The 82,127-nt window shown below is 58.0% G+C and carries 73 protein-coding genes and 2 pseudogenes; 31 read left to right on the forward strand and 44 right to left on the reverse strand.

Going from position 1 to position 82,127, the window contains the following annotated elements; all coding sequences use genetic code 11:
* The first annotated feature begins 362 nt into the window (after positions 1-362).
* Positions 363-1,109, forward strand: a complete 747-nt coding sequence (locus PSES9_RS0118345; RefSeq protein WP_010489424.1) for a class I SAM-dependent methyltransferase — start codon at positions 363-365, stop codon at positions 1,107-1,109.
* A gap of 10 nt (positions 1,110-1,119) precedes the next feature.
* Here PSES9_RS0118345 and PSES9_RS0118350 read toward each other — a convergent pair whose 3' ends face one another.
* Positions 1,120-1,818 carry a hypothetical protein gene (locus PSES9_RS0118350; protein WP_010489427.1) on the reverse strand — a complete coding sequence of 233 codons (699 nt, stop codon included), beginning with the start codon at positions 1,816-1,818 and terminating at the stop codon, positions 1,120-1,122.
* Positions 1,819-2,058: 240 nt separating this feature from the next.
* A complete protein-coding gene (locus tag PSES9_RS0118355; RefSeq protein WP_010489429.1) occupies positions 2,059-3,423 on the reverse strand; it encodes a CYTH domain-containing protein in 1,365 nt (454 codons plus the stop codon).
* A 109-nt stretch (positions 3,424-3,532) separates the two neighbouring features.
* On the opposite strand from PSES9_RS0118355, the gene PSES9_RS0118360 reads away from it, so the two are divergent.
* From PSES9_RS0118360 to argA, 4 genes are all read left to right on the forward strand, one after another.
* Positions 3,533-4,210, forward strand: coding sequence for a TIGR00153 family protein (locus PSES9_RS0118360; RefSeq protein ID WP_010489430.1), 678 nt, complete (start codon positions 3,533-3,535; stop codon positions 4,208-4,210).
* A 38-nt stretch (positions 4,211-4,248) separates the two neighbouring features.
* Complete coding sequence (locus PSES9_RS0118365) at positions 4,249-5,520, forward strand: inorganic phosphate transporter (protein WP_010489432.1); 1,272 nt, start codon at positions 4,249-4,251, stop codon at positions 5,518-5,520.
* Positions 5,521-5,780: 260 nt separating this feature from the next.
* Positions 5,781-6,947: an acetylornithine deacetylase gene (gene argE, locus PSES9_RS0118370; RefSeq protein ID WP_010489434.1), complete on the forward strand. Its 1,167-nt coding sequence runs from the start codon at positions 5,781-5,783 to the stop codon at positions 6,945-6,947.
* Positions 6,948-7,126: 179 nt separating this feature from the next.
* On the forward strand, positions 7,127-8,425 hold the full coding sequence (argA, locus tag PSES9_RS0118375; protein ID WP_010489436.1) for an amino-acid N-acetyltransferase: 1,299 nt from the start codon (positions 7,127-7,129) through the stop codon (positions 8,423-8,425).
* Positions 8,426-8,529: 104 nt separating this feature from the next.
* Here argA and PSES9_RS0118380 read toward each other — a convergent pair whose 3' ends face one another.
* The 7 genes from PSES9_RS0118380 to PSES9_RS0118410 all read right to left on the reverse strand — a co-directional run bounded on the left by PSES9_RS0118380 (position 8,530) and on the right by PSES9_RS0118410 (position 18,316).
* Entirely contained in the window at positions 8,530-9,954 is a 1,425-nt protein-coding gene (locus PSES9_RS0118380; protein ID WP_010489438.1) for a nucleobase:cation symporter-2 family protein, read from the reverse strand.
* 140 nt (positions 9,955-10,094) lie between these two features.
* The gene (gene ilvD / locus PSES9_RS0118385; RefSeq protein ID WP_010489441.1) at positions 10,095-11,942 is read right to left on the reverse strand and encodes a dihydroxy-acid dehydratase; all 1,848 of its coding nucleotides are present in this window, start codon (positions 11,940-11,942) and stop codon (positions 10,095-10,097) included.
* A 303-nt stretch (positions 11,943-12,245) separates the two neighbouring features.
* Positions 12,246-13,097, reverse strand: coding sequence for an ABC transporter permease (locus PSES9_RS0118390; RefSeq protein WP_010489443.1), 852 nt, complete (start codon positions 13,095-13,097; stop codon positions 12,246-12,248).
* Positions 13,098-13,100: 3 nt separating this feature from the next.
* Positions 13,101-14,333, reverse strand: coding sequence for an ABC transporter permease (locus tag PSES9_RS0118395; RefSeq protein WP_010489445.1), 1,233 nt, complete (start codon positions 14,331-14,333; stop codon positions 13,101-13,103).
* Positions 14,334-14,412: 79 nt separating this feature from the next.
* On the reverse strand, positions 14,413-15,486 hold the full coding sequence (locus PSES9_RS0118400) for an ABC transporter substrate-binding protein (protein WP_029529644.1): 1,074 nt from the start codon (positions 15,484-15,486) through the stop codon (positions 14,413-14,415).
* A gap of 127 nt (positions 15,487-15,613) precedes the next feature.
* Positions 15,614-16,732, reverse strand: coding sequence for an ABC transporter ATP-binding protein (locus PSES9_RS0118405; protein WP_010489450.1), 1,119 nt, complete (start codon positions 16,730-16,732; stop codon positions 15,614-15,616).
* 387 nt (positions 16,733-17,119) lie between these two features.
* The gene (locus PSES9_RS0118410) at positions 17,120-18,316 is read right to left on the reverse strand and encodes a class I SAM-dependent rRNA methyltransferase (protein ID WP_010489452.1); all 1,197 of its coding nucleotides are present in this window, start codon (positions 18,314-18,316) and stop codon (positions 17,120-17,122) included.
* Between the two features lie 126 nt (positions 18,317-18,442).
* Between PSES9_RS0118410 and mutM the strand changes: the two genes are divergently transcribed.
* Both mutM and PSES9_RS0118420 read left to right on the forward strand, forming a co-directional pair.
* Positions 18,443-19,255, forward strand: coding sequence for a bifunctional DNA-formamidopyrimidine glycosylase/DNA-(apurinic or apyrimidinic site) lyase (mutM, locus tag PSES9_RS0118415; protein ID WP_010489454.1), 813 nt, complete (start codon positions 18,443-18,445; stop codon positions 19,253-19,255).
* A 193-nt stretch (positions 19,256-19,448) separates the two neighbouring features.
* Entirely contained in the window at positions 19,449-19,796 is a 348-nt protein-coding gene (locus PSES9_RS0118420; RefSeq protein ID WP_010489456.1) for a hypothetical protein, read from the forward strand.
* Positions 19,797-19,955: 159 nt separating this feature from the next.
* Here PSES9_RS0118420 and PSES9_RS0118425 read toward each other — a convergent pair whose 3' ends face one another.
* From PSES9_RS0118425 to doeA, 10 genes are all read right to left on the reverse strand, one after another.
* Complete coding sequence (locus PSES9_RS0118425) at positions 19,956-20,576, reverse strand: LysE family translocator (RefSeq protein WP_010489457.1); 621 nt, start codon at positions 20,574-20,576, stop codon at positions 19,956-19,958.
* Positions 20,577-20,787: 211 nt separating this feature from the next.
* Positions 20,788-21,558 (reverse strand): maleate cis-trans isomerase family protein, encoded by a 771-nt coding sequence (locus PSES9_RS0118430; protein WP_010489458.1) that lies wholly within the window; start codon positions 21,556-21,558, stop codon positions 20,788-20,790.
* A 1-nt stretch (position 21,559) separates the two neighbouring features.
* Positions 21,560-22,504 (reverse strand): cyclodeaminase, encoded by a 945-nt coding sequence (locus PSES9_RS0118435; protein WP_010489459.1) that lies wholly within the window; start codon positions 22,502-22,504, stop codon positions 21,560-21,562.
* On the reverse strand, positions 22,491-23,486 hold the full coding sequence (gene eutB, locus PSES9_RS0118440) for a hydroxyectoine utilization dehydratase EutB (protein ID WP_010489460.1): 996 nt from the start codon (positions 23,484-23,486) through the stop codon (positions 22,491-22,493). The genes PSES9_RS0118435 and eutB overlap by 14 nt, the downstream gene beginning before the upstream one ends.
* A gap of 67 nt (positions 23,487-23,553) precedes the next feature.
* A complete protein-coding gene (locus tag PSES9_RS0118445; protein WP_010489461.1) occupies positions 23,554-24,960 on the reverse strand; it encodes an aspartate aminotransferase family protein in 1,407 nt (468 codons plus the stop codon).
* A 47-nt stretch (positions 24,961-25,007) separates the two neighbouring features.
* On the reverse strand, positions 25,008-26,480 hold the full coding sequence (locus tag PSES9_RS0118450) for an NAD-dependent succinate-semialdehyde dehydrogenase (protein WP_138943158.1): 1,473 nt from the start codon (positions 26,478-26,480) through the stop codon (positions 25,008-25,010).
* 184 nt (positions 26,481-26,664) lie between these two features.
* Positions 26,665-27,141, reverse strand: coding sequence for an Lrp/AsnC family transcriptional regulator (locus tag PSES9_RS0118455; protein WP_010489463.1), 477 nt, complete (start codon positions 27,139-27,141; stop codon positions 26,665-26,667).
* Between the two features lie 127 nt (positions 27,142-27,268).
* Positions 27,269-28,303 carry a TRAP transporter substrate-binding protein gene (locus tag PSES9_RS0118460; protein WP_010489465.1) on the reverse strand — a complete coding sequence of 345 codons (1,035 nt, stop codon included), beginning with the start codon at positions 28,301-28,303 and terminating at the stop codon, positions 27,269-27,271.
* 39 nt (positions 28,304-28,342) lie between these two features.
* On the reverse strand, positions 28,343-29,401 hold the full coding sequence (gene doeB / locus PSES9_RS0118465; protein WP_010489467.1) for a N(2)-acetyl-L-2,4-diaminobutanoate deacetylase DoeB: 1,059 nt from the start codon (positions 29,399-29,401) through the stop codon (positions 28,343-28,345).
* Positions 29,402-29,417: 16 nt separating this feature from the next.
* Positions 29,418-30,605 carry an ectoine hydrolase DoeA gene (doeA, locus tag PSES9_RS0118470; protein WP_010489469.1) on the reverse strand — a complete coding sequence of 396 codons (1,188 nt, stop codon included), beginning with the start codon at positions 30,603-30,605 and terminating at the stop codon, positions 29,418-29,420.
* A 268-nt stretch (positions 30,606-30,873) separates the two neighbouring features.
* Between doeA and ehuR the strand changes: the two genes are divergently transcribed.
* The 3 genes from ehuR (at position 30,874) to PSES9_RS0118485 (ending at position 34,251) form a co-directional block, all read left to right on the forward strand.
* Positions 30,874-32,274 (forward strand): MocR-like ectoine utilization transcription factor EhuR, encoded by a 1,401-nt coding sequence (gene ehuR, locus PSES9_RS0118475; protein ID WP_010489471.1) that lies wholly within the window; start codon positions 30,874-30,876, stop codon positions 32,272-32,274.
* 146 nt (positions 32,275-32,420) lie between these two features.
* The gene (locus PSES9_RS0118480) at positions 32,421-32,957 is read left to right on the forward strand and encodes a TRAP transporter small permease (RefSeq protein WP_010489475.1); all 537 of its coding nucleotides are present in this window, start codon (positions 32,421-32,423) and stop codon (positions 32,955-32,957) included.
* Between the two features lie 16 nt (positions 32,958-32,973).
* Positions 32,974-34,251, forward strand: a complete 1,278-nt coding sequence (locus PSES9_RS0118485) for a TRAP transporter large permease (protein ID WP_010489477.1) — start codon at positions 32,974-32,976, stop codon at positions 34,249-34,251.
* A gap of 137 nt (positions 34,252-34,388) precedes the next feature.
* Here PSES9_RS0118485 and ggt read toward each other — a convergent pair whose 3' ends face one another.
* From ggt to PSES9_RS0118515, 6 genes are all read right to left on the reverse strand, one after another.
* A complete protein-coding gene (gene ggt / locus PSES9_RS0118490) occupies positions 34,389-36,083 on the reverse strand; it encodes a gamma-glutamyltransferase (protein ID WP_036988343.1) in 1,695 nt (564 codons plus the stop codon).
* A gap of 103 nt (positions 36,084-36,186) precedes the next feature.
* On the reverse strand, positions 36,187-36,438 hold the full coding sequence (locus PSES9_RS0118495) for a YfhL family 4Fe-4S dicluster ferredoxin (protein WP_010489479.1): 252 nt from the start codon (positions 36,436-36,438) through the stop codon (positions 36,187-36,189).
* 164 nt (positions 36,439-36,602) lie between these two features.
* Positions 36,603-37,082 carry a pantetheine-phosphate adenylyltransferase gene (coaD, locus tag PSES9_RS0118500; RefSeq protein WP_010489480.1) on the reverse strand — a complete coding sequence of 160 codons (480 nt, stop codon included), beginning with the start codon at positions 37,080-37,082 and terminating at the stop codon, positions 36,603-36,605.
* 153 nt (positions 37,083-37,235) lie between these two features.
* The gene (locus PSES9_RS0118505) at positions 37,236-38,831 is read right to left on the reverse strand and encodes a GMC family oxidoreductase (RefSeq protein WP_010489481.1); all 1,596 of its coding nucleotides are present in this window, start codon (positions 38,829-38,831) and stop codon (positions 37,236-37,238) included.
* Positions 38,832-38,882: 51 nt separating this feature from the next.
* Positions 38,883-39,428 (reverse strand): hypothetical protein, encoded by a 546-nt coding sequence (locus tag PSES9_RS0118510; protein WP_029529646.1) that lies wholly within the window; start codon positions 39,426-39,428, stop codon positions 38,883-38,885.
* Between the two features lie 209 nt (positions 39,429-39,637).
* Positions 39,638-41,068, reverse strand: coding sequence for a coniferyl aldehyde dehydrogenase (locus PSES9_RS0118515; RefSeq protein WP_010489483.1), 1,431 nt, complete (start codon positions 41,066-41,068; stop codon positions 39,638-39,640).
* Between the two features lie 314 nt (positions 41,069-41,382).
* On the opposite strand from PSES9_RS0118515, the gene PSES9_RS0118520 reads away from it, so the two are divergent.
* On the forward strand, positions 41,383-42,042 hold the full coding sequence (locus PSES9_RS0118520; protein WP_010489484.1) for a TetR/AcrR family transcriptional regulator: 660 nt from the start codon (positions 41,383-41,385) through the stop codon (positions 42,040-42,042).
* 3 nt (positions 42,043-42,045) lie between these two features.
* Here the strand turns inward: PSES9_RS0118520 and PSES9_RS0118525 are convergent, their stop codons facing one another.
* The 4 genes from PSES9_RS0118525 to PSES9_RS0118540 form a co-directional block, all read right to left on the reverse strand.
* Positions 42,046-43,038 (reverse strand): hydrolase, encoded by a 993-nt coding sequence (locus tag PSES9_RS0118525; RefSeq protein WP_029529647.1) that lies wholly within the window; start codon positions 43,036-43,038, stop codon positions 42,046-42,048.
* A 65-nt stretch (positions 43,039-43,103) separates the two neighbouring features.
* Entirely contained in the window at positions 43,104-43,697 is a 594-nt protein-coding gene (rsmD, locus tag PSES9_RS0118530; RefSeq protein ID WP_010489486.1) for a 16S rRNA (guanine(966)-N(2))-methyltransferase RsmD, read from the reverse strand.
* A complete protein-coding gene (locus PSES9_RS0118535) occupies positions 43,697-45,160 on the reverse strand; it encodes a M16 family metallopeptidase (RefSeq protein ID WP_010489487.1) in 1,464 nt (487 codons plus the stop codon). Before PSES9_RS0118535 ends, rsmD begins: the two co-directional genes overlap by 1 nt.
* Entirely contained in the window at positions 45,153-46,508 is a 1,356-nt protein-coding gene (locus PSES9_RS0118540; RefSeq protein WP_010489488.1) for a M16 family metallopeptidase, read from the reverse strand. Before PSES9_RS0118540 ends, PSES9_RS0118535 begins: the two co-directional genes overlap by 8 nt.
* A gap of 371 nt (positions 46,509-46,879) precedes the next feature.
* On the opposite strand from PSES9_RS0118540, the gene ftsY reads away from it, so the two are divergent.
* The 5 genes and pseudogenes from ftsY to PSES9_RS0118565 all read left to right on the forward strand — a co-directional run bounded on the left by ftsY (position 46,880) and on the right by PSES9_RS0118565 (position 51,724).
* On the forward strand, positions 46,880-48,139 hold the full coding sequence (gene ftsY, locus PSES9_RS0118545; RefSeq protein WP_010489489.1) for a signal recognition particle-docking protein FtsY: 1,260 nt from the start codon (positions 46,880-46,882) through the stop codon (positions 48,137-48,139).
* 79 nt (positions 48,140-48,218) lie between these two features.
* Entirely contained in the window at positions 48,219-48,887 is a 669-nt protein-coding gene (gene ftsE / locus PSES9_RS0118550; RefSeq protein ID WP_010489490.1) for a cell division ATP-binding protein FtsE, read from the forward strand.
* A pseudogene (ftsX, locus tag PSES9_RS23900) lies at positions 48,887-49,903 on the forward strand (permease-like cell division protein FtsX). Before ftsE ends, ftsX begins: the two are co-directional and overlap by 1 nt.
* A gap of 112 nt (positions 49,904-50,015) precedes the next feature.
* Positions 50,016-50,870 (forward strand): RNA polymerase sigma factor RpoH, encoded by an 855-nt coding sequence (rpoH, locus tag PSES9_RS0118560; protein WP_010489491.1) that lies wholly within the window; start codon positions 50,016-50,018, stop codon positions 50,868-50,870.
* A gap of 236 nt (positions 50,871-51,106) precedes the next feature.
* Positions 51,107-51,724 (forward strand): hypothetical protein, encoded by a 618-nt coding sequence (locus tag PSES9_RS0118565; protein WP_010489492.1) that lies wholly within the window; start codon positions 51,107-51,109, stop codon positions 51,722-51,724.
* An 11-nt stretch (positions 51,725-51,735) separates the two neighbouring features.
* On the opposite strand, the gene mtgA is transcribed toward PSES9_RS0118565, so the two are convergent.
* Entirely contained in the window at positions 51,736-52,470 is a 735-nt protein-coding gene (mtgA, locus tag PSES9_RS0118570) for a monofunctional biosynthetic peptidoglycan transglycosylase (RefSeq protein ID WP_010489493.1), read from the reverse strand.
* Between the two features lie 67 nt (positions 52,471-52,537).
* On the opposite strand from mtgA, the gene PSES9_RS0118575 reads away from it, so the two are divergent.
* The 6 genes from PSES9_RS0118575 (at position 52,538) to PSES9_RS0118600 (ending at position 59,436) form a co-directional block, all read left to right on the forward strand.
* Complete coding sequence (locus PSES9_RS0118575; RefSeq protein ID WP_010489494.1) at positions 52,538-52,915, forward strand: DUF423 domain-containing protein; 378 nt, start codon at positions 52,538-52,540, stop codon at positions 52,913-52,915.
* 126 nt (positions 52,916-53,041) lie between these two features.
* Positions 53,042-53,242, forward strand: coding sequence for a sulfur carrier protein ThiS (gene thiS, locus PSES9_RS0118580; RefSeq protein WP_010489495.1), 201 nt, complete (start codon positions 53,042-53,044; stop codon positions 53,240-53,242).
* A gap of 101 nt (positions 53,243-53,343) precedes the next feature.
* Positions 53,344-54,138 (forward strand): thiazole synthase, encoded by a 795-nt coding sequence (locus tag PSES9_RS0118585; RefSeq protein ID WP_010489496.1) that lies wholly within the window; start codon positions 53,344-53,346, stop codon positions 54,136-54,138.
* Positions 54,139-54,301: 163 nt separating this feature from the next.
* Positions 54,302-54,973 carry a tRNA (guanosine(46)-N7)-methyltransferase TrmB gene (trmB, locus tag PSES9_RS0118590; protein WP_238530404.1) on the forward strand — a complete coding sequence of 224 codons (672 nt, stop codon included), beginning with the start codon at positions 54,302-54,304 and terminating at the stop codon, positions 54,971-54,973.
* A 447-nt stretch (positions 54,974-55,420) separates the two neighbouring features.
* Positions 55,421-56,764, forward strand: a complete 1,344-nt coding sequence (locus PSES9_RS0118595) for a DUF1329 domain-containing protein (RefSeq protein WP_010489498.1) — start codon at positions 55,421-55,423, stop codon at positions 56,762-56,764.
* Positions 56,765-57,504: 740 nt separating this feature from the next.
* Complete coding sequence (locus tag PSES9_RS0118600; RefSeq protein ID WP_010489499.1) at positions 57,505-59,436, forward strand: RecQ family ATP-dependent DNA helicase; 1,932 nt, start codon at positions 57,505-57,507, stop codon at positions 59,434-59,436.
* 4 nt (positions 59,437-59,440) lie between these two features.
* On the opposite strand, the gene PSES9_RS0118605 is transcribed toward PSES9_RS0118600, so the two are convergent.
* Genes PSES9_RS0118605 through PSES9_RS0118620 form a run of 4 tightly spaced genes read right to left on the reverse strand, consistent with a single transcriptional unit; the run spans position 59,441 to position 62,896 of the window.
* Positions 59,441-60,055 carry an ABC-type transport auxiliary lipoprotein family protein gene (locus tag PSES9_RS0118605; RefSeq protein WP_010489500.1) on the reverse strand — a complete coding sequence of 205 codons (615 nt, stop codon included), beginning with the start codon at positions 60,053-60,055 and terminating at the stop codon, positions 59,441-59,443.
* Positions 60,052-60,966, reverse strand: a complete 915-nt coding sequence (locus tag PSES9_RS0118610) for an MlaD family protein (RefSeq protein WP_010489501.1) — start codon at positions 60,964-60,966, stop codon at positions 60,052-60,054. Before PSES9_RS0118610 ends, PSES9_RS0118605 begins: the two co-directional genes overlap by 4 nt.
* Entirely contained in the window at positions 60,966-61,757 is a 792-nt protein-coding gene (locus PSES9_RS0118615) for an ABC transporter ATP-binding protein (protein WP_176443190.1), read from the reverse strand. The genes PSES9_RS0118610 and PSES9_RS0118615 overlap by 1 nt, the downstream gene beginning before the upstream one ends.
* Entirely contained in the window at positions 61,751-62,896 is a 1,146-nt protein-coding gene (locus PSES9_RS0118620) for an MlaE family ABC transporter permease (protein WP_010489503.1), read from the reverse strand. The genes PSES9_RS0118615 and PSES9_RS0118620 overlap by 7 nt, the downstream gene beginning before the upstream one ends.
* Positions 62,897-63,057: 161 nt before the next feature.
* Between PSES9_RS0118620 and PSES9_RS0118625 the strand changes: the two genes are divergently transcribed.
* Positions 63,058-63,492: a DUF3465 domain-containing protein gene (locus PSES9_RS0118625; protein WP_010489504.1), complete on the forward strand. Its 435-nt coding sequence runs from the start codon at positions 63,058-63,060 to the stop codon at positions 63,490-63,492.
* Positions 63,493-63,497: 5 nt separating this feature from the next.
* Here the strand turns inward: PSES9_RS0118625 and PSES9_RS0118630 are convergent, their stop codons facing one another.
* Together PSES9_RS0118630 and PSES9_RS0118635 are read right to left on the reverse strand one after the other, a co-directional pair.
* Entirely contained in the window at positions 63,498-63,752 is a 255-nt protein-coding gene (locus PSES9_RS0118630) for a hypothetical protein (protein ID WP_010489505.1), read from the reverse strand.
* A gap of 112 nt (positions 63,753-63,864) precedes the next feature.
* Entirely contained in the window at positions 63,865-64,770 is a 906-nt protein-coding gene (locus PSES9_RS0118635; RefSeq protein ID WP_010489506.1) for a LysR family transcriptional regulator, read from the reverse strand.
* A gap of 102 nt (positions 64,771-64,872) precedes the next feature.
* Here PSES9_RS0118635 and PSES9_RS0118640 point away from each other — a divergent pair, with 102 nt between their 5' ends.
* The 4 genes from PSES9_RS0118640 to PSES9_RS0118655 all read left to right on the forward strand — a co-directional run bounded on the left by PSES9_RS0118640 (position 64,873) and on the right by PSES9_RS0118655 (position 69,596).
* The gene (locus PSES9_RS0118640) at positions 64,873-66,111 is read left to right on the forward strand and encodes a 3-hydroxyacyl-CoA dehydrogenase (RefSeq protein WP_010489507.1); all 1,239 of its coding nucleotides are present in this window, start codon (positions 64,873-64,875) and stop codon (positions 66,109-66,111) included.
* Positions 66,108-67,898, forward strand: coding sequence for an acyl-CoA dehydrogenase C-terminal domain-containing protein (locus PSES9_RS0118645; RefSeq protein ID WP_010489508.1), 1,791 nt, complete (start codon positions 66,108-66,110; stop codon positions 67,896-67,898). Before PSES9_RS0118640 ends, PSES9_RS0118645 begins: the two co-directional genes overlap by 4 nt.
* A gap of 65 nt (positions 67,899-67,963) precedes the next feature.
* Complete coding sequence (locus PSES9_RS0118650; protein ID WP_010489509.1) at positions 67,964-69,127, forward strand: iron-containing alcohol dehydrogenase; 1,164 nt, start codon at positions 67,964-67,966, stop codon at positions 69,125-69,127.
* A 31-nt stretch (positions 69,128-69,158) separates the two neighbouring features.
* Complete coding sequence (locus PSES9_RS0118655) at positions 69,159-69,596, forward strand: acyl-CoA thioesterase (protein WP_010489510.1); 438 nt, start codon at positions 69,159-69,161, stop codon at positions 69,594-69,596.
* Between the two features lie 89 nt (positions 69,597-69,685).
* Here PSES9_RS0118655 and PSES9_RS0118660 read toward each other — a convergent pair whose 3' ends face one another.
* The 6 genes from PSES9_RS0118660 to PSES9_RS0118680 all read right to left on the reverse strand — a co-directional run bounded on the left by PSES9_RS0118660 (position 69,686) and on the right by PSES9_RS0118680 (position 75,225).
* A complete protein-coding gene (locus PSES9_RS0118660; protein ID WP_036988346.1) occupies positions 69,686-70,063 on the reverse strand; it encodes a glycine zipper domain-containing protein in 378 nt (125 codons plus the stop codon).
* Entirely contained in the window at positions 69,990-70,190 is a 201-nt protein-coding gene (locus PSES9_RS25415) for a hypothetical protein (RefSeq protein WP_010489513.1), read from the reverse strand. The genes PSES9_RS0118660 and PSES9_RS25415 overlap by 74 nt, the downstream gene beginning before the upstream one ends.
* Before the next feature lie 137 nt (positions 70,191-70,327).
* Entirely contained in the window at positions 70,328-70,807 is a 480-nt protein-coding gene (locus tag PSES9_RS0118665; RefSeq protein ID WP_010489514.1) for a glycine zipper domain-containing protein, read from the reverse strand.
* 258 nt (positions 70,808-71,065) lie between these two features.
* Positions 71,066-73,402 carry an FdhF/YdeP family oxidoreductase gene (locus PSES9_RS0118670; RefSeq protein ID WP_010489516.1) on the reverse strand — a complete coding sequence of 779 codons (2,337 nt, stop codon included), beginning with the start codon at positions 73,400-73,402 and terminating at the stop codon, positions 71,066-71,068.
* A complete protein-coding gene (gene fdhD, locus PSES9_RS0118675; protein WP_010489518.1) occupies positions 73,399-74,220 on the reverse strand; it encodes a formate dehydrogenase accessory sulfurtransferase FdhD in 822 nt (273 codons plus the stop codon). Before fdhD ends, PSES9_RS0118670 begins: the two co-directional genes overlap by 4 nt.
* Before the next feature lie 117 nt (positions 74,221-74,337).
* Positions 74,338-75,225, reverse strand: a complete 888-nt coding sequence (locus tag PSES9_RS0118680) for a LysR family transcriptional regulator (RefSeq protein WP_010489520.1) — start codon at positions 75,223-75,225, stop codon at positions 74,338-74,340.
* Positions 75,226-75,419: 194 nt separating this feature from the next.
* On the opposite strand from PSES9_RS0118680, the pseudogene lysM reads away from it, so the two are divergent.
* Positions 75,420-75,860, forward strand: a pseudogene (lysM, locus tag PSES9_RS23905) (peptidoglycan-binding protein LysM).
* 89 nt (positions 75,861-75,949) lie between these two features.
* On the opposite strand, the gene yrfG reads toward lysM, so the two are convergent.
* Positions 75,950-76,612, reverse strand: coding sequence for a GMP/IMP nucleotidase (yrfG, locus tag PSES9_RS0118690; protein ID WP_010489524.1), 663 nt, complete (start codon positions 76,610-76,612; stop codon positions 75,950-75,952).
* Positions 76,613-76,735: 123 nt separating this feature from the next.
* Here yrfG and nudE point away from each other — a divergent pair, with 123 nt between their 5' ends.
* Entirely contained in the window at positions 76,736-77,302 is a 567-nt protein-coding gene (gene nudE, locus PSES9_RS0118695) for an ADP compounds hydrolase NudE (RefSeq protein ID WP_010489526.1), read from the forward strand.
* The gene (gene cysQ, locus PSES9_RS0118700; protein ID WP_010489528.1) at positions 77,299-78,120 is read left to right on the forward strand and encodes a 3'(2'),5'-bisphosphate nucleotidase CysQ; all 822 of its coding nucleotides are present in this window, start codon (positions 77,299-77,301) and stop codon (positions 78,118-78,120) included. The genes nudE and cysQ overlap by 4 nt, the downstream gene beginning before the upstream one ends.
* A 16-nt stretch (positions 78,121-78,136) precedes the next feature.
* On the opposite strand, the gene PSES9_RS0118705 is transcribed toward cysQ, so the two are convergent.
* Positions 78,137-80,044 (reverse strand): beta-ketoacyl synthase, encoded by a 1,908-nt coding sequence (locus PSES9_RS0118705; protein ID WP_010489530.1) that lies wholly within the window; start codon positions 80,042-80,044, stop codon positions 78,137-78,139.
* 371 nt (positions 80,045-80,415) lie between these two features.
* Between PSES9_RS0118705 and PSES9_RS0118710 the strand changes: the two genes are divergently transcribed.
* Entirely contained in the window at positions 80,416-82,050 is a 1,635-nt protein-coding gene (locus tag PSES9_RS0118710; protein WP_010489532.1) for an acyl-CoA synthetase, read from the forward strand.
* The last annotated feature ends 77 nt before the right edge of the window (positions 82,051-82,127 follow it).

The following is an 82,127-nucleotide window of genomic DNA, read 5'->3' on the forward strand; positions in this document are numbered from 1 at the left end:
GCGGTGATCGATTGCTTTCGCTTGAACAAGGCTTTGAGCGCTAGCACCTACTTGAACAGTCTTATTGTTGTCCGGAGATCCATGTGCAAGGTTCGCATGCACTTACTCCCAGGCACAGCCAGTCTCCCAGACCGAACAGCTCCGCGCTACCGGCAATGAAGATGAGATAGTCCGTGGTTGTGAAGCCCTTGATCGTTCGCTCTAACCCGAGTGATCAGTCTCCAGTGTTGGCTGCCCAGGTTCGTGCGGGCTGTTTTGAAGATCGACATAACATTCCTTTTGGGAATGCATCTTATAAAATTAATGAATTTTTATTATTTCAGGATGTGGCGTAGCTTGAGTCAAGGACATGGAGAACTGCCTTGAAATCATCGCCGCTGAACTCAGCTGAAAAATTCGATAGCTCACGCGCCAACGAATATGCCCGCCAGAGCCGCATTGCGCTCGCGGGTTACGACGCCTGCCAGGACTTGGCGGCTTGCATGCTGGCGGCAAGCCTGGGTAACGCCCAGCCCGCGAACATATTGGTCGTGGGAGCTGGCGGCACGGCGCAGGAGATTATTGCGATGGCGTCGCTGGAGCCGGATTGGCGTTTCACCGCTGTTGATCCGTCCGCGCCTATGCTGGAGGCCGCAGCGCAACAGTTGAAGACCAATAATCTGCTTGAACGAACGAGCCTGCATCTTGGGTATGTTGACGATCTGGGCGCAGACCAGGCGTATGACGCTGCAACCTTGATCGGCGTGCTTCATCATCTTGAGGGTGACAATGCGAAGCGCCAGATCCTGCAGTCAATCCGGGCTCACCTGAAACCGGGCGCGCCGCTGATAGTCGCGGGCAATCACTATGCCTATGCCAGCCAACCCCTACTGCTTGCCGCCTGGGGGCAACGCTGGCGACAGCATGGTGCCAGCGCCGATGAAGTGAAGGCCAAGCTCGGGAAAATCCTGCAAGGCGCTGACCCTCCGCACTCCGAAGCGGCCGTGCAACAGCTCCTGCATGATGCCGGGTTTGGCGATGCGACCCGCTTTTTCAGTAGCCTGTTCTGGGGCGCCTGGTTGACTTGCAAGGGTGCATTGAGCCGGCCATCTACTCCAAGCGAGCATTGAGCTTAAGTAATTACTCCATTAAGTCTTCGACCAGGTATCGGTCGACAATTTGCGCAATCCCTGTCAATGCGGTACGAATTAATTCCGGTTCTGTGCGGTAGCGTAACGGCGTGTATCCATAAGTGTTGGCGCCGTTGAACGCCGTGATCGGCTCACTGCGTTGCCAGATCAGTTCATTCCCGCGTGTCATTACACCGGTTACGATGATCGTGGGATAGACCACGCTGCTGAACCCTTGGGTCAGGGAAAATCCCCAGCTTGTAACAGTCAGCTGAATCTCTGCATCAGCCTGCACAGTGTCATCGACGACCTTGAAATGATTCTTTGCGGCTAGTTGTTCCTCGAAGCTGTTTTTTACCAGCTCCCCTAAGTCGATATCAGACGACTCCATGTTGTAAAGGATTGCGTCGACGGTCGACATCGATGCAAGTTTGCCAGCCTGCATACCTGCTGCAAAGCCTGCTCCGCTTAGAGCGGATGTGGCCAGGTTCGATGCCCCAGATGCCATACCTATACCTGCACCGACGCCTGCACCCAATGCTGCGCCCAAGGCTTGCTCGCGCCCTAGATAGCTTATCTCGGTGGGTTTCCACAAGACGGGAAGCACCTTGACCGTATTGATCTGGGAGCGGTACTCCTGTTTGAACTTCTGGTTGGTACACCCTGTAAAGAGCAGAACAGCCAATAACAGAACGATGACTCTTTTCATTAGCGACCCAGGATTTAAGGATTATGACCTTGTTATCGTCAGCGCCAGTGGTTTCTGAAGATTTTTGCTGTTCACTCAGCAAGCGCAAAACGCTGCGCCCTAAGCTATAAACCCTATGCGCCAGCGGCTTTGGGCGCCAATGATTTTCATTTTGCGCCAGCGGTGATTTTCGCGGCGCTAGTTGATTCGCCACCGCGCCCGTTGCAGGCGCGGCTTGTCAGTGTTTGCAGCGGGCGCCGCTTATTTAACCAGTTGGCGCCAGGATTTTAGGCTGGCAACGGATATGGCTTGGGCTTTACGGGCATTGAGGCATTCTTCGTCGATGTCCCGCTGGGCCAATTCGCTGAGCTTGCTCAGTTCGCCGTACAGACGGTCAACTTCGGCAACGTCCAAGGTGCTGCGCGCCATCCGCAGCCATGCCAGCAGGCGTTCGGTGCGCGGCAGTTGTTCCGCCAGGTCTTCTGGTTGCTGTTGATAGCGCTTGAGTTGCAGGCTGGCGCCTTCCTCGGCGATCAGGGTTGGCAGCCAGTTGGCCAGTGGCGCGGCGCCTTGGCGATTACCACGGTTGTTGCGTTCAACCGTCCAGCTACGGGCCAACAGCCAGCGCGACAGGTTCAGCGATAACTGGCCCCAACGCTGGTTGTTGAGCTCTTCGGCAAACTGGGCTGGTGCGCTTGCGCGGGCTGCTTCATCCCACTGACCGGCGTGCAGGCGTGGGCGCCAGTCGTTCAGCAAGCTGTCGAGTATCTGGCGCAGGTCGCTGCTGCTGGCGCGTGGCGCAGCTTGGCCCAGGCTGCCGAGCAGGGCGCGCAGGTCGACCAGTTGTTCAAGCCAGTCGTTGAGCAGGCGCCAATGACCATTGAAGCGGTATTGCTCGGCCAGGCGCTGGCTGCTGGCGAGCAGGTGCCAGGCAATCGCACTAAAGGCATCATCAAGGCTCATTTCGCCCTTGAGTTCAGGGGCGGGCAAGCTCAGCGAGTAGCTGGCGGCATCGAATAAACGATAGCCGCGCTCGGCCTTGCTGATGTCGCAGGGCATCAAGGGCAGGTCTGCTGCAAGTTCCGCTGCCAGTTCGAGCAGTGCCTCTGGCTCGCCTTGGCGCAGTTCGAGTTCCAGCTCGCAGATTTCTTCTTCTTTACCGTCGGCAATGACTTTACCGAGGTCCAGGGCGGCCTCGATGACCACTTTGCTTTTGCCACGGCCCCAGGCGATATCGGCCTTCTGGCGAGTAAAGTCAGTGGTGAAAATGGGTTTTAGCTGTTTTTTGTCGAGTTCGGCCAGCGCGGACGGCCAGCAGTTGTCATCCAGCTTTTTCAGATCAAGCTTGGCTTTGGTCAGGTGCCAGTCCCATTCATTGCGTTCCGACAGACCGGCTACACTTTGGCCACGGGTCTTGAGGGTTTGAATGATGGCTTCACCGTCTCGGCGCAAGCGTAAAGCGACCTTTGCTTGAGCCAGGTCACGAGCCGGGGTATCAAAATATTGATTTAATAGCTCATGTTGCTCCCAGCCAGCTTTATTGCGCTTTTTCAGCAAGGGGTGAGCCCGCAGGGCTTCAAGGGTTTCGCGGCTGACACGTAACTTAATTTCTGTTTCTTTGAGCATGATGGTGCGTTTTACGCCTAGTATAATTTGTGACAGTCCGATGACCGTGCTGGCGAGCATAAGGTGCGATCCGTATACTTGCCGCCTTCTTTAATCAGGGGTCCACCCTATGCCAATCAATCCGTTTGTAAGCCTGTTCGGTCGTTCACCCATCGGCCCTATGCAGCAACATATCGCCAAAGCCCACGAATGCGCGGCGAACCTTGTACCTTTTTTCGAAGCCGTTATGGCTGAAGACTGGGACAAGGTAGAACAGGTACAACAGGAAATGGCGCGGCTTGAAAACGAAGCCGACAAGCTCAAAAAGAGCGTGCGCTTGCACTTGCCGAAAAACTTATTCCTGCCTGTGCCCCGTTCGGATCTGCTTGAACTGCTCAGTGTACAGGACAAAATCGCTAACCGGGCCAAGGACATTGCAGGCTTGATGCTTGGCCGGCGCATGACCATTGCCGCATCGCTGCAGCCCGAGATGCGCACTTATGTGCAGCGCTGTGTAGATGCCAGTGCCCAGGCGCTCAAGGCGATGAAAGAACTCGACTCGTTGCTCGAGGCCGGTTTCGGTGGCCGCGAGGCGACCCTGGTTGAGTCAATGGTCATGGAGCTTGAAGAAATTGAGCGCGAGACAGACGTGATGCAAGTGTCTGTTCGTCGTGCGCTGTTCAAACTGGAAAAGGATCTTCCTGCGGTCGATGTCATGTTCCTCTACAAAGTTATCGAGTGGCTCGGGGATGTAGCCGACCGCGCTGAACGTGTAGGTAACCGACTGGAACAACTGCTGGCGCGCTAAGCGTTAGTACTCTTTCTAGGAATGACGGAAATTTATTTATGTCTTTGATTGCGGACTACGGCTTCGTGCTACTTGTCCTTGCCTGCCTTTTCGGTTTTTTCATGGCCTGGGGCGTCGGCGCGAACGATGTTGCCAATGCCATGGGGACCTCGGTCGGTTCACGTGCCCTGACCATTAAACAAGCGATTTTCGTCGCCATGATCTTCGAGTTCGCCGGTGCCTACCTGGCAGGCGGGCAGGTAACCGAAACCATCAAGAGCGGGATTGTCGATGCATCGATGATCAGCCCCGGGTTGATGGTGCTTGGAATGATGTCCGCCTTGCTGGCGGCGGGCACCTGGCTGCTGGTGGCTTCGACCAAGGGCTGGCCGGTTTCGACGACTCATTCGATTGTCGGCGCGGTTATTGGCTTTGCCGCTGTTGGTGTGTCCTTTGATGCCGTGCATTGGTCTGGCGTGATGCCGATCGTGGCCAGCTGGGTCGTGTCGCCGGTGTTGTCAGGCGTGGTCGCATTCGGTGTGTTCATGAGCGTGCAGAAACTGATCATCGACACGGATGAGCCCTTTGCCAACGCCAAGCGCTTTGTCCCGCTGTATATGTTCGCCACCGGCTTTATGGTCTCGATCATGACCATGAACAAGGGCCTCAAGCACATCGGCCTGAACCTCCCCGCGGGTGAAGGCTTTATGCTTTCGGTCGCTGTCGGCGCGGGGGGAATGATTTTGGGCATCATCTTGCTCAGTCGGATCAAGATTGACGTTGAAGCCGATAAAGACTTCCACTTTGCCAGTGTTGAGAAAGTGTTCGCGGTGTTGATGATCTTTACCGCTTGCTCCATGGCATTCGCCCACGGCTCCAACGATGTGGCCAAAGCCGTTGGCCCCCTGGCCGCTATTGTCGGGGTGATTAACTCCGGCGGAGAAATGGTTGGTGCCAAGGCTGCGCTGCCAAGCTGGGTGTTGCTGCTTGGGGCGGCGGGCATCGTTATCGGCCTGGCGACCTACGGCTACAAGGTTATCGCCACCATCGGCAAAGAAATCACCGAACTGACGCCAAGCCGTGGCTTTGCTGCTGAACTGGCCACTGCAACCACAGTGGTGGGCGCTTCGGCCATAGGCCTGCCAGTATCGACCACTCATACCTTGGTCGGTGCGGTTCTGGGCGTTGGTATCGCCCGGGGTATCGGCGCATTGAACCTGGGCGTGATAGGCAAGATCTTCATGTCCTGGCTGATCACCTTGCCGGTTGGTGCCGCGCTGTCGATTTTCTTCTTCTTTATCCTGCGGGCGATTTTTGGCGGCGCTTTATAAGGCCTGGCCATCAACCCGCTAACCTGGGTTGATGGCTAAAAAAACCGCATGGCCCCTCGGGTGCGACAACGCGAAGCTTGTCCACCTTTGCAAGTTCTATGGCCGATACTGGCTCAGCCACGCCGTGGCGGTTTCTGAGAACAGCAGTACGGCACTCCCTGGGGCTGCGTAAGCTTTGCCTTGCACCCTGAAATCAATTCGGTGGTTTAATCTTGGCAGGCGTTGCTTCTATGATGGGGGCTCGCAAGCGGAGGCTGGCCATGAATCTACCGAGCTTTAAAGAGCAATTTGCCGCACTGATTGCCGCGCCGTCGGTGAGCTGCACCCAGGCCCATTGGGATCAGACCAACCGCGCGGTGATCGAGCTGTTGTCGAGTTGGCTGGAAAGCCTTGGCTTTGCCTGCGAGACGCAGGAAGTCACCCCAGGCAAATTTAATCTGCTCGCCAGTTATGGTTCCGGCCCAGGCGGCTTGGTGCTGGCCGGGCACAGCGACACCGTGCCTTTTGATGCCGCCCTGTGGCAGACCGATCCGCTGAAGCTGACCGAGGTCGATGGCCGCTGGCTGGGCCTTGGCTCGTGCGACATGAAAGGTTTCTTTGCGCTGATTATCGAGGCCGTCCGGCCATTGCTCAACCAGCCGTTCAAGCAGCCCTTGCTGATTTTGGCCACCTGCGATGAAGAAAGCTCGATGTCCGGCGCCCGTGCCTTGGCTGATGCCGGGCGACCACTGGGACGAGCGGCGGTGATTGGCGAGCCGACAGGCCTGAAGCCGATCCGCATGCACAAGGGCATCATGATGGAGCGTATCGATATCCTTGGCCAGAGCGGGCACTCCTCTGATCCCAGCCTGGGCCACAGCGCGCTGGAAGCCATGCAGGCGGTCATGGGCGAGCTGCAACAACTGCGTAGACAGTGGCAGGCCGAGTACCACAACCCGCAATTCACCGTGCCCCAGCCCACACTCAACCTGGGCTGCATCCATGGCGGAGACAACCCCAATCGCATATGCGGGCAATGCTCGCTGGAGTTCGACCTGCGCCCGCTGCCCGGCATGCAGCCGGAGGTGTTGCGTGGGGCAATCCAGCAACGCCTGAAACCACTGGCCGAGCAGCATCAGGTCAAGATTGATTACGCACCCTTATTTCCCAGCGTGCCCCCATTCGAGCAAGCGGCCGATGCCGAGCTGGTGCGCCTGGCGGAACGCTTGACCGGCCATCAGGCTGCCGCAGTGGCGTTTGGCACCGAAGCACCTTATCTTCAGCAACTCGGATGCGAGACGCTGGTACTGGGCCCCGGAGATATCGATTGTGCCCACCAACCGGGCGAATTCCTGGAAATGTCACGTCTTGAGCCGACAGTACGTCTGTTACGTGAGCTGATTAAAAGCTATTGTTTGAACCCATCCAGCGAGCAGCCAAAACCTTGAAGATCCTCTAAAAGGGCAACAAGCTGCTGCAACCAACCTGTATCAGGAGGAGCGTACGCGTGACGAAGTCTCAACTGCGACGATAAAACGGCAAGGCTTTGCTTTTTCATCTGTCTGGCGCCGCAAACGTCTAGCGCGCCGTGTTCTGCGTCATGTACTCGACTCACAGGTTTTAGGGAATGCACGATTACGTCAACTGGTTGCGTCACGCCTCACCTTATATCAACGCCCACCGGGACTGCACATTCGTTGTGATGCTGCCCGGCGACGGCGTTGCCCATGCAAATTTCGGCAATATCGTTCACGACTTGGTGCTGTTGCACAGCCTGGGCGTGCGCCTGGTGCTGGTCCACGGTTCGCGCCCGCAAATTGAGGCGCGGCTCAACGCACGCGGGCTGACACCGCACTTTCATCGCGACCTGCGCATCACCGACAGCCCGACGCTGGAATGCGTGATAGATGCTGTTGGCCAACTGCGTATCGCCATTGAGGCACGCCTGTCGATGGACATGGCTGCCTCGCCGATGCAGGGCGCTCGCTTGCGCATTGCCAGCGGCAACTTCGTCACGGCGCGGCCGATTGGCGTGGTCGATGGCGTGGACTATCACCATACCGGCGAGGTGCGGCGTATCGACCGCAAGGGTATTGGTCGCTTGCTGGATGAGCGCAGCATTGTCCTGCTCTCGTCGCTGGGCTATTCACCGACCGGGGAGATTTTCAACCTGGCCTGTGAAGATGTCGCCACGCGCGCCGCGATTGACCTGTCTGCCGACAAGCTGATCCTTTACAGCCCGGAACAAGGTTTGCTCGATGAAGACGGCAAGCTGGTGCGTGAACTCTTGCCGCAACAGGTGCCAGCCTATGTGCAGCGCCTTGGCAGTAATTATCAGGCTGAGCTGCTTGATGCGGCCGCCCAGGCCTGCCGTGATGGTGTGAGGCGCACCCATATTGTCAGCTATATCGAAGACGGCGCGCTGCTCAACGAGTTGTTCACCCGCACGGGCAACGGCACCCTGGTTGCGCAAGAGCAGTTTGAGTCGATCCGCGAGGCGACCATTGAAGATGTCGGTGGCTTGATCGAGCTGATCAGTCCGCTGGAGGATCAGGGCATTCTGGTGCGGCGTTCGCGTGAGGTGCTTGAGCGTGAAATCGAGCAGTTCAGTATCGTTGAGCGCGAAGGGCTGATCATCGCCTGCGCCGCGCTCTACCCAATTGCGGATTCCGATTACGGCGAGCTGGCATGCCTGGCGGTTAATCCAGCCTATCGCCACGGTGGTCGCGGCGATGAGCTGCTTGAGCGTATTGAAGAGCGGGCGCGGGCCCTGGGCCTGAAAAACCTGATGGTGCTCACCACGCGAACTGCTCATTGGTTCCGCGAGCGCGGCTTCAGCCCTAGCGGTGTCGAGCGCCTGCCAGCGGCAAGGGCCTCGCTGTATAACTTCCAGCGCAACTCCAAGGTTTTTGAAAAGCCGCTGTGAGGCTGTGTTGGTTAGCCGTTGCAGTGGTAGCGTCATCCACCCTACAGGGGTAATGCCTGTAGGGTGGACAACGCACCGATGTCCAGGCCACCACTGGCGTCGGGCTACTTCTGTGATGGCTGTTCTGGTAAAAACCAGTTGAGCAGCAGCGCGCTGATACCGCCGGTGGCCACGCCGGATTCCAGCACATTGCGCAGCGCCGCAGGCATGTGCGCAAGAAATTCCGGCACCTGCGACACGCCCAATCCCAGCGCCAGTGACACTGAAATAATCAGCAGGGCGCGGCGATCAAGCTGGATACTGGCAAGAATATTGATCCCCGAAGCCGCCACTGCGCCAAACATCACCAAAAGAATATTGACCCCCGAAGCCGCCACTGCGCCAAACATCACCAAGGCGGCGCCGCGCAATACTGGTTCCGGCACGGCTTGAATCACCCCTGCAACGCTTGGAAACAAGCCAAGCAGGATCAACATCGCGGCAATCCAAAGACCGACATGCCGGCTGGCCACACCGGTAAGCTGGATCACGCCGTTGTTCTGCGCAAACACCGAGCTGGGGAAAGTATTGAACACACCTGCCAGCAACGAGTTGGCGCCATTGACCAGCACGCCGCCCTTGATGCGCTGCATCCATTGCGGGCCGTCCACCGGCTTGCCGGAAATCTTGCTGGTGGCGGTGATATCGCCAATGGCTTCCAGCGAGGTCACCAGGTAAATCACCAGCATTGGGATAAACAACGCCCAGGAAAAGCCAAGCCCGAAATGCAGCGGGACGGGCAGTTGAAAAGCAGCTGCCTGGTGCATGCCGCTAAAGTCCAGGCGCCCCATATAGGCTGCCATTGCGTAACCGGCGGCCAGGGCGATCACAATGGCGACGCTGCGCATCCATACCACCGGGATGCGGTTGAGTATGACGATGATCGCCAGCACTGTGCCCGACAGCATCAGGTTCTCGGCATTGGCGAAGGTGCCATTGCCCATCGCGCTATAGCCGCCACCCATGCTGATCAAGCCAACCTTGATCAGCGTCAGGCCAATCATCAGCACCACGATGCCGGTCACCAGCGGCGTAATCAGGCGTTTAACAAAGGGCAGGATGCGTGATACGCCCATTTCAACGAATGAGCCGGCGATGACCACGCCGAAAATGGCCGCCATCACTGCTTCCACCGGGGTGCCTTGCTTGACCATCAATGCGCCGCCTGCAATCAGCGGCCCGACGAAGTTGAAGCTGGTGCCTTGCACAATCAGCAAGCCAGCGCCAAAGGGGCCGAAGCGTTTGCATTGGACAAAGGTGGCAATCCCGGAGATCACCAGCGACATCGACACGATCAGGTTGGTGTCGCGGGCCGACACGCCCAGCGCCTGACAAATCAACAAGCCGGGGGTGACGATGGGAACGATGATCGCCAGCAAGTGCTGGAGTGCCGCGACCAGGGCAATCAAAGGCTTGGGCCGGGCATCGGGGCCGTACACCAGTTCGCTTTGAGTCGGCTCAGGTAGGGGAGAATCTGCCAGGGAAGTCATACAGCCGTCCGCCAAAAAGCCGCGATTCTACAGAATTGTGCTTGGGTGGACGATGTTTGGCTGACCTGAGGTCCGCCGTGGGTTGTTCAACGCTGTGGGTAAAATGACGGAAGCCGCTATAAAGCGGCTTCCGGTATGGCTCAAGGCACCAGTTTGTCGAGCAATGCCTTTTCGCGCACCGCGCCTTTGTCGGCGCTGGTGGCAAGCAGGGCGTAGGCCCTGAGCGCCGTGGTCACCTTGCGGGTGCGTGGCGCTGCTGGTTTCCAGCCTTTTTTGTCTTGCTCGGCACGGCGTGCGGCCAGTTCTTCATCGCTGATCAACAGGTTGATGCTGCGCTGATGGATGTCGATAAGGATCTTATCGCCTTCCTGAACCAGGCCAATTGCGCCACCGGCAGCGGCTTCTGGCGAAGCGTGGCCGATGGACAAGCCGGAGGTGCCGCCGGAGAAACGACCGTCAGTGAGCAAGGCGCAGGCTTTGCCCAGGCCCTTGGATTTCAGGTAGCTGGTTGGATAGAGCATTTCCTGCATGCCCGGGCCGCCCTTGGGGCCTTCGTAGCGGATAATGACGATATCGCCTTCCTTGACCTCGTCATTGAGGATGCCCTTGACCGCGCTGTCCTGGCTTTCGAAGATTTTGGCGCTGCCTTCAAACACATGGATCGACTCATCGACGCCGGCGGTCTTAACCACCCAGCCATCGAGCGCGATGTTGCCGTAGAGCACGGCCAGGCCGCCTTCCTGGGAGTAGGCGTTGGCCACGCTGCGGATGCAGCCATTGGCGGGGTCGTCATCCACGGTATCCCAGCGGGTCGACTGGCTGAACGCGGTTTGTGTTGGAATGCCAGCCGGGCCGGCACGGAAGAAGGTATGCACCGCTTCATCCTGGGTCTGGGTGATGTCCCATTGGGCGATCGCTTCAGCCATGCTCGGGCTGTGGATGGTCGCTACATCGGTGTGTAGCAGGCCGCCACGCGCCAGTTCGCCGGGGATCGAGAAGATCCCGCCGGCACGGTGCACGTCTTCCATGTGGTATTTCTGGATGTTCGGCGCCACTTTGCACAGCTGCGGGATCTTGCGTGACAGGCGGTCGATGTCGCGCAGGTCAAAGGCAATCTCGCCTTCTTGCGCGGCGGCCAGCAAGTGCAGGATGGTGTTGGTCGAGCCGCCCATGGCGATGTCCAGGCTCATGGCGTTTTCGAATGCCTTGAAGTTGGCCACGTTGCGCGGCAGCACCGAGTCGTCGTTTTCGCCGTAGTAGCGTTGGCACAGTTCGACCGCCAGGCGACCGGCGCGCAGGAACAGTTGTTCACGGTCCGCGTGAGTGGCCAGGGTCGAGCCATTGCCCGGCAAGGCCAGGCCCAGCGCTTCCATCAGGCAGTTCATCGAGTTGGCGGTGAACATCCCTGAGCAACTGCCGCAGGTTGGGCAGGCGCTGCGTTCGTATTCGGCAACTTTCTCATCCGATGCGTTTTCGTCAGCGGCAATCACCATGGCGTCAACCAGGTCCAGGCCATGATTGGCGAGCTTGGTTTTGCCCGCTTCCATCGGCCCGCCGGAGACGAATACCACCGGGATGTTCAGGCGCAAGGCAGCCATCAGCATGCCGGGGGTGATTTTGTCGCAGTTGGAGATGCAGACAATGGCGTCGGCGCAGTGGGCGTTGACCATGTATTCAACCGAGTCGGCGATGATTTCGCGACTTGGCAGCGAATAGAGAATGCCGCCGTGACCCATGGCGATGCCGTCATCGACCGCGATGGTATTGAATTCCTTCGCCACGCCGCCGGCTTTTTCGATCTCGCGGGCGACCAGTTGGCCCATGTCCTTGAGGTGGACGTGGCCAGGTACGAACTGGGTGAAGGAGTTGGCGATGGCAATAATCGGCTTCTTGAAATCCTCATCCTTCATGCCAGTGGCACGCCATAGGGCACGGGCGCCAGCCATGTTGCGGCCGTGGGTGGGGGGTTTCGAGCGATAATCAGGCATGACGGGTTCCTGCAGCTAATAACGGTTGGCGGGCGCCTGTGAAAACAACTGCGGCGGGTAACTCAGTGGTTTTTACAGGCGCCCTTATATACGTAGGGTGAGCCGGGTTCAGGCACAACGCAAACGGAAATGTCCGGGTGTTGGTCTGAGGTCGCTTGTGGCGCAGGGTTAGCGCTGCAGCGACCAGCTCCGCCGAGGTGTGGCAGGGGACTTCTGATTCTAATCCCTGCAAGCGGTTTGGCGAAAGGGTTGCTGCAACTTACGGACGAGTCGTTCGCCGGTGCCGACGGGGCAACTGGCTGGTCAGGCCTCGACGCCACGCAAGCGTGCTGAGCGGCGGCGCAGCAGTTCGATGGTCACCAGCATGATGATCGAGAGGATGATCAGCAGCGTGGCAATCGCCAGAATGCTTGGGTTGATCTGCTCGCGCAGCCCCGAGAACATCTGCCGGGGAATGGTGCGCTGCTGCGGCCCGGCCATGAACAGGATCACCACCACTTCGTCGAACGAGGTGATAAAGGCGAACAGCGCGCCGGAAATAACTCCGGGGCGAATCAGCGGCATGATGATGTCCCAGAACACGCGGACAGGTCGTGCGCCCAGGTTCAGGCCCGCTCGCACCAATGAATAGTCGAAGCCCGCCAGAGTTGCAGTCACCGTAATGATGACAAAGGGTGTGCCGAGCGCGGCGTGGGCCAGGATCACCCCAAGATAATTGCCTGCCAGGCCAAGGTCCGAGTAGAAGAAGAACATACCGGCGGCGGTGATGATCAGCGGCACAATCATTGGCGAAAGCAGTAGCGCGGTGATCAAGCGTCGCGCAGGCATGTCGTCGCGCGCCAGCCCAACTGCGGCACAGGTGCCCAGGGCCGTGGCGATGATCGTTGCGCAGATGCCGATAAAGAAACTGTTCTGGATGGCCAGAATCCATTTCGGATCACTGAAGATCGCGCTATACCAGCGCAATGAATACGCCTCGGGCTGGAACGTCAGCATGCCCTTGGTAAAGCTAAAGAAAGGTTCGGTGTTAAACGACAGCGGGATGATCGCCAGAATCGGCATGATCAGGAAAAACAGCACCAGCCATGAGGTGCTTTTCAGCAGCCATGAGCCGAGTCGATACCAGAAACCGAAATATGCAGGAGCCTTGGTCATGATCTAACCCAACTTGATATTGCTGGCGCCGACAAAACGGTCGTACAGCCAGTAAAGCAACAGAATCAGCGCGAGCAATAGCGAGCCCAGCGCGGCAGCCAGTTCCCAGTTGTTCGAGCGTTGCATGTGGAAGGCGATGATATTGCTGATCATCTGGCCGTCGGTGCCGCCGACCAGTGCCGGGGTAATGTAGTAGCCGACCGAGATGATAAAGACCAGCAAGGCTCCAGCGCTCAGGCCGGGCAGGGTCATTGGCAGGTAGATCTTGGCGAAGGCCGGGATGGGTTTATCCCCCAGCGACAAGGCGGCGCGCATATAGCTTGGGTCAATGCCGCGCATCACGCTGTACAGCGGCAAGATCATGAATGGCAACAGAATGTGGGTCATGGCGACCACGGTGGCGAACGAGGTATAGAGCATCTCGAACGGCTCATTGGTCAAGCCGACGCCCATCAGGAACGAGTTGATTACCCCGTTGGTCTGCAACAGTGCAATCCACGCCGTGGTACGCACCAGTAGCGATGTCCAGAACGGCAGCAATACCAACACCAGCAGCAAGTTCGCGCGATTTTCCGAAAGGCCGGCCAAATAGTAGGAAAGCGGGTAGCCCAGTGCGGCGCACAGCAGGGTGATGACCAGTGCCATGGTCAGGGTCTTGCTGTAAAGCTGCAGGTAGATTTGGGTCTCTTCGCGTACCTGGATGCCTGTGTCGGGCTTCAACTCAAGGTCGAGTGCAGTCAGGTAATAGTCGTAGGTGTATTTTTCGCCTGCGCGCTGGATGGCATACCAAAGATCGGTGCGTTGCCACTTGGGGTTGGCGTCGAGCAGGGTTTGGGCGCCTTTGTCCCTGAGATCGTCTCCCTTGAGCTTGGCGACTTTACGGGCGGTGGATTTAACCACGCTGGACATGCCGGTGTAGGCTCGGTTGAACTCCTCTGCGAGCTTGCCGGACAGGCGTTCTTTGGCCAGCCCATTAAGTTCGACAGCAAAAATCTGCAATGTGTGCTGATCGGGTACGGCTTTACCGTCCCAGTCTTTCAGGGCTTCGAGGGTGTGCGGAATCAGCTCGGCCACAGTCGGGTGATGCACGCTGCGCCAGAGCATGCTGGCGATGGGCGCAACGAAGGTCAGTAAAATAAACACCAGCAGTGGCACCACGAACATAAACGCAGTGATGCGTTTCTTGCGTTGTGCGCTGGCTGCTTGTCTGGCTTCGGTGGTGGTTAACGATGACAAGCCTGAACTCCGTCGTCCTGGATAAATGGTCAAGCCCGCTGAGCCATGGTGGCTCTGGCCCAGCGGGTGGCGGATTTACTTACTTGAGCAACCACTCGTTGAATTTTTCACCGAGCGACTCGCCGTAGTCGGCCCAGAACTCAGAACCAGCACGGATGCCTTTGTCCAGGTGCGCTGTTGGCAGGTGCGGTGCGGCGGCAGGGTCCATCATAGGCGTCGAAGATTTGCGGGTTGGGCCATAAGCCACATCGCTCATGCCTGCCAGGGGTTTGGATTGGGTGGCGTAGGCGATGAATTTGAACGCCAGGTCTTTTTTCGGCGAACCTTTCAGCACTGCCCAGGCGTCGAGGTCATAGACGTGGCCGTCCCAGACGATAACGAAAGGCTTGCCTTCCTTGCGGATCGAGTCATAGAAGCGACCGTTGGCCGATTGCACCAGCACCGCGCCGCCGTCGTTAAGCAGTTGTGGTGCCTGCGACCAGGAGTCGAACCAGACGATGTCTTTCTTGATGGTGTCGAGCTTCTTGAAGGCGCGTTCCTGGCCTTCAGGTGTTGCCAGCACTTCATAGACATCCTTAGGCGCAACGCCGTCAGCCATCAATGCCCATTCCATGTTGACCTGAGGACGCTTGCGCATGGCGCGCTTGCCTGGGATCTTGGCCGTGTCGAAGAAGTCGGCGATGCTGGTTGCCTTGGTATTGCCGATGGTTTTTTCGTTGTAGGCATAGACTACCGACCAGACAATATTGCCGATGGCGCATTCGTTGGACAGGGCGTCGGGGATGAAGTCTTTTTCGGCCGGTGTACCGTCTGCGCCAGCTGGCAGGATGTCATGCGGAATGGTTTCCAGCAGCCCTTCGGAGCAGGCGCGCTCGAGGTCGATAACTTCAACGTCGACCACGTCCCACTGGATATTGCCCGACTCGACTTGAGCCTTCATCTCGGCAACGCCGCCCGAGTAATCCTCGAACAGAACCTTGACCCCAGTGTCTTTCTGGAAGGGATCGATCATGTGGTTCTTTTGCGCAGCGCCATATGAGCCGCCCCATGAAACCACGGTCAAGCTTTCCTCTGCGTGTGCCCCCAGCGACGCCAAACCCATGGCGGCCGCTAGGGCGAAAGCGGAAATTCCATTCCTCAGTGATCTAGCCATATCAGTGCTCCATTACCTGTTTTTATGTGGTGGAAAACTACTGCTCTAGAGGTTGTTGCGACAGTCCATTGCGTTGTTGATCGGTCATGACCTCGCTCGCTTTTGGCGTGGCTATGCTCGGCCGTTCCTAGGTAGCTGCTTGAGCCTGTGGCCGGTCCAGCGCCTGGCTGTCTATTGCCAGCCAGGCCAGTGCGACCTCTTCTTGGGCGCTGAACTGCGGTGCAGAACTGTCGTTGAGGTTCTTGACCACCAACTCGGTCTTGTCTGCAGTTTCGAACTGGTAGCGAATGTACTCACCGACATAGTGGCGGGCGACGAAGCGTGCCTTGATCTGGTTGCCGGTGGTGCCAAGCCGATCGGTAAAGGTGAGTTTCTCGGGGCGGATCGAAATGGTGGTCGGCGCGCCGATTTCAGTGCAGTTGGCCTTTAGGCAACTGACCTGTGCGCCGTCTTCGAGACGCACTGTTACTGTGTCGGTCTCGACCGAGGCAATGGTGCCCCTGAGGGTGTTGCTCTCGCCAATAAAGCCTGCAACGAACAGGTTGGCCGGGCGCTCATACAAGACGTGCGGCGCCGCGCATTGCTGGACAATGCCATTGTTGAACACCGCAATGCGGTCGCTCATGGTCAGCGCTTCGGTCTGGTCATGGGTGACGTAGATTACGGTGAAGCCCAATTGGTCATGGAGGCGCTTGATTTCAAACTGCATCTGCTCGCGCAGTTTCTTATCCAACGCGCCAAGGGGTTCATCCATCAATACGATATCGGGGGCGAAAATCAGCGCGCGGGCCAGTGCCACGCGCTGGCGCTGGCCACCGGAAAGCTGGCCGGGATGGCGATTGCCAAAATCCTGCAGTTCAACCAGCTCCAGGTATTCATCGACCTTGGCGTTGATTTCATCCTTGGCCATCTTGCGAACTTTCAAGGGGTAGGCAAGGTTTTCACGCAGGGTCATGTGCGGAAACAGCGCGTACTGCTGGAAGACCATGCCGATGTTGCGCTGGTAGGGCGCAATGCTGGTCACAGGGCGGCCGTTGATGAGGATTTCGCCGCTGGTTACGTCTTCGAAGCCAGCGAGCATCATCAGGCAGGTGGTCTTGCCTGAGCCAGATGGGCCGAGCAGGGTGATGAATTCGCCCTTGGCTACATCGAGGTTGAAGTCTTTGACCACAAGGCTCTTGTGGTCGTAGGTCTTTTTTACGTTGGTGAATTGCAGGAACGGTTTGTCCCCAGCTTGATCAGCCATACAGCCATACATCTCCCCGCCCGAAAACAAAAACAAGCTCCGGCTCATGACCAGAACCTGTGTACTTTTTTCAGCAGTAGCGCCTGCTCATCTGCGATCTGCTGTTATTGACCCGTTTATGCACCAGAGCAAAGCAATTAACACGCCAAGCCAAACAAATGGTCCATTTGATGGGGCGTAGGGTCGATAAAATCGGTCGCGAGCTTGGCACTTGGCCATCAAGGTGTAGAAAGCAGTAACAGCAGCAGGGCAAAAAAAGTAACGGGCACCGATCTGCTCGCACCGCATTAGTGCGTGGTCGTCTCGGGTATGGAGGGGCAGGCCGTGGTTGGCGAGTGCTAGCCTGCCACATTCAGCGATTGTGAATGTGGCAGGTGCAAGGAGGCTTTAGCTATTTGGCAGCAACCGGCAAGTCAGGCTCTTGATGTAACGTGTTTCGAGAATGGCTGGATGCACCGGGTGATCCGGGCCCTGCGCGCCGCGCTCAAGCAACTGGATATTGCGGTCCAGGTGACGTGCGCTGGTCAGCAAGATGTTCTGCAGGTCGTCTTCCGGCAGGTGCATGGAGCAGGAAGCGCTGACCAGGATCCCGTCTTTATTGAGCAAGCGCATGGCCTGCTCATTGAGGCGGCGATAAGCGGCCTCGCCGTTCTTCATGTCTTTTTTGCGCTTGATAAACGCGGGTGGATCGACAATCACTACATCAAAGCGCTCTTCGGCCGACTTCAATTCCTTGAGCGCGGCGAAGGCATCGCCTTCAACGCAGATGACCTGCTCGGATAAGCCATTGAGCGTGGCATTACGTTCAACGCCGTCCAGGGCAAAGCTTGAGGCGTCGACGCACATGACTTCAGTGGCGCCAAACGCGGCTGCCTGCACGCCCCAGCCACCGATATAGCTGAACAGGTCCAGCACCCGCTTGCCCTTGACGTAGGGCGCCAGGCGAGCGCGGTTCATGCGGTGGTCATAGAACCAGCCGGTTTTCTGGCCCTCGATGACCGGCGCTTCGAACTTAACGCCGTTTTCTTCCAGCGCCACCCATTCAGGCACCACGCCAAAGGCAGTGTCGACATAACGCTCAAGGCCTTCGGCGTCGCGGGCGGCCGAGTCGTTCTTGAACAGGATACCGCTGGGCTTGACCACCTGAATCAATGCGGCGAGCACATCATCTTTGTGTCGTTCCATGGTGGCGGACGCCAGTTGCACCACCAGGATGTCGAAGAAGCGGTCGAACACCAAGCCAGGCAACAGGTCAGAGTCGCCGTAGATCAGGCGATAGCAAGGCTTGTCGAACAGGCGCTCGCGCAGGCTCAATGCCACGTTGATGCGATGCACCAGCAAGGATTTGTCCAGCACATGCTTGATGTCACGCGACAGCAGGCGCGCGCAGATCAGGTTGTTCGGGCTCAGCGCCACAACCCCAAGCGGCTTGCCGCCAGCGGCCTCGAGAATTGCCTGGTCACCAGCGGCAAAAGCGTTGAGCGGGGTGGCAGCTACATCAATTTCGTTACTGTAGACCCAAAGGTGGCCGGCGCGCAGGCGTCGGTCGGCATTGGCTTTCAGGCGCAGGCTTGGCAGGGACATTGGGCACTCTCCGGAAAAAGAGCGAAATTATAGCGCAGTAGCAGCCCTTGGCGCCTGTGTCTGCTGGTTTTAGCCATGGGATCATGGGAATATTAGTGGCTGAAATACCTCAAGAAATGGCGGCCCATGCCCGAATTACCTGAAGGCGAAACTACCCGTCGCGGCATCGCGCCTCATCTGGTCGGTCAACGTATCAGCCGGGTCATAGTGCGTGACCGGCGTTTGCGCTGGCCGATTCCCGAGGACCTGGACATTGTGGTTTCGGGGCAGCGGGTCGAAGCCGTCGAGCGACGGGCCAAGTACCTGTTGATCAAGCTCGAAACCGGCAGCCTGATCAGCCATCTGGGCATGTCTGGCAACTTGCGGCTGGTGCCCTGTGGCTCCCCCGCAGGCAAACACGAACATGTCGATATCGAGCTGGAGTCGGGGATGGCGCTGCGCTACACCGACCCGCGCCGTTTTGGCGCGCTGCTCTGGAGCCAGGCGCCACTGGAACATGTGCTGCTGAGCAAGCTGGGGCCGGAACCGCTGACTGAAGCCTTTTCAGGTGAGCGCCTGTATGAAAAATCTCGTGGTCGCTCGATGGCGGTCAAGCCATTCATCATGGATAACGCCGTGGTGGTCGGTGTGGGTAACATCTATGCGACCGAAGCCTTGTTTGCCGCCGGGATTGACCCGCGTCGCGAGGCCGGCAGCATTTCCAAGGCGCGCTATGCCAAGCTGGCGCTGGAGATCAAGCGCATCCTGGCCCACGCCATCGAACGTGGCGGCACCACCTTGCGCGATTTTATCGGCGGTGACGGCCAGCCCGGTTATTTCCAGCAAGAGCTTTTCGCCTATGGGCGTGGCGGTGAATTCTGCAAGGTCTGCGGCAGCACATTGCGTGAGCTCAAGCTGGGGCAGCGCGCCAGTGTCTATTGTGGACGGTGCCAACGCTAGGTCGTTATTGCTGGTCAGCCAGGCGTTTTGGCGACGTCGAGATACCGCCAAAGAGTGATGCAGTCTGCGTTATCAAGGCAAAGAGTCGGTTCAACGGTGGTTGTGCACGGATATTGAAGTTAATCACGCTGACAATTGGCGCAGCGCTGATATAGTTATAAGCACTGACTCTGTATCGTTGAAGGATTACTCCATGAATCTGTTTCGCTCGATCGCTGTTGTCCTGGCGCTTTCCTCTGGCCTGCTGGCACTCCCGGCGTCAGCTGAAGTGGTTCGCGAAGACGTCAACACCAGTGGCGATCCTATCTACACTGCTGATGCGCCAAAGGCCTATTCCATGATTGGCGATTTGCTGATCGCACGCCCACTGCTGATTGGTGCAACCATCATTGGTACGGCTGCATTTATCGTCAGCCTGCCATTTACTGCGCTCGGCGGTAACATTGATGAGGCCGCTACCGCGTTGATTCAGGAGCCTGGTCGCGAGGCGTTCCAGCGTTGCCTGGGTTGCACCAGCGTAGGCTACAAAGGCAATAACTGAGTTCTACCCAAAGCAAAAAACCGGCGGTGAATGCCGGTTTTTTTGTGCCCGAAAAAGGCAATGGCAGCACTCTCGTGGGAATGCCGGGTTTTTTTTGCCCGAAAAAGGCAATGGCAGCACTCTCGTGCCCAGGGCATCAGGCGAGCCCGCTAATGTTCGTCAGGCCTGACGTGCCATCAAGAGTATCGAGGCGGCAGTGGACAATAGTCCGGCACAGCATCGATTGAAGATCTTCTGGCCCCAAGGCCGGGCAAACCAGCGGCGCATATGCAACCCAATGTATGCGTAGATGCCGATCGCGATCCATTCCAATGCCAGGAAACATAACCCAAGGACTGTAAATTGGGCGCCAATGCCTGCTGCCGGATCAATAAACTGTGGCAGGGATTCGGTAAATATCAGGATGGCCTTGGGGTTGCCTGCCGCGACGAGGAACTCCTGGCGTGCCAGGGTCCATAAATCTGCGTGAGTGTTTTCGGGCTCGGATTCGGCTTTTGTCGGGGCGCCCCATAGCTGGTAGGCCAGGTAGAACAGGTAGCCAGCGCCAATTATCTTGATTCCATGGAAGACCAGTTCCGAGGTTTGTAGCACCACAGCCAAACCCGCCGACGCCAGTGCGATCATGATCGCGAAGGCCAGCAAGCGCCCGGCGCCCGCGATACAGGATGTACGCAGTCCGTATCGGGTTGCATTGCTGATAGACAGCAGGTTGTTCGGCCCGGGCGCCATATTCAAGGCAAAACACGCGGGCAGGAATAAGGCTAACGTCGCAAGCTCCATGCGCGCCTCCATGATGATTCGGCGCCAATGCTACATTTTCAGCCCCGGGCGCACCATCAGGTGTCGACCATTGTTGGCTGCGCACCTGGGAGGATTTTCAAGTTTTGCGGTGCTTGAGTGCGGGTGGGCGAGCTTCGCGTTGCCGCACCCTAGGTTGAAGCTCTGGCGGACAGGGTTTCTTTGTTTGCCGTTGGGGCTGGAAATCATTGGCTCAACGCAGCAGGCTGCCAAAGTTTTGCGGACGATGGATGCAGTTGGTCAGTTGCAGTGCGTGCCAAAACAGCGCCTGGTTGCTGGAAATGACCGGCAAACCCAGGCGCTGCTCCAGTTCGTCCAACAGCTCAAGGCTGTGCAGGTTGGTGCATGACAGGAACAGTGCATTTGCTTTGCTGCCAAGCAACAACTGCTCGGCTGCCTGGGCAATGGCATCAGCTGGAATCCTTGGGATCAAGGCGTCATCGAGTACGGCAAAGGTGCCGAATGCGCTGATTTCCAACCCCGCTTGTTGCAAGCCGAGGTATATGGGGTAATTGACCTCGCCGATATAGGGGGTGAGCACTGCCACCTTTCGGGCGTTCAACTCACGTAATGCAGCCTTGACCGCGCTCCACGGGTTGGTCACCGCAATGCCTGGATGAGCCAGGTTGATCAGCCGGCTGACTTCCTGTTCGCCAATCAAGATGCTGCCTGAAGTACAACCGAAGGCGAGCACATCGAGGGGTAGGCCCGGGACCAACAAGGCGGCAGATTGCGTCAGGTCCTGCGCCATTCTACGCAAGCCATCGGGGGTTACTGTCGGGCTGCAGGGGGTGCGCGTGCTGTACAGCTCAACCCGCTCGCCAAGCAGCTGGCGCCATTCGTTTTCCAGGGTGAAGTCGCTGGCCAGCTGGATCAGGCCAATACGCACGCGACCATTGTCGCAGGCGCTTTGGTGGTCGAAGTGTTGTTGCACGGCCTGAAACTCGGCGAAGCTTTCGATCATTTCAAGCGTCCTCAAGCAGACGCGCGGCATAGTTGGCGATTGCGGTGTCCTGCACGCCGGTGCCGGTCAGGTCGCAGACTGTGATTTGCTGGTCACTGTTACGCACGGATTGCTGGTTGCTGATCAAGCTGCCGAGCTCTAAAACTTCGCGTTGCAACGCGGGCGCGTGATGCAGTTCGCCGAGCGCGCGCGACTGGCTGATACGGTCGACCACCAGCACATCGGCGCTGGCCAGAATTGTCGGATGCAGTTCGTTCTTGTGCGGGTTGTCCGAGCCCATGGCTGTGACATGCACGCCTTTGGGCAGGTCCGACCAATTCAGCACAGGTTCCCGCGCCGGGGTGGTCGTGACCACGATGTCAGCTTGCGCGCAGGCGCTGGCAGCGTTGTCGTGCACCTTCACATTGAGCGCGTATTGATCCTGCATGCGGGTTGCGTAAGCCTGTGCCTTGCTCGGGTCGCGGCTGTAGACATGAACCTCGCGGATATCGCGCACCAGGCGCAGGGCTGCGACTTGCAACTCTGCCTGCACCCCCGCGCCGATCACCGCAACCCGTTGTGAGTTGGTGCGTGACAGGTGTTTGGCGGCAATAGCGCCAGCCAGCGCGGTACGAATATCGGTCAGGTAGCCTTCGTCGAACAATACTGCATCGACCAGCCCGGTCTTGGCTGAAAACAGCAGCATCAAGCCGTTGAGGCTGGGCAGCCCCAGGCTCGGGTTGTCGAAAAAGCGGGGGCTGATCTTGATGGCAAAGGGTGGCCAGCCATGGATGTGGGCGGTTTTGAAATCCACCTCGCCATTGCTTTCGGCGATTTTCATGCTCAGGATCGGCGGCATTTCAACCTCGGCACGGCCAAGCGCAGCAAAGCCTGCCTCAACTGCCTCAAGTGCTGCGCAGTCGAGCTTGACCACTTCGGCAATCTGTTGCCGGTTATAAATCTGCATAGTTGGGCTCTCCCGCGAGATGACAGGCTTGGGTAAAGCTGTTGTTGGATAGATTCTGGCCGCTGATCACCAGCGCAACCTGCTTGCCGCGCAGGTCAATTTGATGTTGTTCAATCGCGGCGATACCTACCGCCGCCGCGCCTTCTACAACAAGACGCTCATGGTTGAACAGGTGCAGCATGGCGCGGGCAATTTGCTGTTCGTCCACGCGATAGCCGCGATCCATGTAGCGTTGCGTCATGGCGAATGTCCAGGCGTTATCAAGGCCAATGCCGCCACCCAGGCTGTCTGCCAGCGAAGCTACTTCCTGCACTTGCACCGGTTGTCCCGCAGCAAGGCTTTCAAGCATGGCCGCGCCTTGATTCATGCTGGCGCCGATGACTTCTGCGTGGGGATTGATCGATTTGACGGCCAGGCCAACCCCTGCAATCAAGCCGCCACCGGAAAGCCCGGCGAAGACGGTATCGATCTGCGGTTGTTGCTGGATGATCTCCAGCCCGCAAGTGCCTTGCCCGGCGATCACCAGCGGGTCATCAAAGGGCGAAATATAGGCCAGGCCTTCTTCCTCTTGCAGGCGTCGCGCTTCGATGTCTGCGTCATCTTGGGTGTCACCGACAATGACCACCTGCGCACCGCTTTCGCGCAAGGCGGCAACCTTGTTGTCCGGCACCAGCTTCGAGATGCAAACCGTCACCGCAATCCCCAGGTGCTGGCCGGCATAGGCCAGTGCACGACCAAAGTTGCCGGTCGACATGGTTACCACGCCATGTTCACGCTGGGCCTTATCCAGCCCCAGTAAAGCGTTGACCGCACCGCGCAACTTGAATGCGCCAGTGGGTTGCAGGTTGTCGAGCTTGAGCCAGACATTGCAATCCCAACGGCGTGACAGCGATTCGCTGCGCAACAGCGGCGTGCGCTCAGCCAGCCCGGCAATGCGTTGCTGGGCCAGATAGATGTCTTTGAGGGTCAGTTCGTTTTGCATATTGTCCGCCGTCCAGGCTTTGGCAAGGCCGGAGGCTGATCGCGTCCGGCCGGGTTTCTGGCGGCTGTTACTTGGCTTGCCAGTCGCCGCTGCTGATCAACTTGTCGGTGACCTTGTTCACTGCGCGCTCGGCGCGGGCGACTATGACATCGACTTCATCACGGCTGACGACCGGCGGCGGGGCGAAGCCGAGAATATCGCCGTGGGGCATGGCGCGGGCGATCAGGCCTTCTTCCAGGCAGGCAGCGGAGATCTGTGCGCCCACCTTCAGGTTCGGGTCGAAGTGCTGGCGCTTGCTGCGGTCGCTGGAGAACTCCAATGCAGCCAGCAGGCCAATGCCTCGTGCCTCACCGACCAACGGATGATCACCGAAGGTTTGCTGCATGCGTTGTTGCAGGTAAGCGCCGGTATCGCGGGCGTTACCTGTGAGGTTTTCACGCTCGATGATGTTCAGGTTGGCGATTGCCGAGGCGATCCCCATCGGGTGGCCGGAGTAGGTGTAGCCATGGCCGATGGCGCCGTAGGTGTCGGTGCCTTGTTCAAGCACCTGCCACACGCGTTCGCCGACTATCACCCCGGAAAGCGGCTGGTAGGCCGAGGTCAGGCCCTTGGCCACGGTGATCAGGTCGGGCTGCATTTCATAGTATTGCGAGCCGAAGTCCATGCCCAGGCGTCCAAAGCCACAGACCACTTCGTCGGCGATCAGCAGAATGTCGTATTTATCCAGCACCTTGCGGATTTCAGTCCAGTAGCCCTTTGGCGGTGGCACGATACCGCCGGTGCCGAGCACTGGTTCGCCGATCATCGCCGCCACGGTGTCCGGGCCTTCGGCAAGGATCATTTGTTCAAGTTTCTGTGCGCAGTAAACCGAGAACTCCTGCTCGCTCATGGCGTCATCCTCGCGGCGATAGTAAACCGGCGCGACAGTGTGCTTGATGCGCTCAAGGGGCAGGTCGAAGTGGGCGTGGAAGACCGGCAGGCCAGTCATTGAGCCGGATGCGATGCTCGAACCGTGATAACCCCGATCACGGGAGATAACTTTCTTTTTATCCTTGCGACCGAGGATATTGTTGTAGTACCAGACCAACTTGAGCTGGGTTTCGTTGGCATCCGAACCGGACATGCCGTAATAGACCTTGCTCATGCCTTGGCCGGCGAGCTTGACGATGCGCTCCGACAGCTGTGCCATGCCTTCAGTCGTGTGGCCAACATAGGTGTGGTAATAGGCCAGCTGCTTGGCCTGCTCGTAAATGGCCTCGGCCATTTCAGTGCGGCCATAGCCGATGTTGACGCAATACAGGCCAGCAAACCCGTCGATAAATTCGTTGCCGAGCGAGTCCTGAATACGGATGCCCTGGGCGCCGGTGATGATGCGCGCCGGGCTTTCACCATGGGCATGCTGCTTGAGGTGAGTCGAGGCGTGGAAGACGTTCTGGCGATCAATCTCGATGATTTTCTGGGTGTCGAGGGTCATGATTATGTCCTTGGTTGATAGGTTGGCGCTCAATTGACCGAGCGCAATTAGGAACCGCTGACACTGGGCAAGTTACCCAGGCAGTAGTATTTGATCTGGGTGTATTCATCCAGGCCGTGGCTCGAACCTTCGCGGCCCAGCCCTGACTGCTTGACGCCGCCGAATGGCACCGGTGGACCGGTCATCTTCACCGAGTTGACGCTGACCATGCCGAACTCCAAAGCGCGCAACAGTCGCCAGATCTGGCGGATGTCGTAGCCGTATACATAGGCGGCCAGGCCGTACTCGGTGTCGTTGGCCTGGATGATCAATTGCTCGATGTCGTCCCAGGGCAGCACGCCCGCAACAGGTGCAAAATTCTCTTCGCGGTACAGGCGCATTTCAGGAGTGACATCGGCCAGCAGGGTCGGTACGAAGAAGTTGCGTCCGGGCGCCTGATCCTGGTCGCCAACGAGCAGGCGCGCGCCTTTGGCCATGGCATCCTCGACCAGCTCCTGGGCCTTGCTAACGGCCTTCTGGTTGATCAGCGGGCCTTGATTGACGCCTCGAACCAGGCCGTTGCCTAGTGTCAGCTCGCCCATGCGCCGGGCGAAGCTTTCAAGGAATGGCTGGTATAGCGAGCGGTGCACGAAGATGCGGTTAGCGGCGAGGCAATCCTGGCCGGTGGTCTGGAATTTTGCATCGATGGCGGCCTGGGCAGCCTGCTCCACATCCATATCGGGCAATACGATAAAGGGGGCGTTGCCACCGAGTTCCATGGAGCATTTCTTCACCGTCGCCGCGGAGTGTTCCAGCAGCAGGCGACCCACGCGGGTCGAGCCGGTGAAGGACAAGGCTTTGACCTTGTCACTGGCGCATAGCACCTTTGAAACCATTTCGGGTTCGCCGACTATGACGTTGAATACACCCGCCGGAAATCCTGCGCGTTCAGCCAGTTCGGCCAGGGCCAGGGCCGAGAAGGGCGTTTCTCCCGCCGGCTTGACCAGCACGGTACAGCCGGCGGCCAATGCTGCAGCGGCTTTGCGTGTGATCATCGCACAGGGAAAATTCCAGGGCGTGATCAGTGCGGCGACGCCGATGGGCTCGCGGACGCTGCCGAGTTGCGCATTGTTGATATGGCTCGGAATGGTTTCGCCATAACTGCGGCGTGCCTCTTCTGCAAACCAGGGAATAAACGAGGCCGCATAGTCGATCTCGCCCAGGGCCTCGAACAATGGCTTGCCTTGCTCCAGCGTCATGAGCCGGGCCAGATCCTGTTTATGTTCGAGCAGCAGGTCGTGCCATTTCTTGAGGATCTGGCCACGGGCTTCAAGTGACATCGCCCGCCAGGCAGGAAATGCTTTGTTGGCGGCCTCGATGGCTTGCACGACCTGAGGCTCGTCGAGTTGGGTGCAGCGACCAATGATTTCTTCTGTTGCGGGGTTGATCACCGCTTCATCGCGCCCGGATGTGCCTGCGGTCCATTTGCCATTGATATAGGCCAACTGGCGAATCAAGCGTGGATCTTCGAAATTGTGCATGCGCTGCATCCTCTCTACTGGCCTGTTCTGGTGTCATTCAGTCCAGGGCGTGGTGCGTTGTTATGGCTTCCACTTTAGGAGGTATTGGCGGTTGGTTTTTTCTCTTTGCAGTGGTTGTGCCCGAGGTTTTTTTGCTTTGCCGGTGCCTAATCGGGTGTTTTTTTGGCTGGCACAAAACAGCGGCTCAAGTCGGCTCGTTGTCTATATCCAACGGTGGTTCGCACTGCTTGATGGTTTTGGTCACTATGTAGGTGAAGTAGCGCTCAATGCCCAGGTCAGCCATTAGCCAGCGATCGATCAAACGCTGGTATTGGTCAATGTCGCGGGCCATGACCTTGATGATGTAGTCGATGCCGCCGCCTGTGGCATAGCACTCGGTGACTTCGGCGCATTCGTTGATGGCGCGCTCGAAACGCTGGAAGGCTTCCCGGTTGTGCTGCTTGAGACTGATCTCGACCAGCACCGGCGCACGCTTGACCAGCACTTCGGGGTTCAATTGAGCGCTATAGCCACGAATAATCCCGGCTTCTTCAAGACGCTTGACCCGCTCCCAGCAAGGGCTGACCGACAGGTTGATCGCTTCGGCCAAGCTGGATTTCGTAATGCGGCCATTGCTCTGCAGGATCTGCAGGATCTTCAGGTCGTAACTGTCCAGACGCATGCTTGTGCTCCGGCGCAGAGCACCTGCGCTCCTGATGTAGACAGGCCGACGAGGGGCTCGTCGGCCAGAGTAGCGCTGGAAAAGTCATGCGAATGCAGTGCTTTCCAGCGGCGCTCTTGTGGGTTACCTACTGGTTTTCCAGGTCGGCAATTTCTTTCTGCAAGGCTTTAAGCGTTTTGCCTGCATCCTCGCCAGCCAGTTCGACCAGCTTGTCGCGCAGTGGCAGGCTCGCCTTGCGGAATACTTCTTTCTCTTCCGGCGTCAGGTGCACGATCTTGATGCTCGGCTTGGCTTTCTTGATCTTTTCCAGGCGGGTCTTGCTGTACTCTTCCTGGGTATCGAAGATGTATGGGCCGAGTTCGGCAACGGTTTCATCGATAATCTTTTTCTCATCATCGGGCAGGCCCTGATACCAGGATTCGTTCGACAGAACGGCCACGGTGAACTGCTGCTGGCCCGACCAGGTCAGCACATCGTTGACCTCGTAGAACTTCATCTCTTCAATGGCGAAGATTGGGTTTTCCTGGCCGTCGACCATCTTCAACTGCAGTGCGCCATAGACTTCCGAGTAGGGAAGTGGCGTGGGTACGGCGCCGAAGGCCTTGTAGGCTTCAACCAGCATGGGCGAGGCCATGACGCGCATCTTTACGTTTTCGAAATCCGCAGGCTTGTGGATTTCCTTGTTGGTGGTCCAGACCATTTCGCCTTCTGGGTACATGCTCAGCAGTCGCAGGTTGCGCGTCCTGAGCTTGTCAGCCATTGGGCCGTAGATGGTCGGGCTTTCAGTCAGCACCTTGAGGTTGACCTTGTTGTCTTGCGACAACAGGTAAGGCACAGAGAACACCTGCATGGATGGCGCGGTGGAACCGAGAATCCCGGTTGAGCCGTGAGTGAACTGAATAACGCCATTGGCCACCAGTTCGGTCAGGTCTTCCGATTCGCCCAGTGAGCCGTAGGGGTAAACCGTGACAGTGATTTTTCCGCCACTTTTTTCCTCGACCAGTTGTTTGAATTTCTGTGCATAGGCGTCTTGTACGCTGCCGCTGATCTCTTCGAGTGCAAACTTCCATTCCTCTGCCGCCGCAAGGCCCGCCTGCCCCGCCAGAACCAAGCCCATGGCGGCTGCCATGGCTGCTTTTTTCAGGGTGCTGAACTTTCTCATGGTGCTTTCTCCATTCTTCTTTTTAAGTGCAGGTTGTTGTCAGTTTTCCACTATGTCGGCAATCACTGCGAGGGTATCGCCTATGTCCACCAGCGCCGGAAAGCGCCTGGCAACCAGCAAGCCATCGCGCTCGGCGTGATACTCGACTGCTGGCGTGCCTGTGCGTTCGAATGCATGTACCCGGGCGACCAGGTCGCCACGGCGAACGCGGTCGCCAATGCTCAGGTTGAGTTCGAGAATGCCGCGATGCAGGCTTTGTACGTAGCAGCTTGCATCAGGCATATCCAATAACACCTGTGGTGCGTCCGCAGGCTCAAGCTGGCCTTGGGTAATGCCAGCAAACCTGAGGAAGTTACGCACGCCACGATCCGCCAGCGCCATGGTTTTCGGGGTGCTTGTGCCGCCGCCGCCCAGTTCGGTGGTGACGAACACCTTGCCTTGCGCTTCGACTGCGGTGTCGTACAAGGAGGCTGCGTCCAACTCAAACAGAATCATGCTTGCCGCAGTGCCGAACGCCTGGGCGCCTGCAATGCACTTGGCCTCTTGTTCGGGGTCCTGCAAGCGATGGGCCGCTGCAAAAGGCAGGATATCGAGGGTTTTGCCACCGGAATGGATATCCAGCGCGTAGTCGCACAGCGGAATCAAGGTGCGCTGGAAGTAGTCGGCAATGCGCTCGGTCATGCTGCCATAAGGATTGCCGGGGAAGGATCGATTCATATTGCCTTTGTCGATCGGTGAGGTACGGCTGGCATTTTGAACTTCAGGGGAGTTCATGGCCGGGACGATAATCACCCGGCCTTGCACGTCTTCGGCGCGCAGTTCGCTGGCCAGCTTGAGCAAGGCGGTGATGCCTTCGTATTCATCGCCATGGTTGCCCCCGGTCATCAGCGCGGTCGGGCCATTGCCGTTCTTTACCACGGTAATCGGAATCATGATGCAGCCCCACGCCGACAAATCGTGGGAGTAGGGCAGCTTGAGAAAGCCGTGCTGTACGCCGTCCTGGTCAAAATCAACGGTCACGCTGATGGTGCTTGCCGCGAGGGTTTTGGCGCCTGGCGTTCGGGTCGTCTGCAACTCAGCTTCGGGTGAAATGTTCATTGCCGCAATACTCATCTCAGGCCTTCACAAACAATTGACGTGAATAATCGCAAAGGGGGTCGGCACCGGTTTCGGTAATCAGAATGCTTTCGGTGGTTTCCAGCCCCCAGTCGTCGAGCCACAGGCCAGGCATGAAGTGAAAGGTCATGCCCGGTTGCAACACCGTGGTGTCGCTTTCACGCAAGCTCATGGTGCGCTCGCCCCAGTCTGGCGGATAACTCAGGCCGATCGGGTAGCCGCAGCGGTTGTCGCCACGGTCATAACCGTAACGGCGCAGGGTGCTGTTTAGTTCGCGGGCGATGTCGCCGCAGGTATTGCCGGGTTTTGCAACCGCAAGACCGGCTTGCAGCCCTGCATTGATGGCTTCTTCCGCCTTGCGAAATGCGGCAGAGGGTTCGCCCAGGTAAACCGTGCGAGACAACGGGCAGTGGTAGCGCTTGTGACAGCCGGCAATCTCGAAGAATGTACCTTCGCCCTTTATAAAGGGGCGGTCATCCCAGGTCAGGTGCGGTGCCGAGGCATCTTTGCCTGACGGCAGCATTGGCACTATTGCCGGATAGTCACCGAATTTGCCGTCGTGGCCGGCACAGGCCACGCGGTAGATTTCACCCACCAGAATGTTTTTTGGCAGGCCGGGTTCGATCATTTCGAAGATGGCCCGGTGCATGTTTTCAACAATGCGCGCGGCCACGCTCATGTATTCGATTTCCTGGGCAGACTTGATTGCCCGGCACCAGTTGACCAGTCCTGTGCTGTCGACCAGCTGTGCCTTGGGCAAGCCGCGCTGCAGCGCCTGATGGGAGGTGGCGCTGTAGTAATAGTTATCCATTTCCACGCCGATCACGCCGCTGGTCCAGCCGCGAGCGGGCAGCACCTGCTCACACAGGTAGTCGAGCGCGTGATGTGGCGGGTTCATCACATAGTTGTCGCTGTAGGAGGCGATGTTTTCTTCAGCCAGGTAAACCGTGCGCCGAGCACCATTGGCGTCAATCCCCCGGCCGAACCACAGCGGCTCGCCTTGCTCGCCTACCACCACGCACTGCGGTGTGTAGAACGACCAGCCGTCATAGCCGGTGAGCCAGGCCATGTTTGATGGATCGTGCACAATCAAGGTCGTGATCCCTTTGGCGACCATTGCGGCGCGCACCTTGGCCAGTCGCTGGGCGTACTCGGCACGGCTGAAATTCAATGCAATTTCACTCATGACAGCATCTCGATAACGAACGCAAGCGCATTCAGAACTCAATCAGCCCGCTGGCAGTATCAGGCGGGCACCTGTGCTGCGACCCACTGGCATGCGCATTTGCGCAGTTTCATGGATCTTCCCCGGGCGCTCAGCTTGGATTAGTTATGAGCGCTTGCTGGAGAAATTGTACTGAAGCCTGCTAAAGTAACCGTGACAAATGCAGGTCAATACGTTTAGAGATCAATATCATGACCATTACAATTATCGTCAAGGGATTTATTGACCTATGACAATTGACCTAATTCCATTTATGCGCCCTGGCCAGCCTAAATACCTGGCCATCGGCAATGCGCTGACCGAAGCAATCAACACAGGCGCATTGCTGCCTGGCAGCAAGTTGCCAACTCATCGCGAGTTGGCCGATACGCTTGGCGTCAGTGTGCAAACCGTCAGCAATGCCTACGCACATGCCGAAAAGCAGGGCGCTATTTATGCGCAAGTCGGCAGTGGCACCTTTGTTCGTAGCCGACATATCAGTCATGAGTCGGATTACCTTTCGACCGATGAACATGATGACCCGAGTCGTGGCATCGACCTGTCCACGGCCCATCCGGTGTGCACCCCGCGGCACGTCAAGCTGTATCGCGAAAGCCTTGAGCGCCTGGCCCGTGAAGGGCGCGATGACTTCATTACTTCATTCCACCCGACCCAGGGCCTGACCCAGCATCGCGAGGTGGTCTGTGGCTGGATGGCGCAGCAGAAACTACCGGTCAACCCGGACAACATGCTGTTCTGCAATGGCGCAGCCCACGCCCTGACGATTGCCATGGCAACCTTGCTCAAGCCCGGAGATACCGTACTTTGCGAGCATGAAACCGGCATGTTGCTGATGGCGTTGGCGCAGACCCTGCACTTCAAGCTCAAGGGGTTGGCAACCGATGAGCAAGGGCTTTTGCCTGATGCGCTGGAGGCGGCCTGCAAGCAAGGAGGCGCGCGCGTGCTGTTCTGTACGCCGACAATGAACAATCCAACCACCGACACCATGGGGCTTGAGCGGCGCCAGGCCATTGCAGAGCTGGCGCGCAAATACGACCTCACAGTGGTTGAGGATGATGTCTACGGCGCCTTGCAGCCTGACCGTCATCCGCCGTTGTCGGCTTTTATTCCAGAGCGCAGTTTCTATGCGACCAGCCTGACCAAGATATCCCTGCCCGGTATGCGCGCCGGTTACCTGGTGACTCCGCCCAATATGGTCCAGCAAGCGATCGGGCGGTTGCGCAGTACCACCTGGATGGCGACCCTGGTGCCTTTCGAGATTGCCAGTTGGTGGATGCAGGATGGCACTCTGGATCGCATGATCAGCTTCCAGCAGCAGGAGTTTGCCGTGCGCCAGGCCATGGCTCGTGAACACTTGACGGCCTGCCAGTTCAAGGCCGACCCCAATGGTATGCATATCTGGGCTGAACTGCCGGGGCATTGGTCGCCAGAGAAGTTTGCACGGCGTGCGCGGCAGGAAGGCGTGATGATTTTTCCAGCAGAGCCCTTTCCCGCCGCTGTCGATCGAACCAACCAGCACATCCGCATCAGCCTGGGGGCCGAGCAGAGCCGCTCACGAATAGAGACGGGGCTGACCACCTTGAATGGCCTGGTGCTTGAAACGCCTCCGCCCATGCATTTTGTGTTCTAAAACAGCGCAAAATCATTACATATGCTCGATTATTGAGCATATGTAATGATTCAAATAAATAATTGACATGGTTTTTTGTCGGCGATAAGGTTTGGCCTCCACAACAAGAACAGTGTCCGCTCGTACGAGCCGGACTGGAGGTCGCTATGGCTTGGCTGCGTAAGTTGGATTGGATGCTGGAGAAGCTTGAGGCCTTCATCCTCGCAAGCGGCATCTTGCTCATGGCGCTCAACTCAGTCAGCAACGTATTCGGGCGCTACCTGTTCAACCAGAGCATCTACTTTTCCGAAGAGCTCAACCAGTTCCTGATCATCTTTGTCACCTTCGTCGGCTGTAGCTATGCCGCGCGGCATAGCCGACATATCAGCATGAGTGCCTTTATCGAGCACCTCACCGGCAAGCCCGCAGCGCTAACCCTGTTGATCATCAATACTGTCACCGCCGCCTTGATGCTTTGGCTGACATGGGCATCGGTGGGCTATGTGGAGTCGGCAGCACGCATAGGGCGTTCATCGTCAGCGCTGCAAGTACCGCTGCATTACATCTACCTGGTGATTCCATTGGGGCTGGGCATGACTGGTTTGCAGTTCGTACGCCACGCCTTTGTCCAGTTGCAGGTGTTGCTAGGCCTTCGTGAGGCCCCGGCATTGCACGTCGACGCCACCATTCCTACGCAGCATTGAGCCCACACCCATGGATATGACGACCACGCTATTGATCATCATGCTGGTATTGCTGCTGTGTGGCTTTCCGATGATGACGACCCTACTGGCTGCATCTGCGGCGGGCTTTACCCTGTTTTTCACCATGGGTCCGGAGTTTATCGTCCAGCAGATGATTGCCGGTATACGCCCGGCCGCTCTGGTGGCGGTTCCGATGTTTATCCTGGCGGCGGATATCATTACGCGTGGCGCTACGGCAAATCGCTTGCTTGATGTGGCCATGGCCTTTGTCGGGCATGTGCGTGGCGGCATGGCTGTGACCACGGCCCTGAGTTGCGCGCTGTTTGGCGCGTTGTCGGGCTCGACCCAGGCGACCGTGGTGGGGGTGGGCAGCATCATGCGCCCCAAGATGCTGCAGCAAGGCTACAAGGATAGCTTTGCCATGGCCCTGATCATCAATGCCTCGGACATTGCGCTGTTGATTCCACCCAGCATCGGCATGATCATTTACGGCGTGGTTTCGGGCACCTCGGTTGCAGAGTTGTTTATCGCCGGCATAGGCCCCGGCTTGCTGCTGATGTGCCTGCTTTGCGGCTATTTCTACATCTATGCGGGCATTACCGGTATTCCTTCCGGTGAGAAATTTACCTGGATGCAGCGTTTGGTCACCTGCCGTCGCGCGATATTACCCTTGCTGCTGCCGGTGATGACCATAGGCGGTATTTACACCGGGGTGTTCAGCCCGACTGAAGCGGCAGCTGTTTCGGTGCTCTATGCGCTCATCCTTGAAGTGCTTATCTTTCGTCGGGTAAAGCTCAACGAGTTGTCATCGATTGCTCTGTCCACAGGCCTGATTACTGCTGTGGTATTTATTCTGGTGGCAGCCGGGTCGGCGTTTTCCTGGGTGATCTCGTTTGCCCAGATACCCCAGCAGATCCTCAGCGGTATCGGCATCATGAGTGCATCGCCGACTGAGTTGCTGGTGATCATTTCGATCGCATTCTTTATCGGCTGCATGTTTGTCGACCCTATCGTGGTCATGCTGATTCTTGTCCCAATATTTGCCCCTGCGGTGCGCATGTCTGGCCTCGATCCGGTGCTGGTCGGTACCATCATTACCTTGCAGGCTGCCATTGGGTCGGCCACGCCACCATTTGGGTGCGATATCTTCACGGCCATTGCGGTATTCAGACGGCCTTATTTCGAGGTTATCCGGGGCAGCTTGCCGTTCTTCGCGATTCTGTTGCTGATGTCGGTATTGCTGATCATGTTCCCGCCCATCACCTTGTTCCTGCGCGACCTGGCATTCCGCTAGAGCGCCAGCTGTGGGGTGAGACAAGGCTAAGCTTGTCTAGCAAGGGCTTGCGGGTAGTCAGCTCAGTTGTTTGCAGCCGCAAATGGTGGGTGAAAAAAGCGCCAACCACCCTGGGGTGATCGGCGTGGATGCCCGCGTTATTCAGGCTTGGCGCCTGCCTGCTTTTTGATGACCTGTGCGGTGCCAATGCCGCGCGGGTCGCTGGCCGCCTCTACAAGGTTGTTCTGCTTGTGCCAGAACAACACCTGTTGATTGCCGTACTGGCGGTTCAGTGCTTTGAGTTGATAGCCGCGAGCCTTCAAGTCGGCGATTTGCTTGGTGCTGAAGGTATTTGGCTCATGCTCGATCACATCAGGCAGGTACTGGTGGTGATAGCGCGCTACGCTCGGCCAACTGGCAATAGGTTGCCCGTCCAGGTACTGCAAGATAGCGAGCAGCACCATGCTCGGAATGCGGCTGCCGCCCGGCGTGCCGAAGCTGGCGAAGTCTTCTTGGCTCTCGATAAAGGTCGGGCTCATGCTCGATAGCGGACGCTTGCCCGCATCCACTGCATTGGCGCGACTTCCGGTCAGTCCGTAGGCGTTTGCCCCCTCGATGTCAGCGGCAAAATCGTCCATTTCATCATTGAGCAATACGCCGGTCCCGGGAGCGACGAAGGCCGCGCCAAAAGGCAGGTTGATCGACAAGGTGGCAGAAACTGCGTTGCCATCGGCATCGAGCACGGTGAAGTGGGTGGTGTGATTGCCTTCATGCAGCTTGCCAGCCGGGGGCAGGCTCGAACTTGGGGTGGCGCGTTGTGGGTCGATACTTTGTGCGAGTTGTTTCAGGTAAGCGCGGTCGAGCAATTGTGGGGCAGGGTTGCTGATAAAGTCGGGGTCACCAATCAGGCCGCGATCGCGATAAGCACGGCGCAATGCTTCGACCACATAGTGCGTGCGCTGCACGGGCTCGGCCTTTTGCCACGGCAGTTGTTGCAGCATCGCCAGGCTCTGGGCAATGGCGATGCCGCCAGCTGACGGCGGCGGTGCGCTAATCAGTTCACGACCATTGGCGAGCTGGAAACGCAGCGGGTTGCGCTCAACCACCCTGTATTCGCTGAGGTCGCGCAGGGTCCAGATACCGCCTGCTTTACGTACGCCATCCACCAGTTTGCGAGCGGTTTCGCCGCTATAAAAGCCAGCCTTGCCGTCGCGGGCGATACGTTCGAGCGTGCGCGCCAGATCGGGTTGGCGCAGCAAGCCAAATTCGTTTGGAATCTCCCCCTTGTGCAGAAAGATCCGCGCGGTTTCCGGGTCGTCACGCATTGCCGCCAGTCGCCAGCGGGCTCGCTCACGGTAGACCCTGTCATAGGAAACACCATCTCGCGCCAGGCGAATCGCCGGTAGCAAGGAGTCTTTCAGGGGCAGTCGGCCGTAGCGTTGGGCCAGTTCAACCAGGGCAGCTGGCAGGCCGGGAATCGCAGCGGCAAGCGGGCCATCGAGTGACAGTTCGGGTTGGATTTTACCCTTGCGCCTATACATGTCCGAATGCGCCGCCAGAGGTGCGCGTTCGCGGGCGTCGAGAAAGCGATAACTGGGTTGCTCACCCGCTTGGCGCAGGAGAAAGAAACCACCGCCACCCAAGCCGGAACTGTAGGGTTCGACCACCGCGAGTGCAGCGCTGACAGCGACTGCCGCATCGAATGCATTGCCGCCATGGGCCAGGGTTTCTTCGCCGGCAACTGTAGCCGCTGGGTGAGCGCTGGCAACTGCAGCCTGACCTGGACCGGTGGCTGCTTGCAGGCTGAAAGAACCAAGGAGAAGTAGTGCGCAGAGAAATAGCTGTCGAGTCATGGTAACCATCGGTTGTTGTCGCAGCGAGGGTCTGACTGGGGTCCCAGGCATCAATACCTGTGATCAGCCGTTACAGGGCAGGGCGACAAGATACCGCGATTGATCACGCCTTACCGGTAATTATCATGTATTTCTGCATCAGTTCGTCTTTGCTCTCGACGTTGTTTTCGTCGAGCGGAATGCAGTCCACCGGGCATACTTGTTGGCACTGCGGCTCATCGTAATGGCCGACGCATTCGGTACACAGGTTAGGGTCGATAACGTAGATCTCTTCGCCTTGAGAGATCGCAGCGTTCGGGCACTCAGGTTCGCAGACGTCGCAATTGATGCAATCGTCGGTGATGATCAGGGACATGCGGTACGGCTCCTGTCGAGGCGCATAGCGTCGACGATTTCAAACTTCGAGACGTGAATTGTGCCGGATTGTCACGGTGGGCGCCATTTTTCACGCAAAGCCAGTGCTCTTCAGGGCCTCTGTCTTGGACTATCGGGTCTGCTCAAGTATAGCTGGATGGTGGCTTATTTCTTGAAACGCTGGTTCAGGGCTTCGGCTACGGCTGGATGGACAAACTTGCTGATGTCGCCATCCAGGGCCGCAATCTCGCGAACCAGTGTGGATGAAATGAACGAGTATTTTTCAGATGGCGTTAGAAACAGGCTTTCGACATCCGGCGCCAGCTGGCGATTCATATTGGCCAGTTGGAATTCGTATTCGAAATCCGACACCGCGCGCAGGCCGCGCAGCAGTACATTGGCACCTTGCTCCTTGGCAAAGTGCGCGAGCAGGCTGGAGAAACCCACCACTTCTACATTGGGCAGATGCTTGGTGACTTCCTGCGCGAGAGCAACACGTTGCTCCAGAGGGAACAACGGATTTTTCTTCGGGCTGGCCGCTACCGCAATGATCACGCTGTCGAACAATTTCGAGGCGCGTTCAACCAGATCACCGTGTCCTTTGGTGATGGGGTCGAAGGTGCCCGGGTATAACACTCGATTCATCGTGAAATCCTGGCGAGTCCGTTAGGGACTCGGATGGTAGCGCAGCAGTCCGCAGCGGCAAAGCCTGTGTGCAAGGCACTTGCGATTAAACCCCCGCTTTAGAGGGGGCTGATGCGCTTAAAAACTTTCCGGGGCAATTGCCCCGGTTTGGCCTTAGGCGGTTTTCAGGCGTTCGGCAAGCAAGCTGGATAGCTGCGCTGTCAGCCCGTAAACGGACAGCTGTGGGTTGGCGCCAATGCTGGTCGGGAACAGGGAACCGTCGTGAATCGACAAGTTGCCCAGTTGGTGGTGGCGACCCGGGCTGTCGGTTACCGCCAACTTGGCGTCCTCGCCCATTGCGCAGCCACCCATGACATGTGCGCTGCCCAGGCGAGTGCGGTAGAGCTCCATGCTCAGGCTGTCGATCTGGCTGCGCACTTGCGCCAGCGAAGTCGCGGATTTGGCATCTGCTTGCATTGGCAGCACCGACTTTGCCCCGGCCGCAAATTTAATCTCGGCCATGCTATGAAATGCACGGCGAATGCCGTCCCAGGTGTAGTCGGTCATTTTGTAATCGAGCACCGGCCTGCCATCTGCGCGTAACTCCACCGTGCCTTCAGCGCTCTCGGGATGAAAACCGTCACGCATCAACGCCAGCACCATGTTGGTGTGCGGCAGTTGTTCCATGCGCAGGGCATTTTCGACGCCAAACTCGCCCAGCAGCGTGCTGGCCAGTGCCGGGTGCAGCGGCGGTACTTCGAGCTTGTAGGAGAGTGGTCCGGCAGTGCCCTGGTTCCACTGGAAATTATCGGAATAAATCGATTGTGGTGCGCCGTAGAACGGATTGATGACTTTTTCAAACAGTGCCGTGGAGAAGTTAACCAGGTGAATAAAGGTTCGCTTGCCCGCGCGCTCATAAGGGTCCGGTGCTTCAGAGCGCATAAGGATCGCCGGGGTGTTGATGCCGCCTCCGGCGAGAATATAGTGGCGCGCCTTGATTTTGATTTTGCGTCCAGTCGGTGCGACACAGCGCTCATCCATCGCGAGGCACTCAAGCGCGCTGACCTGGTTGCCGTCATGTATCAGTCGTTCGGCACGCGCCAGGTAAAGCAGCTCGCCACCTTTTTCCAGCGTGGCCGGGATGGTCGTCACCAGCATTGATTGCTTGGCGTTCGTTGGGCAACCCATGCCGCAATAACCCAGGTTCCAGCAACCACGAACGTTACGCGGGATAACCTTCCAGCTGTAGCCCAGCTTTTCGCAGCCACTGCGAATCACATCATTGTTGGCGTTGGGGTCCATGGCCCACGGGGCAACACCCAGGCGCTGCTCCATTCGCTCGAACCAAGGGGCCATTTCGGCCTCGCTATGGCCTTTTACGTTGTGTTCCTTGGCCCAGTGTTCAAGGGTTTGGTGGGGGGTGCGAAAGCTTGATGTCCAGTTGACCAGGGTGGTGCCACCGACTGCCCGGCCTTGCAAAATGGTGATTGCACCATCCTTGCTCATGCGCCCGATCCCTTCCTGGTAGAGCGCCGGGTAGGCTTCGGCCTCCTGCATCTTGAAGTCGCTGCTGGTTTTCAGCGGACCTTCCTCGACCAGCAGGACCTTATAGCCCGCTGCACTGAGGATCTCGGCGCTGGTACCGCCGCCTGCGCCGGTACCGACAATCACTATGTCGGCTTCAAGCGTCAGGTCTTGCTCTAGGCGAGAACCGTTGTAGGTTTTCCAGCCGCGGCTCAGGCCTTCGGCAAAAAGATCAGGTACAGGCATATCAGGCAGCTCTCTGGGTGATTCTTATTAGATGGAGTGACAAGAAAGGGGTTAAACGGTCGGTGGCCCTGGATAGCCGCAGCTTGCCCAGGATTTCGGGCGGCTGTACCAGCTCATTTTCACCAGCTTGACCAGCGACTCATGACCCATTTTCAGCAGACCGATGGAACTGTTCTGCCAGCGGTCCAGAAAGTGGTGAACATCGGCTGCGCTGGCGTTTTTCCAAATGCCCCACACGCCGGTCAGTGGGCCGCGCGTCACTGGCAGTGCCAGTACATCGAACAGCTGGATCGTGAGCTTGAGCAGCTCGGGCGAAAGGTGGTCGAGGCTGTTGTCGAGACTTTGCAGCGTACCAGCGACAGCCTGTGGCATTTGCGCAGGAGGGACGGCGCCTTCGATTATTACCGGGATGATTGCAGTGAGCAGCGCTATGTCGGATGTGCGAATAACTTTGAAACCATTGGCGGGCGTGCTGGCCGAGCAACCGCTCAGTGTTGCCGTCAGCCCGGCTGTTGCCAGAAACGCGGTACCGATCAGGCCTGTCTTCAAGAAGCCCCGGCGGCTTATTTCGGCAGTATTGAGGGAATTCATTGTCATTTTTATTGTTACCGTCAGGGTTGCATGCCGCTCACAATGTCGCTGTGAGCGGCGATGGGTTAACAACGCTCTGAAAAACTACTTCGCTAGATATTACTGGGGCAGCCCATGTTGCGGTTTTTACTCGCTGCGCTCGCCTTTCGGACTGTTACTCCCGTTTGGCGCTGTGCCCTGTACTAGCGTCGCTCGCTACCTTTTTCAGAGTGAACTTAACGCACAAATAGCTTGTAAATCATTTTCTGGATCGACTTGCCATAAGGCGGGTAGATGGCTTTTGCGGCATTGAGGCGTTGCTTGATCAGTACGCCCTTGGCTTTGCTGAAGGTCAGGAAACCCTCGTGGCCGTGATAGTGGCCCATGCCCGAGGGGCCAATACCGCCGAACGGCATGTCGTCCTGGGCGACATGGAGCAGGGTGTCGTTCATGCAGGCTCCACCCGAGTGAGTTTCATGCAGGACGCGCTGTTGTTCGCCCTTGTTGTAGCCAAAGTAGTAAAGGGCCAGTGGGCGCGGACGTTGATTGATGTAGGCGAATGCATCCTCGATGCGCTCATAAGGCACTATTGGCAGCAGCGGGCCGAAGATTTCGTCCTGCATGATGACCATGTCGTCATTCACGTCGAGCAACAGGGTATGCGGCACGCGCCGGCCTTGGGCGCTGGGGTACAGCGGGATCAGCTTGGCGCCTTTGCTTTGCGCGTCGTTGAGGTAGCTGTTCAGGCGGGTTTGTTGGCGCTCATTGATGATTGCGGTGTAGTCGGGGTTGTCTTCGAGCTTTGGATAGAAGCGCAATACCACCTTGCGATAAGCCTCGATGAAGCCATCAATCCGGTCCTTGGGTACCAGTACGTAGTCAGGCGCCACGCAGGTCTGGCCAGCATTCATGGTTTTACCGAAGGCGATGCGCTCGGCTGCATCATCCAGGGGGACGTCATTGGCGATGATGGCAGGTGATTTGCCACCCAACTCCAGGGTTACCGGGGTCAGGTTTTCAGCGGCGGCGCGCATTACATGCTTACCGATGCTGGTTGCGCCAGTGAACAGCAGATGATCGAAAGGCAGCTTGGAGAAGGCCATGCCCACCTCGGCCTCGCCCAGCGCAACACTGACCAGGTCTTCAGGGAAGATCCGAGCCAGCAGGTCCTTGACCAGTTGCGAGGTGACAGGGGTTGATTCGCTCATCTTGATCATCACCCGGTTACCTGCAGCCAGGGCGCCAATCAATGGGCCAAAGGCCAGAAACAGCGGGTAGTTCCAGGGCACTATTACGCCGACCACGCCCAGTGGCTGGTAAATGACCTTGGCCGTTGCTGGCATAAATTGCATGCCGACGCTGCGTCGCGAAGGTTTCATCCACTTTTTGATGCGTTTGGTTGCGTAATGGATGTTGTGCAGGCTGGGCATGATTTCAGCAAGCAGTGTCTCGTCTGCGGAGCGATTGCTGAAGTCCTTTGAGACGGCTGTGATCAGGGCCTGTTGCTCGGTCTTGATCAGGTCACGCAGCGCATTGAGCCACTGGATACGCTGTTCGGCCGGCGGCATGGGATTGCCTTCATAGGCCTTGCGCTGCAGTGCAAGGGTGCTGTCCAACTGGTTAATTTGCTCTTGGTTTTGTTCTAGGTAAGCGACGTTGGCGACCATGATTGAGTTCTCTACGGTTCGGCGTGGACCTTGTTCAGGTAGTAGCACAAGGCTAGGAACCTCTGAAAAACCACTGCGCTCGCTATGCTTTTCAGGGGCCTGAAGCTATTGAGTTGAGATTTTTAGAGCAATTGCTCTATATTGTCAAATAGCTTACCGCTACTGCACGAGTTTGTAGCTATGTAAAAAGTTGGGTGCTGCCCAGTGGCTTGCCGGTAAACTCCACGTTTGCAGTGCCCGCGGGTACCCGTTGCTCGAACCTTCTTGCTGGTTGAGCATTCAGTCATCGTTAATGCAGTGAGATTTTGTTGCTTATGGCAGCTGTGCCGAAAACCCGTGAACGCATAATCCAGGCTAGCCTAGAGCTGTTTAACAGCCAGGGCGAACGCAGCGTTACGACCAACCATATCGCTGAGTTCATGGGCATTTCACCCGGCAATCTGTATTACCACTTCCGCAATAAGCAGGCGATCATTGCCGAGCTGTTTATCCGTTACGAAGCGGATGTGGACAGCTTCTTGCGGCTGCCTGAAGGCCGTGAGCCCAGTCTTGAAGACAAGAATTTCTATCTTGAATCGCTACTTGAAGCGATGTGGCGCTATAGGTTTTTACACCGCGACCTTGAGCACCTGCTCGACAGCGACCCTTTACTGGCTGAACGTTACCGACTGTTTTCCCAGCGTTTCCTTCAGGGAGCGCTGGGGATTTATCAGGGATTCTGCGATGCCGGTATTTTGCTGATGACGGCGGGGCAGGTGGAGGCGCTGAACCTCAATAGCTGGATCATCCTGACCTCCTGGGTGCGCTTTTTGTGCACCTTGCAAGGCACTTCGGGCGATCTCAGTGAGGAGATGCTGCGACGGGGTATTTATCAGGTGATGGCGCTGGAGATAGGTTTTATCGCCCCGCAGGTGCGAGCCGAGGTCGAAGCGTTGCATCAGCGATACTGCGTGCCGCTCCAGGCTTTTGTATAGCCGCTAGCCGCGCCCGGCGTGCAGGCTGAACCATTGCGGGATGCGCCGTTCAAGGTAGTAGCCAGGGCGTTTGGGCGAGCCTTCAATAAAGCCAACATGACCACCCTTGGCGTGCAGTTCGAATTCGATGCACGTGGCCAGCTCATGGGGCTGCGGCAGGCTGTGTTCGAACACGAAGGGGTCGTCCTTGGCCTGGATCAACAGGGTCGGGGTGCTGATTCTTCCGAGAAAATAGCGGCTCGACCAGCGTTTGTAGTAGTCCTGGGCATCACTGAAACCATGGAGCGGGGCGGTGACCTTGCCGTCGAAGTCCCAGAAGGTGCGCAGTCCATCGAGTGGCCCGAGCTTTTCGATTATCGATAGCTGGTCGGCTTGTCCGCTGTGGCTGAACAGGCGTTGCTTGTCTTTGATGTAGGCGACCATCTCACGCATGAAGTGGGCCTGGTATACCTTTGAAAAGCCCATGCCGATGCGATCCGCGCACTGGTCTAGCCGGAAAGGCACCGAAACCGCCACGGCGCCTTGCAACTGGCTGTCTTCGCCGGTTTCACCGAGATATTTGAGCAGGACATTGCCACCCAGTGAGTAGCCTGCGGCATATAGCGGCGCGGTTGGGCGTTGGGCGCGCAGGTGCGCGACAGTTTCAGCCAGGTCTTCGCTGGCACCGGAATGGTAACCGCGGGGTAGCAGATTGGGCTCGCCCGAACAGCCTCGCCAGTTCAGGGCAACGCTGGCCCAGCCTTGGGCGGCAAGCGATTGCTGCACGCCCAGGATGTACAGCGAGTTGGAAGAGCCAGTCAAACCATGCAGCAGCAGGACCAGCGGGGCATCGACCTGGTGCGGGCCGTACCAGTCCATATCCAGGAAATCACCGTCTTCGAGCCACATGCGTTCGCGACGGCGTTCAAGCTTGGGTGGGGTGCGGCACATTGAGTTCCATAGCGTCTGCGAGTGCGCGCCAGGTAGCCACCATGCCGGTTTGAAGGTGTTATTCATGCGTGTTGCCGTGAACGCCTGTATTCGAGTCCCGTAATGCGCCCCCGTGGTTGAGGCGCGAGGGCTTAGACACTGCGCTCCCACAGCGAGTAATACACCTGTCCGGATTTTTTCTCGCGGTGTAAGCGCCAGTTGCTCGGCAAACCCAGTTTTGACGGGGCATTTTCGCTTTCGCAATAGACCCAGGCATCATCGCTTAGCCAGCCGCGGGACTCAAGCAGTTCACAGGCCGGCAGCAGCAGGTCTTGATGAAAGGGCGGGTCGAGGAATACCAGGTCAAATGCGCTTGCAGTCTGGTTTTGCAGATAATTAAGTGCATCGCTTTGCAGGAGCTGACCATTGTCACAGCGCAGTGTTTGCAGGTGCCCGCGCAGCGATGCCACCGAGTCAGGGTTCAGGTCGAGCGCCAATGCGCTGGAAGCCCCGCGCGATAGCGCCTCCAGGAACAGGGCGCCACTACCGGTAAAGGGGTCGAGCACGCGGGCGCCTTCGATGTAGGGCGCCAACCAGTTGAACAGGGTTTCACGCACTCGGTCCGGGGTTGGGCGCAGGCCCTGCGCATCCGGAAACGTGAAGCGTCGAGAGCCCCACTCGCCACCGATGATTCGCACCTGTCCCAGCCCGCCGTGGGCACCCGTTCTACCTGCTTGTCTACTCATTAATGCTCCGGAACGCCCAGCGGTTGCTCGACAGGGTTGTCAGTGGGTGGCGGCAGTGGCTTTTGCTCGACTGTGGGGCCTGCGGTCACTATGACCATTGCATCTGGGTCCAGGTGTTTGGCCATGGCGGTCTTGACCTGCTCGACGGTCAGCGCCTGGATCTTCTGCATAAAGGTTTCGAGATAGTCGAGTGGCAGATTATAGAAGCCGATCGCGCCTAGTTGGCCGACAATCGCCGAGTTGCTTGCTGTGGACAGCGGGAAACTGCCGGCCAGTTCGCGCTTGGCATTGTCCAGCTCTTTCTCGGTTGGGCCATCTTTGAGGTATTGGCGCAACAGGTCCTTGACCAGCTTCAGCGTGCCCTCGCTGAGTTCGGCGCGGGTTTGCAGGTTGATCATGAACGGGCCGCGTACCTGCATGGCGGTGAAGGCTGAATACACGCCGTAGGTCAGGCCACGTTTCTCGCGAACTTCCTCCATCAGGCGCGTGCCGAAACCGCCGCCACCAAAAATCTGGTTGCCCATATAGAGCGCGGCATAATCCGGATCTGCCCGGTCGATTCCCAGTTCAGCCAGCATCAGGTGAGTTTGCTTGGATGGAAACTCGATATGGTTGTTACTTGCGGGCGGGGTTTGTGGCTCGGCTATAGTCGCCAGGGCAGGACCCTTGGGCAGCGCAGCGGAAACTTTGGCGGTGATTGCCTCGGCTTCACTGCGGCTCAGGTCACCAACCAGTGCAATCACGGTGTTTCCTGCAGCGTAGGCTTTTTTGTGGAAGGCTTTGAGCTGCTCGATTGTGATCCCCGGGATTGATTTCTCGGTGCCGTCGCTTGGGTGCGCGTAGGGGTGCTGGCCGTACAGCTTCTTAAACAGTTCGATACCGGCAAGGCTGCCAGGGTTCTGCTTCTGGTATTCGAAGCCGGCAAGCGCCTGGTTCTTGATGCGAACGAAGGAATCCTTCGGGAACGTCGGCTGGCCGATGACCTGGTTGAACAGGGCCAAAGCCGGCTCGCGTTCCTTTTTCGCGCTCAGGCTGCGCAGGCCTGCGAGCGCCATGTCGCGGTATGAGCCATTGCTGAATTCAGCGCCGAGGTCTTCAAAACCGGCTGCAATCTGGCTGACATCCTTGCCCGGCACGCCTTCATTGAGCATGGCGTTGGTCAACATGGCCAAGCCCTGGGCGTCGCCATCCTGGCTGCTGCCAGCGGAAAAGGTCAGGCGCAGGTCGAACATCGGCAACTCGTGAGCCTCGACAAACAGCACTTTCGCGCCTTCGCTGGTTTTCCAGGTCTGGATATCCAGCTTGCGGTGGCTGACCGTCTCGCTCATTTCGCTCAACGATTGCAGTTTGCTGCCGCTTTTAACCTCGGCAGCTGCCGCGTTGGCCATGAGGCTGGCGAGCGATAGAGTCGATAGCAGGGCCAGGCTCAACAAGCCTGGACGCAGGTAGTTGCGCTTACTCATCGCTCTTCTCCTCCGGTAGAACATAAGCGACGCTGAGGCGCTCGCGGGTAAAGAATTTCCTGGCTGCTTGCTGGATGTCTGCGGGGGTCACGGCTTCAAGTTCACTGAGTTCCTTGTCCATCAGCTTCCAGGACAAACCGACCGTTTCCAGTTGGCCAATCGAGGTGGCCTGGCTGGTGATCGAATCACGTTCGTAAACCAGGCCTGCGATTACCTGCGCCCGTACGCGGGCAACCTCTTCAGCCGATGGCGGATTGTTTTGCAGATCCTTCAGCTCGCTCCACAGTCCGGCCTCGGTCTGCTCGATGGTTTTACCTTTTTGCGTGTTCGGTGTGGCTGTGAGCATGAACAGGCTATCGCCACGCGGGTAGGGGTCATACCAGGCAGACGCGCCTGAAACCAGCTCTTGTTCCCGCTCAAGATGAGTCGGCGGGCGTGCGCTGTAGCCGCCGTCGAGCAAGGCTGCTATCAAGCGCAGGGCGTGCACGCTGCGTGGCTTTTCGGCTGTGGCCAGGCCCGGTACGTTAAACCCCATCATCAGGCTTGGCAGTTGGGTCTTTAGGTGTAGGGGCAGGCGGCGTTCGCCGGGCTCGTCGAGATCCTTGGGGATCTTGACCGCTGGCACGGCACGTTTGGGGATGGCACCAAAATATTTCTGCGCAAGCTTTTTGACTTCAGCTTCGCTGACATCACCGACCACCACCAGCGTGGCGTTGTTCGGTGCGTACCAGGCCTGGTACCAGTCGCGCAGCTCGTCGATGCTCATGCGCTTCAGGTCGGCCATCCAGCCAATAGTTGGGTTGTGGTAGCCGCTGGCGGGATAGGCCATGGCCTTGAAGCGTTCGTAGGCCAGGTTGGTCGGCTTGTCGTCCGTGCGCAGGCGCCGTTCTTCTTTGATCACTTCGATTTCGCGCTTGAATTCCTCGGCAGGCAGCTTCAGCGTGGCCATGCGGTCGGCCTCGAGCTCCATCGCCACGCTCAGGCGGTCGCGGGCAAGCACTTGGTAGTAAGCGGTGTAGTCATCGCTGGTGAAGGCATTTTCTTCGGCGCCGAGGTCGCGCAGTACATGGGATGCCTCGCCAGGCCCGAGTTTGCTGCTGCCTTTGAACATCATGTGTTCAAGGGCGTGTGAAAGGCCGGTGCGTCCCGGTGTTTCAAAGCTGGAGCCCACTTTGTACCAGAGCTGGGAAACAACCACGGGGGCGCGATGATCCTCACGGACGATAACCTTGAGGCCGTTGTCGAGGCTGAAATCATGAGTAGCTTGGGGCTCGGCGGCGAATGCTGTGAGCGGAATAAAAAGCATGCCAATCAGCAAGCCGGTAGCGCGGCGGGCAATGGTATTCATAAGGAGGTGGTCACCGAAGATAAGGGTTCGCCAGGTAAGAATGATGGGAGCGCAAGTCGGTGCGCCTGAAGCGTTTGAGGTTGATGGGCCAACAAGTGTTTCTTCTCCAGCTCAATCCGGCGCCTTGGCAGATCATCACATACCCAGCATTCATTAATACAGTCGCAAGCAGCGGCTGGTCAGTCTGATGTGCGAGGGCTTAGCGTCCGCCGGTACTGAGATGCTAGGATACTCATCCGTTTTACTGACGACCATGCCTGTAAAAGTGACTAAAAACTACCATCAGACGGTTGGCTGCGACTATTTGTCCTGCTTGCCTGGGTTTTTAGCATGGATACTGGCACGTCGCTTCTTTGAGATAGCCGGCCTCCATGTTTGGTTCCAACGACGATAAGAAGACCCCAGCAGTGTCTGACACGGAAAACCCCGTCCAAACTGCTGATAAGACTGCCGAGAAGAAAGGCCTGTTTGGCTGGCTACGCAAGAAAGCGCCAGAACAAACAGCTGTTCCGGCACAGCCCCTTGCGCCCGCAGAGCCGAGCGCGCCTGCTGCTGAACCTGCCGAGGTGGTTGAGCCGCCGCGAGACGCAAGCCCCGAGCCTGTTGTTGCACCGCCAGCGCCTGTATCCACGCCGGTCGAGCCAAGTGCTGACACGGTGGCCGAAGCGGTTGTCGCAGCGCCTGTCGAGCAAGAAAAACCAGGCAACCAGGGTGGTTGGTTCAATCGCCTCAAGCAAGGTTTGTCGAACACCAGCGCCGGCCTCGGCGAAGGCATGGCCAGTTTGTTTCTCGGCCAGAAAACCATCGATGACGACCTGATCGACGAAATTGAAACACGATTGCTGGTGGCCGACGTTGGCGTCGAGGCAACTACGCTGATTATCGAGAACCTGACCCAGAAGGTTGCACGCAAGCAACTGACCAATGTCACCGCGTTGTACAAGTCCTTGCAAGACGAACTGGCGGCGCTGCTCAAGCCGGTCGAGCAGCCGCTGAAGATCGACAGCAGCAAGAGCCCTTATGTAATCCTGGTGGTCGGGGTCAACGGCGCGGGCAAAACCACCACCATCGGCAAAATCGCGAAAAAACTGCAGCAAGATGGCAAGAAAGTCATGCTGGCCGCGGGTGACACCTTCCGCGCAGCGGCGGTAGAGCAATTGCAGGTCTGGGGTGAGCGCAACAATATTCCCGTTATCGCCCAGCACACTGGCGCTGACTCAGCCTCGGTGATTTTTGATGCTGTGCAGGCCGCCAAGTCCCGTGGCGTGGATGTCTTGATTGCAGATACCGCTGGCCGTCTGCACACCAAAGACAACCTGATGGAAGAGCTGAAAAAAGTCCGTCGGGTCATGGGTAAGCTCGACGATACCGCTCCACACGAGGTTTTGCTGGTGCTAGATGCCGGTACCGGGCAGAACGCTATCAATCAGGCCAAACAATTCAATCAGACGGTGAACTTGAGTGGTTTGGTTTTGACCAAGCTGGATGGTACCGCTAAAGGTGGAGTGATCTTTGCCCTGGCCAAACAGTTTGGCTTGCCGATCCGCTATATCGGTGTTGGCGAAGGGATTGATGATTTGCGTACTTTTGTTGCAGATGACTTCGTCAAGGCACTGTTTGCCGAGCGTTAGTTTACTGCCTAGGATCCTTCGAAAAGCATGGTCGCCGTTCGAAAGGTTCTCAATTGTTTTTGATTAGGACACACCCTCGATGATTCGATTCGAGCAGGTCGGTAAGCGTTATCCAAATGGACATGTAGGGCTGCACGAGCTCAGCTTCCGTGTGCGCCGTGGGGAATTTTTATTCGTCACCGGTCATTCCGGCGCGGGTAAAAGTACCTTGTTGCGCCTGATTCTGGCGATGGAAAGGCCAACCAGCGGCAAGCTGTTGCTGGCGGGGCAAGACCTGGGGCAAATCACCAATGCGCAGATTCCATTTCTGCGTCGCCAGATTGGAGTGGTGTTCCAGAATCACCAATTGCTGTTCGATCGTAGCGTTTTCGACAACGTGGCATTGCCGCTGCAGATCCTTGGCTTGTCCAAGGCCGAGATCGGCGAGCGGGTCGGTTCTGCGCTCGAGCGCGTGGCCTTGTCGGACAAGGCCGAGCAGTTCCCGGGTGATCTCTCCACGGGGCAGCAACAGCGCGTCGGCATTGCCCGCGCCATTGTCCATCGCCCGGCGTTGCTCTTGGCGGATGAGCCAACCGGTAACCTGGATCCGCGCCTGGCTGCGGAAATCATGGGTGTGTTCGAAGACATTAACCGCCTCGGCACCAGCGTGCTGATTGCCAGTCACGACCTGGCGTTGATCGCGCGTATGCGCCATCGCATGCTGACATTGCAGCGCGGCCGTTTGATTGGTGATGGAGACGCTGTCTGATGAGTGCGACCCGCATGCCACCGCCGCAGCCAGCACAACGTGTTGGTGCCGCGCCCAAAAAAGCCGAACACAACAGCCTTGAAGATGGGCCGGATTTCAAGACCCGGCTGCATTCCTGGCTGGAAAACCCCCGCGCCAGCCTGGCTGACAGCGTACGTCGACTGGCAAAGCAGCCGATTGGCAGCTTCTTTACCTGCCTGGGGATGGCAGTCGCGCTTAGCTTGCCTATGGGTTTGTCGTTGTTGCTCAAAAATGTCGAGCGCTTGGGCGGTTAATGGCAGCGTGCGGCGCAGATCTCGCTGTTCCTGCAGATTGACGCCAGCGACGCGGATGGCCAGGCGTTGCGCGAACAAATCGCCAAGATGGACGATGTGGCAGAGACCGACTGGGTCAGCCGCGAGCAAGCCCTGGCTGAGTTCCAGGAGCAGTCCGGCCTGGGCCAGGCGCTGAAGGAGCTGCCTGAAAACCCATTGCCTGGCGTGGTGCTGGTCACCCCAAAAGAGGTCGATAAAGTGGCGCTTGAGGCACTGCGAACCCGGCTTGCGGCATTGCCCAAGGTGCAGCAGGCGCAGTTGGACCTGCTCTGGGTCGAGCGTTTGACCGCAATCCTTAAGTTGGGTGAACGTTTTATCTTTGGCCTTACATTGTTGTTGATCATGGCGCTGCTGCTGGTGATCGGTAACACCATCCGCCTGCACATCGAGAACCGGCGAACGGAAATCGAGGTTATCAAGCTGGTTGGCGGCACTGACAGCTACGTGCGCAGGCCATTCCTGTACATGGGCGCGCTCTACGGCCTGGGTGCCGGTATCCTGGCTTGGCTGGTGCTTGCATACGGTCTGCACTGGCTCGATGGTGCAGTGGTGCGCCTGGCCGATTTGTATGGCAGCGACTTCAGTTTGGGCGGGGTGGCGGTAGCCGATGGTCTGTCACTACTACTCGGCGCGGTGTTGCTCGGTTATATTGGCGCCTGGCTAGCGGTAGCGCGGCATTTGCGCGAGCTGGCACCCAAGTGACAAGTTATTGATTTGATTGATATTGACTATTAGTGACGGAACTCGTAGAGACGTTATAAGTCATATTGAGCAGTGCTAGACTGCACCTGTTTAAGTCGTTCGGAGGATACAAATGTCCACTTCCTTGCAACCTGTTCATGCTTTAGTTCCAGGCGCCAACCTGGAGGCTTATGTGCATGCGGTCAACAGCATCCCGCTGCTGACTCCAGAGCAGGAGCGCGAGCTGGCCGAAAGCCTCTTCTATCAACAGAATCTAGAGTCTGCTCGGCAAATGGTGCTCGCTCACCTGCGCTTTGTCGTGCATATCGCGCGTAGCTACTCGGGTTACGGTTTGGCGCAAGCCGACCTGATCCAGGAAGGCAACGTCGGCCTGATGAAGGCGGTCAAACGATTCAACCCAGAAATGGGCGTGCGGCTGGTGTCGTTCGCCGTGCACTGGATTCGTGCAGAAATTCACGAGTTTATCCTGCGCAACTGGCGCATCGTCAAAGTGGCAACCACAAAGGCCCAGCGCAAGCTGTTCTTTAACCTGCGCAGCCAAAAGAAACGCCTGGCCTGGTTGAACAACGACGAAGTCAACGCAGTGGCTGAAAGCCTTGGCGTCGAGCCACGCGAAGTGCGTGAGATGGAAAGCCGTCTGACCGGCCACGACATGGCATTCGACCCGGCGGCGGATGACGATGATGATCGTGCATTCCAGACGCCTGCCCAGTACCTCGAGGATCACCGCTATGATCCTGCTGTGCAGCTCGAGGACGCTGACTGGAGCGACAGCTCCACGGCGAACCTGCATGAAGCGCTGGATGGCCTGGACGAGCGCAGCCGCGATATTCTTTATCAGCGCTGGTTGTCCGAAGAGAAGGCGACCCTGCATGACCTGGCAGCCAAGTACAACGTGTCTGCTGAGCGCATCCGCCAGTTAGAGAAAAATGCAATGAGCAAGCTCAAGGGTTCGATTGCAGCCTGAGCATAGCGATTCAAGAAGCCGCACTGATGTGCGGCTTTTTTCTGCCTGAGGATTCTCTGGAAGTGATGGGGCAGCCCATGCTGGGGCAGCCCGTGCTGCGACTCTGGTCGCTTTTTCGCGGTTCTTAACTTGCTAGGCTTGCCCGGTGGAGAGCCTTTGGCTGTTGCTCCCGTTTGTCGTTGCGCCTTGTACTCCCTTTGTGCGCTACCTTTTTCAAAAGATCCTTAAGGAAAAGTATGAAGTTGCCGCCGTTGCGAGCGCAGCACTGGCTGATTTTTGCAGCTGTTTCGCTTATCTTTTTTAGCTGGGGCGCATGGTTGATCCGCGCCCCGCAAATGGTCGAGCCGCTGGCCTGGCTGCAGAAATGGCAGGCCGAGATCTTCGCGCCATTGGCTGACGACCAATTGACGCTTAAGCATCTGAGCGAGCGGGTCGAGGAGGGCGGTGAGCTGTGGTTGCAGCCGCGTCTCGATGGTTCCCGGCTGCTGTACCGGGGCGAATTGCAGGCCGATGATCAAGTCTGGAGCGTCGAGGCCCGCATTGCTCTGAGTGATGATGAGTTGGTCAGCCTGATGGCGGCGGCTGGTGTCGACGAGACCGGCGAGGAGCAGCCGCTGAGTGCGCAAATGGTCAGGCAGTTGGGGCATTATGAAATTATCTATTTGAGCCTCAAGCCATTGGACGACGTCAGCACGGCGCAGATAATCAGCAGTCTGGGCCAACCCAAGCTACGCCTGGAGCTCAAGGAAGGTGGCCAGGCCTTGGTCTTTCCCCAGCTGGGCCTGACCGCACATACCCTTGATGAGGATGTTGATCTGCTGTTTGTCGTACCGCAGCGCTTGCTCGCGCCATAGTGCGGCGTGGGTTATTTGCCCAGTACTGCGACCAGCCATTGCGGGTTTGAAGCGCTGAGTTGATTCAGGTAATGACTGCCGCCGAGCTGGCGCATTTGCCGCCGAATCCAAGTCGCTCGGCGGTTGATGTAGGCGGTTGGTCGGCTGGCGCTCCATTTGCGGGGGTTGGGCAGCACCGCCGCTAGCAGGCTCGCCTGATGGGCCGACAAATAGGGCGCGCCAATACCGAAGTGGTGCTTTGCTGCGGCCTGTGCGCCGAATATGCCAACGCCCCATTCGGCGCTGTTCAAATACACTTCGAGAATACGTTGTTTCGGCCAGAACAGCTCGATCAGGCCTTTGAACCAGACCTCGATGCCCTTGCGCAGCCAGCTACGCCCAGACCAGAGAAACAGGTTCTTGGCGACTTGTTGGCTCAGGGTGCTGGCGCCACGCACATTGCCACCTTCTTGATTGTGCTCGATGGCTGCGCGGATCGCGGCAATATCAAACCCCCAGTGGTCTGCAAACTTCTGGTCTTCACCGGCGATAACCGCGATTTTCAAGTCGTCGGGCAACTCTGCCCATGGTCGCCAGGTGCGCTGCAGGTCGATTGGCGTGCCATCTATCCAGGACTGCACCTTGCGTTCGACCATCAGTGCGCTGCCCGGCGGTGGCACCCAGCGCAGGACCAGTACCAGCAGGGCCGAGCCAGCCATGAACCAGAGCAGGGATTTGATCAGGATGCGGCGGATGGTTTGAAACATGCGTGCTTGGCCCGGCGGAGTTTGCGAGCCATTATAACGATCGTACTGGCCTTGTCTGGAGTGATTGATGGCGCGTTTGTGGATTGTCTTGTCAGCCCTTTCGGGTTTCAGCGGTGTGGGCCTTGGCGCGTTTGCCGCCCACGGCTTGAAGAAAACCCTGAGCACCGATTATCTGGCCGTGTTCCAGACCGGCACCCATTACCAACTGATCCATGCATTGGCGTTGTTCGGTGTTGGGCTGCTTGCATGCTATGCGCCGGGGCGCTGGGTCACGCTGGCGGGTGCGTTCTTCGCCACTGGAATCGTGCTGTTTTCCGGTAGTTTGTATGCGCTGACCCTGAGTGGAATAGGCAAGCTGGGGATTATCACGCCATTTGGTGGCCTGGCGTTCTTGCTGGGTTGGTTGTGCCTGGGCATGGCTGCCTGGCGCTTAACCCCGAACTGAGCAGCGGGGGCAGCTTCTAAACTGACTCGCGCGTCAGAAAACAGAGCAAATGAGGCCCTTTAGCCTTGGTCATCGCGTTTGATCGGGCTAGAATGCAGACCCCTCTAGATTTGTGACCGTTACGTCATGCGCATTCAATTGAATGGCGAGCCACTAGAGCTTGCCGATGGCCAGACTGTCGCTGGGCTGATTGCTCAGCTAGACCTGGCGGGTCGCCGCGTTGCGGTCGAGCTCAACCTGGATATAGTGCCGCGCAGCCAGCACGCCAGCACCGTCTTGGCTGAAGGTGATCGGGTCGAGGTTGTCCATGCCATTGGTGGTGGCTGAGCCAGGCCCGCACCGATTTATTTTGCCCGGTGCTCTAAGTTACGCCGCTGCTTATGCACGGCGCTTGGCTTAAAGCGCGCAACCCGCACTAGGAGTTTTCGATGAGCCAAGTTCGTAACGACAAGCCTTTCACGCTCGCCGGTCGTACCTATCAATCGCGTTTGTTGGTGGGAACCGGGAAGTACCAGGACCTGGAACAAACCCGGGTTGCCATTGAAGCTTCTGGCGCCGAGATCGTCACTGTGGCGGTGCGCCGCACCAATATCGGCCAGACACCGGGTGAGCCAAACCTGCTTGATGTTATTTCGCCTGATCGCTACACCATCCTGCCCAACACCGCTGGCTGCTATGACGCTGCCGAAGCTGTACGTACCTGTCGCCTGGCTCGCGAACTGCTTGATGGGCATAACCTGGTCAAGCTGGAAGTCCTGGCCGATCAGAAGACCTTGTTTCCCAATGTCATCGAAACCATCAAGGCAGCCGAAATCCTGATCAAGGATGGTTTCGATGTAATGGTGTACACCAGCGATGATCCCATTATCGCCCGGCAACTGGCGCAGATGGGCTGTATCGCGGTAATGCCATTGGCTGGCCTGATTGGCACTGGCCTGGGGATTTGCAACCCCTACAACCTGCGGATCATCCTTGAAGAGGCCACTGTGCCGGTATTGGTTGATGCCGGGGTTGGTACCCCATCCGATGCCACCATCGCCATGGAACTTGGCTACGAGGCAGTGCTGATGAACAGCGCCATTTCCCATGCGCAGAAACCGGTGATGATGGCTGAAGCCATGAAGTACGCTATCGAAGCTGGCCGCTTGGCTTACCTGGCCGGGCGCATGCCGAAGAAACTTTATGCCAGTGCTTCGTCGCCTCTTGAGGGTATGATTCGCTGATTAATCACCGAAGACCACTGCGCTAGGGTTTTCGAGTTTCATCTATTAATTATTTGTCATCCGGCATTGGCCTGATCCTTGGCTCTGGATGGCGTAGTACGACCGAATTAAAGAGTACGAAATGACTGATTCCCCACAGGCCACGCCTGAAACCTCGCCCAAGCTGCGAACCATCAAGAGCTTTGTTATGCGTGCCGGGCGCATGACTGAAGGGCAGCAGCGGGGGCTGGATCAGGGGCTGAGCAAGTTTGGCTTGAAGCTTGAGGACGGCCTGCAGGATTTTGACGCGGTCTTTGGTCGCCGTGCGCCACGTACTTTCGAAATTGGTTTTGGCATGGGCCATTCCTTGCTTGAGATGGCTGCTGCGGCACCTGAACAGGATTTTATCGGCGTTGAGGTGCATCGCCCGGGCGTGGGTGCCTTGCTCAATGGGTTGCTCACCCAGAATCTCAGCAACGTGCGCGTTTATAGCTGCGATGCCTTGGAGGTGCTGCGTAACTGCGTGGCCGACAACAGTCTTGACCGACTGATGCTGTTTTTTCCGGACCCATGGCATAAGGCCCGTCATCACAAGCGGCGTATTGTGCAGCTCGAGTTTGCCGAGCTTGTACGACAGAAGCTCAAGGTCGGGGGTGTGCTGCATATGGCTACCGATTGGCAGCCTTATGCCGAGTACATGCTGGAAGTGATGAACGCGGCGCCCGGCTATCAGAACCTGGCGGCTGATGGCAGCTATGTGCCGCGCCCGGCAGAACGTCCCATTACCAAGTTTGAACGCCGTGGCGAACGTCTTGGCCATGGGGTCTGGGACCTGAAGTTCGAGCGTCAGGGCTAAACCGTCCAGGCTTTGCCAGCGTTCGTTGGTTCTTCTAAAACAAGCGCGGCCTTCCCGGCTGCGCTTGCATCTGTCCCAGTACCTTGCGCACGCCAGCTTGACCTCGAGCCTGGCGACTTGAGCCTGAAGGTTACAAAAAACTGCAATTGCCCTGGCCCCCGCCATTCCAGCTTTAGATGCGGCGCTGGATGTGCAGTGAAACGCTAATTCGCATATCAGCCGAAGAAAATGCTTGTTTGAACGATTAAACTGCGCGCTGCCGCTAAGCTGCGTCTTGCGAATAGGCATGCACGCAGCCTCAGCAGGCCCACTTCAGGGATGGAATACCAGACCGGGAAAACCCGGCGCCAGGATGGCTTCTCACCAAGACTGACCAATAAAGCGCAAGTCAATGCTGGCGCATAAAAAAGCGGTGCATGAAAGAAGTCTGCGCTGTGGGGGAGTACTGTGTTGCGAAAACTTTCGATTCTGTTGTTGGCTGCAGTGGCGCTGCAGGCTCAAGCCAAGGTTGATGAAGCGCAGGCTGGCCGGCTCGGCCAGGACCTGACACCGCTCGGTGGTGAAATGGCGGGCAATGCCGCAGGGACCATCCCGCGTTGGGAAGGTGGATTGGCGACGCCGCCGGCCAGCTATTCGCCTGGCATGCATCATCCTGATCCGTACGCGGGCGAGAGGCCGCTGTATCAGGTCAACAGCCAAAACATGAACCAGTATCAAGCCAAGCTGCCTGCGGGTTTGAAAGTCCTGCTGGAAAAGAACCCGGATTATCACCTGCGGGTTTTCCCGACCCACCGTAGCGCAGCTGCGCCGCAACGTATCTACGATGCTACTCGCTACAATGCGCTCAACGCCCAGTTGATATCCGGCGGCAACGGTGTGGAAGGGGTGGCATCGGGCATCCCGTTCCCGCTGCCGCAAAATGGCCAGGAAGCCATCTGGAACCACATCATGCGTTACCGTGGCGACCAGATCAGCTTTGTGACAAACCAGGCTGCGGTACTATCCAATGGTGCCTACAACCTGCTCAAGCTCGAACGCGATGTGTACTTTCTGTACGGACGTGAGGGGGTAACGCCGAAGGATCTTGATAACACTTTGTTCTATTACAAATACAAGGTGGTTGCGCCATCCAAGCTGGCAGGTTCGGCGCTGGTGGTGCAGGAGACCCTCGACCAGGTACTGGCGATTCGCAAGGCCTGGCGCTTCAACCGTGGCGAGCGCCGTGTGCGTCGCTTGCCAATGCTGGCGTATGACACCCTGCAGCCGGACACCAACGGTATGGCCACGGCAGATGTTGTCGACTCCTACAACGGCGCACCGAATCGCTATGAGTGGAAGTTGTTGGGCAAGCAGGAAATGCTGGTGCCTTATAACAGCTACGCGGTACACCAGCAGGGTATTCCCTATGAGACCATTCTCAAGCGCAACACGGTCAACCCTGACCTGCTGCGCTATGAGCTGCATCGGGTTTGGATTGTCGAGGCGGATTTGCGCAAGGGTTTTAGCCATCCCTATGCCAAGCGGCGCTTCTACATCGATGAAGACAGCTGGCAAATCCTCGCGGTCGATCTTTATAACAAGGATGGCGAGTTGAGTGGCCTGCAGGAAAGCCATCCGATCAGCTACTACGATGTGCCGATGTTTGGCAGCACCCTGGAAACCATCTACGACTTCAAGGGCGAGCGTTATTTTGTCGATGGCCTGGATAACAATGAGCCGATGTACAACTTCAACGTGGGCCTGACCCCGCGTGACTTCACGCCACAAGCGCTGCGCCGCTCCGGCAATTGAGGCAGACGCGGAAAAGCCGCCTTAGGGCGGCTTTTTTTGTGTGACTGCTGATACAGTTCCAACACGTTACGCAGGTGGAGCTACGGAGATACAGGTGAAACGGGGGCCGCTCATCACGGCTATAAGTGTTGCCTATGTGCTGTGCTCTGAATACTTAGCAACGTTGTCATTCGCGGTTCTGCAGTAGGTCCAACCGGTCTCAGCGCTGCCAACTCCAGATTTGCTGGTGGTCATCCGACCTATGCTGGTTTGCGGCTACAAACTGTTGGTGCTGAACGTTGAGCTGGCCACGCTACGTGGAGTTTCCAGGCCCAGTTGTCGGCTAACTTGAGGGTTTTGATACTCAACCAGTGGCAAGGTCGTTGGCCTCGTGTACCGGCTCTTGTCAGGCAAGAGCATGAGGTGCGTAGGATGTTCGGCCCGCTTTTTTGATGGTTCAGCTAAAAGCAGACAAGCTACCGTAAAAACCGATTCCTTCATATAAAGCTCCTGTGCAACTGTTCATGAGTTCAATCTACTCCAAGGTAACGCCTGGCGTTAGATGGATTGGTCATAGCCAGCGAATTGATATTCCCTTAGCACCTGATGTCGGCCTGGAGGCCCGTGATTACGGGCGATTAGCCTGAATCCACGGGGCCTTGTGCCTTCGACCAGTCGTCGAGATGGTGTTCACTGGCCCTTCAAGCTGTCACATTCCTGTCTGCTTAAGCATCAAGCACGGCATCCACGAGGATAGATTGTTGATTTACGACAGCTTGCAACGCACCTTTGGCTACCAGCAGTTTCGTCCTGGCCAGGAGGCCGCGATCGAGGCCGTGATGGCAGGGCGTTCGGTCGCGGCAATATTTCCCACCGGCTCCGGCAAGTCGATGTGTTATCAGTTGCCCGCCATGCACTTGCCCCACCTGACGCTGGTGGTCTCGCCGCTGCTGGCCTTGATGCAGGACCAATTGGCTTTTTTGCAGCGCCACTCGATCAAGGCGGCCAGTATCGATTCGGCCCAGAGCCGGGAGGACATCGCGCAGGTGATGCATGATGCCAAGAGTGGCGAGCTCAAGGTCCTGATGATTTCAGTCGAACGCTTGAAAAACGAGCGTTTTCGCAATTTCATCCAGCAGGTGCCGATCTCCCTGTTGGTGGTGGATGAGGCGCACTGTATTTCCGAGTGGGGGCATAACTTCCGGCCGGACTACCTGAAGCTGCCGGACTATCGACGCCAATTCAACATTGCCCAGGTTTTGCTGCTGACCGCGACGGCAACCCCGCCGGTCATCGCCGATATGCAGCAAAAATTCGAGATAGCCGAGGCGGATGTGGTGACCACCGGATTTTATCGGCCCAACCTCAACTTGTGGGTAGAACCGGTGGCGGGGGCTGACAAGCAGCGGCGCTTGGTCGAGTGGTTATCGGCCAAGGCCGGGCAACCCAGCATTGTCTATGTCACCCAGCAGAAAACCGCCGAGCAGGTGGCTGATTTGCTGGCGGCCAAAGGTTTTCCTGCCAGTGCCTATCATGCCGGCATGCCACATGAGCGGCGTGAGTCGATCCAGCGCCAGTTCATGGGCGGTCAGTTGAACTGCATCGTCGCTACCATCGCCTTTGGCATGGGCATCGATAAAAGTGATATCCGCAACGTTGTGCACTACGACCTGCCCAAGTCGATAGAGAACTACAGCCAGGAAATCGGCCGCGCCGGACGCGATGGCCAACCTTCGGATTGCTGGGTCATGGCCAACCGCGACAGCCTCAATGTGCTGGAAAACTTCGTCTACGGCGACACGCCCGAACTGGAAGGCATTGCTTATGTGCTCAATGAGTTGCTCGCCTGTGGCGCGGATGGGCAGTGGGAGCTGACATTCAATGCGCTTTCCGAGCAAAGCAATATTCGCTTGCTGGCCTTGAAAACGCTGCTGGTACAGTTGGAGCTTAGAGGTGTTATTGCGCCTAAATACGCCTATTTTGCTGAATATCGCTTCAAATACTTGATTGAGCCTGAGCAGCTTATCGCCAGGTTCGATGGTGAGCGACGAGGTTTCGTCGAGGCCTTGGTGGCCTCATCGAAACGCGCGCGAACCTGGTGCACTGTCGACTTTGATCAGCTTTACCAACTGCACCAGGCCGAGCGTAGCCGAGTGATAAAAGCACTGGATTACTTTCAGGAAAAAGCCTGGATCGAACTTGAAAGCAAGCAAATGACCGAGGTTTATACCCTGCTTGACGCTGCATTTGATCCTGCCCGGCTCGGCGCGGAGTTGCATCGCTACTTCAAGCAGCAAGAGCACAGCGAGATCGAGCGTATTCACGCCATGCTCGACCTGTTTGCCAGCGATCAATGCCTGAGCCAGCGGTTGGCCGGCTACTTTGGCGATAGCCAGGCGCCAGTGCGGTGTGGGCATTGCTCGGTGTGCCAGGGCCAGGTTGCCCGCCTGCCAGAGCCGCCGGCACTGGCGTCGCTCGATCAGTGCAGGGTGAGTGACTTGGGCGCTGAATTTATCCAGCGTTACCAGGGATTGAAGGGAGGCATGCCAAGTCACGAATGCTTGACTCGTTTTTTCTGTGGCATCAGCGTGCCGCTGTTGACCAAGCTAAAGGCGCGCAGCCTGGCGGGCTTCGCTGCTTTGCAGGACTACCCCTACGCCCAGGTGCGTGAGTGGGTCGAGGCCCAGGTGTAAGCGTTCAGCGGTTGCTTTTATGGCTCTGGCTCAGGGTCCATTGCAGCAGCTGGGTTGAAAGGTTATCGACCGCGCTACCGAAGGCTTCGACCACATTTTCGACCGAGTTGCCTGTTGCCGCCTGGCTGGCGCTGAAGCGTCTGCTGGCGATGATCTGTTGCTGGCTGTCGACCAGTTGCACATCGAGTTGAATCTGCACCTGTGGCGCGCCGTTACGGTATTCGCTTTGAAAGGCACGCAGGGTGCTGACCAGTTGCAGGTCGGTTTGCAGGTGGTTGTCATCACTTCTCACGGCAGCAAAACTATTGGCACTGATAAAGCTGTCGATCAAGCGATCGCGGAGCATGGTCGGTGCCCGGTCGCTCCAGCGCACGCCTTGATAGGTGCTGACCTGGTTACCATCGGGCAGTACGACAATTCGTGAGCTGTCGAGAATCTGGTTGCTGCTGGGGCGATTGACCTGCAAGGTCATGGGGCTGGGTGTTGCCAGAGTGCTAACGCTCGGTGCGGTGCCGGGCAAGCGATAGACATGCAGCTGCTCGGGCTCCGGCAGGATAGAGCAGGCGCTGAGCATAAGCGCGCTGAGTGCGAGGGCACTGATGCGGATAAACCGGCTCATGGTTGAAACTCCTTGATGGTATCGCTACGCAGCAGGTAGGCCGGGTCGTCTTCAATCCGGCGTGAGAACGAGCGGATGGTGCTCAGGGTGTCGCGCAGGTCATTGATTGCCGGGCCCAGAGTGCTTACACCCTGCATGCCTTGGCGCAGCGCGTCCCGGTTCTCGTCGAGGATGCGCTCGATATTGCTGCTGCTGCGCTCCAGCGATGCACTGATGCGCTCGATGTTGGCAAAGCTCTTGCGCCCAGAGTCGTTGAGCAGGCTATTGGCATTGCGCATCAGCTTGACGGTTTCAGTGCTGGCGACGCTGATTTCCTGGGCGGTTTTGTTCAGTGTGTCGCGCTGTTCGGCGACCATTGCACTGACTGCTTCGAGGTTTTTCAGGGTCTTGGAGACCTGCGTCAGGTTCTCGTCGTTGAGCAGGTGGTTGGCTTGGTTGATCAGGTGATTGACGTTGATGACCAGGTCATCGCCGTTGGCGAGCAATTTTGACAGAGGAGAAAGGTCGGCAATAATCCTGGGCCGTTCGCCATCTTCGCTGAGCAGCGCCGGGCTTTTCGGTGTGCCGCCATGCATCTGGATGACCGCAGTTCCGGTGATGCCGGTGATCGACAGGCGGGCGCGAGTATCGGTCTTGATCGGGGTGCTGCTGACAATACGTATCCAGGCAATGACCTTGCGCGGGTCCTTGGGGTCAAGAAACAGGCGCTGCACATCGCCGATGGTGATGCCGCTGTATTGCACGGAGCTGCCGCGCGACAAGCCGCTTACTGTCTCATTGAACACCACGCTGTATTCGTTGTATTGCTGGTCAGCGGAGTGTTTGCTCAGCCATATCGCAAAGACCAGCGCCGCGCTAACCACCAGCACGGTAAACAGGCCGATCAAAACATGATGTGCGCGAGGTTCCATTAAGCTCTCCGTGGCGCGTTGTCCGCTGCCTGCTTGGCCGCGCGTCCACGCGGGCCATGAAAATAGTGTTGAATCCATTGGTCATCGGTCGCCGCGACCTTTTCCAGGGTGTCGGCCACCAGCACACGTTTCTGCGAGAGCACGGCAATGCGGTCGCAAATGGTGTAGAGCGTGTCGAGGTCATGGGTGACCAAGAATACGCTGAGGCCGAGTGCGTCGCGCAGGGTCAGGATCAACTGGTCGAAATCAGCGGCGCCAATGGGGTCGAGACCTGCGGTGGGCTCGTCGAGAAACAGTATGTCTGGCTCCAGCGCCAGGGCGCGGGCCAATGCGGCACGCTTGACCATGCCCCCAGACAGCTCCGACGGGTACTTGTCGCCAGTCAGGCAGGGTAAGCCGACCAAGGCCAGCTTGACCCGTGCCAGGCGTTCGGCCGAGGCGCGGCTGAGCTTGGCATGCTCGATCAGTGGCAGCGCGATGTTCTCGGTAACCGTCAGTGACGAAAACAACGCGCCACGCTGGTAAAGCACACCGAAGCGGCGTTCGATCAATGAGCGCTGGTGTTCGTCCAGTTCCAGCAGGGTTTGTCCAAAAACATTGACGCTGCCTTCGTTGGGCGTGCGCAAACCGACAATCGAGCGCAGCAGCACCGATTTGCCGGTACCAGAGCCGCCGACGACCCCGAGCACTTCGCCCCGGTATAAGTCGAGGTCGAGGTTTTCATGCACGCTCTGCGCGCCAAAGCGATTACACAGCCCGCGCACTTCAATCACGGCTTCTTTGGTCACCAGCCCATCTCCACCATGAATAACGCGAAGATGGCATCGAGCAGGATCACCACGAAAATCGACTGGACCACGCTGGAAGTCGTGCGCTCACCCACCGACTGGGCGCTGCCGGTGACCTTGAAGCCTTCCAGGCAGCCGATGATGGCAATCAAGAAGGCAAAGATCGGTGCCTTGACCATGCCCACCAGGAAATGCTTCAGCTCAATACTTTCGTGAAAGATGCTGATAAAGCTGGTGACCGAGATATCCAGGGTCAATGCACAGACCATGGCGCCGCCGACTATGCCGCAGATCATCGCGATAAACGTCAGCACGGGCAGGGCAATCAGCATGGCGCACACTCGCGGCACCACCAGCAGCTCAATCGGGCTGAGGCCGAGGGTGCGGATGGCATCGATTTCTTCGTTGGCCTTCATCGAGCCAATTTGCGCGGTGAAGGCACTGGCTGTGCGCCCAGCCATCAAGATTGCCGTGAGCAGCACGCCAAACTCACGCAGGAAAGAGAACGCGACCAGGTTGATGGTGTAGATACTGGCGCCGAAGTCGGCCAGGATTGTGGCACCCAGAAATGCCACCACAGCGCCGACCAGAAAGGTCAGTAGCGCCACGATCGGTACCGCATTGAGCCCGGTTTGTTGCAGGTGCGAGGTCAGCGAGGTGATGCGCCAGCGGCTGGGCTTGAGCATTACGCTGAGCATGGTGCAGACGGTCAATCCAAAAAAACCGACCAGCTCGCGGGCCTTGCAGAGGAAATCGTCAACAGCAATGCCGATGTGGCCGAAAAACTCACTGATGGATGAAGGGCGGGGCGCAGGGGGCGTCTTTCTGGATTCAGTGATGGCATGACCCACGCTTTGCAGCAGTTGGCGCCGTTCTGCGCTCAATTGCGGTGAGCAGGTTTCAAGGGTCTCAAGCCGCGCTTCGCCGAGTAGGTCGACCAGCAGTGCAGCCCCTGCGGTATCCAGTTGGTTGATGTCATTGAGGATGATCGTGGCATCGGCTGCTACATCTTGCCGGGCTTGCATGACTTGTGGTTCGAGCGTGGCGAAGTGTGCCAGGGTCCAATCGCCGCCAATACGCAGGCCAGAACCTGCATCCTTGCGGTCTAATGGAAGCGCGTTGATAAAGGGGGCTGTCGTCATGGGTCCAGTTTAGCCTGCTCACCTTGCTGGCAACAGTAGCAAAATTTGCACTGCCACAACCGAGCCAGGTTGTTTGTGCGGCATCTGGGGCGCTGGGCTAGAATCCTAGCCTCCACAGGGACAGTCGCCAAATGCGACACAACACATGGATTGGAATCGAGATGAAGAAACTTGCTTACCTGATTGTGGCGCTGGTGCTGGCTTATGGTTTTGCCAGGGAGCAGGGCGTCTCGATCCCGGGGTTCAGCGACACGGCACCGGCTGGCAAATCCGAGGTCTTGCAGGCCTCCAGCCGCCAGCAGAGTGATGTTCAGGTTCAAGGCTCCGGGGTTGTGGTCAAGGTCTTGCGCGACGATCTCAAAGGCTCGCGGCATCAAAAGTTTATTCTCAAGATTGCAGGCGGCCCCAGCGTGCTGGTCGCCCACAATATTGATCTTGCGCCACGCATTGACGGCTTGCGCGCCGGTGACAGCGTGGAGTTCTACGGCGAATACGAGTGGAACGCCAAAGGCGGCGTCGTGCACTGGACGCACCGGGACCCGGGACGCCGTCATGTTGATGGCTGGCTCAAGCATGACGGCAGGACGTTCGAGTAGCGGTGCTAGTCAATCATCTCGGCGCCGGAGATGACCGGGTCAGGCAGCGAAACCGGCGCCGGTGATATTTGCAGGTACTTGATGCTCTCACGCGGAATCATCAGCAAGTCGCCATCGACTTCGATCGATAGGAACGGTGATTCCAGCTGTTTGCGAATTCCCCGCGCAACCTCGACGGGGTCGGCACTTTGCTGGGGGAAACGCATCGCCAAGCGCTGGCCGTCTTGGAAGTACAGGTACAGGTGTTTGATTGGTTTCATTCAGGTAACTCCATTTACGGGGGGTGTCTGGCTGGGCGTAATTTTATCGGGTCCATTCAAAGCCTAGCCGCAGGGGCTGGTTTGTGTAGTGATTGTCCCGTTGTGTTGAAGCCTAGGACGAGTCGGCGGCAAGGCTCAGGAGTTGCTCGATCAGCCATTGCAGGGCCGGGTCGCGCTGGCGCTGGCTGAGGCTGACCACTTCGAGATGAAAGGCCTCCAGCTCGAAGGGCAAGTCGAACAGTTGCAAGGGCAGCAGCGCCGCAAAATGCCGGGCCAGGTGGTCCGGCAAGACTGCGCCCAGGTCGCTACTGGCAACAATGTGCGCCGCTTGCAGGTAGTTTGGGGTGGTGTAGACCACTTCGCGCTGCAGGCCTTGCTCATTGAGCCATTGGTCCACCATGCCGCGTGTCTGGCCGCCGTGTACCCATAGCTGGCGAAGCTTGAGGAATAACTCAAGATCCACTCCATGGCTGACCAGTGGATGATCCCTGCGCACTGCGAGCTGCAAGGTCTCGCTGGCCCAATGCTGGCGGCTGAAACGCGCCGGAATGTCCAGGAAACGGCCCAGGACCAGGTCCAGCTCGCCGTTATCCAGCGCCTCTACGGGCAAGCGTGGATTCAGGTGGTGAATATCAATACGTATGCCTGGCGCGCAGTCACTGAGCTTGCGCATCAACTGCGGCATGCAGATCAATTCGACATAGTCGGTCAGCGCAATATTGAAGTGTTGGCTGCTGCTGGCGGGATCAAAGGTTTGCCCCGCGTTCAGGCTCTGCTCGATTTGCTGCAAGGCCATGCGGATCGGCCCGGCGAGGGCCTGCGCCCGGGGGGTTGGCTGCATGGTTCTGCCTGTGCGGACCAGCAGTGGGTCATCGAGCAATACCCGCAGGCGATTAAGTGCGTTGCTGACTGCTGGCTGGCTCAGTGCCAGGCGCTCAGCGGCGCGCGATACGTTTTGCTCGCGCATGAGTGCATCGAGCACACGCAGTAGATTAAGGTCGAAACTGAGTATATTCATAGTCTGAATATTAAGTATCACAACACTAAATTTCAAAAATAGTAGCGCGTTGCTTATGGTGATGGGCGATCTTTTGCCCGCTCAATTACAAGAGGGATAACCATGAGCAGTGTTTTTGATATTCAGTGCGCCGCCGTGATTGGCGCCGGGACCATGGGCCGCGGCATTGTCATGAGCCTGGCGAACGCGGGCATCCAGGTGCTTTGGCTGGACAATAATGCGCAAATGCTTGAGCAGGCGTTGGCAATGGTCGCCAAGACCAACGATCACAACGTCAAGTTGGAGCGTATCACTGCTGAGCAGGCCGCCAAGCGCTTTGCTTGTATTACCCCGGTTGCGGATTACGCCGAGCTGGCCGATGCCGACCTGGTGATCGAGGCGGTGTACGAGAACCTCGAGCTCAAGCAGCAGATCTTCCGCACCCTTGATGCCACGCTCAAGCCAGGCGCGATTCTGGCGAGCAATACATCGGCGCTGGATATCGATGCAATCGCCGCTGTTACCCAGCGCCCGGACCATGTGTTGGGCCTGCACTTTTTCAGCCCCGCACACATCATGAAACTGCTGGAAATCGTGCGCGGCGAAAAGACCTCGAAAGCCGTTTTGGATGCAGCCCTGGCGTTAGGCAAGCGCATCGGCAAGGTCAGTGTTGTAGCTGGGAACTGCAATGGATTTATTGGTAATCGCATGCTCCATACCTACGTGCGAGAAGCGCGGATGATGTTGCTTGAAGGCGCTTATCCGCATCAGGTAGACGCAGCCCTGCAAGGCTTTGGCTTTGCCATGGGGCCATTTCGCATGTACGACGTGGTCGGTATCGATCTCGAGTGGCGCGCCCGTGAGCTGGCGGGCAGGGGCCAGGATGCGCCAGAGGTTCAAGTGGACAATCGTCTTTGCGAGCTGGGCCGCTTCGGGCAGAAATCAGGCATGGGCTATTACCGCTATGCCGAAGGCAGCCGCCAGGCAGAGCATGATCCAGAAGTGGATGCGCTGGTGCTTGGTGTTTCCGAGCGGCTTGGCTTCAAGCGCCGTGATATCGGTCCGGACGAAATCCTTGAGCGCTGCCTGCTGGCGCTGGTCAACGAAGGGGCGAAAATCCTTCAGGAAAATATCGCCGCCAATAGCCATGATATCGACCTGGTCTACCTCAACGGTTATGGATTTCCCGCCGATAAGGGCGGGCCAATGAGTTGGGCTGATAGCCAGGGCGTGGCCGATATTCAGGCGCGACTGCGCTATCTGCAGGAAAACCGTGGCGAGCATTGGCGTCCTGCGCAGTTGATTTCGCAACTGGCTGCCAGCGACAAGGGTTTTGCTGATGTGCAGGAGGGATCGCTATGAGTTATCAAGCGCCGCTGCGTGATATGCGTTTTGTCATGCATGAGTTATTTGATATCAGCGCACACTGTCAGACACTGGGTAACGGCCTTGAGCGCGAGCTGGTTGATGACGTGCTCGAGGAAGCGGCACGCTATGCCAGCGAGGTGGTCGCCCCGCTCAATCGCAACAGCGACGAGCAAGGTGCCAGCCTGGTTGATGGCCAGGTGACAACGCCGGATGGCTTCAGCGAGGCATACCGGCAATATGTGGATAACGGCTGGGCGAGCATGACCTGTCCGGCTGACTTTGGCGGACAGGCGCTGCCACAGCTGCTGGCATGCAACTTTCATGAAATGCTGATGGGCGCCAGCCTGTCGTTCCGGATTTATTCGGGGCTGACCGAAGGCGCTGTATTGGCGCTCAATGTTCACGGCAGCGAAGAGTTGAAGCAGGCTTACCTGCACAAGCTTGTCAGTGGCCAATGGACCGGCACCATGGGCCTGACCGAGCCGCAGGCTGGCACCGACCTGGCTTTGCTGCGCACCAAGGCCGAACCCCAGGCCGACGGTAGTTACCGGGTCAGTGGCAATAAGATTTTCATCAGCGGTGGTGAGCAGGACCTCAGCGAGAATATTGCCCACCTGGTCCTGGCCCGCCTGCCCGATGCGCCGGCCGGGGTCAAGGGCATCAGCTTGCTGTTGGTGCCCAAGTTCATCGCCAATGCCGATGGCAGCCTTGGCCAGCGCAACGCCCTGAGTTGTGGCGCGCTTGAGCACAAGATGGGCATCAAGGGCGCGGCAACCTGCGTCATGAATTTTGATGGCGCTACCGGCTGGTTGGTTGGTGAAGCCAATCAAGGCCTGGCTGGCATGTTCACCATGATGAATGACGCGCGCTTCCAGGTTGGCTTGCAAGGGCTGGGTATCGCCGAAGCTGCTTATCAAGGGGCGCTGCGCTATGCCCGTGAGCGCTTGCAGTCGCGTGCCTTGACTGGCCCGGCTGCGCCTGAAAAGGCGGCGGACCCGATTATCGTGCATCCGGATGTGCGGCGCATGCTGTTGACCCAGAAGACCCTGGTCGAGGGCTCGCGCATGTTGGCGGCCTACACGGCACGCTTGCTCGATCTGGAGCATGGCCATCCCGATGCAGCGGCGCGCAAGGCTGCCGGCAAGCGCGTGGCGCTGCTGATTCCTATAGTCAAAGCATTCTTTACCGACATGGGCCAGGAGGTCGCCAGCCATGCCGTGCAGGTATACGGCGGGCACGGCTACATCCGTGAGTGGGGCATCGAGCAGCTCATGCGCGACAGTCGCATTACCCAGCTCTATGAAGGCACCAACGGTATTCAGGCGTTGGATTACATCCGCCGCAAACTGCTGGGGGACGGTGGCCAGCAGTTGGCCGAGCTGTGCGATGAGTTCACTCAACTCTGTGCCGCGCAAGCTCAGCGTCCGGCTTTGAAAGCCATGGCTGCCACAGTGCAGGCACGCTTTGTCGAGTGTGGTGAATTGACTGCGCAAGTCATAGCTGCATGCCAGCGTGATCCCCAGGAGATTGGCGCCTGCTCGGTGGACTTCCTGCAGTATTGCGCCTATGTGTTGTTGGCAGGCTTTTGGTTACAGGCGGCCGCGCGTGCGCAAGACCAGCTTGATGCCGGTGATACGGATGCTGAGTTCTATCAGGCCAAATTGCACAGTGCGAATTTTTACCTGCAGCGTGTTTTGCCGCGTGCCAGCATGCATCGTGAAGCTCTCCTGGGAGGCGCCGACTGTCTGATGGCCATGCCCGAGGCCAGTTTTGCGTTTTAATGGCTGAGGCTGTTGTGGCGCTCCAGGGCGCCGTACGTCAAACCGAGAATAAGAGGACATGGATCATGCGCCCATTCAGCTTTGCGACAACCGCACAGATTATCTGCGAGTCAGGCTCTTCCAATCGACTGGCTGCGCTCTGCCGCGAGCGTGGTGCCAAGCGTGTGCTGATCGTCACCGATCCCGGTATCACCCAGCTTGGCCTGTTGGCCCCGGTGCTGCCTGGGTTTGCCAGCGAACAGGTTGCCTTCGAGGTATTTGACCAGGTTGTTGCCGACCCGCCAGAAGCCATAGTTGACGCTGCCCTTGCCCAGGCGCGGGAACTGAAGGCTGAATTGATTGTGGGCTTTGGTGGTGGCAGTTCGATGGATGTTGCCAAGCTGATTGCCTTGCTTGCTCATCCGCACAACAGCCAGCAGCTATCTGATATCTATGGTGTAGGTAATGCGACGGGCCAGCGCTTGCCGTTGATCCAGGTGCCGGCCACCGCTGGCACGGGTTCAGAAGTCACCCCAGTGGCGATTGTGACCACTGGCGAAACCACCAAGATGGGTGCGGTTTCGCCGCTGTTACTCCCGGATTTGGCCCTACTGGATGCTGATTTGACCCTGGGCTTGCCACCGGCGGTGACGGCTGCCACTGGTATCGACGCCATGGTGCACGCGATCGAAGCCTATACCAGCGTACACAAGAAGAATCCGCTTTCCGACATGCTGGCCCGCGAGGCATTGCGTCTGTTGGCGGCCAACCTTGATGAGGTGGTGCACAACGGCAGCAAACGTGAGGCACGCCAGGCAATGCTGCTTGGGGCTTGCCTTGCTGGCCAGGCATTTGCCAATTCACCGGTCGCGGCGGTGCATGCGCTGGCGTATCCACTGGGCGGGCACTTTCACATTCCCCATGGCTTGAGCAACGCATTGGTTCTGCCCCATGTACTGGGCTTCAATGCCAGTGTAGCGGCACCTTTGTATGCGGAGCTTGCGCCACTGGTGCTGGGCGAGAAACTACGTACGGGCGCGGCGGTTGATCAAACCGAGCAGTTCATCATGGAGTTGGCCGATTTCAGCGAGCGCAGTGGCCTGCCAACCCGGCTGCGGGACGCCGGGGTTGGGCAAGACATGCTTGAGCAACTGGCGCGCGATGCAATGCTGCAACAGCGTTTGCTGGTCAATAACCCGCGCGAGATGACCGAGCAGCATGCCTTGGCGATTTATCAGTCTGCGTACTGACTTCGATAGCTATTTCGGATAAGGATCCTGCATGAACCAAGCCCAACACCTGCGAACTGATTACCGGCATTTGCAAGCTGTCACCACGCGCTGGCACGACAATGACATCTATGGCCACGTTAACAACGTCACCTACTACAGCTACTTTGATAGTGCCGTGAACAGCTACCTGATCGAGGAGGGTGGCCTGGATATCCACGACGGTGAAGTGGTTGGATTCGTGGTCAGTTCGAGCTGCGATTACTTTGCCTCTATTGCCTTTCCGGATCGGATCGAAATCGGGCTGCGGGTTGGCAAGCTGGGCAACAGCTCGGTGCAATATGAGCTGGCCGTGTTCAAGCAGGGTGAAGAGCTTGCCTGTGCGGCCGGGCGCTTTGTGCATGTCTTTGTTGACCGTCAAAGCAATCGCCCGGTACCCATTCCTGATCAGTTGCGCAGCGCCTTGGCCAGGCTTGTGGTCGAGCAATAAGGCCCTTTCTGCAGACCCAAGGCCCGAACACACAAAAGCCCGCAAAGATGGGGGCTTTTGTTTGGCAGCCGTAAAGCGTGGCGCAGATTTCAGTGATGCTTTTTGTGCTTCTTGTGTTTGTGCTTGCCATGGCCGTCATGACGGTTGTTATCGTCCGCCAGGTTATTACCCAGCGCACCCCCTGCCGCGCCGCCAAGGCCTGCGCCAATGGTCGAGCCGGTGCTGCCGCCGACCTGGTTGCCCAGTACTGAGCCGCCAGCTGCGCCCAGGCCACCGCCCAGGGCCGCCTCGGTCTTGTTGCCGTCGCGTGAGCTCATGGCGCCACCAGCTGCGCCGCCAAGAACTGCACCTACCGCTGCCCCAGTGCTGCCGCCAACCTTTTGGCCGATAACTTTACCCAAGCCCCCACCACCCCCCCCCCCCCCCGCCAAGCCCCCCCCCTCCCGCTGCGCCAGTGCTGCCGCCAACCTGTTGGCCGATAACGTTACCCAAGGCACCACCAACGCCACTGCCAATGGCTACCTTGCCATCGTCGGCGAAAGCCAGAGGTGTTGTCAGTGCGCCAAGCGCCACTGCAATGATTAACTTACGCATAAAAACCTCGTACCAGACGCCCAAATAGGGCAATGGCTGTGTGGAGCCAATGCCCTAAAGGCATGCACACAGTTTTATTGTGATATTCGATGGTTAAATGGCACTAAAGTTCCTATTGGCGGGACTGCGCTCAGGTGCTATCGACGGCGCCAGCCGCGGTTCCAGTGTTTGTTATGGCGATGCTTGTGATGTTTCCAGCCGCGTCGGTCGCGATCACGGTAGTGGTGGTCGCGACGATGGCCATCGTGGTCATCAGAGCGGCTTTCATTGGCGTAATAGTTACCCAGTGCGCCACCGGCTCCGCCACCCAGGGCTGCGCCAATCAGGCCGCCACTGCTGCCGCCGATACTTCGCCCGGCAACGTTGCCGCCTGCACCACCCAGGCCGCCGCCAATGGCTGCCTCGGTGCGGTTGTGTCGATCTGCGCCGGCGGCACTGCCTGCCGCGCCGCCGACACCCGCACCAATGGCAGCACCTGTGCTGCCGCCGAATTGTTCACCGACAGCTGCGCCCAGCAGGCCGCCCAATGCGCCGCCGATTCCTGTCTCGGTGCCACCTGCGAAAACGCTGGCACTGCTCATGCTGAGGGTCAGGAAAATAATTGAGGAGTACTTCATACGACAATCACTCAATGGATGTTGATGTCGCGATCCTCTTGTTTGTGCGGCCAGCTGCGCAAGTTAAATCCGACCAATAACCTGTGTTTTCCACATAGTGTAAATATATGTTTTTTAAGGAGAACTTTTTGATTTGCGACGTTGTCTGAGCCTGATTGCCCAGGCTCGATTCTGCTGTTTTCAGCATTTTTTGCAGGTCAATTTGCCACTGTCGCGGGCTGGCCGGCTGCTTGACCGTGCAGATTAAAACTCTCTTTATCAGGCGCTTTTAGCTTCGATCATCTGCTTATCGGCGGCGCTGGCAAACAAGCGGATGGCGATAAATTTTGAGGTTGGAGTAAAGCTGCCGCTGCCGTAACTCTGCAATGGCACCAGCGGATTGGCCTCCGGGTAGTAGGCTGCTGCCTGGCCCGCAGGAATGTCAAAGGCAAGCAGGGTGAAGCCCGCGATCTTGCGTTCGATATTGTCATCCCAGAGCGATATCACATCGACTTTTTGCCCCGCTTTAAAACCCAGGCGGATGATATCTGCTTGGTTGGCAAAGATGACTTTGCGTTGACCGCTGACACCGCGGTAGCGGTCATCCAGGCCATAAATGGTGGTGTTGTACTGATCATGGGAGCGCAAGGTCTGCATGATCAGGTCAGGTTGCTGGCCACTGCGCCTGGCCTGCTCGGGGATCAGATCCTCAAGTAGCAGGTTGGCCTTGAAATGGGCTTTGCCCGATGGGGTTTGCCACTGGCGCTGGGCAGCTGAGTTGCCCAGATAGAAGCCGCCAGGCTGTTCAAGTCGCCGATTGAAATCAGTAAAGCCGGGGATGGTATCGGCGATCAACTGGCGGATTTCCCGGTAATCGGCAATCAGGCTGTCCCAGTTGACGGGACTGTCACCCAGGGTGGCCTTGGCGATGCCTGCAATAATCGCGGGCTCCGAGCGCATTTGCGTCGATAGCGGGGTTAGCTGGCCATATGATGCATGAATCATGCTGAATGAGTCTTCGACCGTGACCGCTTGCGGGCCGTTGGCTTGTTGGTCGATATCGGTACGCCCCAGGCAGGGCAGGATCAGCGCTTGCTTGCCAATGGTCAGGTGGCTGCGGTTGAGCTTGGTGCTGATTTGCACGGTCAACTCGCAGTTTTGCAGGGCTTTGTGGCTCTGCGGGCTGTCGGGGGTTGCCTGGGCAAAGTTACCGCCCAGGGCGATAAAGACCCGCGTCTGGCCTGCGAGCATGGCGTTGATTGCGGCAACCACGTTATGACCCTCTTCACGGGGTGCGCTGAACTTGAAGCGCTGTTCCAGTGCATCGAGCAGCGCGGCCGATGGCCGCTCGTCGATGCCCATGGTGCGGTCACCCTGAACGTTGCTGTGGCCACGTACCGGGCATAACCCCGCGCCAGGACGACCAATGTTGCCGCGCAGCAGTTGCAGGTTGGTGATTTCCTGAATGATTGCGACCGAGTGCCGATGCTGGGTGATGCCCATGGCCCAGCAGATAATCACCCGGTTGGCCTCGCGGTAGAGCCGTGCGGCGTATTCCAGCTCTTGCAGGCTCAGGCCGGATTGCTCAACCAGTGACGGCCAGGAGCTGGCGTCGAGTACTTGCAAATAGCTGTCTATGCCCTGGGTGTGAGTTTCGATAAAGGCATGGTCAAAGACCGGCGGCAGGTTGTTGGCCGCTGCTTCGCGCTCCCACTGCAACAAAAACTTGGCGATGGCGCGCAGGGCGGCCATGTCGCCGCCAAGTGCAGGGCGCAAGAAGCTGGTATTGAGTGGCTCAGAGCCGTTGGTCAGCATCTCGATGGGGTGTTGCGGATGCTGGAAGCGTTCGAGCCCGCGTTCTTTCAAGGGGTTGAAGCAAACCACCTGGGCGCCGCGCTTGACCGCTTCGCGCAGCGGTTCGAGCATGCGTGGGTGATTGGTCCCCGGGTTCTGGCCCAACACGAAGATTGCATCGGCCTTGTCGAAGTCGGCAAAAGTGATTGTGCCCTTGCCAATACCGATGCTTTGACCTAGGGCGACGCCACTGGCCTCATGGCACATGTTCGAACAGTCCGGGAAGTTATTGGTGCCCAGCGCCCGGCCAAACAGTTGGTAAAGAAAGGCGGCCTCATTGCTGGCGCGGCCTGAGGTATAGAAGTCAGCCTGGTTCGGGTTGTCGAGTCCATTGAGGTGCTTGGCAATCAACTTGAAGGCATCGTCCCAGGCAATAGGCACGTAGTGGTCCGTGGCGGCGTCGTAGCGCATTGGCTCGGTCAGGCGGCCTTGGTATTCCAGCCAATAGTCGCTTTGTTCGCGCACTTGGCTGAGGCTGTAGCGCTTGAAGAACGCGGCATTGACCGCGCGGCTGGTGGCTTCCCAGTTGACCGCCTTGGCTCCGTTTTCGCAGAACTTTACCGCGCCGCTTTCAGGTGAGTCTCCCCAAGCGCAGCCGGGGCAGTGGAAGCCGCCGTTCTGGTTTGTCTTGAGCAGGGCGCGCACGTTCTTCAGCGGTTGCTTGCTGTCCAGCCAGAAGCGCGTCACGCTGCGCAACGCGCCCCAGCCTGCTGCGGGTCCTGTGTAGGGTTTGTAGCGTGGCGGGGCAACATGCATATTCATTGGCTGGATGACCTTGTCGGTGCCGGGCTGAAAACCCTTGGGGCGCTATGGTGCGGCAGGTGGATCAGGTTGAGGTTGTGTTGTCGCGCCCATTGCACGCTGAGTGTGGTGGGGGCCGACAGGCTGACCAAGGTTTGCAGCCCTGCGCGAATGGCTTTCTGGATAAGCTCCAGGCTGCAGCGGCTGGTGATCACCGCAAAACCCCGTTGTGCATCGCTAGCGTTGTTGTGCAGGGCCCCGATCAACTTATCCAGTGCGTTGTGGCGTCCGATATCTTCGCGGCAGAGGCTGATAGCGCCCTGTGCATCAACCAGCAAGGCTGCGTGCAGTGCGCCGCTGCCGCGTGCCAGTTGCTGCTGCTCGGTGATGCGCTGGCGCAACTCAAAAAGATGCTCGGCCGGCGGCAGTGGGCGGCTTGGCAATGGCTTCAGCGCGGGGAGGGCCTGATCCAGTGCTTCTACGCCACACAGGCCGCAACCGCTGGTGCCAGCCAGTTGTCGCCGCTGTTCTTTTAGCGCCCAGAACGCACGGTTGCTCAGGGTCACCTGGGCGTTGAGGGCGTCACCCGTGCGCTCAAGCTGGATGTCATAAATCTCGTCAACGCTGTCTATGAGTGCATTGCTCAGGCTGAAACCGGCAATGAAGTCTTCAACGAAGGACGGGGAAACCATCATCACCGCATGGTTGATGCCGTTGTAGCTGATGGCTAGTGCACATTCGTCAGCCAGCGCCACCGCATTGCTGGCGCTGGCCGGGGTCAGCTCGGCGTAGCTGTAGTCGGTGTTTTGGGCGGGTCTTGTCGTTTCGGTACCGGGCATGGGGGTTCCCCAGGTGCGCATTGGTTTAAGCCAAGCCTATTGCTTTGGGCAGGGGGAGTCTAATCGCTATTGCCGATGCCGTGATCGACGCGCTCTATCATATGAATCTAACTGGGTTTATACCTTGGATAACAAGTCTTTAGCTTCATCAAAGCAGGCTTGCGCCAAGGCAGATCGCTGTCCGCTGGCACGCATTATCAAGCCCAGTGGGGAGAGGGTATGGGCGCTCTCTATCGGTACTAAGGCCAGGTGTTCAGTAAAATCACCCAAGCCGCTGTTGAGTGGCATTACCGCGCAACAGATACCGGCACTGACTGCATGTAGCAATTGGTGGACTGCATCTGTTTCAAGCCGTGGAAGCGGCTTGATGCCGCGTGAGCGCAGGTTGTGGTCGATGGATTGGCGAAAGTGCATGCCGCTTGAAAGCAGGCCCAGCGGCAGCTCCGCCAGCGCTTCCCACTTCAACTGTTGATCGGCTAGCTGGAAGTGGCGTCGGTCATACAGCAGCCCCATGCGTGACTCGGCAAGTTCAAGGCTCTGGTAATGCTCGCGATCGAGACGTTCGACATATGACAGGCCGAGGTCAATCTGGTTGCTGCTCAATCGCTCCAGTATCTGTTCGCTGCTCAGTGAAAACAGCTGGAAGCGTAAGCCCGGATGCTGTTTGGCGAAGAGTTTGATCAGGCGCATGGGGTCAAAACCTGCCAGCGGCACCACACCCAGGCGAAGCGTACCGACCAGTTGGCCACGACAGGCGGCGGCTTCTGCATAAAGCCCGTCTTGTGCGGCGATGACGGTGCGGGCCCAGGCCAGAATTCGCTTGCCATCCTCGCTGAATCCCTCAAAGCGTTGACCGCGCAGGACCAGTTCGAGCCCCAGTTCTTGCTCAAGATTGCGCAGGCGCATTGATAGGGTCGGCTGGGTGACGTGACAGCGTGCGGCAGCCTGGCCAAAGTGCCGGGTTTCATCCAGTGCGACTAGGAACTTGAGTTGTTTGATATCCATGCCCAGGCCTCTGTCTGGCGTTCGATTCTGCTGCCTTGCCCATGGCGTTCAGTCAATCGCTTGGGCAATGTGCGGATGGGAAATCATCATCATTGTTCAGATCAGCGGATCATACCCGTGCTGATTTCAGGCTAGACTTGAGCTTCCGGGCAGTATCCGCTCGGAAATTTTCCAAGGAATTAAGAGGAATAGCGATGAGTATTTTCAGTTTCGTCAAAGAAGCCGGGGTAAAACTCTGGGAGTCAGTGGTCGGCCAGGAGGCGCAAGCTGCTGAGTCACTCCAAGCGCATGTGGCGAAGGTTGGTTTGGGTAATCCCGCTATTCAACTGAGTGTTGAAGGCGAAAAGGTGATTGCCAGTGGTGAAGTCGCCAGCCAGGAAGAAAAAGAAAAGATTCTCCTGGCACTGGGTAACGTTGAAGGCGTATCTGAAGTTGAAGACAAGATCACCGTTGCTACGCCAGCTCCGGAAGCACGCTTTGTGACGGTCAAGAAAGGCGACACCCTAAGCGCCATTGCCAAGGCTGAATATGGCAACGCCAACGCCTAAAACAAGATCTAGGAGGCAAAAAAGCCGATGCTTAGCCACCCGGACAAAATCTACGCGGGCCAGGTCCTGCGTATCCCGCAGGAATAACAGCCGTCGACGGCCAGGACATTAGGCCTGGCTGTTCCATCCCGTACGCTTGAGCCTTCAGGCGAGCGGCCTGTTTCGGCTCTGCCTGGCTACAAACCCTGCAATATCGCCCGGTAGTCTTCAACCGCGGCAAACTCCCCTGTATCCCTCGGCCCTTGGCGGCTGTCTGGCTCGCGCACGGCGAGTAGATGGGCGATGCCAAACCGGGCGGCACTGCGCAGTACCGACAAACTGTCATCAATAAACAGGCTTCGCGCCGGGTCGAACACCAAATCCTGTTTGAGGGCGAACCAGAACTGCTGGTTTTCCTTGGCAAAACCATAGTCGTGGGAGCTGATCATGCGTTCGAAATAGCCAGCCAGTTCGATGCGCTCGAGCTTGAGCGACAGTGAATCACGGTGGGCATTGGTGATCAGTACCACTCTTTTGCCGGCTGCCCGCACAGCGTCGAGAAAAGTGTCTGCATCAGGGCGCAGGGCGATCAGTTCGGCGACCTCGCGCTTGAGGTCGCGGATCGAGAGTTTCAATTCACGGCTCCAGAAATCCGTGCAATACCAGTTCAATTGTCCCGCGTGTTCCTTGAACAGTGGCATCAACTCGGCATCGGCCAGCTCACGACTGATCTTGTGATGTTCGGCGTAGCGCTGGGGGAGGTGCTCCAGCCAGAAGTGGTTGTCGAAGTGCAGGTCGAGCAGGGTGCCGTCCATATCCAGCAGGACGGTGTCGATTTCGCGCCAAGGCAGTGCAGTCATATGCGATTTATCGTCTGTCGGTAAGTTTGGGATGGCCGGGGTCGTAATTGCGCAATCTTCGCGGCTGATAATCCGGGCAAGCGCGGTATGATAACTTGCAAGAATAGTTAAGGAGCTATCTTCATGCGTCAGAAGCCCACCGTACTCGCCAGTGAAATCGTCGCCAGCAGCCGTTTGTTCCGTGTTGAAGAGCTGCAACTGCGTTTCAGTAATGGTGTCGAGCGCACCTACGAGCGGCTGGTCGGCAAGGGCGTGGGTTATGGCGCGGTGATGATTGTGGCCATTCTTGATGACGAGCATGCGGTGTTGGTCGAAGAATATTGCGGCGGTACCGATGACTACCAGGTGTCGCTGCCCAAAGGTCTGATCGAGCCCGGCGAGGATGTGCTGGATGCTGCCAATCGTGAACTTAAGGAAGAGGCCGGTTATGGCGCGCGCAAGCTCGAGCTGCTTGCCGAACTCAGCTTGTCGCCTGGCTACATGAGCCAGAAAATCCAGGTGGTGCTGGCCAGCGACCTGTATGAGGAGCGCCTGCCCGGCGATGAGCCCGAGCCCATGCGGGTGGATAAAGTCAGCCTGCGCGAACTGTCGAGCCTGATCCAGCATCCGCTGTTCAGCGAAGGGCGGGCCCTGGCTGCGTTGTACCTGGCGCGCGACATTTTAAGCCAGCGAGGGGAGTTCAGCCTGTGAATGATGCGTTGATTGCAGCTGTTGTGAAGCTGGTACGCGAAGCTGGAAAGGCCACCCTGCCGTATTGGCGCACAGGTGTCGAGGTCACCGAAAAAGCCGATGCTTCGCCAGTCACCGCGGCGGACCTGGCGGCCCACCATATTCTTAATGATGGATTGCAGGCGCTGGAGCCGGGCACCCCGGTGCTGTCAGAAGAGGCGGCCAATATTGCCCTTGCCGAACGTGCGCAGTGGACACGCTGGTGGCTGGTTGATCCGCTCGAGGGCACCAAGGAGTTTATTGCCGGCAGCCAAGAGTTCACGGTCAACGTCGCCTTGATCGAAAAGGGCGAGGTGGTGTTTGGTGTGGTCGGGATGCCGGTCAACGGCGATTGTTTTTATGGTGGCTCGGGGCTTGGCGCCTGGCGCGAAGACGCCCAGGGTCAGGCCCAGGCCATTCATGTGCGCGTGGCACCGGCCAGTGCCTTTACCGTGGTGGCGAGCCGTCGCCACTCCAGCCCGGAGCAAGAAAGCCTGCTGGCCGGTCTGGCTGAACAGGTTGGCGATTTGCAATTGGTGAATGTCGGCAGCTCGCTGAAGTTTTGCCAGTTGGGCGAAGGACTTGCCGATTGTTATCCGCGGCTGGAACCGACCTCGCAGTGGGATACCGCCGCTGCCCAGGGCGTACTCGAAGGTGCCGGCGGCGAGGTACTGACCCTGCAAGGTGATGCGCTGACCTACGAGGCGCGTGAGTCGCTGCTCAACCCCTTCTTTCTCGCCTTGCCTGCTTCTGCGCAGTGGCGCGGCCAACTGCTGAGCCTGGCCCGTAAGCTGAGCTGAGTGCCCATCTTGTAGCCTAGTCGAGCATATCGCTGTAGCGATCATCCTTCTTGAATGTCAGCGGCTGCTCGAAGCCGGGAATGACGATTTGCTCGGTGCCCAGCTCGATCTCGCTGTCGTCGATCAAGTCCTTGCCGAAGTTGTAGATGATATCCAACTGGCCAAGCAGGGCGTTGCGGTCGTACTCGGCTGCTGCGGCGCGGGTTTTCTCGCGACGCTGCAAGTAGGCATTGAACGCCGCCTCGCCATAACGCTTACGCAGCATGCGCTCGGCAACATGGGGCGCCAACAGCACGCCGCTGGCGTTGTTGCCGCCAAAGCCCTTGGAGTTGATAAAGCACACATCCATCGCCTCCCGGCCCAAGTCGCGGTCCTGGGTGGTGATGCTCAGGTGCTGCTGGTGCACGTCCTCGGCCACTTCGTCTATGGTCTTGATGCCTGGCACTATTCCGTACTTGAAAGTGCCCAGGGCAGAGATGACCTGGTCGCCACTGGCGGTTGCCAGCGAATGCCCAACGAAAGCCTTAACCGCGGTGATTGGCCAGCTTTCGATGCCAAAGGCGCTGGCGATGCGGTTGAGTAAATCGGACTCGGTGGTGCGGTTTGCCGGTGTGCTGGAGCCATGCGCATGGACGAAGCTGCGCTTTTGCACTGCTTCGCTGCCGAGCAGCTGGCTTGCACTGGCGACAGCCTTGGCCATGGTCAGGTAATTGCCGGGGCCAGGCGCTGAAATGGACTTCTTGAAGCCGTCGGCATTGATAAAGACGTCCGGCACGGCACCGTGAATGTCGGCGCCCAGTTCCATCGCCAGCTCATCGTCCATGAGCATGACGTACTGGCACGACTCCGCCAGGGTGAAGCCGCAGTTCTTGCCGAAAGGGCGGCTGGCACGTTGGAAGTCGACATCATCAGAGCCTTGTATCTGGCGCAGGCCTTCCTCTGTGGCCAATGCGCCCATGGCGCCGTAGCCTTCGATGCATTCCTGGGTAATGGGGGCTTCACTGTTGCCGATTAAGGCGACTCGTGCCTTGCCCGACTGGATGTGCTCGATACCTTTCTGCAGGTTGTAGAGGAAGGTGGCACAGGCGCCGGTGATGCTGCCAGTGGTGCCGACGCTGCCCAATACATAGGCGTTGATAAAGTCGGTCGGCATGCTGTTGAAGCCCAGCGGTAGCTGTTTGGCGGTGGCCCGGCCACCCTTGAGGCGCGATTGCATCAGGCCGCCATAACCGTTTTCATCGAGTTGGCTCATGATGCTGCCAGAAAACACCGCGACCTCGTCCGGTGCGACATGCTTGCTGATGACGTGCCAATCAATGCCGGTCGAGCGCAGCGCATCGGTTGCGCCGACGACTGTCATTGCCAGGCCGCGTGGATGGAAGCGCGCGTTGTAGAGTTCGCTTGGCTCGAAGCCATTGGGCAATTGGCCGGCCGACTTTACCGGCAGGGCACGGTAGCTATCGATTTTGAAATCACAGCTATCATAAAGCGTGACCCGCACTTCACTTGGGCTCAGGTCTTCAACTGCCCAGTCGGACGGCAGCGGCTCTGGCAACTGCTTGCGCAGGGTGATGAAGCTCAGTGGGTTACCGGCGGTTGCATCAATGGTGATGCTTTTTTGCCAATGGGCGGCATCGACATCGAGGTACTTCTTCTCGATGCGGCGCACCAGTGTCGAGGCAAGGATGTAGGGCGAGAACTGCTCGTCAATCTGGCCAAGGTCCAGCGCTTCACCTTCAAGCGATTGATATTGGCCGTCGACTACCTTGATCAGCTTCATCAATACCGCCAGCCCGGCAATGGTGGCCTGGCGACTGGCCAGGTCCAGTGACTCTATGACTGTGCGACGAAAACCGTGGTGAAACGAGCTGCGTCCGGCTGCGTTATAACCACCAAAACCAACAATAACGGGTAAGCGAGACATGGCGCAGATAACTCCTTGAATAGGTAAATCAGGGCCGGCATAGCTGAATAAATGGAGCCTGTCCTGAATGCGCGGAGAACGCGCAGCCGTGTTTAAATTTTCGGATGCCTATGCTGACGCATTTGATGACTTGTAAGTCACTGTTTCGACCAAGGTAGCGGTTCACCAGTACCTTGCCCCTGATAGGGTTAAGGCTTTCATACTACGGGACTTCTGAAAAGCTGCTGCGCTAGATATCAAGGGGCCAGCCCTTGGCTGTTATCCGCCGGTGGTGCTTGTGTGGTCTTTTTCAGTGGTTTCCTACAGGTCATGGCCTGTGTGTCGCCGGCGCCTGTAATAGGCATTATTTCTGGTTTCGCTGGAGAACAATAATGAACAGCAGCAATCCTTATGAGTTTGGCATGCCGCGCGATGCGGCAAATTTTCAAGCATTGAGTCCGTTGAGCTTTCTTGAGCGTGCCGCCTTCGTATACCCGAACAAGCTCGCCCTGATTAATGGCGCGCTGCGCCAAACCTGGGGGGAGACATACAAGCGCTGCGTGCGTTTTGCTTCCGCATTGGCGCAGCGTGGCGTTGGCCTGGGCGATACGGTCGCGGTCATTGCGCCTAATGGCCAAGCCATGTTCGAAGCGCATTTCGCGGTGCCCATGTGCGGCGCAGTGCTCAACGCGATCAACACCCGGCTCGATGCTGAAACCATAGCGTTCATCCTCCAGCATGGCGAGGCAAAAGTGCTGCTGGTCGACAAGGAGTTCAGCGAGACGGTGCAGCGTGCGCTTGGGCAAATGGCCGAGCGGCCATTGGTTGTCGGCATTGATGATGCCGAATACCTTGAGGGCTCGCTGATTGGCGAACTCGATTACGAGGCCCTGCTGGTGGAAGGCGATCCGGATTACAGCTGGAGTCTGCCAGCGGATGAGTGGCAGGCCATTGCCCTCAACTACACTTCAGGTACTACGGGCAATCCAAAGGGTGTGGTCTATCACCACCGTGGCGCACACCTCAATGCGCTGTCGAACGCCATGTGTTGGGATATGACCCGTTTCCCGGTGTGCCTGTGGACGCTGCCGATGTTCCATTGCAACGGCTGGTTTTTTCCCTGGGCGTTGGCAGCCTATATCGGGACCAGCGTGTGCTTGCGTCATGTGCGTGCCGATGCCATCTACCCGGCGCTGGCTGAGCATGGGGTTGATCATTTCTGTGGCGCGCCGATTGTGTTGAACATGCTGGCCAACGCGCCGGCCGAGTTGAAAGCGCTGAAGACGCAACCGGTGAAGTTCCTGACGGCTGGCGCTGCACCTCCGGCCGCGGTGATCGAGGCGATGGAAGCGCTCGATTTCAAGGTCACCCACGTTTATGGCCTGACCGAAACCTATGGCCCGAGCGTGGCCTGTGAGTGGAAATCCGAGTGGGACGAAGCCTCGCCTGAGGAGCGCGCCAAATTAAAATCGCGCCAGGGCGTGCGTGCGCCATTGCTGGATGAACTGATGGTGGCCGACCCCGAAACCCTGCAGCCGGTGCCCAAGGATGGTGAAACCATCGGCGAAATCTTCATGCGCGGTAATGTGGTGATGAAGGGTTACCTGAAAAACCCCACCGCCACAGCCGAGGCCTTTGCCGGAGGCTGGTTTCACTCCGGGGACTTGGCTGTTTGGCATGCAGATGGCTATGTCGAGATTAAGGATCGCTCCAAAGACATCATCATCTCTGGCGGTGAAAACATCTCATCGATTGAGCTGGAGGGCATCCTGTATCGCCACCCTCATGTGCTGGAGGCAGCGGTGGTGGCAATGGACAGTGAAAAGTGGGGTGAGACGCCTTGCGCCTTTATCACCTTGAAACCGGGCGCAGAATCAACCGAGGAGTCTATGCTGCGGTTTTGCCAGGCCCATATGGCGCGCTTCAAGGTGCCGGGCAAGGTGGTGTTCTGCGAGTTGCCCAAGACTTCCACCGGCAAGGTGCAGAAATTCGTCCTGCGTGAACAGGCACGCAAGCTGTCCAACTAGTGCTTGCCTGATTGACGGGATAAAAAAAGCCCGGCGCAAGGCCGGGCTGAAGAGTTGCAATCGATACGTTTGACCTA

Origin of the sequence: Pseudomonas sp. S9 (assembly GCF_000222125.1) — a bacterium.
Classification (GTDB): domain Bacteria; phylum Pseudomonadota; class Gammaproteobacteria; order Pseudomonadales; family Pseudomonadaceae; genus Aquipseudomonas; species Aquipseudomonas segetis.

What these genes read in the sequence shown, in the direction of transcription:
- PSES9_RS0118525 (WP_029529647.1), bottom strand. Translation starts at nt 43,038, where the DNA reads ATGAATAACACCTTCAAACCGGCATGGTGGCTACCTGGCGCGCACTCG.
- PSES9_RS0118495 (WP_010489479.1), bottom strand. Translation starts at nt 36,438, where the DNA reads ATGTCCCTGATCATCACCGACGATTGCATCAATTGCGACGTCTGCGAA.
- PSES9_RS0118625 (WP_010489504.1), top strand. Translation starts at nt 63,058, where the DNA reads ATGAAGAAACTTGCTTACCTGATTGTGGCGCTGGTGCTGGCTTATGGT.
- PSES9_RS0118365 (WP_010489432.1), top strand. Translation starts at nt 4,249, where the DNA reads ATGTCTTTGATTGCGGACTACGGCTTCGTGCTACTTGTCCTTGCCTGC.
- PSES9_RS0118640 (WP_010489507.1), top strand. Translation starts at nt 64,873, where the DNA reads ATGAGCAGTGTTTTTGATATTCAGTGCGCCGCCGTGATTGGCGCCGGG.
- PSES9_RS0118605 (WP_010489500.1), bottom strand. Translation starts at nt 60,055, where the DNA reads ATGAGCCGGTTTATCCGCATCAGTGCCCTCGCACTCAGCGCGCTTATG.
- PSES9_RS25415 (WP_010489513.1), bottom strand. Translation starts at nt 70,190, where the DNA reads ATGCGTAAGTTAATCATTGCAGTGGCGCTTGGCGCACTGACAACACCT.
- argA (WP_010489436.1), top strand. Translation starts at nt 7,127, where the DNA reads ATGCACGATTACGTCAACTGGTTGCGTCACGCCTCACCTTATATCAAC.
- PSES9_RS0118710 (WP_010489532.1), top strand. Translation starts at nt 80,416, where the DNA reads ATGAACAGCAGCAATCCTTATGAGTTTGGCATGCCGCGCGATGCGGCA.
- doeA (WP_010489469.1), bottom strand. Translation starts at nt 30,605, where the DNA reads ATGAGTGAAATTGCATTGAATTTCAGCCGTGCCGAGTACGCCCAGCGA.
- PSES9_RS0118620 (WP_010489503.1), bottom strand. Translation starts at nt 62,896, where the DNA reads ATGACGACAGCCCCCTTTATCAACGCGCTTCCATTAGACCGCAAGGAT.
- PSES9_RS0118670 (WP_010489516.1), bottom strand. Translation starts at nt 73,402, where the DNA reads ATGAATATGCATGTTGCCCCGCCACGCTACAAACCCTACACAGGACCC.
- PSES9_RS0118535 (WP_010489487.1), bottom strand. Translation starts at nt 45,160, where the DNA reads ATGAGTAAGCGCAACTACCTGCGTCCAGGCTTGTTGAGCCTGGCCCTG.
- ehuR (WP_010489471.1), top strand. Translation starts at nt 30,874, where the DNA reads ATGACAATTGACCTAATTCCATTTATGCGCCCTGGCCAGCCTAAATAC.
- PSES9_RS0118680 (WP_010489520.1), bottom strand. Translation starts at nt 75,225, where the DNA reads ATGGATATCAAACAACTCAAGTTCCTAGTCGCACTGGATGAAACCCGG.
- ftsE (WP_010489490.1), top strand. Translation starts at nt 48,219, where the DNA reads ATGATTCGATTCGAGCAGGTCGGTAAGCGTTATCCAAATGGACATGTA.
- PSES9_RS0118635 (WP_010489506.1), bottom strand. Translation starts at nt 64,770, where the DNA reads ATGAATATACTCAGTTTCGACCTTAATCTACTGCGTGTGCTCGATGCA.
- PSES9_RS0118610 (WP_010489501.1), bottom strand. Translation starts at nt 60,966, where the DNA reads ATGGAACCTCGCGCACATCATGTTTTGATCGGCCTGTTTACCGTGCTG.
- PSES9_RS0118480 (WP_010489475.1), top strand. Translation starts at nt 32,421, where the DNA reads ATGGCTTGGCTGCGTAAGTTGGATTGGATGCTGGAGAAGCTTGAGGCC.
- PSES9_RS0118655 (WP_010489510.1), top strand. Translation starts at nt 69,159, where the DNA reads ATGAACCAAGCCCAACACCTGCGAACTGATTACCGGCATTTGCAAGCT.
- ggt (WP_036988343.1), bottom strand. Translation starts at nt 36,083, where the DNA reads ATGACTCGACAGCTATTTCTCTGCGCACTACTTCTCCTTGGTTCTTTC.
- PSES9_RS0118485 (WP_010489477.1), top strand. Translation starts at nt 32,974, where the DNA reads ATGACGACCACGCTATTGATCATCATGCTGGTATTGCTGCTGTGTGGC.
- rsmD (WP_010489486.1), bottom strand. Translation starts at nt 43,697, where the DNA reads ATGAGTAGACAAGCAGGTAGAACGGGTGCCCACGGCGGGCTGGGACAG.
- yrfG (WP_010489524.1), bottom strand. Translation starts at nt 76,612, where the DNA reads ATGACTGCACTGCCTTGGCGCGAAATCGACACCGTCCTGCTGGATATG.
- PSES9_RS0118450 (WP_138943158.1), bottom strand. Translation starts at nt 26,480, where the DNA reads ATGCACAATTTCGAAGATCCACGCTTGATTCGCCAGTTGGCCTATATC.
- PSES9_RS0118460 (WP_010489465.1), bottom strand. Translation starts at nt 28,303, where the DNA reads ATGAGAAAGTTCAGCACCCTGAAAAAAGCAGCCATGGCAGCCGCCATG.
- PSES9_RS0118520 (WP_010489484.1), top strand. Translation starts at nt 41,383, where the DNA reads ATGGCAGCTGTGCCGAAAACCCGTGAACGCATAATCCAGGCTAGCCTA.
- ftsY (WP_010489489.1), top strand. Translation starts at nt 46,880, where the DNA reads ATGTTTGGTTCCAACGACGATAAGAAGACCCCAGCAGTGTCTGACACG.
- PSES9_RS0118585 (WP_010489496.1), top strand. Translation starts at nt 53,344, where the DNA reads ATGAGCCAAGTTCGTAACGACAAGCCTTTCACGCTCGCCGGTCGTACC.
- PSES9_RS0118630 (WP_010489505.1), bottom strand. Translation starts at nt 63,752, where the DNA reads ATGAAACCAATCAAACACCTGTACCTGTACTTCCAAGACGGCCAGCGC.
- PSES9_RS0118515 (WP_010489483.1), bottom strand. Translation starts at nt 41,068, where the DNA reads ATGGTCGCCAACGTCGCTTACCTAGAACAAAACCAAGAGCAAATTAAC.
- PSES9_RS0118420 (WP_010489456.1), top strand. Translation starts at nt 19,449, where the DNA reads ATGAATCTGTTTCGCTCGATCGCTGTTGTCCTGGCGCTTTCCTCTGGC.
- PSES9_RS0118705 (WP_010489530.1), bottom strand. Translation starts at nt 80,044, where the DNA reads ATGTCTCGCTTACCCGTTATTGTTGGTTTTGGTGGTTATAACGCAGCC.
- rpoH (WP_010489491.1), top strand. Translation starts at nt 50,016, where the DNA reads ATGTCCACTTCCTTGCAACCTGTTCATGCTTTAGTTCCAGGCGCCAAC.
- PSES9_RS0118505 (WP_010489481.1), bottom strand. Translation starts at nt 38,831, where the DNA reads ATGCCTGTACCTGATCTTTTTGCCGAAGGCCTGAGCCGCGGCTGGAAA.
- PSES9_RS0118425 (WP_010489457.1), bottom strand. Translation starts at nt 20,576, where the DNA reads ATGGAGCTTGCGACGTTAGCCTTATTCCTGCCCGCGTGTTTTGCCTTG.
- mutM (WP_010489454.1), top strand. Translation starts at nt 18,443, where the DNA reads ATGCCCGAATTACCTGAAGGCGAAACTACCCGTCGCGGCATCGCGCCT.
- mtgA (WP_010489493.1), bottom strand. Translation starts at nt 52,470, where the DNA reads ATGTTTCAAACCATCCGCCGCATCCTGATCAAATCCCTGCTCTGGTTC.
- PSES9_RS0118435 (WP_010489459.1), bottom strand. Translation starts at nt 22,504, where the DNA reads ATGCAGATTTATAACCGGCAACAGATTGCCGAAGTGGTCAAGCTCGAC.
- PSES9_RS0118645 (WP_010489508.1), top strand. Translation starts at nt 66,108, where the DNA reads ATGAGTTATCAAGCGCCGCTGCGTGATATGCGTTTTGTCATGCATGAG.
- coaD (WP_010489480.1), bottom strand. Translation starts at nt 37,082, where the DNA reads ATGAATCGAGTGTTATACCCGGGCACCTTCGACCCCATCACCAAAGGA.
- PSES9_RS0118390 (WP_010489443.1), bottom strand. Translation starts at nt 13,097, where the DNA reads ATGACCAAGGCTCCTGCATATTTCGGTTTCTGGTATCGACTCGGCTCA.
- thiS (WP_010489495.1), top strand. Translation starts at nt 53,042, where the DNA reads ATGCGCATTCAATTGAATGGCGAGCCACTAGAGCTTGCCGATGGCCAG.
- PSES9_RS0118410 (WP_010489452.1), bottom strand. Translation starts at nt 18,316, where the DNA reads ATGTCCCTGCCAAGCCTGCGCCTGAAAGCCAATGCCGACCGACGCCTG.
- PSES9_RS0118380 (WP_010489438.1), bottom strand. Translation starts at nt 9,954, where the DNA reads ATGACTTCCCTGGCAGATTCTCCCCTACCTGAGCCGACTCAAAGCGAA.
- PSES9_RS0118540 (WP_010489488.1), bottom strand. Translation starts at nt 46,508, where the DNA reads ATGAATACCATTGCCCGCCGCGCTACCGGCTTGCTGATTGGCATGCTT.
- PSES9_RS0118400 (WP_029529644.1), bottom strand. Translation starts at nt 15,486, where the DNA reads ATGGCTAGATCACTGAGGAATGGAATTTCCGCTTTCGCCCTAGCGGCC.
- fdhD (WP_010489518.1), bottom strand. Translation starts at nt 74,220, where the DNA reads ATGCCCGGTACCGAAACGACAAGACCCGCCCAAAACACCGACTACAGC.
- argE (WP_010489434.1), top strand. Translation starts at nt 5,781, where the DNA reads ATGAATCTACCGAGCTTTAAAGAGCAATTTGCCGCACTGATTGCCGCG.
- PSES9_RS0118510 (WP_029529646.1), bottom strand. Translation starts at nt 39,428, where the DNA reads ATGACAATGAATTCCCTCAATACTGCCGAAATAAGCCGCCGGGGCTTC.
- PSES9_RS0118665 (WP_010489514.1), bottom strand. Translation starts at nt 70,807, where the DNA reads ATGAAGTACTCCTCAATTATTTTCCTGACCCTCAGCATGAGCAGTGCC.
- PSES9_RS0118360 (WP_010489430.1), top strand. Translation starts at nt 3,533, where the DNA reads ATGCCAATCAATCCGTTTGTAAGCCTGTTCGGTCGTTCACCCATCGGC.
- PSES9_RS0118565 (WP_010489492.1), top strand. Translation starts at nt 51,107, where the DNA reads ATGAAGTTGCCGCCGTTGCGAGCGCAGCACTGGCTGATTTTTGCAGCT.
- PSES9_RS0118350 (WP_010489427.1), bottom strand. Translation starts at nt 1,818, where the DNA reads ATGAAAAGAGTCATCGTTCTGTTATTGGCTGTTCTGCTCTTTACAGGG.
- PSES9_RS0118445 (WP_010489461.1), bottom strand. Translation starts at nt 24,960, where the DNA reads ATGACCCTCGACACCCAGAAAATCATCGAGATTGATCGCCAGAACGTC.
- PSES9_RS0118650 (WP_010489509.1), top strand. Translation starts at nt 67,964, where the DNA reads ATGCGCCCATTCAGCTTTGCGACAACCGCACAGATTATCTGCGAGTCA.
- PSES9_RS0118575 (WP_010489494.1), top strand. Translation starts at nt 52,538, where the DNA reads ATGGCGCGTTTGTGGATTGTCTTGTCAGCCCTTTCGGGTTTCAGCGGT.
- PSES9_RS0118430 (WP_010489458.1), bottom strand. Translation starts at nt 21,558, where the DNA reads ATGATCGAAAGCTTCGCCGAGTTTCAGGCCGTGCAACAACACTTCGAC.
- nudE (WP_010489526.1), top strand. Translation starts at nt 76,736, where the DNA reads ATGCGTCAGAAGCCCACCGTACTCGCCAGTGAAATCGTCGCCAGCAGC.
- PSES9_RS0118455 (WP_010489463.1), bottom strand. Translation starts at nt 27,141, where the DNA reads ATGCGTCTGGACAGTTACGACCTGAAGATCCTGCAGATCCTGCAGAGC.
- doeB (WP_010489467.1), bottom strand. Translation starts at nt 29,401, where the DNA reads ATGAACATTTCACCCGAAGCTGAGTTGCAGACGACCCGAACGCCAGGC.
- ilvD (WP_010489441.1), bottom strand. Translation starts at nt 11,942, where the DNA reads ATGCCTGATTATCGCTCGAAACCCCCCACCCACGGCCGCAACATGGCT.
- eutB (WP_010489460.1), bottom strand. Translation starts at nt 23,486, where the DNA reads ATGCAAAACGAACTGACCCTCAAAGACATCTATCTGGCCCAGCAACGC.
- PSES9_RS0118405 (WP_010489450.1), bottom strand. Translation starts at nt 16,732, where the DNA reads ATGGCTGATCAAGCTGGGGACAAACCGTTCCTGCAATTCACCAACGTA.
- PSES9_RS0118355 (WP_010489429.1), bottom strand. Translation starts at nt 3,423, where the DNA reads ATGCTCAAAGAAACAGAAATTAAGTTACGTGTCAGCCGCGAAACCCTT.